We start from the raw sequence: 102,674 nt of genomic DNA, 5'->3' as shown, positions 1-102,674 counted from the left end.
GTCCCGACCCAGTGCCGCCACCGTCCGGGCGAAAACGATGGAGGGCTGCTACGCAGCCGCAGGGCGGCGGACGCCGGGCGTCCCAGCCCAGCGCAGGCGACCGAGCAGCGAGGTCGGCCAAGATGATCAGTCCGGACCGGCGACGGCCCAAGACCGACCAACCCAGACCAGCCACCACCCAAGACCAATCAACAAAGACCAACCACGGCCGGGCCGGCGAACAAGCAGCCGGCCGGACCGGCGGAGTGCCGGGTCAGGCGGACCTGGGTAGCCGAGCCGGGCGGCCCCGCCCGGGCCGAGACCGAGCCGGTGGTGGGGCGCTCAGCAGCGCATGGCAGGGACCGGACCCGCAGGCGGAGCAATCGGTGGGCAGTGAGCGCAGCCGTGGGTCAGCGGGGTGTTTTCCACGCTGTTGCGCGGCGGGCGCGCTCGACCGCGCCCGGCAGGGCTGCTAGCAGCGTGTCCACGTCTTCGACCGTTGAGGTGTGGCCGAGGGTGAAGCGCAGTGATGAGCGGGCGCGGTCGTTGTCTGCGCCCATGGCCAGCAGGACGTGTGACGGTTGGGCCACTCCGGCCGAGCACGCCGAGCCGGTCGAGCAGGCGATGCCCTGGGCGTCCAGGAGGAGCAGCAGGGCGTCTCCCTCGCAACCCGGGAAGGAGAAGTGGGCGTTGCCCGGCAGGCGGTCCGTGGCGTGGCCGTTGAAGACCGCGTCCGGGATCGCCTTGTGGATGCGTTCCACCAGTTCGTCGCGGAGGGCGGCCACCCTCTGGGCGTACTCCTCGCGGGTTTTGACCGCGGCCTCGACCGCCACCGCGAACGCGACCACCCCCGGGGTGTCCAGGGTCCCGGAGCGGACGTCGCGCTCCTGGCCGCCGCCGTGCAGCAGCGGGGTCGCGGCGATGTCGCGGCCCAGCAGCAGCGCGCCGACGCCGATCGGGCCGCCGAGCTTGTGTCCGGTCACCGTGAGCGCCGCCACGCCGCTGGCCGCGAAGTCGACCGGAACCTGGCCCACCGCCTGCACGGCGTCGGTGTGGAAGGGAATGCCGGCCTGCGTCGCCAGCCGGGACAGCTCGTCGATCGGCTGGATCGTGCCGACCTCGTTGTTCGCCCACTGGGTGCTGATCACCGCGATCTCGTCGCCGTGCTCGGCCACCAGAGTGGCCAGCGTTTCCGGGTCGACCCGGCCCGCCGCGTCGACCGGCAGCCAGCTGACCTCGGCGCCCTCGTGGGTGGCCAGCCATTCGACCGCGTCCAGGACCGCGTGGTGCTCGACCGCTGAGGCCACCACCCGGTTGCGGCGGCGGTCGGCGCCCCGGCGGGCCCAGTAGATGCCCTTGGTCGCGAGGTTGTCGCTCTCCGTCCCGCCGCTGGTGAAGATCACCTCGGACGGGCGGGCGCCGAGCACCGCGGCGATGCGCTCGCGGGACTCCTCGACCTGCCGGCGGGCCCAGCGGCCGGCCGCGTGCAGGGACGACGGATTGCCGACCTCGCGGGCGGCCGCGACGTAGGCGTCGAGCGCTTCGGCGAGCATCGGCGTGGTCGCCGCGTGATCCAGGTAGGCCATCAAGTGAAGCTTATGCCTTGAGCCGTCAACCGAAACGATCCGGATGGATGGAGCGGGGAACGGCCCGGCGCACGCGGCGCCGGGCCGTTCCGTCGCGCTGGTTACTTGCGCTTGCGGATCTCGTCGTTGGCCTGGGGTACGACCTTGAACAGGTCGCCCACCACACCGAAATCGGCCAGCTCGAAGATCGGCGCCTCGGCGTCCTTGTTGACCGCGACGATGGTCTTCGAGGTCTGCATGCCCGCCCGGTGCTGGATCGCGCCGGAGATGCCCAGGGCCAGGTACAGCTGCGGGGAGACCGTCTTGCCGGTCTGGCCCACCTGGAACTGGTGCGGGTAGTAGCCGGAGTCGACCGCCGCGCGGGAGGCACCCACGGCGGCGCCGAGCAGGTCGGCGGTCTCCTCGACCAGCTTGAAGTTGTCGGCGTTGCCGACGCCGCGTCCGCCGGACACGACGATCGAGGCCTCGCTGAGCTCGGGACGCGAGCCCTTCTGCTCGGCGACCCGCTCGACGACCTTGGTCAGCTTGTCGGTGTCGGAGGCGACCACGGTGAGCTGCTCGACGGCCGGGGTGGCCGCCTGCGGGGCCGGGGTGACCGAGTTCGGGCGGATGGTGATGATCGGCACGCCCTTGGTGACCCGGGACTTGACGATCGTGGAGCCGGCGAAGACCACCTGGGTCGCGGTGCCGTCCCCGGCCACCTCGACCGCGTCGACCAGCAGGCCGTTCTCCAGCTTGACGGCGAGCCGGCCGGCGATCTCCTTGCCCTCCTGGGTGGAGCCCAGCAGGACCGCGGCGGGCTGGATCCGCTTGACCAGCTCGGCGACGACGGTGGCCTTGGGAGCGACCAGGTAACCGTCGATCTCGTCGCTCTCCGCGGCGTAGATCTTCTCGGCGCCGTACTCGCCGAGCTTGCCGGCGAGCTCGGCCGCGGCGCCGGGGCCGCCGAGCACGACCGCCGAGACCGAACCCAGCGAGCGGGCGATGGTCAGCATCTCGAGCGTGACCTTCTTGACGCCGGAAGCCTGCGAGGCCTCGACGACGACCAGTACTTCAGCCATGGTGGGAGCCCTTCTCAGACGAACTTCTCGGCGGCCAGGTACGCGACGAGCTGCTCGCCGCCCGTACCCTCGTCAGTGATCTTGGTGCCGGCCGACCGCGGCGGCCGCTTCGCGAACTCGACGACCGCGGAGGTCGCGCCCGCGGCGCCGACCTCGTCGGCGGAGACGCCCAGGTCGGCGAGCGACAGGGTCTGCACCGGCTTCTTCTTCGCGGCCATGATGCCCTTGAAGGAGGGGTAGCGCGGCTCGTTGATGGTGTCCCAGACGCTGACCACGGCCGGCGTGGCCGCGGTGACGACCTCGTAGCCCTCGTCGGTCTGCCGCTCGGCGGTCAGCTGGCTGCCGTCGACGGTGAGCTTGCGGGCGCCGGTGAGCGCCGCGACGCCCAGCCGCTCGGCCAGCATGTGCGGCATGACCTGGACCCGGCCGTCGGTCGACTCGGCGCCGCACAGCACCAGGTCGGCGTTGAGGGTGCCCAGGGCGGCGGCCAGGACCTTGGAGGTCGCGACGGCGCAGGAGCCGTGCAGGGCGTCGTCGGTGATGTGGACGGCCTTGTCGGGGCCCATGGACAGCGCCTTGCGGATGGACTCGGTGGCGCGCTCGGGTCCCATCGTCAGCACGGTCACCTCGCCACCGTGCGCCTCCTTGATCTTCAGCGCCTCCTCGATGGCGTACTCGTCCATCTCGTTGATGACGTTGTTCGCCGAGGACCGCTCGACGGTGTTGTCGCCCGGGCTCAGGGTGCGCTCAGCACCGGAGTCGGGTACCTGCTTGACCAGTACGACGATGTTCATCGCGCTTCGACGACCCTCCTGTTTGTGGACGCACGCCTGCAGCCGTGGCCGCTGTCCCCCCGGCCGATGTTACCCGTCGGTAGCATAGGGGTCTCCACCACCGGGAGTGACTCACCTCACCGATGGACCTGATCCATCTTCTCCCACGACGACCAGGCGGGGGCGGGAGGAGCCGGGTGCGAATGTTCACTTCACTGGTCGATAATCCCCAGGTGCTCGACCAGTGGTTCAACCCGCAGAAGACCCCGGTGGTCGGCGAGAAGCCGGACTACCGGTTCTCGCTGGCCAATGAGCGCACCTTCCTGGCCTGGATCAGGACCGCCCTGGCCCTGCTGGCCGGCGGGCTCGCGTGCGCGCAGTTCCTGCCGCCGCTGCCGATCGCCCACCTGCGCGAGGGCATCGCCATCGCGTTGCTGCTGCTGGGCGGGGTGGTCGCGCTGCGGGCGGTGGACCACTGGGCGCGTACGGAACGCGCCATGCGGCTCGGCGCCGACCTGCCGAAGTCCCGGTTCCCGGCGATCCTGGCGCTGGTGGTGGCGTTCGGCGCGCTGCTGCTGGTGGTCGCGGTCGTGATCAAGGCGGCCGGGTGACCGTCGATCCCGGCGCGTCGGCGGAGCGCACCCGGCTGGCCTGGCGGCGTACCGGATTGTCGGCTGCCGCGGTCGCGCTGCTGGCGGTACGCCCGGCGTTCAGTCCCGCGGCGGGGCCCGGCACGTACCTGATGGCGGCGGGCGCCCTGGCCGGCTGGGCTGCGCTGGTGGCTCTCGCGTACCGCCGGGCCCGGGGTCTCGCGCTCGACCCGCCGCGGCCCGGTGAGCGCACTATCACCGCCTATGCGGGGATCACGGTGGCCTTCGCGATCCTCGCAACGGTGCTTGTCACGCTCTGATCGTCGCCGTTACCGGTGCGGCGCGTCATCATTGCCTCATGGTCCGGTTGTTCGTCTTCCTGGCTGCGGTGCAGCTCGTCCTTCTGGTGCTCGCTCTCATCAGCGTGTTGTCGGCCCCCCGGGTCCGCACCATGCCCCGAGTGCTCTGGGTGCTCGTCATCCTGCTGATCCCCCTGCTCGGTCCGTTCGCCTACTTCGTCTCGGGACGCCCCAAGGCGCCACCGCGTGAGCACGGCCCCGTGCTGCGCAAGCCACGTCCGGCCGCGCCGGACGACGACCCCGACTTCCTGCGCTCGGTGGACACCGAGCAATCCAAGCGCGACCGGGAGCTGCTCGCCCAGTGGGAGCGTGATCTGGAGAAGAACGACGAATGAGCCGGGCCCGTCAGGCCAGGTTCGACGACCTCGGGTAGGCGTCGGCCGGGTCGGTCAGCACGTTGACCAGGTACGGCACGCCCGCGTCGAACGCGCGCTCCAGAGCCGGTCCCAGGTCGGACGACTTCTCCACCGTCTCGCCGGCCCCGCCCAGCGCCTGGACCACGCGGTCGTAGTGCAGGCCGGGCTGCAGGTCCGCGGCGACGTCATAGCCGTACATGGCCTGCATGGGGTGCTTCTCCAGGCCCCAGATGCCGTTGTTGCCCACCACGATCACCACGGGCAGCTCCTGCCGGGCCAGCGACTCGGCGTCCATCAGCGAGAAGCCGGCCGCGCCGTCGCCCATGAGCACGCAGATCTGCCGGTCGGGGTAGGTGACCCGGGCCCCCATCGCGTAGCCCAGGCCGGTGCCGAGGCAGCCGTACGGGCCGGGGTCGAGCCAGGTGCCGGGCTGGGCGGGCTCGAGGAAGCGGCCCGCGTACGAGACGAAGTCCCCGCCGTCGCCGATCGTGACCGCGTCCGGGGCCAGGACCTTGCGCAACTCGCCGTAGATGCGGGCGGGCTTGATCGGATCGCTCTCCGCGGCCATCGCCTCGGCGTCCCGGGCCTTGCCGGCGTCCTCGGCGGCGCGCAGGCCCTCGATCCATTCGCTGTGATCCGCCCGCCGGCCGCTGTGCTCAGCCAGCGCGGTGAGGATGAGCCGCAGGTCACCGGCGGGTGAGACCGCCGTCTCCACGTGCCCGGCGCGCTGGGTCGGGGCGTCGACGATGTGCACGACCCGGGCCGCACCGAACTCGCCGAAGCCGAGCCGGAAGTCGAGCGGGGTGCCGATGACGGCCACCACGTCGGCCTCGTTCAGCGCCGGGCGGCGGGCCTTGGCGAAGGCGAGCGGATGACCGGGCGGCAGCGCGCCCCGGCCCATGCCGTTGGTGAAGACCGGGATCTGCAGCGCCTCGGCGGCGGCGCGCAGCTCGGCGATCGCGTCGCCGCCCCACACGTCGGAGCCGGCGATGATCACCGGGCGCTCGGCGGTGGCCAGCAGGGTGGCGGCCTGGGTGACCTGCTCGGGGTCGGGCTGCACGACCGGGATCTCGGGGGCGCCGGGCGCGGCGACGTCCTCGCTGGAGAAGAGCACCTCGAGCGGCAGGTCCAGGAACGCCGGACCGCGGTGGGCGGTCAGCGCGGCGGTCAGCGCCTTCGCCACCTCGCCGGGGATCTCCTCGGTGCCGGTTACGGTCGCGGCGTACTTGGTGACCGGACTGACCAGCGGGACGTGGTCGATCTCCTGCAGGCTGCCCGAGCCCCAGCGGAAGGCGGGCGCCCGGCCGCCGAGCACCAGCACCGGCGAGGCGTTGAAGAACGCGCTGGTCAGGCCGGAGATGCCATTGGTCACCCCGGGACCGGCGGTCAGCACGGCCAGGCCGGGGCGGCGCTGGAGCTTGGCGACGGCCTCGGCGGCGAAGACGGCGGACTGCTCGTGCCGTACGTCGTAGATCGGGAAGCCGGACTTGTGCGCGGCGTCGTACAGCGGGAAGACGTGCCCGCCGGAGAGCGTGAACATCTCCGTCACCCCGTACGCCCGCAGCGCCGCCAGCGCCAGGTCCCCGCCGTGGCCCTCGATCATCTCCGCCATGCCAGCTCCCGCCGCTCGGTCCTCGCCAGCACGCTACCGGGCGACCGGGCAAAGATGAATCAGACTCGCTCCAGCAGCCGTCGCAGGTCGTCCACGATGAACCGGGCCGCCTCCTCCATCGACACGTTCGCGATCACCCCGTACGCCGCCACCATCGCCGCCACCGGCACCGTGACCAGCACCAGCATGCTGAACAGGAGCTGGAGGAAGCGCACGAAGCCGCCCGTGCGCCGGCGCTGCCGGGGCGCGGGCGGCGGCGCGTCCCGCTCGGCCGTGCGGGCGGGCCGCTTACCCGGGCCGCGGTCCGGCGGCGGCACCGGGCGGGAGGACACCGCGCCGGCGGCGGAACGCGCGCCGGGCGGGGACACGGGACGGGCCGCCACGGAGCCGGTCGCGAACCGGGCGCCGGGCTGGGACATCGGCCGGGTCGCGGACGTGGCCCGCCGTGCCGTTTTGTCGGCGGCTCCGGCCGAGGCGGCGGTGTTCGTCGGCGGCGGAGTCCGCGGCAGGGCGTGCACGTCCCAGGAGGGCTCGGACGCGACGGTCTGGTCCGGATCCGGCACCCAGTGCTGCTGGGCGTCGGGCCACGGGTCGACGGCCGGTGGCGGCAGCAGAGAATCCCGCGCTGAGGGCACGGTCTCCGCGTCGTCCATCCGCGACCGCGGCGAAGCGGACGCCGGAGGCCCGGACCGCGGGGCAGACGTTGAAGCGCTCGGGTGCGGCGCGGACGCCGCAGCGGGCGGCATCGCAGCGGCGGCATGCGGGGTCGTGGGCGGCGCGGGCCGGCCCGGGAAAGCGGGCGAGGTCGGGGAATTCGCCGGGATCGCGGAAATCGCCGGGGCCGGGGAAGGAGCCGGCTGCTGCTGCCGGGAGAGCAGCCGCATCTCGGCGGTGGGACCGGGCGCGGCCGGCTCCTCGGCGAGCAGGGCCGCGTCCGCGAGGATGCTGCCCTCGGCCACCACCAGCTCGGGCTGCTCGATCGCCACCGGCGCCTCGCCCAGCGCCCGGTGCAGCAGCGTCGCCACCAGCGGGATCCGGCTCGCCCCGCCGACCAGGAACACCCCGGCCAGGCGCCCCTCGGCCAGGTCGGCCCAGCGCAGCAGGTCCCGGGTCACCTGCACGGTCTGGTCGAGCACCGGCCGGGCCAGCTCCTCCAGCTCCTCGCGGGTGACGTGCAGCTCCAGGTCGAGCAGCGGCACCACCACGTCGGCCGACTGCAGCCGGGACAGGCGTTCCTTGGCGATCCGGACGTCGTCCCAGAGCTGGCGCTGGGCGCGCCGGTCCTCCAGGGTCGCCGGCTCGGTCAGCCGCTGCCAGATCGCCGGGTCGCGCTCGGCGCAGAGCTTGCCGATGTGCTCGACCAGGGCGGCGTCGATGTCCAGCCCGCCGAGGTCGTCCCGGCCGTCCACGGCCAGCACCTCGAAGCCCTCGGCGGTACGGGCGACCACGCTGACGTCGAAGGTGCCCGCGCCGAAGTCGTGCACCACGACCACCGAGCCGATCGGCACCTCGCGGCCCAGCACCTCGGCGAAGTAGGTGGCCGCGGCGACCGGCTCGGCCACCAGCCGGGCCCGGGTCAGCCCGGCCCGGGCGGCGGCCTCGGCGAGCAGGCCCCGGCGGGTGGCGCCCCAGGTGGCCGGGCAGGTGAGGGTGAGCTCGGGGCGGACCGGGCCCACCGCGCGGTGCCACTCGTCGGCCACCCGGACCAGCACCGCGGCGATCATGTCGACGACCTCGAACTCCTGGTCGCCGAGCAGCACGAGCCCGTCGTCGATGCGGCGCTTCGGGTTGGGCTCGAAACGGCCCGGGTCGCGCCGGGCGCTGTGCACCGCGTCGCGGCCCACGACCAGGTGCCCGCCGGCCTCGGCATACACCGCCGAGGGCAGCAGCGGGGAACCGTCGACGAGGATCGGCCGGGCCCGCCCGTCGGGCCAGCGGGCCACCGCGACGGTGTTCGAGGTGCCGAAGTCGACGCCGAGCGAGTGCCGACCCTGGTCGATGGACATGCGCGCCAGTGTAGGCGCAGCCGGGAAGTTGATGATCTCGCTACACGAGCCGCCAGCGCAGGTCGCCGTCGCGGTCCCGCTCGCAGCGCACGGCCTTGCCGTCGGCGGTCCGGCCGGTCGCGCCCCGCTCGTCGCAGGGCTCTTCGGCCACGGGGATCAGCGGGTCGTCCCCCGACACCGGGGACGACGGTGGCAGCAGGGCACGATCCGTCGGTGACGTGGTGGCGGTGGGCGGCGGCACGGGCGGCGGAGGCGTGACCGTCCGGGACGGGCTGACGGACCGGGTGGCGGTGCTGCGCACGGCCGCCGGGGCCGCCGGTGACGTCGGCCGCTCGGTGCGGGTCTGCTTCGTGGTGGCGGATCTCGGCCGCTCGGGCCGCTCGCTGGGCGACGGCGGCGGGCTCGTCCCCGGCACCACGAGCGGGGGCCCGGCGAGCTGCGGTTCCGCGGCCCGCGCACGGGGCGGCGTCTGGTCCTTACCGCCGAAGGTGACAAAACCGATGATCCCGCACAGCAGAGCCTGCCCGGTGACCAGGGCCACGGCGACGCGCACGGTGCGCCGGACCGAGGTCACGCGCACACCGGGCATCGTCACAGAGGGGAACTTTATGGCAACAGATCGATGGATGCGAGCTCTGCCGCAGCGTTTCCCGGTGGAGCCGGCGAGGTCAGCGACCGGTGAACTTCGGCTTGCGCTTCTCCACGAACGCCGCGGTGCCCTCGATCCGGTCGTCGGTGGCGAACAGCCCCGCGAAGAGCTGGCTCTCCCAGGCCAGACCCGAGGCCAGGTCGGTGCTCAGGCCGCCGTCGATCGCCAGCTTGGCGGCCCGCAGGGCCAGGGCCGGACCGTTCAGGTACGGCTTGAGCAGCTCGACCGCGCTCGCGTACACGTCGGCGGCGGGCACCACCCGGTCGGCGAGCCCGATCCGCAGGGCTTCCGCGGCGTCCACCATCCGGCCGGAGAACACCAGGTCCTTGGCCTTCGCCGGGCCGACGAGCCGGGCCAGCCGCTGGGTCCCGCCGGCGCCCGGGATGAGGCCCAGCCTGATCTCCGGCTGACCGAGCTTGGCGTCCTCGGCGACGACCCGCCAGTCGCAGGCCAGCGCCAGCTCACAACCGCCGCCCAGGGCGTAGCCGGTCACCGCGGCGACGACCGGCTTCGGGATCTTCGCCACCGCGTCGAAGGCACCGGACAGGGCGGCCGCCCGGACGGTCATCTCCTGGTACGTCGTCGTGGTGAACTCGGTGATGTCGGCGCCGGCGGCGAACACCTTCTCCCCGCCGTACACGATCACCGCCCGGATCTGCGCGTCCTCGGCCGCCTCCCGGGCCGCGTCCCGCAGCTCCTCCTGGACCTGCGTGTTCAGCGGGTTCATCGGGGGCCGGTCGAGCCGGATCGTGCCGATGCCGTCGCTCGTCTCGAGTCGTACGAACTCACCCACGCGCATGCCTCCCTAGCGATCGTTCAGTCACCGACAGCGTAAGGCCACGCTCGCGCGGGTAAGTAGCATGGAAGCCGAGGAGGGGCGATGATCACCTACTACCGCGATCCGGACGTGCTGGTCACGTCCACCGGGGTCCGCATGAGCGGGCGCGAGTACCGCCTCAGCGACTTCGCCCAGGTCTGGCACCGGCAGGGCCGCCGTTCGTGGAGCGCGGTCGCCGGGCGCGGTGTCCTCGGCATCGCGATGATCGTCCCGCTCGTGATCGGCGCCGTCGGTGTCCTGGTGGCCCTGGTCATCAACGCCTCCACGGCCGCCACCGTGGCGCTGATCGGCGGGGGCATCCTGATCGGCCTGGCCGCCGCGCCGCTGTCCGACATCCTGCTGGAGTTCGTCGACCGCTCGTACGACAAGGGCAGCCGCCGCCGGGAGATCTGGGCCCGGATCCGCGGCTCCGAGGTCCTCCTGCTGGACACCGACAACGCGCAGCGCTTCGGCCAGATCTACCGGGCCCTGCAGCGCGCCCTGGACCACGACGCCCTCGCCCACTGAGGTGCCCCCGATCAGGAGTGCCATGACCGACACCAGTGGCGCACTGCCGCTCGCCGGCCTGCTCGCCACCTCGGGGGTCCTGCACTTCCTCACGCCGAAGCCGTTCGACGCCATCGTGCCGCGCTCGCTGCCGGGCAGCCCGCGCACGTGGACCCTGCTCAGTGGCGCGGCCGAGCTGGCCGTCGCCGCCGCGGTCGCCCATCCCCGCACCCGCCGGCTCGGCGGGCTGGCCGCCGCCGGCCTCTTCGCAGCCGTGTTCCCGGCCAACGTCAAGATGGCCGTGGACTGGCAGGACGCCGCGCCGGTGCGGCGCGCGATCGCGTATGGACGGCTGCCGCTGCAGATTCCGCTGGTGCTCTGGGGACTGCGCGTGGCCCGGCGCTGATTCTCGCAATTCGCCCCGCGAAAGGCCGCCGGGCAGCGACGATACGAGAACCATGAAGGCCACCCAGGTACGACCGACCGGCGTGGAACGCACGCTCGGCGAAGATGAACTGATCGTCACGAAGACCGACCCGCGCGGCGTGCTGACGTACGCCAACGACGTCTTCCTGCGGCTGTCCGCGCTGGTCGAGGACGAGACCATCGGCAAGCCGCACAACATCATCCGGCATCCCGACATGCCGCGGGCGATCTTCAAGCTGCTCTGGGAAGCGCTCGGGCAGCGGCAGGAGGTCTTCGCGTACGTGGTCAACCTGGCCACCGACGGCGCCCACTACTGGGTGCTGGCGCATGTCACGCCGTCCTCGGACGCGCAGGGCCGGCTGGTCGGCTACCACTCCAGCCGGCGGCGCCCCGAGCCCGGCCCGGTCACCGCGATCAGCAAGATCTACGCCGAGCTGCGCGCCGAGGAACGCCGGCACGACAACTCGGCCGCCGGGCTGGACGCGTCGTGGGCCAAGCTCCAGGACATCCTGGGCTCCCGCAACCAGACATATGACGAATTTGTTTGGTCTCTCACGAACGGTGCGTACTAGTGCAGACCGATACGCTCCGCCTCATCACCGATGTCTGCGCCCGTGCCGCCGCCGGCGACTTCGAGGCCCGGCTGCCGTCCATCGGCGAGTCAGCGGAGGAGCAGGCTGCCCGCCACGCGTTCAACAGGCTGCTCGACAAGACCGACTCCTTCGTCCGGGAAGCCGGCGCGGCGCTCGGCGCGGCCGCCGAGGGGCGCTATCACCGGCGTTTCCTGCCGCGCGGCATGCAGGGGGCGTTCCGCGACGCGGCCGCCCGGATCGCCCAGTCCACCGATGAGATGAGCCGGTCCACGTCCCAGCTCGCCGAGGCCGCCCGGTCGCGGTCCGCCCTGGCCGACGAGCTCGAGAACGCCGTCCTCACGGTCTCCGAGCAGGTGGCGACGGCGGCGACCGAGATGGGCGCGTCGGCCAACGGGCTCGCGGACTTCGCGCGCGAGGCGGTCACCGGGGCCGAGCGCGGGGTCGAGACGGTCGGTTCTCTGCGGACGGCGTCCGAGCAGATCCGCAACGCGGTCGATCTGATCAACTCGGTGGCCTCGCAGACCCGCCTGCTGGCCCTCAACGCCACCATCGAGGCGGCCCGGGCCGGCGACGCCGGCCGCGGCTTCGCCGTCGTGGCCGGCGAGGTCAAGAACCTGGCCAACGAGACCAGCGAGTCCAGCTCGGCGATCCTGGGCCAGGTCAACACGGTGCAGCAGGCGGCGGCGGACGCGGTCAGCGTGCTGGAGGTCATCACCGGCAGCATCCGGGAGATGAGCGGCCTGGTGAACGGCATCGCGGCCGCCGTCGACGGCGGTCAGGACTCCGGTACGGCGGGACTGAGCCAGCTGGCCGAGGTGCTGCGCAGCGAGGTGCACCGCTTCGTGACGATGGCCCGCCAGTCCTAATAGTTCAGGGCGTAGAGGGCGTCGATCTCCGCGCGGCCGGGCAGGGCGTTGCTGGCGCCCACCTTGCGCACGCACGCCGCGCCGGCCGCGTTCGCCCAGCGCACCGCCTGCACCAGGTCCCGGCCTTCGCCCCAGGCGACCGCCAGCGCCCCGGTGAAGGCGTCACCGGCCGCGGTGGTGTCCGCCACGTCGACCCGGCAGGCCGGGATGCGCTCGTCGTGGCCGTCGCGGTCGGCGTACCAGGAACCGGCGCCGCCCAGGGTCAGCACGACCCGCGGCACCAGCGCCAGCAGCGCCGGCATGTCCGGCCCAGCCGACCCGGTGATCGCGATCGCCTCGCCCTCGTTGACCACCAGCAGGTCCACCGAGTCCAGCAGCTCCGGCGGCAGCTCGCGTGCCGGGGCCGCGTTCAGGATCACCCGGGTGTCGCCGGCCCGGGCCGCCTGCGCCGCCGCGACCACCGTGTCCAGCGGGATCTCCTGCTGGCACAGCAGCACGTCGCTGTCCGCGATCACCGCGGTCTCGGCGGCACTGAGCCCCGCGAAGGAGCTGTTCGCGCCGGGGCTCACGATGATCGAGTTCTCCCCCGCGTGGTCGACCATGATGACCGCGACGCCGGACACGCCGTAGCTGGTCCGCACGTGCGTGGTGTCCACCCCGGACGCGTTCAGCCGGGCCTTGATGGTCACGCCGAACGCGTCCGAGCCGATCGCCCCGAGCAGCGTGCACGTGCCACCCGCGCGGGCGGCGGCGATGGCCTGATTGGCCCCCTTGCCGCCCGGTGTCATGACGAAGTCGTCGCCGAGCACGGTCTCGCCCGGCGACGGCAGCCGCGGGGCCAGGCCGACGAGGTCCATGTTGGCGCTGCCGGCGACGACGATGCGCGGGGCGGAGTCGGTCATCGTCTGCCTCAGGCCGCCCGGGCCATGTACCGGTCGCCGGAGCGCTGGACCTGCAGCGGCAGGCCGAACGTCTTGGACAGGTTGGCGGCCGTCAGCGTCTCGCCGAGCAGGCCCGCGGCCACGACCGTGCCCTCGCGCAGCAGCATCGCGTGGGTGAAACCGGGCGGGATCTCCTCGACGTGATGGGTGACCAGCACCATCGCCGGGGCGTCCGGGTCCTCGGCCAGCTCGGTCAGCCGGCCGATCAGTTCCTCCCGGCCGCCCAGGTCCAGCCCCGCGGTGGGCTCGTCGAGCAGCATGAGCTCGGGATCGGTCATCAGCGCGCGGGCGATCTGGGTGCGCTTGCGCTCGCCCTCGGACAGGGTGCCGAACTCGCGCTCGATCAGAGCCCCCATGCCCAGCTGCTCCAGCAGCGCCCGGGCCCGCGCCTCGTCCTGCGGGTCGTAGCTCTCCCGCCAGCGGCCGACGACCGACCAGGCCGCGGTGACCACGACGTCGAGCACGCGTTCGGACGGCGGGATCTGGTCGGCGAACTGGCCGGTGGTCAGGCCGATCCGGGTACGCAGCTCGGTGACGTCCGTACGCCCCAGCCGCTCGCCGAGGATCCAGGCGGTGCCCCGGGACGGGTGCAGGCGTCCGGACGCGAGATTGAGCAGTGTCGTCTTCCCGGCGCCGTTGGGGCCCAGCACGACCCATCTCTCGTCCAGCTCGACCTGCCAGGAGAGCCCGCGCAGCAGGTAGCTGCCGCCGCGGATGACGCTCACCCGGTCGAAGGAGATGACGGTGTCTTCGTCAGGTGGGGTGGGGGTCGCAGTCGCTGCCTCGAGCACGCATCCATCCAACCATGCAGGCGCCGGGGCCCCGGACGCCGTGCCCGGTCAACCGGTGGTGGATCCGAAGACCTCGTCGCGGACGGACTCCAGCGCCGTCAGCAGCGCGCCGTTGAGGATCGGCTCGACGGCCACCTCGCTGACCACGACCTTCGGCGCGACCAGGGTGATCGCGGCGACCTCCTTCTCGACCCGCTCGGCCAGCGCCGGGCCGCCGGCCTGGCTGACCTCGCCGGCCAGCACCACGAGCGGCGGGTCCAGCACCACGCAGGTGGCCGCCACGCCGAGGGCCAGCCGGGCGGCCAGCTCGTCGAGCAGGGCCTCGCCTGCGGCGCCGGCCGCGACGGCGGCGCGGACAACGTCGGCGGACTCGTTGCCGCGGAAGCCGTACTTCTTGCCGATCGCCTTGGCTGCGTCGGAGGCGACCAGGGTCTGGAAGGCGCCCTTGGCGCCGCGCTTGGTCACGTCGCGGGGAATCTCGGCGCCGGCCACCGGCAGGTAACCGATCTCGCCGGCGGCACCGGTGCTGCCGTGGTGCAGGCGGCCACCGATCACGGTGGCCAGACCGACGCCCCGGCCGACCCAGATCAGCACGAAGTCGTCGACGCCCCGGGCCGCACCGACGTGCTGCTCGGCGATGGCCACCAGGTTGACGTCGTTGCCGAACACGACCGGGGTGCTCAGATCCTTGCGCAGCTCGGCGAGCAGGCCGCGGTGCCAGCGGGGCAGGTCGAAGGCGAACGAGACCTCGCTGGTCTTCGGGTCGACCAGACCGGGGGTGCCCAGCACCACCCGGCGCACGGACGCCATGTCGGTGCCGCCGCGGCCGGCCGCCTGGACCACAGCGCTGTGCACGGCCCGTACGGGATCGTCGCTGTCCTGGGTCGACTGCTCGCTGCGGCCCACCACCTCGCCGGTGATGTCCGCGCACGCGGCGATGACCCGGTCCGGCAGCACCTCGACGCCGATGACGTGGGCGCTACCGGGTGTGACGGCGTACAGCTGCGCATTGGGGCCGCGGCCGCCGGCCTGCTCACCCACCCGGCGCACCAGGCCCCGCTCCTCGAGCCGCTCGACCAGCTGGGAGGCGGTCACCTTGCTCAACCCGGTCATCTCGCCGAGCTGGGCGCGGGTCAGCGGACCCTTCGCGAGCAGCAACTCGAGCGCGGCACGGTCGTTGAGCGCCCGCAGCAGTCGCGGGGTACCCGGTAGGCGGGTGGCGGCCATAACTCGTCCCTTGGTATTTAGGATTGTTTCCTATTGCGGCGAGAGGAGCAGATCATGTAGCCGCAGCGTAACGGTCAGCGTGCACACTGGTTGCGCCGCGTACCCGATAGACATCTGACGATCATGCAGGCCACCCGGCCGGAAAACCAGAGCCGGGCCGAGGAAGGACACCATGGCGATCGATCCGGGACTCCGCCGCCTGGCCCTGCGTACGTTGCTCGCCGCCTTCCCGGGGACCAAGGCCCCGGAGTGGGCGGCCCGGCTGCTGACCGAGGGCCTGGCCGGGCACACCCTGTTCGGGACCAACGTCGCCGACCCGGCCCAGGTGGGCCTGCTGACGGCGGAGCTGCGCACGGTACGGCGGGACGCCCTGATCGCGATCGACGAGGAGGGCGGTGACGTCACCCGGATGGCGCACCGGACCGGGAGCCCGTACCCGGGCAACGCGGCCCTCGGCACGGTCGACGACCCGGACCTCACCCGCTCGGTCTATGCGGCCATCGGCACCGACCTGGCCGCCGCCGGGATCACCTTCGACCTGGCCCCGACGGTCGACGTCAACACGGCCGACGACAACCCGGTCATCGGCACCCGCTCGTTCGGCGCGGATCCGCTGCTGGTGGTCCGGCACGCGACCGCCGCGATCGAGGGGCTGCAGGCGGCCGGCGTCGCCGCCTGCGCGAAACACTTCCCGGGCCACGGCGCGACCACGGCCGACTCGCACCTGGAACTGCCCACGGTGGACGCCGGGCTGACCCTGCTGCGCCACCGCGACCTGCCCCCGTTCGCGGCGGCGGTGGCGGCGGGCACGCAGGCGATCATGACGGCGCACATCCGGGTGCCCGCGCTGACCGGCACCGGCCCGGCGACCTTCAGCCATGCCACCCTGACCGGCCTGCTCCGCGGCGAGTACGGCTTCCGCGGCGCCGTCGTCACGGACGCGCTGGAGATGAAGGGGGCCGCCCTGGCAGCGGGCGGCACCGGCGAGGCAGCGGTGCTGGCCCTCGCGGCGGGCGCCGACCTGCTCTGTATCGGCGCGCGGGTGAACCTGGAGCTGGTCGACCTGGTAGCGGCGGAGATCGTGGCCGGCGTCGGCGACGGCAGGCTCACCCTGAGCCGGCTGGAAGACGCCGCCGAACGCACAGCGGCGCTGGCCGGATGGACGCAGCGTCCGGCGACACCACCGCGGCACGACGCCGGCCTGGGCTATGCGGCGGCCCGCCGGGCGGTACGGGTCGAAGGCTCCCTCGTGGAGCTCGGCGCACCACTGGTGGTGCAGCTCGAGTCGGGCCACTCGATGGCGGAGGGCCGCGTCCCGTGGGGCCTGAAGCCGCACCTGGACGGCACCGAGCAGGTGTCGGTGGTGGCCGCGGACACGTCGGCGGAGGCGCTGGCCGAGCGGGCGGGCTCCCGGCCGATCGTGGTCGTCGGGCGACACACCCATCGAGCGCAGGCGGCGCGAGCGCTCATCGAGACTCTCGCCGCCCGTCATACTGTGGCGGTGGTGGAGATGGGCTGGCCGGCGAGCTGGCGGCCGATCGGGGCGCGAGCCTTCGTCACCACGTACGGCGCCAGCCACGCCAACGGCCGCGCCGCAGCGGAAGCCCTCGGGCTGACCGCGACGAGCTGAGGCACCCAGGACCGGGGCAGCGGCGGGCCGCCACCCGCCGCTGCCTCTCTTTGTGCCCCACATCTCCTTGAACGCGTTCAACTAAGGCCTTACGCTGATCACGACACCAGTTGAACGCGTTCAAGAAAGGCGGAGGGCCGTGGACCACAAGGTCTGGATGTACCTCGCCTACCTGATCGTCAGCATCGCGCTGACGGTCTGGGTGGCGACCACGCTGTCCCGCAACGGATTGGTCTTCCTGGAGGACGTCTTCGCCGACAGCCGCCTGGCCCGGGCGGTGAACCAGCTCCTGGTGATGGGCTTCTACCTGCTGAATCTCGGCTTCGTGGCGGTGGCGATGCGCTCGGACGCCCGGGTGCCGGACGCAGCCCGGGCACTGGAGACGCTGTCGTACAAGATCGGGTTTGTGCTGCTGGTGCTCGGGGTGCTGCATGTGTGCAACGTGTTCTTCCTCGGGCGGTATCGGCGGGGGCGGTTGCGGCAGCAGCAGGGGATGCCGCCTCTGCCGCCTGCTGGGCGGTTGCCGATGTATCCGCCGCCTGGAGGACCGCAGGGGCCGGGGGCGGGTGGCCACCCCGGCGGGGCGCGTGGGATGGGCGGACCTGGGGGTCCCGCCGGGGCCGGCGGTCCTGGTGCTGCTGGGCCCGGTGCTGCTGGACCCGGTGCTGCTGGGCCCGGTGCTGCCGGTCCCGGCCGGCTGGGATCTGTTGGTGCCGGTTCGGGGGATTGGCCTGGGCAGGGGATGGCGGGGCCTGTTCCGCCGCCCGCGCCGGCATGACGGGGACCACCGATCCGGCCGGTCAGGGGGCCGGCCGGGTCGGGTACTTCACCGTTCTCTACGACGAGGGCTGCCCCATCTGTCGCGCCGCGCACCGGTGGCTGGCGGGGCGGGCTCAGCTCGTACCGTTGCTCTTCGTGCCGGCCGGATCGGCGGAGGCCCGGCAGCGCTTCCCCGGGCTGGACCACGCCGCGACGCTGCGGGATCTGACCGTGATCACCGATGGTGGTCTGGTCTACGTCTCGGACGGGGCCTGGCTGGCCTGCCTGTGGGCGCTGGCGGACTACCGCGGGATGGCCGAGCGGCTGAGCTCGCCGCGGCTGCTGCCGACGGCGCGGCGCTTCATCGCCGCGGCCGCCGCCGTCCGCCAGTCGACGCGAACGGACGACTACGGTGACGTGTGTGACGACCAGTGCCGCTGACTCCGCCGCCGATGAGCCCGGCGCCGGCTCTCCGTCGCTTCCCGACAACTTGTCGCCTGAGCCGGTGACCGCGTCCGGCCCTGCGGCCAACACCGAGTCCTCCTCCGCTTCCAGGGCCAACGCCGAATCCCCGTCCCTCTCCGGGGCCAGCACCGAGTCCCCCTCCGTTTCCGAGGCCAACACCGAGTCCCCGTCCGTTTCCGGGGCCAACGCCGAGCCCCCCTCCGTTTCCGAGGCCAACACCGAGTCCCCGTCCGCCTCCGGGGCCAACGCCGAGCCCCCGTCCGTTTCCGGGGCCGACACCGGGTCCGCGGCCAAGGGGCGGACCGGGGCCGGGACGGCACCCAGTGGAGTCCCGGCCGAGGCGGCCCCCGGCACCGACGCCGACAGTGCCTCCGGTGGGAAGGCCGACGCAGCCGAGGAGAAGCCGCGACGGCCGCGAGGTGAGCAGACCCGGCAGCTGATCCTCGAGACCGCGCTGCGGTTGTTCCGGGAGCGCGGTTACACCGAGACCACCATGCGGGCCGTCGCCAAGGAGGCCGGGGTCGCGGTCGGGAACGCGTACTACTACTTCGACTCCAAGGAACACCTCATCCAGGGGTTCTACGACCGGAACCAGGCCGCGCACCGGGCCGCGGCCGAGGTCGTCCTCGCGAACGAGAAGGACTTCGCCGCCCGGCTACGCGGTGCGCTGCACGCCGGGATCGACGTCAACCAGCCGTACCACTCGTTCGCCGCCACGTTCTTCAAGACCGCCGCCGAGCCGTCGTCGCCGTTGAGCCCGTTCTCCCGGGAGTCCTCGCCCGCCCGGGAGGCCGCCATCGCGATCTTCCGTGATGTGGTCGACGGCTCCTCCGCGAAGCTCGACCCCGAGCTGCGCAAGGAACTGCCGGAGCTGCTGTGGCTCGGCTGGATGGGCGTGGTGCTCTTCTGGGTGTACGACCGCTCCCCCGATCAGCGCCGCACCCGGCGCCTCATCGACGGTGTCGTGCCGCTGGTCGACCGCCTGGTGGGCCTGTCCCGGCTGCGCGTGCTGCGCCCCGCCCTCCGGCAGGTCCTGGCCCTGCTCGACACGATCCGCCGCGACGACTGATCACTGTCCGCACGTTCGCCGTCCTTAACTCTCCGTCACCACCGCGTGAGCGGCGTGCGCTGTCGGGTGGTGGTTTCGGACCGGGCGGGCAGGTATAGCCGGATCTGTCGCCCGGGATCGGCCAACCGAACGGTCATATCGCACACCCAGTGCTTCCCCGGTGCACCGATCGCCACGTAGCGTCACTGCTGCAGGTGGATCTGGGGATGTCGCAGGGCTTCGAACCTCGGGACCGGTTCGAGACCACCCTGCGGCACGGATGGTGGGCCGGGCGCTCCGAGGGTTTCGGGAGCAATCATCGGGCGAGGCGCCCGGCTCACACTGCCGCCGGTCGGCAACGACGCGGGTGCAGGCTTCCGCCACCGGCCGGCAACGGCACAGGTGCGGGTATCTGCCTCCACCGCCGGCCCGGCAACGGCGCAAGTGCGGGCTTCCGCCTCCACCACCGGCCGGCAACGGCGCAGGTGCGGATTTCTGCCTCCACGGACCACGGGCGGGGCCCGCCGGTGGAGCCGGGCGACCAGAGACAGCGCGAGCATCGGATTGAGCAGGCCCGCCGCCGTTGAGCGGCAGGGCCGCCACAGTGCACGCGAAGCGATGACGGCCGCGGTGAAAGTCATGCGACGAGCTTGCCGGAAGTCGCACGTCGGGCGGGGTGCCCTGTGGACAACGTCGGGGCTGTGGATAACTCGCTAGGGGCGCAGGAGCGATTCCGTACCTTTGATGAGCGTCGTGAGGCCGTACTCGAAGACCTCGTCGCCGAGCGGGCTGCCGGATCGCAGGGCTGCGGCCAGGGTCGGCAGCTCGCTCAGATCCGGGCGTTCGGCGCGTTCGGCCAGGGTGGTCGCGACCGCCTGTTCCTGCAGGACGTGGCCGTTGATGTAGTGGCTCAGCGCGGTGATCGTGCGCAGGGCCTGCACCGGAGTGAAGCCGCGCTCGACCATCGCGGCGAGCTCCTGCTCGAAGTGGCGGACGGAGTCACCACCGCGTACGGCCCCGGAAACCACCCGGGCACCGTCGCGGCTGGCCAGGAGGGAGGCACGATACGAACGAGCACGCCGAGCCAGCCACTCCTGCCAGGGCTCGTCCGGGTGGGGCGGTGCCATCCCGGCGCGCAGGATGATCGCGTTCGCCATGCCGTCGAGCAGTTCCTGCTTGGTGCGGATGTGCCAGTACAGCGCCGGCGACTGGACGCCCAGCTCGGCGGCGAGCCGGCGCACGGTCAGGCCGTCCAGGCCGACCTCGTCGAGCAGCTTCAGCCCCGCCTCGATGAGCACCTCACGCGTCAAGCCCTTCACGACGTCACCTTAGCAGTGCTAAGTTTTCCTTAGCGGCGCTAAGGAGGAGTTCATGCGGGCACTGGCTGAGGACGGCACGGAAGCGCAAGCGGTGGACGAGGGCATCGGCACGCCGATCCTGGTGATCCACGGAGGCATGGGGGACCGCACGGTCTGGCAGCCGGTCACCGACCTGCTGCGGGGGCGCTTCCGGACGGTACGGCTGGAGCGCCGCCGCTACCGCATGGACCTGCCGGGGCCGGTGACGATGGCCCAGGAGGTCCAGCACGTCGCGGCGATCGCGGCGCAACTGGACCGCCCGGTGCTGGTCGGCCACTCGTCGGGAGGCGTGGTGGCGCTCGAGGCCCTGGTCGCGCACCCCGGGGCGTACGCGGGCGCGGTGCTCTACGAGCCGCCGGTGGTGACCGGCGCGCCGCTGAGCGACGACAAGCTGGCGGCGGCCCGCGCGGCGATCGCCCGGGACAAGCCGGGAAAGGCGTTGTCGATCTTCCTGCGGGACGTGGTCCGGATGCCGGCCCCGCTGGCCTGGCTGGCGGGCGTCATCGTCGGGCGGCACCCGGAGTACCGGCAGCGGGTGGCGCGGCAGCTGGACGACAACGACGCGATCGATGAGATGGGGGTGCGGCTGGCGGCCTACGCCCAGCTGAAAACGCCGATCCTGCTGCTCGGCGGGGACAAGTCACCGCGACACCTGGCGGAACGGCTGGACGCGCTCGAGCAGACCCTGCCCCATGCCCGTCGCCTCCTGCTGCACGGCCAGGGTCACAACGCCGAACGCCGCGCACCGGAGAGGGTGGCGAAGGCGATCGCCCGATTCATCGGCGAGGACGTCGCCCGCGGCTGACCCCCGCAGGAACCAGCTCCAGGCCGCGCCCCACCCCGGCCGGGTCGGGCGCGGCCACTACGCCTCAGACGGCCGACGAGGTCTTGACCAGGGTGCGGATCTGCCGCAGCAGCACGGACAACGCCGCCAGGTCGGCCGGTGCTTCCTCCACGTTGCCCATCGCGTTTCCGGTGCGGGCCATCGAGGCCGCGTTCACCTGCTCCCATTCCGCCAGACGGTCCTCCGGGGGGGCCGATGCCGGGGTCGACTGCAGGACCTCCGCCGTCAGGCCGGCCAGGGCCGCGTACAGGTCGTAGCGCAGCGCCATGCGGGCCAGGGTCTGCCAGCGGTCGCCACGCGGGAGGCGGGAGATGTGCGACAGCAGGACGTCGATCTGGAAGCGTTCCGAGATCACGAAGTAGACCTTCGCCACCTCGGTCGGGTCGTGGCCGGTCGCCCGGGCGGTTTCCAGGATGTCGAGCATGCCGAAGCCGTAGACCACCCGGGAGACGGCGTCGGCCAGCTGCTCCGGGATGCCGCGTTCCGTCAGGGTGGTCACGTGGCTCTCCAGGGAGCGGCGTTCCACGCCGATGACCACGGTGGGGAGCTGGGACAGCAGTGCCCGGACGCCCGGGCGCAGCCGGTCGATCTCGCCCGCCACGTCGATCGGCGAGCGGCGGTTGCTGACCAGCCAGCGGACCGCGCGGTCCAGCAGCCGCCGGGTCTCCAGGTAGACCAGCGTCTGGGTCGGCGTCGGCACCTCGTTGTCCAGCTGCTCCGCCGCCGCCCACAGGTCGGGCAGGCCGTAGACGTCGCGGACCACGACGTACGCGCGGATCACGTCCGCCGCCGAGGCGCCGCTCTCCTCCATCGCGCGGAAGACGAACGACGTGCCGCCGCGGTTGACCACCTCGTTGACCAGCGCCGTCGAGATGATCTCGCGGCGCAGCCGGTGGCCGGTCATCCGGGCCGCGTAGCGCTCGCGCAGCGGGGTGGGGAAATACCGGGCCAGGACGTCGTTGGTCCAGGCCTCGTCCACCAGGACGTCGGCGAGGACCTGGCGTTCGAGCGAGATCTTCACGTACGCGAGCAGCACCGCGAACTCCGGCGCGGTCAGCCCCTCACCGGCCTCGTAGCGCGCGGCCAGCTCCTTGTCGCTCGGCAGCGCCTCCAGCTCGCGGTTGAGCTGGCCGGACTGTTCGAGCGTGGTGAGCATCCGGCGGTGCACGGGCAGCAGCGAGTGGGCCTGCGACCGGGCACTGCCCAGCGCGGTGGCCTGCTCGTAGTTGTCCCGCAGGACCAGCGCGGCCACCTCGTCGGTCATCGCGGCCAGCAGCTCGTCGCGGTCCGGCAGGCTCAGCTCGCCGTCGGTCACCGCGCCGCCGAGCAGGATCTTGATGTTGACCTCGTGGTCGGAGCAGTCCACGCCGGCCGTGTTGTCGATGAAGTCGGTGAAGATCCGGCCACCGTGGCCGGCGCCGCTCTCGTCCGGCGGCCCGCCGACCCGGGCGTACTCGATCCGGCCGCGCTGGGTCAGGCCCAGGTTGCCGCCCTCGCCGACGACCTTGGCCCGTACCTCGTAGCCGTTGACCCGGATCGGGTCGTTGGCCTTGTCCCCCACCTCGGCGTGGGTCTCCGTGCTCGCCTTCACGTAGGTGCCGATGCCGCCGTTGAAGAGCAGGTCGACCGGCGCGGCCAGGATGGCGCGCATCAGCTCGGTGGGGCTCACGGCCGTCGCGTCGCCCAGCCCCAGCACCGCGCGGACCTGCGGGGTGACCGGGATGGATTTCGCCGTCCGGGGGTAGACCCCGCCGCCCTCGCTGATCAGTGAGGCGTCGTAGTCGGCCCACGACGAACGCGGCAGGTCGAAGAGCCGGCGGCGTTCGGCGTACGAGGTCGCGGCGTCCGGGTCCGGGTCGAGGAAGATGTGCCGGTGGTCGAAGGCGGCCACCAGCCGGATGTGCTCGCTGAGCAGCATCCCGTTACCGAAGACGTCGCCGGACATGTCGCCCACGCCGACCACGGTGAAGTCCTGCGACTGGGTGTCGACGCCCAGGTCGCGGAAGTGTTTCTTGACCGACTCCCACGCGCCGCGGGCGGTGATGCCCATCTTCTTGTGGTCGTAGCCGGCCGAGCCGCCCGAGGCGAACGCGTCACCCAGCCAGAAGTCCTTGCTCACCGAGATCTCGTTGGCGATGTCGGAGAACGTGGCCGTGCCCTTGTCCGCCGCGACCACCAGGTACGGGTCGTCACCGTCGTGGCGCACGACCTCCACCGGCGGCACGATCTTGCCGCTGTGGATGTTGTCCGTGACGTCCAGCAGCGCGCCGATGAACAGGCGGTAGCAGGCGACGGCCTCGTCGCGGTCGCCCGGCTTCTGCTTGAGCACGAAGCCACCCTTGGCGCCGACCGGCACGATCACCGCGTTCTTCACCATCTGCGCCTTGACCAGGCCGAGGACCTCGGTGCGGAAGTCCTCGCGGCGGTCCGACCAGCGCAGGCCGCCGCGCGCGACCGCGCCGAAGCGCAGGTGCACCCCCTCGAAGCGGGGCGAGTACACGAAGATCTCGTACTTCGGCCGGGGCGCCGGCAGGTCCGGGATGGCCTGCGGGTCGAGCTTGAACGCCACGTACGACTTCGGCCGCGAGTCGGCGCCGCGCTGGAAGAAGCTCGTGCGCAGGGTGGCCTGGATGAGCGTCAGGTACGAGCGCAGGATGCGGTCCTGATCCAGGCTGTCGACGCCGTCCAGCAGGGTGGTGATCTGCTCGGCCAGCTCGTCGCCGCGCCGCGCCCGCTCCTCCTCGACCAGCTCCAGCCGCGGTGAGAACCGCGCCTCGAACAGCTGCACCAGCAGGCGGGCGATCTCCGGATAGGCGATGAACGTGGACTCGACGTAGCGCTGGGAGAAGACGTTGCCGGTCTGCCGCTGATATTTCGCGTACGCCCGCAGCACCACCACCTGCCGCCAGGTCAGCCCGGCGCGCAGCACCAGCTCGTTGAAGCCGTCCACCTCGGCCTCGCCCCGCCACGCCGCCGCGAAGGCGTTCTCCACCTGCGGGCGCACCTCGGAGAGCTCCCGGTGCGCGGCCGGCGGCAGCAGACCGAAGTCGTACAGGTAGACGGTGCCGTCGGGGCGGCGCACCTCGTACGGCCGCTCGTCGACGACCTGGGCGCCCAGGGAGTGCAGCACCGGCAGGACGGCGGAGAGCATCATCGGCTCGCCGTACCGGAAGACCTTGAACCGCACGTCGGCGTCGTCGGGCTCGGTGTTGCCGTCGCGGTTGAGGTGGCGTTTGCGGTAGAGGTGCATCTCCAGCTGGCCGGTCTCCTCCAGCAGCTCCAGCTTGGCGATGTCCTGGACTGCCTCGTACGGAGTGTGGCCGTCCTTGTAACTGTCCGGGAACGCGGCCGCGTACCGACCGAAGAGGTCCTTGGCCGGCTCCTCGCCCAGCTTGCGCTCGAGCACCAGGGAGAAGTCGTCGTCCCACATCCGGGTCGCGTCGGCGAGCAGCTCGGCCAGCACGTTCGGGTCGACCGCGCCGGGCGGGTCGGCCGGGTCGGTGCGCACGATGAAGTGCACCCGCGCGAGCATCCGCTCGGTCACCCGGGTCGTGTAGTCGACGCCGATGCCGTTGAGCTCGCGCAGCAGGATCTCCTGCATGGCCTGGCGGTTGCTGGTGGTGAACCGGTCCCGCGGCAGGTAGATCAGGCAGGAGATGAAGCGGCCGTACCCGTCGCGGCGCAGGAACAACCGCAGCTGCCGGCGGCCGGCCATCCGCAGCACTCCGACGACCGCCTCGTACAGATCATCGGTCTTGATCTGGAAGAGCTCGTCCCGCGGATAGGTCTCCAGGATCTGCAGCAGGTCCTTGCCGGAGTGCCCGCGCGGCGAGAGCCCGGAGCGGTCCAGCACCTCCATCACCTTGCGGCGCACCACGGGCAGCTCCCGCACGCTGGTGCGGTAGGCCGAGCTGGAGAACAGGCCCAGGAACCGGCGCTCGCCGACGACCTCGCCGGAGTCGTTGAAGACCTTGACGCCGATGTAGTCCAGGTAGGCCGAGCGGTGCACGGTGGCCCGGGAGTTGGCCTTGGTGATCACCAGCAGGCGCTTCTCCAGGGCGCGGCGGTGCGCCTCCGGGGCCATCGAGGACAGCTTGCGGGGGGTGCTGTTGTCACCGCGCAGGATGCCGAGGCCGGTGCCCGGTACGGCGGTCAGCACGTCGCCCTCGAGCTGGTACTCGCGGTAGCCGAGGAAGGTGAAGTGGTCGTGGGCGAGCCACTTGAGCAGCTCGATGGTGTCGGTGACGTCCTTGTCCGGCACCGGCAGCTTGCGGTCGGAGCCGCGCGCCGCCGCGAGCTCGTCGGCGATGACCACCGAGCGCTGACGCATCCGGGGCCAGTCGTCGACGGCGTCGCGCACGTCGGTCAGCACCCGGCACAGCTCCTGGTGCAGCTGGGCGCGGGCCTCGGCGTTGCGGACCGGGTCGATCTCGACCCGGATCCAGCTCTCCACCAGGTCGCCGTCGATCGCGTCGTCGGGCTCCACGTCGGCCTCGAGCTGGGTCAGCTCGCCGTCGGGACCGCGCCGCACCACGATCAGCGGGTGCACCAGCAGGTGCACGTCGAGCTGGTGGGCGACGAGCAGGGCGGTGACCGAGTCGACCAGGAACGGCATGTCGTCCGTCACGATCGACAACACGGTGTGCGGCTGCCGGTCGGTCGGCGCGCTGATGTCCAGCCGCAGCTCGCCGGGGCGGCGGGTGCGGGCCAGCTCCCGGTGGGCGAGCGCTGCCGCATGCATCTCGGTGGGGGTGTAACCCACCAGCTCCTCGTCGGGAGCGAACCGCCAGAAGCGGCCCACCAGCGACGCCGCGGTGTGATCCTCCCCCGCGAGCTCCACCGCCTGCGCCACCAGGCGCTCGGCGTTGGGCAGCGGCTCGTCGAGCTCATCGTCCGACGTCCCCAGCCGGCCCGTCAGGGCCAGCCCGGGGCCGGGCCCGAAGTCCAGCTCGGGATCGGATTCGATCGCTGCCTCATCGGCGACGGCCATGACCTAGGGCTCCCCTCACCCACGACGTTGTGGGTTCGACGTGTCGGGCATCAGCCTAGAACGTCCCCCTGACAACCCGGGCCACACCCGGGGTGCGCGGAAGAGATCCGACACCCGAATTTGATACATCTCACCCACCACGGGTCAACGTGCCGGCCCGACTCCGGTTACCGTTCCGTAGGTTTCCCGAATCGAGTCGAGGGAAGGGTGGCATCATGCGCGGCACCGGACGTGCTGGTCGGATCGTGGCCGCCATGGCCGGCCTGCTGTTGGTCACTGGCGGCATGGCCGCATGCTCAGGCTCGGACGGCCCCGGTGACACCCTCGGCACGTTCCTCAAGGGCTGGCGTGACGGCGACCTGAGCAAAACCGGTTTCGTCACCGCCGACGGTTCCAAGATCTCGGCGAACGACGTCTTCACCCAGCTGCAGGGGCTCGCCGGTGACCTGAAGAAGTCGTCGCTGCTGCTCTCGGCCGAGGGCGATCCCAAGGAGACCGGCGACATCGCCTCGGCCCCGGTGAAGCTGGACTGGACGCTGCCGGGCGGCGGCTCCTGGTCGTACCAGAGCACGGTGCGGCTCACCAAGCGCAACGCCGACGGCTGGCGGGTGATCTGGGAGCCGGCCATCGTGCACAGCGAGCTGACCGCCGGCGACCAGCTCGAACTGCGCCGCAAGACAGCCGACCGGGCCGACGTGCTCGGCGCCGACGGCAAGCCGATCGTCACCCAGCGGCCGGTCGTCACGGTCGGGGTGACCCCCAACCGGATCACCGACCAGGCAGCGCTCTTCAAGGAGCTCGGCAAGCTCTTCAAGTCGATCAACGTGACCGTCGACTTCAAGCAGCTCGGGGAACGCGTCGAGAACGCCACCGACGACGGCGCTTTCATCGACATCGTCACCCTCCGGCGGCCCGACTACGACAAGATCCGCGATCGGGTACGCGCCCTCGCCGGCACCGTCTTCGAGGAGGGCCAGCGTGAGCTCGCCCCCACCCGGCCGTTCGCCCGCGCCCTGCTCGGCCTGGTCGAGCCCGCGACCCGCGACGACCTGGACGCCAACCCCGAGGCGCTGCGGGAGAACGACCAGGTCGGCCACGGCGGCCTCCAGCAGCGGTACGACGCCCAGCTGCGCGGCACCCCCGGCCAGTCCGTGGTGATCGCCCGCCGGACCCCGGACGACCAGGTCGAGGACTCGCAGCTGTTCAGCATCGAGCCGGTCGCCGGCAAGCCGATCAAGACGACCCTGGACGTAACGACGCAGAACGCGGCCGACGCCGCGGTGGCGAAGGAGAAGCAGCCCAGCGCACTGGTGGCGATCCGGATCAGCGACTCCAGCATCGTCGCGGTCGCCAACGGCCCGGAGGGCGCGGGCGTCAACACCGCGATGACCGGCCAGGTCCCGCCGGGTTCCACCTTCAAGATGGTCTCGACGCTGGGCCTGCTCGACAAGAAGGCGGTCACCCTCGACGGCAAGGTGGACTGCCCGAAGACCAAGGCGGTCAGCGGCCGCTCGTTCAAGAACTCGCACAACATGGTCCTCGGCTCGGTCCCGTTCCGCGTCGACTTCGCGAAGTCGTGCAACACCGCGTTCGTCAACCTGGCCCCGAAGCTGGGCGCCGCCGGCCTGCAGGACGCCGCGACGAAGCTCGGCCTCGGCGTCAAGTGGGACCTCGGCGCGGACGCGTTCAGCGGCAAGATCTCCCCGGCGAACACCCCCACCGAGCTGGCCGCGGCCACCTTCGGCCAAGGCGCGACAGCGGTCAGCCCGCTGGCGATGGCCGGCGCCACCGCGGCGGTCGCCCGCGGACAGTTCGTCCAGCCGAAGCTCGTGACGGAGCCGGCCGCTGCCAGCCCAGCGGCCGACGGCCCGAAACTGGCCGCGTCGTCGATCCAGCCGCTGCACACGATGATGCGCGAGGTCGTCACGGAGGGCACGGCGACGGACCTGACCGACGTGCCGGGCAAGCCGGTGTCGGGCAAGACGGGTACGGCGGAGTTCAAGGACGGCGAGGAGGAAACTCACGCCTGGTTCGTGGGCTGGCAGGGTGACATCGCGTTCGCGGTGATGGTGGAGAAGGGCGGGGCCGGCGCGGAGGCAGCAGTGCCGATCGCGGCCCGTTTCCTGACCGCACTGAACAAGTAACGCGGACGCCCGGCCACGCTCAACGGGTAGCGAACCAGGCTGGGCCGCGCGCTGCCCGGGTAGCGACCGGGATGGGTCGCGTTGGGCAAGGAGCGACCGGTCCGGGCGGGCGCTTCAGGTGGCCGGGTTCAGCCGAGGTCGGCCGGTTGTTCGGGGCCGACCTCGAACGCTGGGCGTTGCACCGGGAGGGTGAAGTCCTCGATCGGGCGTGGGCGCAGCATGCCGGGCATGGTCGCGGGTAGCGGCTTGGAGTCCAGCAGAGGCGCGGAGCCGAGCGGCCGGATCGGCGCGGGCTCGGTGTGCGGCCCTTCGACCTCGTCGGCCTTATCGGTTCCGTCGGTCTCGTCGGTCTTGTCGGTCTCGTCGGCTTTGTCGAAGGCTGGCTTGTCGGCGTGCTCCTCGGACCGGTCAGCGTCTGGCTGGGCGGATTCCTCGCCCCTGGAGTCCGGCTCCGGAGTGGAGTCACGGTCGGACTCAACATCGTGATCGGACGCGGCATCGCGGTCCGACCCGAGATCGCGGTCGGACCCGAGATCCCGGTCCGACCCGAGATCGCGGTCGGCCGCGGAGTCGCCGTCGAGCGTAGATTCGAGCTCCGCAGTCGGCTCGTGATCCGGTTCTTCGAAGGAGTCGACGTCATCGTGGGCGGCGGCCGGATCGAGGGCGGATTCGACCGGGTCCGCCGGCGCTGACGACTCGACGTCCTCGGCCTCCGCGGTCACCGCCGGCTCAGCGTCGCCGGTGACGGCCACGGCCAACTCGGCCGCGGGCACGGCGTCGGCGTCGGCGTCGGCGTCGGCGTCGGCGTCGGCGTCGGCGTCGGCGTTATCAAACGCGCTGGCTTCAGCCTGGCCATCGCCGGGCGCGGCGTTCGCGGCAACCCTCGATTCGTCGGTGCTCGTGTCATCCCGTTCATCCGGCTCCGCGAAGGGCGACGCCAGCTCCGGGCCGTCGACCGGATCCGCGAAGGGCGAGGCCGACTCCGGGCCGTCGACCGGGTCACCGAAAGACGACCCCGGCTCCGAGCCGTCATCCAGGTCAGCGAAAGGCGACGCCAGCTCCGGGCCGTCATCCGGGTCAGCGAAAGGCGAGGCAGCGACCTGGTCATCCCCGTGCCCCGGGTCGGGCACGCCACCATCCTCAGCGCGGGACGAGGCACTGGGCGAGCCCTCGCCAGACCCCGCGTAGGACGCGACATCCCCATCGTCCGGCTCGAGGCCGAGCGCAGAAGAGTCCTCCAGGTCGGGGCGGTAGGCGCCGTCCGGGTCGGCCCGTCGCGACAGAGCCTCGAACTCAGCCCGATCCGAAGCCGCTTCGGCCTCGGCCGCGGTGAAGGCCGGCACCGCACCGGCTTCCTCGACCCCCAGCAGGGTGGTCGCCGGCACCGCGGACTCCTCCGGATCTCCCGACGATCCTCCGCTCGACATCGCCGCTGCCGCCGCCCGGACGTCGTCGCCGGCCGCCGCGGCTCGCCGAGCCTCGACCGGATCCTGCTCCTCCGCGGCCCGGGCCGCCGGAGCACCCCGCTGCCCCGGAGCCAACTGCCCCGGACCCAGCGGACCGGGATCGAGCCGCCCAGGACCGACCGGACCAGGATCAGACCGACCGGGACCGAGTGGACCAGAATCGGACCGTCCAGGACCAACCGGACCAGGACCGGGATCAGACCGTCCAGGACCAAGCGGACCAAGCGGACCAGGACCGGGATCGGCCCGCCCCGACCGGCCCGGGCCCAGACGACCGGGACCGGCCAGATCCCGGCGGGCCGCGACCAGATCCGGACGCGCATCAACCAGCTGCGCCGGCTTCAGCCCCGCCACGATCGCCGAGGTGATCTCCTCCGCGTACTTGCCGTCCGGGTCGTAGTCCGGGTCGAAGACCGTGATCTCCACGCCCAGGCAGTGCGGCGACTCCACCAGCCCGGCCAGCAGGATCTCCAGCTCCGGGAACGCGATCCCACCCGGCTCCGGCGCGTCCACCGCCGGCATCACCGCCGGGTCCAGGACGTCCACGTCGATGTGCACCCAGTAGCCCGCGCAGTCCACCAGCTGGTCGCGGGCCCACTGCGCGCTGCGGGCCGCGCCCTCGACGCGCAGGGTCGGGACCGGGCGGGTCACGATGCCTGCCGCCTGTAGGTCGAGGCGGTACTCGTCCTGGGCGCGGATGCCCATCACCACCACGTCGATGTCGCGGTAGTACGGGCGCCGGCCCTCCATCGCCGCCAGGTCGGTCTGGCCCCGGCCGGTGACCAGGGCCAGGTCCTCGCCCGCCGCCGCGCCCACGTAGGACGCGTTGCCGGGGTGGCGGAAGTCCGAGTGGCCGTCCACGAAGACCAGGCCGATGCGGCCGCCGACCGCTTCGCCGAGGCGGTGCATGGCCAGCGCCGAGCCCAGCACGATCGAGCAGTCGCCGCCCAGCACCACCGGGAACTCGCCCTGGTCGAGGATGGCGCCGATCCGGTCGGCCAGCTTGCGGGAGTACGCCGAGATCTCCGGCGCGTGGCACACCCCGTCGCCGGGCCGCCAGTCGCCCGGGTCGTACCGGGGCGGGGTCAGGCAGCCGGCGTCGCGGGCGTTGAGCCGGCGCAGCAGGCCGTGGTCGCGCAGGGCTCCGGGCGCCTTGGCACAGCCCGGCACCGACGTCGCGGTCGGCGGGCGCAGGCCGAGGTTGGACGGTGCGTCGAGCACGGCGATGCGGCGCATGGAGCCCCCGTACCTTGTCCTAGAAGAGCGCGCGGGCCAGCGCGCGCCGCGCGCTCGCCACAGCCGGGTCGTCGGGTCCGGCCACGTTGAAGAGTGACAGCAGATGCTTGCGTACGCTGTCCCGCTCCTCGCCGCTGGACCGCCGCACCGCCGCGACCAGCCGCTCGTACGCCTCGGGGGCCTGTCCGCTCAGGACCTCGATGTCCGCGGCCAGCTGCTGCGCGGCCACGTCGTCGGGGTCGGCGGCGGCCTTGGCCAGAGCCTTCTCGGCGTCCACGCCGGTGACCCGGCGGTAGAGCTCCACCTGTGCCAGGCCGGACTCCGCCGCGTGGTCCTGCGGCGACTCGGCCAGGATCTTGCGGTACGCCGCCTCGGCCGCGTCCAGGTCACCGGTCATCATGGCGTCGTCGGCCGCGTCGAGCCGCGGGTCCTCCGGGGCGGCGACCTCGACGCCGCCGGCCTTGAGCACCGCGTCGATGTACTGCCGGATCTGCGCCTCGGGCAGCACGCCGGTGAAACCCTCGACGAGCTGGCCGCCGACGACCGCGATCACCATCGGGATGCCCTGCACGCGCAGCGCCTGGGCGAGCCGCGGGTTGGTGTCCACGTCGACCTTGCCGAGCACCCAGCTGCCGCCGCCCTCGGCCGCGAGCTTCTCCAGGATCGGGGAGAGCTGCTTGCACGGCTCGCACCACTCGGCCCAGAAGTCCAGGATCACCGGGGTGGTCATGGACAGTTCGAGGACGGTCGTCTGGAAGTTCGCTTCGGTGACGTCGATGATCGCGGGCGGCGCACCCCCCGGCTGCGGGGCGGCGGCGGGACTGACGGCCGGGCTCGTGGCCGGGCCGGCGGGGCCGGCGGGGCCCGCGGGCGCGGGCTTGCTCGCGGGGCGCAGTGCACCGAGATCGACCGCGCCGCGGGTGAAGATCGACGGAGTGGTCCGTGGGTCGCTCATGGTTACCTAGTCTCGCACGCGCGGCGGACTGTTCGCCGCGCCGCCGGGCTGGCGATATCGGACGTCACAGCAGGTGTGCCCGATCGCCGGTGAGCTGCGTCTCGTCGGGGCGGCGCACCCCGGTCAGCTGCGGCGACGCCGACCGCGGCCGGGCGGTCGCGAACTGCACCCGGATGTCTGCTTTCCGCGACCGGAAGGCGGCGGGCTCTAGAAGCGGGCGGGCTCGCGGTAGCTGCCCCACTCCCCCTTGAGCGCCGCGCAGATCTCGCCCAGGGTGGCCTCCGCGCGGGCCGCGTCGAGCATCGCGGGGATCATGTTCTCCGTCGTCCGCGAGACCGCCACGAGCCGGTCCAGCGCCTGCTGGGTGCGTACCGGATCGCGGCCGGCCTTGCGCGCGGTCAGCGCGCGCTTCTGCTCGATCTCGACCTCGTGCGAGACCCGCATGATCTCCAGGTCCTTGGCCACCGTGCCGGTGTGCACGTTGACACCGACGATCCGCTTCTCGCCCTTCTCCAGGGCCTGCTGGTAGACGAAGGCCGCCTCGGCGATGTTGCCGGTGAACCAGCCGTCCTCGATCCCGCGCAGGATGCCGGCCGTCATGCTGCCGTCGTGGCCCAGCTCCCGGATGCGGGCGAAGATCTCCTCGGCCTCCGCCTCGATACGGTCGGTGAGCGCCTCGAGGTACCAGGAGCCGCCGAGCGGGTCGGCCACGTTGGTCACCCCGGTCTCCTCCATCAGCACCTGCTGGGTCCGCAGGGCGATCTCGGCCGACTCGTCCGTGGGCAGGGCCAGGGTCTCGTCGAGGGCGTTGGTGTGCAGTGAGTTGGTGCCGCCCAGGATCGCGGCGAGCGCCTCCACCGCCGTACGCACGACGTTGTTGACCGGCTGCTGAGCGGTCAGGGAGACCCCGGCCGTCTGGGTGTGGAACTTCAGCCAGAGCGCCTTGGAACTGGTGGCGCCGTAGTCGTCGCGCAGGTGCCGGGCCCAGATCCGGCGGGCGGCGCGGAACTTGGCGATCTCCTCGAAGAAGTCGACGTGCGCGTCGAAGAAGAAGCTCAGGCCGGGGGCGAAGGTGTTGACGTCCAGGCCGCGGGACAGGCCCAGCTCGACGTAGCCGAAACCGTCGGCCAGCGTGTACGCCAGCTCCTGCGCGGCGGTCGAGCCGGCCTCGCGGATGTGGTAGCCGGAGACGCTGAGCGGCTTGTACTTCGGGATCTCGGCCGCGCAGTACTCCATCAGGTCACCGATCAGGCGCAGGTGCGGCTCCGGCGCGAACAGCCACTCCTTCTGCGCGATGTACTCCTTGAAGATGTCGGTCTGCAGGGTGCCGTCGAGCTTGCCGATGTCGGCGCCCTGCCGCTCGGCGGCGACCAGGTACATCACGAAGATCGGCACGGCCGGCCCGGAGATGGTCATGCTGGTGGTCGTCTGCTGCAGGTCGATGCCGTCGAACAGCACCTCCATGTCGGCGGCCGAGTCGATCGCCACCCCGCAGTGGCCCACCTCGCCGAGGGACTCCGGCTCGTCGGAGTCGCGGCCCATCAGCGTCGGCATGTCGAACGCCACGCTCAGCCCGCCGCCACCGGCGGCGAGGATCATCTTGTACCGCTCGTTGGTCTGCTGCGCGTTGCCGAACCCCGCGAACTGGCGGATGGTCCAGGTGCGTCCGCGGTAGCCGGTCGGATACAGACCCCGGGTGTACGGGAACTCGCCCGGCCAGCCGATCCGCTCGAAATCCGCGTAGCTGTCACCGTCGGCCGGCCCGTACACGGGCTCGACGGGCATCCCGGACAACGTGGTGAAGTCTGCGTCCCGCTTACGGGCGGCGTCGTAGCGCTGCTGCCAGCGCTCCCGGCCGGCGGCGATGTCGGCTGCGTCCATGCCGCACATCGTAGGCCCAAAGCTGAACGATCGCTAAGGACTCTGGGTCACAGGTCTCACCGAAGCTATGACGTTTTCAGCATGTTCACAGCATGTGCAGAAATCGATATATCTACAGGTGTGGCTACCGCCACGGTCCCCCACCGTTCAGGAGTCCCCGTGAAACGATCTCTCGCTGCTGTCGGCTCCGCCCTGCTCTTGGGCGGTCTGCTGGCGGGCGTGGGCGCGACGTCGGCTGCCGCCGCGCCCGATCCCCTCTCGCCGTCCGCCCATCGCGCCGCCGTCAAAGCCGGCGCCGGGGACGCTTTCGCGATCAAAGCGACCGCGAAGGACGCCGACGGTACGAGTCACGTGCGCTACACCCGCACGTACGAGGGTCTGCGGGTCCTCGGTGGCGACTTCGTCCTGCACGGCACCAGGGACGGGGCCTTCCGGCAGGCGTCGGTCGGCCTGGCCGCGCCGCTGAGCCTGAGCACCACCCCGAAGCGGGCCGCCTCGACCGCGAGCGCGACCGCCGAGGCCCACTTCACGGGGACGGTCAGCGCGGTCGGCGCGCCCGAGCTGGTCGTCGACGCCACCAGCGGCACGGGCACGCTGGCCTACGAGACGGTCGTCGAGGGCTTCGGCGAGGACGGCCAGACGCCGTCGAAGCTGCACGTCGTCACAGACGCGAACACCGGCGCGGTGCTGAGCTCGTGGGACACCGTGGAGACGGCCACCGGCAACAGCGTCTACTCCGGGGCCGTGTCGATCGCCACGACGCAGGTGTCCACGTCGAGCTTCAGCCTCAAAGACGCGGCGCACGGCAACGGCACCACCTGCGACATGAACAACAGGACCTCGGGCACCTGCACGCTGTTCACCGACGCGGACAACGTCTGGGGCACCGGCGCGACCTCCAACCGGCAGTCGGCCGCGGTGGACGCGCACTACGGCGCGGCCACGACGTACGACTACTACAACACCACGTTCGGCCGGAAGGGCATCTTCAACAACGGCACCGGCGTGCCGTCGCGGGTGCACTACGGCAACGCGTACGTCAACGCGTTCTGGGACGGCAAGCAGATGACCTACGGCGACGGCAGCGGCAACACCCGTCCGCTGGTCTCGCTGGACGTGGCCGGCCACGAGATGTCGCACGGCGTCACCGAGCGCACCGCCGGCCTGGTCTACTCCGGTGAGTCCGGCGGCCTGAACGAGGCCACCAGCGACATCTTCGGCACGATGGTCGAGTTCTACGCGGCCAACAGCGCCGACCTGGGCGACTACCTGGTCGGCGAGAAGATCAACATCGGCGGTGACGGCAAGCCGCTGCGCTATATGTACAACCCGACGCTGGACGGCAAGGGCATCGGCTGCTGGTCGAGCACCACCAAAAATGTCGACGTGCACTACTCCTCCGGCGTCGGCAACCACTTCTTCTTCAACCTGGCCGAGGGCAGCGGCGCCACCGCGTACGGCACCTCGCCGCTGTGTGGCTCGGCCACCGCGGTGACCGGCATCGGCCGCACCAAGGCCGCCGCCATCTGGTACCGGGCGCTGGACATCTACTTCACCTCGAGCACCAACTACAAGGCCGCCCGGGGTTACACCCTGTCCGCGGCCACCGACCTGTACGGCCGGTGCGGCACCGAGTACAAGGCCGTGCAGAAGGCCTGGACCGCGGTCAACGTGACCGGCACCGACGCGGCCTGCTGACGCACCTGAGGGATCGACCACGCTGATGATGCCCGGCGGCGCCAGGAGCGCCGCCGGGCATTACCTTGTGGCCATGAAGATCATGCGGCTGGTGGCGGTCGTCGCGGTGATCGCGGGCGTGGTGCTCACCGCCGCAGGTCCCGCGACCGTGACGGGCCTGCTGCCCTTCTTCACGATCCAGAGCAACGTCGCGTACGGCGTCTTCGCGGCCTGGGCGGCGTTCCGGGGCCGGGACACACCAGCGGCGCTCAAGGGTGCCGTCACGCTCTATGTCGCCATCACCGGCCTGGTCTATCACCTCGTGCTGACCAACCCGGCGAGCGGTTTCGCCGTCGGCCCGGTGGACCGGGACGTGCCGGAGGCGATCGGCAACCAGCTCCTGCACACCGTGGTGCCGCTACTGGCGGTTCTCGACTGGCTGCTGTTCGACGAGCGCGGCCGTTTCCGGTGGCGCCACGCCCTCTACTGGCTGGCGTTCCCGCTCGGCTACCTGGCGTTCGCGCTGATCCGCGGGCTGGTCGTGGACCGGTACCCGTACCCGTTCATCGACGTGGGCGACCTGGGCTACGACGGCGTCTCGATCAGCTCGGCGGGTTTCGCGGCCGCCTTCTGGATCCTCGGCCTGCTCTTCGTGGCGATCGACCACTGGAGCGGGCGGCTGCTGCGCCGGCGCCGGCCGGCGGCGACCACCCGGGAGGCCGAGGGTGGCGAGACCCCGGCCGGCGGGGCGGAAGCCGCTACTTGATGCCGTTCGCCCGGCAGAGCGTGGCAAACCGACCCGAGCAGACGGCTTCCTTCTTGACGAAGCCGTCCTTGATCACCTTGTTCATGTTCTTCTTGTCGATGGCCGTCGGCGGCAGCAGCACCGCATCCACGATCCCGCCCGACTCGGGGTCCTTCATCCGCTGCGGCGCGGAGGGCTTCTCACCCCGGTACAGCTTGATGGCCAGGTCGGCGGCCGCCTGGGCTTCCTTCTTGATCTCCTTGTAGACCGTCATGCACTGGTCACCGGCGAGGATGTTCTGCAGACCCTGGATCGTGGCGTCCTGGCCGGTCACCGGGACCACGCCGTTCCGCTTGTCCTTCTTCAGGATCTCGATGGCCGCGTTGCCCAGGCCGTCGTTGGCCGCCAGCACCCCGTCGATCTGCTTGCCGGTCTGCTTCCACATCTCCGCGAAGACCGTGCCGGCCTCCTTGTTGTTCCAGTCGGTCACCGACTGGTCCGGGCCCTTCAGGAACGAGCCGTCGTCGTACCTCTGCTGCAGGACCGAGTCGTAACCGACCTTGAACAGGGTCGCGTTGTGGTCGCTCGGGGAGCCGTTCAGGTCGGCGATCAGCGGCTTCTCGACGTTCTTGTCGGCCAGGCACTTGACCAGGCCCTCGCCCTGCAGCTTGCCGACCGCGACGTTGTCGAAGCTGACGTAGTAGTTCGCGCCGCCGTTGAGCGTCAGGCGGTCGTAGTCGATGGTCTTGACCCCCGCGGCCTTGGCCTTGTCGATCACGGTCTTGCCGCTGATGGAGTCCAGGTTGGCGGTCATCAGGACCTTCGCCCCGCCGGCGATCATGCTCTCGGCGATCTGCACGAACTTCGCCTTGTCGCCCTGCGCGTTCTGGATGTCCACCGGCACGTCGGCCGCGTCGAAGGCCGCCTTCAGCAGCTTCGGGTCGTCGGTGCCCCACCGCTGGGACGTGGTGGTGTCGGGAAGGATGACGCCGACCTTGCCGGCGCCGCTGCCGCCACGGGTGCTGCCACCGCCGGCGGCGGCGGGGTCACTGTCATCATCGGTGCAGGCGGCGACGCCACCGAGGGTGAGCAGACCCACCGCTACCAGAGCGACCAAATTCGTACGCATCGCGACTTCCTCCCGGGCACAGGGCGGCAAGGTTACCAGGCATTGGCCCTGGTAACCCGATGATCGCGACCGCAACTCAATGGATACGCATCGCTACCGAAGGTCACTGACTGTGAGGTGACGGCGGGCTTCCTTGACGGCATACATGGCCATGTCGGCGGCGTGCAGGAGGCTGTCCGGATCGTGCTCACCCGGGCGGCCGGTGGCCAGCCCGACACTGGCCCGCAGCGGTACGTCGGCCGAGCCGATCCGGACCGTGCCCAGCAGGCTGCCCGTCAGCCCCCGCACGACCTCGGCGCCCCGCGCGGCCGACAAGCCGGGCATCAGGACGGCGAACTCGTCACCGCCCAGCCGCGCCACGGTGTCCCCGGCCCGCACCCCGGCCCGCAGCCGGCGGGCGACCTCGATCAGCAACCGGTCGCCGGTGGCGTGCCCGAACGCGTCGTTGACCGGCTTGAAGTCGTCGAGGTCGATGAGCAGTACGGTCACCGGCCCGGCCGTGAGGCCGTCGCACAGCAGCCGCATGAACAGACCGCGGTTGGCCAGACCGGTGAGCGCGTCGTGGTACGCCAGCTCGGTCAGGCGGGCGGTGAGCTCGTCACGTTCGCGCAGCAGCTCGGTGATGTGCCGCAACGCGCTCAGCTGCCGGCCGATCACCAGCACCGTGGTCACCGACGCGCCGACGCCCACCACCCACGAGCGCGCGTCCAGGCCCCGGGTCGCGAGCACGGTCACGGTCAGGGCCCATACGGCGGCCATCCCCGCGTACGGCAGCACGCTGTAGGGCCGGCGCCGGTTCCGCACGCCGGGTTGCGGCGCGCGGTCGGCACCGCGCTGCTGGAGGCGGGCGACCAGGGCGAGCAGGGTGCTCGCGACCACGTTGCCGGCGAGCAGCCAGGGCGTGTAGCGGGGGTCCAGGTAGACCGAGCCCGGCACCGTCTGCAGCACGGTCTGCAGGACCGCGGCGACGCCCCCGGCGATCCCGCACATCGGGGTGAACGGAGTCCGCCCGCTGAGCACCAGCCGCAGCACTGCGAAGATCGCCACCAGGAAGACCCCGGGCATCACCAGCAGGGCCACCACCAGGCCGATCGCCCAGCCCGCGTCGCGCGGTCCGGCCGGCACCTCGACGAGCCAGAGCCCGAAGGTCGTGGCGGCGGCGAGCACCGTGGCGGTGTCGAGGTGCAGCCGGGCCCGGGCGCTGGTCGTCAGGTCGCCGAGCGGGTAGCGCAGCAGGCCGGTGACCAGCAGCACCATCCCGACCGCCACCGACACGAACTGCAGTTCCGTGCCGACCAGGGACGCCGGGGCCAGGGGCGCGCGGGCCACCGCCACCAGCTGGCCCACGTCGCCGACGAAGAACGCGGTGCCGGCCAGGGAGAACGACGCCCAGAGCCGCCGGGCGACCGCCGGCCCGGCCCGGGCGACCTGCGCCGACAGGACCGCGAAGCAGGCGTGCACCGCGGCCATGAGCAGCCAGAACATCGCCACCTGGGGGCCCGGCCCGATGCGCTGGAGGCCGAAACCGACGGTGGACGTGACGGCGAGCACCAGCAGGACCACGACCATCGGGTCGGCGCGCAGCCACGGGCGTACGTTCCGCCGGTGCATGGTCACCCCGTTCGTCGGTCGTCACCGCCGGACAGCGGGAGAACTGCACCGTCCATTCGGCGGCGCGGGGCCGGGGCTGAGCGGTTCAGCCGATCCGGTGCTCGAGGATCCAGGCCTGGGGGTTGCTCTTGCGATAGAGCAGGCGCATGACCAGCGGCGTCAGCGCGTCCCGTACGGCGGCGCCGACCGGTCCGGCGGTCTTGGTGCTGCCGCTGCGCCGCCCGTACGCGACGACCTTCTCCACCCGGCCCCGGCGCAGGTGCTCGTAGTCCGCCAGCGCCGCCGCGATGTCCGAACGGGCCCGCAGGCAACGGCCCAGGGTGACGGCGTCCTCGATCGCCATCGACGCGCCCTGGCCTGAGGACGGCGAGACGGCGTGCGCGGCGTCGCCGATCAGGATCGTGCGGTCGTCGCGCCAGACCGGTACCCGCGGCAGGTCCCAGGTGTTCCACGGGCCGACGATCTCGTCGGCGGCCCGGATGATCGCCGCTGCCGGCACCGCGTCCGCGGCGAACAGCTCCAGCAGCTCGGCCCGCCAGGCGGCCGGACCGAACTCGAGGGGCCCGGCCGGGCGCCGGCGCGGCGGATTGGCGAACCACCAGACCGAGTCGTCGGGGGCGGTGACCCAGCCGAAGAACGCCCGCCGCCCGAAGGCCATCTGCATCACCCCCGGCTCGGCACGCAGCGCCGGCGGGACCGGCCCGGCCGTGTGGCCGCCCGCGTTGAGCAGGCCCAGATAGTGCGGCGCGGGCGCCGCCGGGTCCAGGGCCGAGCGGGTCCGCGAGTGCAGACCGTCGGCACCGATCAGCAGATCACCACCGGCCGTGGTGCCGTCGGCGAAGTGGGCGGTCACCCCGGCGGGTGAGCAGGTGCGGCCGGTGAGGCGCCGGCCGTACCGGACCGGGATGTCGCGCCGTTCGGCCTCGCCGCGCAGGGCCAGGTAGAGGTCGGCGCGCCGGATCGTGGTGGTGGTCGTGCCGTCCGGGTCCGGCCCGCCGAGCGGCAGCCGGGCGAGCTGCCGGCCGGCGGCGTTGCGCAGCACCATGGCCGGGGTCGCGAAGCCCGCGGCGAAGAGCCGGTCCGGGTCGAGTCCCAGCGTGCGCAGGGCGGCCAGTCCGTTCACGGCGACGGTGAGGAAAGAGCCGCGCTCGTCGGCCCCCCGGTCGTGCGCCTCGTGAATCACCGGAGCGAAGCCGGCGTCGTGCAGGGCGATGGCGGCGACCGTGCCGGCGATGCCGCCACCGGCCACGACAGCGTTCTTAGTCATAGAATGACTATCCATGCCATTACTAAGAGAGACAACCCTGAGAAAGCCCCTAGGCTGAGGTCATGACGTCTGCGGAGCCGCGCCGGTCCACGCTGGCGATGGTGCTGCTGGCCCTGCTGCTCGAAGCGCCCACGCACCCGTACCGGATGCAGCAGATGATCAAGGAACGCGGCCAGGACCAGCTGGTCAACGTGGCCCAACGCAACAGCGTCTACCAGGCGCTGGACCGGCTCGTCCGGGACGGGCTGGCCCGCCCCGGCGGCACCACCCGCGAGGCGGGACGCCCGGAACGCACGGTCTACGAGATCACCGAGGCCGGCGCGGCGACGCTGCGCCGCTGGCTGACCGCCATGCTGCCGGCCCCGGCCCGGGAGTTCCCCGAGTTTCCCGCCGCGCTGGCGTTCCTGCCGATCCTGCCCCCGGGCGAGGTGTGCACCCTGCTGGAGCGCCGGGTGGCCGCGCTGGCCGGGAAGCTGGCGCTGATCGAGCAGCAGGCGCCGCCCGGGCTGCCCCGGTTGTTCCTGATCGAGGACGAATACCGCGCCGCGATGCTGCGCGCCGAGCTGGACTGGCTGCGGGCGCTGATCGACGACCTGCGCACCGGGCGGCTCGACTGGGACGAGGCCCTGATCGCGGAGACGCTCGCCCGCTTCGGCTAGAGATCCTTGATCAGGTCGTCGGCGGCGGCGTACGGGTCCAGCGAGCCCGCGGCGACCCGGGCGGCGAGGTCGCTGAGCGCCGTACCCTCGCGCAGCGAGCCCAGCCGGGCCCGCAGCGTGCCGAGCGCGATCGCCTCGACCTCCGCGGCGGCCCGCGCCTCGCGCCGGGCCTGCAGCCGGCCGGAGGACTCCAGCCAGGCCCGGTGTTTCTCGATCGCCGCGACGACGTCGTCGACACCCTCGCCCTTGACCGCCACCGCCCGCACCACCTGCGGCCGCCAGTCCCCGGCAGCGCGCTCGCCCAGCGAGAGCATGCCCTGGATGTCGCGGTAGGTGGCGTCCGCGCCCGGCCGGTCCGCCTTGTTGACCACGAAGACGTCGGCGATCTCCAGGATGCCGGCCTTGACCGCCTGGATCGCGTCACCCATCCCGGGCGCCAGCAGCACCAGCGTGGTGTCGGCCAGCGAGGCGATCTCCACCTCGGCCTGCCCGACCCCGACGGTCTCCACCAGCACCACGTCGCAGCCCGCGCCCTCCAGCACGCGCACCGCCTGCGGGGTGGCCGCGGCCAGCCCGCCGAGCTGCCCCCGGCTGGACATCGAGCGGATGTAGACGCCGGGGTCGCCGGTGTGGTCCTGCATCCGGATCCGGTCGCCCAGGATGGCGCCGCCGGTGAACGGGCTGGACGGGTCCACGGCGAGCACACCGACCCGGTGCCCGGCGGCCCGCAGCGAGCGGACCAGCTCGTTGGTGGTGGTCGACTTGCCCACCCCGGGCGAGCCGGTCAGACCCACGACCTGGGCCCGGCCCGCGTACGGGGCCAGCGCGGCGGCCACCTCCGCCAGCTTCGGGTCGCCGTTCTCCACGAGGCTGATCAGCCGGGCCACCGAGCGCGGATCACCCTCACGGGCCCGGGCCACGAGCGTCGGCACGTCGCGGCCCGGCCGCGCGGAGATGGTCACCCCGCCATCCTCTCCCACGATCGGGCGTCCCGCGATCAGGCGGCGGGCACCGTGATGAGCAGCGCATCGCCCTGACCGCCGCCACCGCACAGCGCGGCCGCGCCGAACCCGCCGCCGCGCCGCCTGAGCTCCATCGCCAGGGTCAGCACCAGCCGGGCGCCGGACATGCCGATCGGGTGACCCAGGGCGATCGCGCCGCCGTTGACGTTGACGATGTCCTCGTTGACCTTGAGCTCGCGCATGGAGTGCAGCACGACCTGGGCGAACGCCTCGTTCATCTCGATCAGGTCGAGATCGGCGACGGACCGGCCGGCCTTGCCCAGCGCGTGCCGGATGGCGTTGGCCGGCTGGGCCTGCAGCGAGCTGTCCGGCCCGGCCACGTTGCCGTGCGCGCCGATCTCGGCCAGCCAGGTCAGCCCCAGCTCCTCGGCCTTGGCCCGGCTCATCACCACGACCGCCGCGGCGCCGTCGGAGATCGGTGAGGCGCTGCCGGCGGTGATCGTGCCGTCCTTGGCGAAGGCCGGGCGCAGGCCGGCGAGCGACTCGGCGGTCGCGTCCGGGCGGACGCCCTCGTCGGTGTCGATCAACTTGTCGACCCCGCGCAGGCCGGCCTTGACCGGCACGATCTCCTCGGCGAAGCGTCCCTCGCGCTGGGCGGCGGCCGCGCGCTGGTGGCTCAGCGCGGCGAAGGCGTCCTGCTCGGCCCGGCTGATGCCCAGGCCGGCGCCGCTGCGCTCGGTGGACTCACCCATCGAGATGCCGTCCCACGGGTCCATCAGCCCGTCGAAGGCGGTGTGGTCGCGGACCAGGATGTCGCCGTACTTCTTGCCCTGGCGCTGACCCATCAGCAGGTGCGGCGCGTTGGTCATCGACTCCATGCCACCGGCCACCACGATGTCGAACTCGCCGGCCCGGATGAGCTGGTCGGCCAGCGCGATCGCGTCGAGGCCGGAGAGGCAGACCTTGTTGACCGTCACCGCGGGCGTGGTCATCGGGATGCCCGCGGCCACGGCGGCCTGCCGGGCGGTGATCTGCCCGGTGCCGGCCTGCAGCACCTGGCCCATGATCACGTACTGCGCCTGCTCCGGGGCCACGCCCGCGCGTTCGAGGGCGGCGGCGATGGCGTACCCGCCGAGGGCGGTGGCGGGCACGTTCCTGAGGTTGCCGAGGAGGCGGCCCATGGGGGTACGGGCGCCGCTGACGATCACCGAGCTGGTCACGGGAGCTTCGCTTTCTATGGGCCTGAACGATGGTTAAGTACAGCCTAGTACACTCTCCAGCATGGATTCTCTGCCGCCCGTGGGCCTGCTGCGAGTCGATCACGTCGGGATCGCCGTGGCCGACCTGGACGAAGCGATCGCCTTCTACGACCGGGCCTTCGGCCTGCGGTGCGTTCACCAGGAGACGAACGAGGAGCAGGGCGTCCGCGAGGCGATGCTGGCCGCCGGCGACGACGGCACGGGTGCCCGGATCCAGCTGCTCGCCCCGCTGCGCCCCGACTCCGCGATCGCGAAGTTCCTCGATCGCAGCGGCCCCGGCCTGCAGCAGCTCGCCTACACGGTGGCCGACGTCGACGCGGCCGCCGCCGCCCTGCGCGCCCGCGGGCTGCGACTGCTCTATGACGAGCCGCGGCGCGGGACGGCCGGCTCACGGATCAACTTCGTGCACCCCAAGGACGCCGGGGGCGTTCTGGTGGAGTTGGTGGAGCCTGCCTGATTCGTACGCCTTGCGGGTGAAACATCCTGACGGCAGGGCTGCTGACTGGCAGGATCGTGACCATCGCGCAGCGGCGACCGGTGGCCCTGTGGGACGATCTTTCGCTTCGGGACGGCACAGCAGGTAGTGGCGCGGCAACGCTGCGCGGGCAGGCGCCCTTCGATGCCACCCGAACGGCCGACATCCGCCCTCGGCGGGCGGGCAGAAGGTGATCACAGGGCGGAATACCCGGCCCGTACGGTCTTGCGTGGCCCCCTGGGGGGTCTGCCAGTATGTCCCAATGCCCCAGCAGCAGGATGCCAATCTCGCGTTCTTCGAGACCGCAAATTCGCAGCACGACTTCACTGTTGTCCTGCGTGGATACGACCGCGGACAGGTGGACGCCCACCTCGGCAGGCTCATCGCCGCCCTGAACCAGTCCGAGCAGGCCCGCGGCGAGGCCGAACAGCGGATGAACGACGCGCAGCGCCGGCTGCGCCAGGCGGAGCAGCGCCTCAACGCCCTCGAGCAGAAGCTGGCCGACAGCAACAAGCTCCTCGAGGAGAACAACCGGCCGACCCTCTCCGGGCTGGGCACCCGGGTCGAGCAGATCCTGCGGCTGGCCGAGGAACAGGCCAACGACCACCGCAGCGAGGCCAAGCGGGAGTCCGAGGGCATCCTCTCCGCCGCGCGCCTCGAGGCCCGCGAGATCACCGACAAGGCCCGGGCCGAGGCCGCCGCGATGAAGGCGACTGCCGAGCGTGAGGCGGGGCAGGTCCGCACGCAGGCCGAGCGCGAGGCCGCGGAGAACAGGGTGCAGGCCCGGCGCGAGGCCGACACCCTGCGGTCCGACGCCGACCGCGAGACCAAGCAGCTGCGCACGGTCACCGCGCACGAGGTCGCCGAGCTCAAGTCGACCGTCGAGCGCGAGGTCGCCTCGCTGCGGGCCACCGCCGAGCGGGAGATCACCCAGCTGCGCGCGAAGGCGGCCCGCGAGGCCGAGGAGAAGCGCGCCGAAGCCACCAAGATGCTCACCGACGCCCGCGACAAGCGCGACAAGGACCTGCAGGCCCTCGCGCTGGAGACCGCCGAGCGCCGGGAGAAGAGCGAGCGCGAGGAGTCGCAGCGGCACGCCGCCCAGGTCAGCGCCACCCAGAAGATGGTGGCCGAGGCCGAGGAGCGGGCCCGCGCGGCCGAGGACCGGGCCAAGGAGATCGAGCAGCGCGCCGAGAGCCGCCGGGTCGAGTCCGAGCGCACCGCCGTCGAGACCGTCGAGAAGGCCCGCGCCCTCGCGGAGAAGACGGTCACCGAGGCCCGCTCCGAGTCGCAGCGGCTGCTCAGCGAGGCGCGTACCGAGGCCGAGCTCACCACGCAGGCCGCCAAGCGCGAGGTCGAGGACCTGACCCGGCAGAAGGACGCCGTCACCAACCAGCTCGGCCAGATGCTCTCCGGCCTCTCCGGCCTGGTGCCGACAGTCGGTGCGGCGGCCAAGGCGGCCGAGGCCGTCAAGCAGGCCGAGGCCAAGGCGGACGCCCCGGCCCAGCGTCCGGCCGAGGCCGGCGACGCCGGCAAGACCGAGGCGGTTGCCAAGACGAGCTGAGTCGTTCACCACCCGGGTCCCCGGTTGCGCCGCCCCGAGGTGTGCGCCACGGTGGAGACGACCGGGTGGGCTGGGCGAAGCATCAACGGGCCGTACCGGAGTCCTCCGGTACGGCCCGTTTGTTTCCGCCAGTAGCCTGAGTACAGACAAATCGCAACCAGACGCATAGTCCCGCCAGGCCGGTGTGTATCGACACGTCACGGGACGATGCGTATGTGAGGATGGAAAGTATGTCGCACGGCGGGGAAATCTTCGGTCTCGGTGGAGACGCAGCCTCCGAGCCCAGCTTCGAGACCGCCCTGCGGGGTTACGAGAAGAAGCAGGTCGAGCGCTACGTCGCGCGGGCCGAGAACGAGATCGCCGCCCTGGTCAGTGAGCGTGAACAGGCCTATTCGCAGATCCAGGCGATGGCCGGGCAGATCGACCGCCTGCAGCAGGAGGCCGCCCAGTCGCGGCGCCAGCCGGGTCTGGCCGAGGTCTCCTTCCGCCACCTCGGGCCGAAGGTGGAGGAGATCCTCGCCAAGGCCGAGGAGGTCGCCGCCGACATCAAGAGCTCCGCCACCGACGACATCGCCGCCCGGCTCGCCGAGGCCGAGCGGATCCGCGCCGAGGCCGAGGCGCACGCCCACGACGGCATCCGCGACTTCGAGATCACCCTGGCCGCCCGCCGGGCCGAGGAGGAGAAGGTCGACGCCGCCCGCCGCGCCGCCGCCGAGAAGGCCGTCGCGAGCAGCCGCCAGGCCGCCGAGCAGCTGCGCGCCGAGGCCGAGTCCACCCTCGCCCGGGCCCGCGCCGAGGCCCAGCAGCTCACCGAGCGCGCCGCGCACGAGGTGCAGCGCCAGCGGGCCGAGGCCGAGGGCTACGTCAAGTCCACCCGGATGCAGGCCGATCAGGAGATCAAGGCCCTCCGGGACAAGACCCAGCAGGACGTGGCGAAGCAGCGCGCGGAGGCCGACCGCGAGCGCACCGAGCTGAAGGCTGCCGTCGACCGCGAGATCGCCCAGCGCCGCCAGGAGCTCACCCAGGAGCTCACGCAGATGCGCGCCGCGGTCGAGAAGCAGTGCGCCGACCTGCGCAGCGAGGCCGACAAGTACGCCGAGGAGGTCCTGCGCCGCTCGGACGAGCAGGCCACCGCGATCCGCCAGGAGATCGCCGGCCAGCAGAACAAGATCGCCGCGGCCGGCCGGGACCTGGCCACCGCGCAGGCCAAGGTGACCGAGGCCGAGAAGAAGGCAGCCGACGCGGTCGAGCGGTCCCAGCAGGCCGAGCAGGAGACCCAACGCGTCCAGCAGCGCCTGACCGACGTCAAGGCGGAGCTCGAGCGTGAGCTGGTGCACGTCGAGGAGGCCAAGCGGGCCGGCGAGGCCGCCGAGCGTCGCGCCACCGAGGTCCGCCGCCAGGTGCAGCGGGAGGCCAAGCGCGTCGCCGAACTGGCCTCGGCCGCCGTGCTCGCCGCCGCGGCCTCGCCGGACCCCGACGACGACGAGGACGACAGGCCGGAGCAGTCCGCGACCGCCCAGCGCCCGGCCGCCGCTCAGCGCCCGGCCCCCCAGACCCCGGCTCCCCAGGCCCCAGCGGCCCGACCTGCAACCGCCCAGCCCGCAAGCGCCCAGGGGTCGACCGCCCAGCCGGCGAGCGCTCAGAGTCCGACCAGCCAGCCGGCAAACGCTCAGGGTCCGACCGACCAGCGTTCGACCACTCAGCCCCCCACGGCGACGGGACAGGCCTCGGTGACGTCGGCCGGCCAGCACGCCGCCCCGGAGAAGCCCGCGACGGCTGAGAAGACGGCACCGGCCGACAAGGCCGCGCCGGCCGACAAGGCCGCGGCGCCCGGTTCGCCGGCACCGGCCAAGGTGAGCGCCTCGGCCAAGGTCACCACCCGCCCGGCCGGCAGCCGGGTCGGCGTCGACGCCGACTGACCGGCGGGGTCTTTACCCGTACCGATACATTGCGCGCCGGGAAGTCCCGGTCGCCGCACCGGTGGTCCACCGCTGCCCGGGCCTCCCACGTTCCTGTGTGGAGGTCCCGGTGACGGCCGACGAGCCCCGCCCGGTCGAGGACGACGCCGCCCCACCAGCAGCGCCGCCGCCCGCCGCCGAGCCGGAGCCGCCCGCCCAGCCGCCCGCCGCCCAGCGGCCCGCCGCCGAGCCGGACCGTGACGGGCAGTTCGGTGCGCCCGGCCGCCCGCTCAACCGGCGCAACCCGTTCCTGGTGGGGTTGCTCGGCGGGCTGGGCCTGCTGACGGCGTACGGGATCTTCCTCGGCCTGCGCAACGCGGCGTCGATCCTGGTGCTCATCTTCATCGCGCTGTTCCTGGCGATCGGCCTCAACCCGGCCGTCAGCCGGCTCCGCCGCTGGGGGCTCCCGCGTGGCCTGGCCGTGACGGTCATCGCGCTGGCGGTCGTGCTGCTGCTCTGCGGCGGCGTCTTCGCGCTGGTGCCACCGCTGGTCACCCAGACCGGTCAGCTGATCGAGAACGTGCCGGGCTACATCGAGAGCCTCCAGCGCAACGAATCGGTCCGCGACCTGGTCCAGCAGTACGACATCCTGGCCAAGGTGCAGGGCGCCCTGGACGCGGGCACGGTCACCAACGCGCTGGGCGGCGTGGTCGGCGGCGCCCGGCTGCTCTTCGGCACGATCTTCAACGTGCTGACCGTGCTGGTGCTGGTCATCTACTTCCTGGCGGCGTTCGACCGGATCAAGGAAGGCGGGTACGCCCTGGTCCCGCGCTCGCGGCGGCAGCGGGTGCGGCTGCTCACCGACGAGATCCTGGGCAAGGTCGGGGCGTACATGGTCGGCGCGATCGCCATCGCCGTGCTGGCCGGGCTGAGCACCTGGGTGTTCGCCATGATCGTCGGGCTGGCCTACCCGTTCGCGCTGGCGGTGGTGGTGGCCGTCTGTGACCTGATCCCGCAGATCGGCGCCACGCTCGGCGCGGTCATCGTCAGCTTGGTCGGCCTGGCCGCCTCCCTGCCGGCCGGCATCGGGTGCATCGTCTTCTTCCTGATCTACCAGCAGGTGGAGAACTACCTGATCTATCCGAACGTGATGCGCCGTTCGGTGAAGGTCAGCGACGTGGCCGCTGTGACGGCCGCGCTGCTGGGTGTGGGGCTCTTCGGGGTGATCGGCGCGCTGATCGCGATCCCGATGGTCGCGGCGATCCAGTTGACCGTGCGCGAGGTCGTGAAACCCAGCATGGAGAACAAATAGCGCGAACTTCGCCCGGGTTTTCCGCCGCGGGTCGGCCCAGTCAGTCGGCGAGCGGCTTGGGCACGGGCACGTCGGCGAAGGCGGCCACCGTACGGTCGGCGTACGCGTTCGTGTCGCCCGACTCGATCGGCCCGTCCCAGGTCCGCGGCAGCGGCACCGGCACGTCGGGGGCGACCCGCCGCACGATCTCGTCCAGCACCTTCTCCGCGTCGCCGACCCACAGGTGCTTGGCGCCCGGCACCCCGACGACCTCGGCCTGCGGGATCTCCGCGAAGCGCGATTCGGCCTCGGCCGGCCGCAGATAGTCGTCGAACTCGGGCACGAGCGCGGTCAGCGGCTTGCCGCCGGCGGCCCAGGCGGCGAGATGGTCGGGCTGGGAGAAGCGCAGCGGCGGGGACAGCAGGATCGCGCCCGTGACGGCCGGGTCGAGCCCGTGCATCAGCGTCAGGTCGGTGCCGAAGGACCAGCCGATCAGCCAGACGTTCGGCAGGTCGTGGAACTCCGCGTACTCGATCGCGGCGGCGACGTCGAAGCGCTCGTCGACGCCCGAGGAGAACTCGCCCTCGCTGGTGCCGCGCACGCTGGACGTGCCCCGGGTGTTGAACCGCAGCACCGCGACCCCGGCCAGCGCGGGGAGCCGCCAGGCCGCCTTGCGGAAGACATGGCTGTCCATCATCCCGCCGTGGGTCGGCAGCGGGTGCAGGCAGATCAGCGTGGCCACGGGCTCGCCGGACTCCGGCCTGGCCAGCTCGCCGACCAGGGTGAGCCCGTCGGCGGTGTGCAAGGTGATGTCCTCGCGCCGGGCGGGCAGCACGGAGTTGGCACGGATCTGATTGGTCATGGAAAGCCTTCAGTCCTTCTCTGGGCGGCGGGTGGGGCGGTCGGATGGCTATCCTCGCCCATAGCGGGGGGCGTTGCGCGAGCGCTCCACACCCGGGCTGCGCCGGTCCCGGGCGCGCCAGCAGCCGGTGTGCCAGTGCCGCCGGTCGCTCTCGTCCCCGCGCTCGTCGGCCGGCCAGGCCACGATGTGCGCGACGCCCGGGCGGATCTCCTGCATGCAGCCGGGGCAGCGGTACGTCTTGGTGGCCGCGCCGCCGAAGATCGACCGGACCATCCACTCGCCGTCCTGGTACTGCTGGACGCCCTCGATGCCCTTGCGGGTGCGCTCGTCACCCAGCGGCGCGGACGCGGTGTCGCGACGGGGGCGGTTACGGCGAGGACTCACGATAATCAAGCGTACGTGTGAGGTGCGGCACGCTGAATGCGACTTAGACTCACGTTCATGACGGCTACCCGTACTCCCGGCATGCCCGTGGTCGAGGACGGCTTCCTCGTCTCGACCAGCCCTGCGACCGGTGTCGAGGCGGGCCGCGTCCCGATCTCGGACGGCAAGGGGGTCGAGGCCGCCGTGGAGCGTGCCCGCACCGCCGGCGCCTGGTGGGCCGGCCTCAACTTCGACGGCCGCCGGACGCGGCTGCTGCGCTGGCGGGCCCTGCTCGCCGAGCGCATCGAGGAGCTGGCCACGCTGACCCACGCGGAGACCGGCAAGCCGCTGGCCGACGCCATCGTCGAGGCCACCGCGGCCATCGAGCACATCGACTGGGCCGCCCGCAACGCCAAGCGCGTGCTGGGCCCCCGCCGGATGCGGACCCGGCTGCTGGTCGCCGAGCACTCGGGCCACCTGGAGTACCAGCCGTACGGCGTGGTCGGCGTCATCGGCCCGTGGAACTACCCCATCCTCACGCCGCTGGGCCCGATCAGCGGCGCGCTGGCCGCCGGCAACGCGGTCGTGCTCAAGCCCAGCGAGTACACCCCCGCGGTGGGCCAGTGGCTGGCCGACACCTTCGCCGAGATCGTCCCCGAGGAGCCGGTGTTCCAGGTCGTGCACGGCCTCGGGGACGTCGGCGCCGCGCTGTGCCGCTCCGGGGTCGGCAAGGTCTCCTTCACCGGTTCCACCGCCACGGCGAAGAAGGTCATGGCCGCCTGCGCCGAGACGCTCACCCCGGTGGTGCTGGAGGCCGGCGGCAAGGACGCGCTGATCGTGGACGCCGACGCGGACGTGAACGCCGCGGCCGAGGCGGCCGTCTGGGGCTCGATGACCAACGCCGGGCAGACCTGCATCGGCATCGAGCGGGTCTACGCGGTGGCGCCGGTCTACGACGCCTTCGTCGCGGCCGTGGTGGAGAAGGCCGGCAAGCTGCGCCTCGGCGAGGAGATCGGGCCGATCACCATGCCGGGCCAGGTGGACGTCATCCGCCGGCACATCGACGACGCGCTCGCCGACGGCGGCCGGGCCCTGCTCGGTGGGGCCGGCGCGGTGCAGCCGCCCAACGTCGCCCCGACCGTGCTGGTCGACGTGCCGGAGAGCTCCGCCGCGATCCGCGAGGAGACCTTCGGTCCCACGGTCACCATCACCAAGGTGGCCGACGCCGAGGAGGCGATCAGCCGGGCCAACGCACTGCCGTACGGGCTGGGCGGGGCGGTCTTCGGCAAGGCCAACGGGATCCGGATCGCCCGGCGCCTGCACACCGGCATGGTGGCGGTGAACTCGACGCTGAGCTTCGTGGGGATGGCCACGCTGCCGTTCGGCGGGGTCGGCGACTCCGGCTTCGGGCGCATCCACGGCGAGGACGGGCTGCGCGAGTTCGGCCGGGCCAAGTCGATCACCGTACGGCGGGGACCGTCGCTGCTGCCCGCGATGACCTTCGAGCGCACCCCGGCCCAGGTCGGCAGAATCGTCAAGGCCGTCAAGCTCCTGTACGGCCGCCGCCCGTAAAACCTGTTTGCTAGCGTCACCCCGGTGGATCATTCCGCTATCGAGGTCCGCGACCTGTCGGTGAGCTACGGCTCCACGCCCGTGCTGGTGGACGTCCGGCTCACCGTGCCGGTCGGCGCCGGCGTCTGCGTGATCGGCGAGAACGGCATCGGCAAGTCGACGCTGCTGCGCTGCGTGGCGAGCCTGCAGCGCCCCGACGCGGGTGAGATCGAGATCTTCGGCGCCCCGCCCGGGTCCACACCGGAGTTCTGGCGGGCCGTGGTCACCACCGTGGAGCCGCCGACCTGGTATCCGGGCCTGACCGCGCGGGAGCACGCCGAGCTGGTCTGCCGGGCCCACGGCCTGGACCCGGCGGCGGCCGGGATGGACGAGACGCTGGACCGCTTCGGCATCGCCTCGCATGCCGACGCCATCCCGCCCTCGCTGTCGTCGGGGCAGAAACAGCGCCTCACGCTGGCGCTGGCGTTCCTGCGGCCGAGCCGGTTGCTGATCCTGGACGAGCCGGAGCAGCGGCTCGACCCCGAGGGCCGGGCGCTGGTGGCGGGCCTGCTGCACGACTATCTCGCCGACGGCGGCACGGTGCTGATGGCCAGCCACGACGACGCGTTCGCGGCCGCGGCGGGCACCACCACGGTGAGCATGGCGGACCTGCATACCGTCGACGCGCAGTGACCGCCCCGGTCAGCGTCGGGGCCCTGCGCCGCTGGGTGCGCCGCACCCGGTCCGCGCACCGCGAGCGCGGCGAGACCCTGGGCAACTACTACTTCGCCGTGCTGTTCGTGCTCATCGTCGGCGGCATCGTGCACAAGCAGATCGCCGCCGTGGTCTGGCCGGCCGAGCCGAACGCCTCCGAGCTGGCCGGTGACTCCCTGATGCTGGTCATCGCCGGTGGGCTCTACCTGGCCCTGCGCCGGCTCGGTCCGCTCGCGTTGAGTCGCCCGGCCGCATCCTGGCTGCTCACCGCCCCGGTCAGCCGGCGCCGCCTGCTGCTGCCGTCGCTGTGGGTGGCGCTGATCGGCGCCGCCGCGGCGGGAGCCGTGGGCGGCCTGGCCGTGCTCGGTCATGTGGCCGCCCGCCCGGTGCCGGGTGCGGACGCGCTGCTGCCCCTGGTCGGGTTGCTGCTCGGCGGCGTGCTGCTGCTGGTCGCGCTGGCCGCGCAGACCGGCCGCCGGTGGTCGGCCTGGGTGGACCAAGCGGCGTACCTGGTGGTGGCGGCCGGACTCGTCGGGCTGGTCGTCGACTCGGCCGCCGGTGCACCGCGCGCGGGCCCCGGGTGGCCCGCGGCATCGGTCGTCACCGCGCTGGCGGGTGCGCTCACGGTGGTCGTGACCGTGCTCTTCGTGCTGGCGGTACGGCGGCTCGCCGCGACCCCGAACGAGCGGATCCTGGAGGCGTCCAGGACAGCCGGCACGCTCTTCGACTCGGCCTACGGCATGGAACCGTCGTTCGTGACCGAGATGGTGGAACGGCGCTACTGGGCCCACCGCAGGCTCAGGTCACAGCGGCTCTGGCCCCGGCTACCGGTCCTGGTGGCCCAGGACCTGGTGTTGCTGCGCCGCCGCCCGCGACGGGTCCTGTGGGTGGCCGGCGCCAGCACCCTGCCCGCCCTGCTGGCGCACGCTCCCGGCTGGATCCTGGGGCTCGCCGTGCTGGCCGGTGGCCTGATCGCCGGTGGCGTGACGGCCGGGACGATCCGTACGGACGCCGGCAACCCGTTCATGCTGCGCCTGCTCGGTCTCAGCTCGCGCCGGGCGATCGGCCAGCGGCTCTGGGTGCCCGGGGTGCTCTCCGGGCTCTGGTACGCCGCCGCGCTGACTCTGCTCTGGGCGCTCGGCGACCTGCCGGCCGGTCCGTGGTGGGCGCTGGGCCTGGTGCTGGGCCCGGTCGGCGCGGCGGCGACGATGCGCAAGGCCCGGGTGGGTTTCGTCGACAACGGACTGATGCCGCTGGACACCCCGATGGGCTCCGTCTCCACCGGGCCGGTGCTCAACGCCGTCGCCGGGCTCGACGTGCTGCTGCTGGGCCTGCCCATGGTCGTGCAGATCGCCCAGGGCGGCCCGCTGAGCTGGACCGGTGTGCTCGTCCAGGCCGCGGTCGCGGTGATCGGGATGCGGGCCTACCTGAACGCGACGACCGAGACCGACCGGGTGGAGCTGAGCGGCCGCTAGACCCGGCAGCCGTCAGAACAGCGTCAGCTCGTTGCGTTCCATGCCGCGCAGCTTGTCGTAGTCGACCACCACGCAGCGGATCCCGCGGTCGGTGGCCAGCACCCGGGCCTGCGGCTTGATCTCCTGAGCGGCGAAGACGCCCTGCACCGGCGCGAGCAGCGGGTCGCGGTTCATCAGCTCGAGGTAGCGGGTGAGCTGCTCCACGCCGTCGATGTCACCGCGGCGCTTGATCTCCACCGCCACCGCGCCCCCGCCGGCGTCGCGGCAGAGCAGGTCGACCGGGCCGATCGCGGTCATGTACTCGCGGCGGACCAGGGTCCAGCCCTCGCCGAAGGTCGCCGGGTGGGCCGCGAGCAGCTCCTGCAGGTGCGCCTCGACGCCGTCCTTGACCAGGCCGGGGTCGACGCCCAGCTCGTACGAGGTGTCCTGGAAGATCTCCTCGAGGGTGATCCGCAGCTCCTCGCCGGCCTTGTTGACGACCTTCCACACGCCCGGCGCCTCCTGCAGCTTGCAGGGCGGGCTCATCCAGTTCAGCGGCTTGTAGGCACGGTCGTCGGCGTGGATGGACACCGAGCCGTCGGCCTTGACCATCAGGAGCCGGGTCGCCGGCGGCAGGTGGGCGGAGAGTCGGCCGACATAGTCCACGGAGCATTTCGCAATGACCAGGCGCACCCGACGAGGGTAGCCTCCGCACCCGGCCGGGCAAGCGCGGCGGTGCCATGCTGATGGTGTGCTCGAAGCGCTCACCGGTACCGGCCTGGCGGCATCCGCCGGTCTGAATGCCTACATCCCCCTGCTCACCATGGGTCTGCTGGCCCGCTACACCGACGCCATCAACCTGCCCGGCGGCTGGCAGTGGCTCTCCAACGGCTGGGTCATCGGCATCCTCGCGGTGCTGCTGGCGGTCGAGGTGGTCGCCGACAAGATCCCCGTGGTGGACCACGTCAACGACATCGTGCAGACCGTGGTCCGGCCGACCGCGGGCGGGCTGGCCTTCGGGGCCGGGTCGTCGTCCGAGACGGTGACCGTGTCCGATCCGGGCGCCTTCTTCGGTTCCCACCAGTGGGTGCCGGTGGCCGCCGGGGTGGTGATCGCGCTCTGCGTGCACGGCGTGAAGGCCGCCTCCCGCCCGGTGGTGAACGCCACCACCGCCGGCGTCGGCGCACCGGTGGCCAGCACTGCGGAGGACTTCGGCAGCGTCGCGCTGTCCCTGCTGGCGATCCTGTTGCCGGTGCTGGTCCTGCTCGGACTCGTGCTGCTGGTGCTCGGCGGCTGGTGGGTGATCAAGCGGCGCCGGCAGCGGCGGCGGGATCGGCGACCGGTTGAGGGTGTCGGGACCCGCCGTCTGTTTGGTTGACTGCTGCGATGGCCGCGATCGCCGTACCAGCCTTCGCCCTGACCTGGTGGCTCGGTTGCTACCTGGTGGGACGCGATCCCACCCGCGCATTGCTGTGGCGCGCGGCGGGCGCCCTGGTGGCGTACGCCCTCGCGGTCGCCGCCTGGACCGTGCAGCCGGGTTCCGGGGCGGCGCAGGTGCTGCTCTGCGTGCCGGCGCTGTGCTGGGCCGGGGTCGCGGTGGGGCTGCTGCCGCCCGGCGCGCCCGAGCACCGGCAGGTCAACCGGGGCTGGCCGGTCGCCGCGCTGGTGTTCCTGGTCCTCGCGGCGGCGCTGCCGGACGTGGGCAAGCTGGTCGCGCTGGCCCCGCTGGCCGGCGGCCTGGTGCTGCTGCTGCGCTACCGCGAGCGGGTACGCCCGGCCTCCCTGCCGACCGCGCTGACCGCCGCCGCGGTCCTCTACACCCTCGGGCTCATCGTGGTGCTGGGCCCGATCGACCTGGGCCCGCCCACGCTGGTGATCGCCGCGATGGGCCTCGATCTGCTGGTCATGGGTTACCTGGTGGCAGTGGCTGACGCCGTGGAGTCGGGCGAACGCCTGCTGCCGGATCTGCGCCGGTCCCTGCTGGCCGCGGTGCCGGCGGTGCTGCTCTGCGGTGGCCCCGCGGCGCTGACCATGCTCGCCGTGCCCGGCCGGGACACGGTCACCGTGCTGCAGTTCGTGCTGGTGGCGGTGGTGCTGAGCGCGGTCGGCCTGGCCGGGGAGCTGCGGGCGGGGCTGGACCGGCTGGCCTTCCTCACCGACGACCGGCTGCGGCTGACCCGCGACAGCCTGCTGCGGGCGGCCGACGCGCTGCCCCGGCGGCGGGAGCGGCACCAGATGCTCGCGCTGGACGCCGACGAGTTCCGCCGGCTGACCCGCCGCGCGCTGGAGGACTTCGGCGACGTGGGCCGGCTGTTGCGCAATCCGCTGGTCGAACTGCCCTCGGTGGACCGCCGGCTGGCGGCGCGTGGGCCGGGGGCGGCCGATCAGCCGCTGCTGCGGGCGGCGGAGCTGCAGGCGGTGCTCACCGAGCACGTGGCCCGGCTCAAGCCGTCCGGGGTGTTCGGCACCACCGAGGAGTGGCGGTTCTTCAACGCGCTGCACTACTGCAGCGTGCGGGGGCTGCGGCCGTACCAGCGGGGTCCGCAGCCGGAGGGCCTGGACCGCGATGCCCGGCGGGCCGTCGACTGGTTCCGCCGGTACGTGCCCCGGCGCTCGCTGCGCCGGTGGCAGGCCGAGGGCGCGGCCATGGTCGCCGCGCAGCTCTGGCGGGAGCTGGTGAGCACCGATCCGCGCTGGCTGACCGGGGCGGGAGCGGCCCCGCGCCGGCAACCCGTGCGGTGACGCTTCGGCGGCGACACGCGCCACCTCAAGCAGACAAGCACCCCAAACTGGTTAAAATCCCCCATCTTGGAATCCGGGGGGTGCAGTGGGTAGCCACCGCAACGCACTGGTCGCCGTCGTCCGGCAGGAGCTGGCCGAAGCGCGCGGCACCGCCCGGGCCGTGCTGGCCGCCGCCGAGTCGGCCCGCAGCGAGGCCCTGCGCCGCAAACAGCTGATCCGGGATGCGTACTCCACCTGCCTGGCCCAGCTGGCCGAGGCGCGGGAGGCAGCCCGGGAGGACATTTTGCGCCGGACCCGGACCGAGGCCGGCTCGCTCACCCGCAACGTCGAGTCGCTCGCCGCCCTGTACGCCTCCGGCGCGGCCGGTACGGCGTGGCGCTACTGGACTCCCACCGAACCCGACCGGGTCACCCGCCCCGGGCTGCTGCGGATCGGCACCATCGGTTACGACCCCGGCGACGGGGAACGGCGCCTGCCCGCCCTCGTACCGCTGCTCGACCACGCCCACGTCAACCTCGCCGGCGACCGGGAAGCCGCCGACGGGGTCATCTCCGGTCTGCTGCTGCGCGCGCTCGGCACCACCCGGCCCGGCGACGTCCGGCTCACCGTCTACGACCCCGAACAGCTCGGCGGGACGCTGGCCGCGTTCGCCCCGCTGGGCCACGCCGGCCTGCTGTCCTTCATCGGTCCCGGCGGGCTCGGCCCGATGCTCGACGACCTGGTGGAACAGATCTGCCGGGTCAACGAGACGGTCCTGGCCGGCGAGTACGCCTCCCTGGCCGAGCTCATCGCCGCGACGCCCGGCCCGCGCCCGGAGCCCTGGCGGATCATCGTGCTGCTGGCCGACGCCGAGCTCAGCCCCGGCCAGCGGGCCCAGCTGGACCGGGTCGCCCGGACCGGCGTGGCCTGCGGCGTACACCTGGTGGTCCGGGGGCTGGACCTGGCGCCGCATCCCACGGTGGAGCGCATCGAGGTCGAGGGCGAGACCGCCACCTGCGACTCCATCGGCGACCTGACCGTACGGCTCGACACCGCCCCGCCACCGGAGCGGATCGCCGGTTTCTGCCGGGCCACGGCCGAACGGCTGCGCCAGGGTCCGCCGCCCGCCCGCTTCGCCGACCTGGAACCGGAGAAGCTGTGGCTGGAGTCGTCCGCGCACGGGCTCAGCGCACCGATCGGGGACAGCACCGACGGCTCGCTGATCGCGGTCCCGCTGGGTGACGACCCGCCGCACGCGCTGATCGGCGGCCCGTCCGGCTCCGGCAAGACCAACCTGATCTACGCCTGGATCGGCTCCCTGGCCGCCCGGTACGGCCCGGCCGAACTCGCTTTCTACCTGCTGGATTTCAAGGAGGGCGTGTCGTTCGCCCGCTTCGCCCCCGGCCCGCGCGACCCGAGCTGGCTGCCGCAGGTGCGCCTGGCCGGGATCAACGTCAACGGCGACCGCGAATTCGGCCTGGCGTTGCTGCGCCACCTGGGCGAGGAACTGCGCACCCGGGCCCAGGCGGCCAAGCGCCACGAGGCCTCGAAGCTGGCCGAGCTGCGCGCCGAGGACCCGAACGGGCACTGGCCCCGGATCGTCGCCGTCATCGACGAGTTCCAGGTGCTGCTGGCCGGTCGGGACGCCCTCGCCGAGGAGGCCGTCGCGCTGCTCGAGGACCTGGCCCGGCGCGGCCGTTCGCAGGGCATCCACCTCGTGCTGGCCAGCCAGGACGTCTCCGGCATCGAGGCGCTGTGGGGCCGTTCCGGCCTGATCGGACAGTTCACGCTGCGTATCGCGTTGCCCAAGGCCCGGCGGATCCTGGCGGACACCAACCTCGCCGCGGCCGTCATCCCCCGCTTCCACGCGGTCGTCAACGCCGACTCCGGCGCGGCCGGCGCCAACCACATCGTCCGGCTGCCCGACGCCGGCGACCGCCAGAACTGGCGCACCCTGCAACGCAAGCTCTGGCATCGGCGGCCGGACAACTGCGTACCGCCGCGGTTGTTCGACGGCGACGCGGTGCCACGGCTGCCGCAGGCGTACCGGCCCACCGGGCGGGTCGCGCATTCCGGCGACGGCGGGATCGGCTCGTCACCGGGAGCGGTGCTGGGCGAGCGGATCGACGTGGCCGCCCGCCCCGCGCGGCTGCGGCTCGGCCGGATGCCCGGGCGCAACCTGGCGGTGCTCGGCACCCGTACCGATGAGGCCTGCGACGTGCTCGCGGCGGCCGCACTCTCCCTGGCCGCGCAGGGGCCGGCCCGGTTCAGTGTCGTCTGCCTCGAACCCGGCGCGGAACGCTCGGCCGCCCGGCTCGTCGCCGAGCTGCCCCAGGCCGACTGGTACGGCCGCGCCGACCTCGATCAGTTCTTCGACGTCCTGGCGCCGGACGGCATCCCGCACTACGTCCTCGGCTACGCCCTGGACGCCGCCGGAGCGTCCTTCCGCGACCGCTGGCGGGCCCTGCTGACCGACGGGCCGGAGCAGCGCATCCACGTCCTGGGCTGGTGGCGGTCGGTGCCCCGGCTGCGCGACGACCTCGGCGGGCCCGGCGCCCGGCTCGACACGATCGGCGCGTGGGTGGCGCTCGACGTGCAGGGCCCGGAGCTCAGTCCGCTCTCCCCCCAGCCCGGCGGCCCGGTCTGGTACCCGCGTGCCCGCCGGGCGCTGTTCTTCGACCGCTCGGTGCACCGCCATCCGGAAGTGATCATCCCGTACGAGGTGAACAGTGACCACACGTGACCGCGACTACCAGCTGATGATGAGCGCGCTCGCCGATGTCGCCCGGCGGCGGGACGCGGCTCTCGCGGACGCCGAGCAGGCGTACCAGGACAGTGCCGCGCAGGCCGCCGGGGAACTCGCCCGGGCCGAGGGTGACGCGATCTCCGCCGATCGCTGGGCGGGCGCCGCGGCGGCCCAGGTGCTCGATGTGGACCGGGAGGCGGCCCGGCTCTGGGAACAGCTGCGTCGGGCCCCGGGCATGCGGGTACGGGCCCTGGGCGAGCTGCCCGAGCCACTGTCCATCGAGGCGCTGCCGCGGACGGCCCTGGAGAGCGGCCCGGACTCCGGCGCCCCGCTGCCGGCGCCCCGGCAGTCGGCCCGGACGCTGCTCGCCCGGGCGGCTGAACGGATCGACGTGACCGTGCGCCCGCCGTTGCGCCGGTCGCTGCCGCGCTTGGCGTTGCCGCTACTGCCCCTGCTGGGTGCGCTGGTGGCCGGACTCTGCGGGCTGGTCGCGGCCGGCCTGGTGACCTTCGGGAGTACGGGGATCCCGGGCGGTGCCGTGCTGCGCGGGCTGGGCTGGCTGGCGTTCCTGCTCGCGCCGTCCGCGGGCGTACCGGTGGCGGCCGCCCTGGCGCACCGCAAGCTGCGGGCCCGCCTGGACATCGGCGGGATCGGGCTGACGCTGATCGGCGGGATGCTGGCGGCGACCATCCTCTCGGTGACCTTCGCATCCTCGCGCTGAGCACCACCCGTATGGTCTCTGCCTATGGAAGCGACCGCGATCGAGGTCAACGGCCTGCGCAAGCTCTACGGTGGCACCGCCGCCGTGGACGGTCTCGATCTCACGGTCCGCAGCGGCGAGATCTTCGCGCTACTCGGCCCGAACGGCGCGGGCAAGACGACCACGGTCGAGATCCTCGAGGGCTACCGCCGGCGCGACGGCGGGCAGGTGAGCGTGCTCGGTGTCGACCCGGCCGTGGTGCACGGCCGGGGCACCCGGACCGATCCGGCCGTGCGGCGCTGGCGCGAGCGGGTCGGCATCGTGCTGCAGGGCACCGGTGAGTTCGACGAGCTGACCGTGGGCGAGGTCGTCACCCACTTCGCCCGCTTCTACCCCGCTCCCGACGATCCCGCCACGGTGATCGACCGGGTCGGCCTGTCCGCCAAGGCGCGGGCCCGCACCCACACGTTGTCCGGCGGGCAGAAGCGCCGCCTGGACGTGGCGCTGGGCATCATCGGCCGGCCCGAGCTGCTGTTCCTGGACGAGCCCACCACCGGCTTCGACCCGGAGGCCCGGCGCGAGTTCTGGGCGCTGATCCGGGACCTGGCCCGGGGCGGGACCACGATCGTGCTGACCACGCACTACCTGGAGGAGGCCGAGACCCTGGCCGACCGGGTCGGGGTCATCACCGCCGGGCGGCTCATCGCGGTGGACACGCCCCGCGAGCTCGGCAACCGGGCCTCCGCCCTGGCCACCGTCTCCTGGCGTACCCCAGAAGGGGTCTGGGAACGCGCGCAGAGCGCGACGCCGACGGCGCTGGTGGCCGACCTGGCCGCGCGCTTCGGCGGCGAGGTCCCGGGCCTGACCGTGACCCGGCCGACCCTCGAGGACATCTACCTGGACATGATCGGCGCAGCGGCATGAGGCTGGGAATGGGACTGGGGCTCCGGCAGGGGGTCCTGGAGATCCGGCAGTTCCTGCGCAGCCGGGAGCAGGTGATGTTCACGCTGGCCTTCCCGGCCATCCTCATCCTGGTCTTCGGCTCGATCTTCTCCGGTGAGATCGGCAACGGCGTCAAGTTCACCCAGTACTTCGTCACCGGCATGATCGCCACCGGACTGATGACGGCCGGCTTCCAGGCGCTGGCCATCCAGATCCCGCAGGAACGCGACCGTGGTGTGCTCAAGCGGCTGCTCGGCACGCCGATGCCGCGCTGGGTCTACTTCGCCGGCAAGGTGCTGATGGTGGCGTTCATCGCGGTGCTGGAGACCGTCATCCTGCTGACCGTGGCGACGCTGCTGTTCGATCTGGACCTGCCGGACACCGGGGCGAAGTGGCTGACGTTCCTGTGGGTGTCGGCGCTGGGCATCACCGCGTGCACGCTGTGCGGGGTGGCGTTCTCGTCGCTGGCGCGGACCGGTCGCAGCGCGCCCGCCGTGGTCACCCCGGTCGCGCTGATCCTGCAGTTCATCTCCGGGGTGTTCTTCGTCTTCACCAGCCTGCCGGGCTGGATGCAGAACGTCGCGTCGCTCTTCCCGCTGAAGTGGATGTGCCAGGGGCTACGGGCGGTGTTCCTGCCGGAGTCGTTCGGCCCGCGCGAGCCCGGCGGCTCCTACGACCTGCCGATGGTCGCCCTGGTGCTTTCAGTGTGGTGCCTGGTGGCCCTCGTCCTGTGTCTGACCACGTTCCGATGGACCACCAAGCGCGACGGCTAATAGGTGTAGAAACCCTTACCGGTCTTGCGACCGAGATCGCCGGCGGTGACCATGCGCTGCAGCAGCTCCGGCGGGAAGAACTTCTCGTCCGCGGTGTCGTGGTAGATGTTCGACGTCGCGTTCAGCATGACGTCCAGGCCGGTCAGGTCCACGGTGGCCAGCGGGCCCATGGCGTGCCCGAAGCCCAGCTTCATCACCGTGTCCAGGTCGGCGGCCGACACCACGCCGGTCTCGACCAGCTTGATCGCCTCGACCAGCAGCGCGGAGAAGAGCCGGTTGGAGACGAAGCCGGCCACGTCCCGCTTGACCTCGACGCAGGTCTTGCCGACCTCCTCGGCGAAGTTGCGCGCGCTCGCCATCGTCTCGTCCGAGGTCTGGTAGCCACGGACCAGCTCGACCAGCTTCATCATCGGCACCGGCGAGAAGAAGTGGATGCCCACGACCGACTCCGGCCGCGCGGTGACCGCCGCGATCTGGGTGATCGGGATGGCGGAGGTGTTGGTGCCGAGCACCGCGCCGGGCTTGCAGATCTTGTCGAGCGCGCGGAAGACCTCGTGCTTGGCCTCCAGCTTCTCGAAGATGGCCTCGACCACCACGTCCGCGTCGGCCATCGCGTCGAGCTCGGTCGTGGTGGTGATCCGGGCGACCGCCGCCTCGGCGTCCTCCGCCGAGATCTTGCCCTTGCCGGCGAACCGGCCCAGGGACTCCCGGATCGCCGCCACACCCCGGGCCAGCGAGGCCTCGTCCAGGTCCCGCAGGGTGACCTGCCAGCCGGCCTGGGCCGCCACCTGGGCGATGCCCGAACCCATCAGACCGGAGCCGATGACCGCGAGTCGACCCGCCATGTGTGCTCTCCTTCTCCACGTTGAGGTAACGCCGACAGCCTAGCCGCCGTGCTTAACGAACGCTCAGGGCCTCGATCGGGGCAAATCCCGGGAAATACCCCGTCGCCGGTGCCAGACTGTGCCCATGCCACCAAGCGACGGCTGGTACCTCCTCGGGCCGTTCATCGCCGTCGCCCTCGTCGGTTTCCTCGGCGCGATCTTCTGGCGGATGGGACTGCAGTGGACGCAGGCCCGCGAGGACCCGCTCCGCGAGCTGTACGCGGGCCTGGCCATCTTCGGCGAGGCCGAGGACTACGGCCTGCTCTGCCCGGCCGCGGCAACCGACGACCCGGACATCGTCGAGGAGATCCGCACCCTGCTGGCGGCCGCGGGCATCCGCTCGACCTCGGCGGTACGCCCGGACGGCCGGCTGCTGGTGCTCGTCTTCCCGGAAGAAGTGGACGAGGCCCGCCGGCTGGTCGGCGGCTCCCCGGCGCTCTGAGGGACCTGACGACATCCCCACCAGTGACGTCATGGACCGAGCAGACCTGAGAAGCTCACGCTGAGCGGCGTCATCCAGAGCCTGAACAGTCGTGGCGCGCTCTTGAGTCTGGTATGGCAGCAGCGCACGACGCTACCCCGCATCACATCGCTGCACTACCTCTTAGACATGGTTCGGCCTACCGTTCACACAAGGCATCGGCGAGTCAGAAGTCGAACGTCGGCTCGGTGACCACCGCACGCTCGACGTCCACGCCCAGGTTGGCCAGGTCCGACACGAAGTCGGGGTACCCACGGTCGATGTGGTGCACCTCGCCGACCTCGGTGACGCCGTCCGCGCACAGCCCGGCGATGACCAGCCCCGCGCCCGCCCGGATGTCGGTGGCCCGGACCGGCGCGCCGGAGAGCCGCTCGCGGCCGTTCACCACGGCGTGGTGGCCGTCGGTGCGGATGTCGGCGCCCAGCCGGACCATCTCGTTCACGAACATGAAGCGGCCGTCGAAGATGTTCTCGGTGATCAGCGAGGAGCCCGCGCTCACCGCGGCCAGCCCGATCGCCATCGGCAGCAGATCCGTGGCGAAGCCCGGGTACGGCAGCGTGACGATGTCGACGGCCTTCGGGCGGTCGTCCATGCGTACCCGGAACTGGTTGTCGCCCGGCTCGACCACCGCGCCGGCCGAGACCAGTTTGTCCAGGGCGATCGCCAGGTATTCCGGCCGGACGCCGTGCACGGTGACGTCGCCGCGGGTCATCGCCGCGCCGAACGCCCAGGTGCCGCCGACGATCCGGTCGCCGACCGTGGTGTGCCGCACCGGCTTGAGTGCCTCGACGCCCTCGACGGTCAGGGTGGAGGTGCCGGCGCCGTCGATCTGCGCGCCCATCGAGGTCAGCATGTCGCAGATGTCGACGATCTCCGGCTCACGGGCCGCGTTGTCGATCTCCGTGACGCCCTTGGCCAGAACCGCGGCCATCAGCAGGTTCTCGGTCGCGCCGACGCTGGGGAAGTCCAGCCAGATCTTGCCGCCGTGCAGGCCGCCCGGCGCGGAGGCGATGACGAAGCCGTGCTCACCGGAGATCTCGGCCCCCATCCGGGCCAGACCGGCGACGTGCATGTCCAGGCCGCGGGAGCCGATCGCGTCGCCGCCGGGGTGCGCGACCCGCACGTAGCCGCGGCGGGCCAGCAGCGGGCCCAGCACGCAGATGGACGCGCGCAGCCGGCGCACCAGGTCGTAGTCGGTCTCACTGCCCGGCTCGGCGGGCACGTCGATGGTCGCCTCGCCGTCGGCCAGCGACACCTCGCAACCCAGCCGGCGCAGCACCTCGGCCATGATCGCCACGTCGGTGATGCGCGGAACGTTGGCCACCACACTGCGGCCCTCGGCGAGCAGGGCGACCGCCATGAGCTTGAGCGCGGAGTTCTTCGCCCCGCCGACCGTGACGTCGCCGGACAGACGGGCGCCACCCTTGACTCTGATCACATCCACGCGGGCCATCGTATGGGTCGCGCCCACCGGCCTCCGTAGGGTGGGGGGCATGGCCGTGCATCTCACCCGCATTTACACCCGCACCGGCGACGCCGGTTCGACCCGCCTGGGCAACAACGAGGTGGCCGCGAAGACCGATCCCCGGGTCGCGGCGTACGCGGACGCCGACGAGTGCAACGCGGCGATCGGGGTGGCGCTCGCGATGGGCGCGCTGGCCCCGGACGTCAAGAGCGTGCTGACCGCGGTGCAGAACGACCTGTTCGACGTGGGCGCCGATCTTTGCAACCCGCTGAGCGACGACCCGCCGTACCCGCCGCTGCGGATCACCGAGGCGTACGTGACCCGGCTCGAGGGCTGGTGCGACGAATACAACGAGCAGTTGCCGGAGCTCGACTCCTTCGTGCTGCCGGGCGGCACCCCGGGGGCGGCGCTGCTGCACGTGGCCCGCACGGTCGCCCGCCGCGCAGAACGCTCGGCCTGGGCGCTCTACGAGGCCGACCAGGAACGCACGTCACTGCTCCCGGCGAAGTACCTGAACCGCCTCTCGGACCTGCTCTTCATCCTGGGCCGGACGGCCAACCCGGGCGGCGACGTGAAGTGGGTGCCGGGCGGGGTGTCGTAATTCCGGGATGCCATAGCTACGCGTCTCGGCGTGCCCAACCGCATCACCGGAGCAGGCGTCCCCACAGTTTCCGGGCCCGTGCGCTGTTCTTGAAACCCGGAATTCACGGCCACGCGTCTCGGCGTGCCCAACCGCATCACCGGAGCTGACGTCCCCACGGTTTCCGGGCCCGTGCCGGGTTCAGGTGGTGACGCCTGCTGCCGGGCGGGCCGATGGTCGCGATCAGATCAGCACGACGCTTCGCCGGGATGTCCCGGCGTCGTCGTCGCAGGAGACGGCCCGGGCGACCGAGGAGATCTCGCGGCGGGTGCAGGCAATTCGAGGCGGGGCCGACATCCTCGGCCGTCGCCGTCGCCGTCGCCGTCGTGAGTGCGGGCTCCGGACCGGCAGCGCCGGACAGCGTGCCCGGGCGAACGACAGCAGCTTGCAGTTTCGCCCTGTCCGCCGCCGCGGCGCCACGCTGCGCAGACGCCCGCGGGCCGTCCGGGATGGGCGAACCGCCCGGCGGGGATCCCATGGAACCGCCCGGCGGCGGATCCCTCGGCCCGGACCGGCCGCGGCCTCAAACGCTGCGACACTCGAGCCGGTGTTCGCGGTTGGCCAGGCCGAGACGCGTACCGGAAAAAGACCCGGAGTGGTCGGGCCGGAACGCTTACCGGAAGGGACCCGGATTGGTGAGGCCGGGACGCCTACCGAATGGGACCCGGATTGGTCAGGCCGGGGCGCTTATCGGAGGAGGAGCCTGTCAGCGCTCGGCTGGGCGTGGGGTGATTTTCGGGCGAGGGGCCACGGATCCGGGCTGGCCCGGTGGGCCTGCTTCCAGCCAGGACAGGAAGCCGGTCACCGTGGACTCGGCCATCGCGATCTCGAGCTCGTTGCTGCCTGTGGTGCAGAGCAGGATCACCCAGTGGCCCGGCATGGTCAGGCGTTCCGGGCCGGCCGGCAGGCGGCGGCAGCCCACCGAGAGAGTGCGGCGGTTCAGCACCCTCTTCGGGCGGACGCCGAAGCTGAACATGCGGTGGAAGCGCAGCTCGTCTTCGACGAACTGGCCGATCCCCGAGGACCAGCCGCGGCCCGGCACCATCGTGCTGACCCGGACCTGGAGCCGGATGGTGCCGCCGCCGGCCATGAGCAGCCGGCGGCGGACGAAGATCGCGAGGAGGACGACGAGCAGCGCGACGACGCAGATTTCGATGATCTCCAGAACCCGCATCGTCGGCGTCAGTGCGCGTCGGGGGTGGCGGGGGTGGCGCTCTCGGCGAGCACGGTCACGCCGTTCGCGTCGACCGAGAGGAAGCCGCCCGCTACGTCGTAGGTCAGCTGCTCGCCGCCGGCGAGCTTGACCCGCACCTGGGAGGGCTCCTTGAGCAGGCCCAGCAGCGGGGAGTGACCGGGCAGGACGCCGAGCTCGCCCTCGGTGGTGCGGGCGACGACCATCTCGGCGTCGCCGGACCAGACCTTCTCCTCGACGGCGACGACCTGAACGTGCAGCTGGTTGGCCACGCTGTCTCTCCTTACGAGGTTGCCTCGGTTTTCCGCTGCGGGTCGGCTCTGTAAGGCCGGCGGAACCGATTGAGATGAAGTCTAAACGGCTGGGTGACCTGCTGGTGCCGGGGGTGGCGACCGCCACTGCGGACGGGTCGCCGGGCCTGGCGTCAGAGCTTCTGGAGGAAGTCCGGGTGCTCGATCAGGAACGACGAGATCGTGTCGCTCTGCACCGACGCGAAGAACTCCTCGGCGCTGGCGTCGAGGGCCTCGCCCTGATACCTGCCGTTGGTGATGAGGCTCCGGCCGGGCAGCTTCACCAGCGTCATGTCCTCGGCGCGCAGGTTCTTCAGGGCCAGGCCCCAGTCGACGACCGAGTGCCCGTTGCCGTCGAAGATCAGCGTGTCGCCGGCCGCCTTGAGCACCTTGTCGAGCTTGATCGGGTTGGTCACCACGTCCTTGCTCAGCGCCTGGGAAGCCATCGCCTTGATGAACTGCTGCTGGTGGCGCTGGCGGTCGTAGTCGCTGCGCGGGAGGCCGTAGCGCTGCCGGACGTAGTCCAGCGCCTCCCAGCCCTCCAGGTGGTACGTGCCCTTCTTGTACTGCTTCTGCGGGCCGGTGTACGGGTGCTCGCAGTTGCCGCTCGTCGGGCACTCGGCCTTACGCGGCCGGGGCTTGCCGTTCGGCTGCAGGTGCTCCGACTTCACGTTCTGGTCGATCGTCATCGTGACGCCGCCCATGGCGTTCACGATCTTCTGGAAACCGTTGAAGTTGATGATCGCGCCGGCGTCGAACTTCTTGATGCCGGTGAGCTTGCTGACCGTCTTGGCCAGCAGATCGAAGCCCTGAGCCACGTCGTGCTTGCCGCCGCCGATCGAGCTGCCGTACGACATCGCGGCGTTGATCTTCGCCGTGCCGCCGCGGAAATTGGTCTTCTCGAACGGCGGGATCTCGACGCGCAGGTCACGCGGGATCGAGTAGAGGTACGCCTGCTTCAGCCCCTTGGGGACGTGCACGACGATGATCGAGTCGGACAGCGGCGCGGTGGTGTCGTTGCGCGGGTCGATGCCGACCAGCAGGATGTTGAGCGGGCCCTTGATGTCGCTGACCTGCTGCTTGGTGGCGCCGGAGGCGGCGTTGCCGAAGAGGTCCTTGGTCTGCACCGCGTCGGCGTAGCGGGAGACGAGCACCTGACTCGTGACCAGGGCGCCGCCGCTGAGAACCATCAGCACGCAGCCGAAGATCGCGCACAGCCGCGCCCACAGGGGTGCGCGCCAGCCGCTCTTCGGTTTCCCGCTCTTCGCCACTCGATCCCCAACCATGCCGGTCGATACCTGCCGGGATCAGGACCTGATCCCGGGGCCGCGCCACAAGCAGTGCCAAGAGTATCCGAACAACAAAAGTAAACTTCGCGTCCGCGTACCGTCGCACTCGAGGTCAAACGGACAAAACGGGCACTTGGAAACGGATGAGCCGCGCCGGCATGCGCCGGCGCGGCTCGAGATGATCCGTCAGGATCAGCCCTTCATCAGCTCGTGTGCGTTCTTCTCGAGGTCCTCGAGGCCGCCGCACATGAAGAAGGCCTGCTCGGGGTAGTTGTCGTACTCACCCTCGCTGATCTTCTTGAACGCCTCGATGGTCTCCTTGAGCGGGACCGTCGAGCCGGGAACGCCGGTGAACTGCTCGGCGGCGTACGTGTTCTGGGACAGGAAGCGCTCGATGCGGCGAGCCCGCTGCACCGTCACCTTGTCCTCCTCGGAGAGCTCGTCCATACCGAGGATGGCGATGATGTCCTGCAGGTCCTTGTACTTCTGCAGGATCCGCTGCACCTCACGGGCGACCGCGTAGTGCTCGGCCCCGACGAACTCGGGCGCCAGGATCCGCGAGCTGGAGGCCAGCGGGTCCACGGCGGGGTAGATCCCCTTGTCGGAGATCGACCGCTCGAGGTTGGTCGTCGCGTCCAGGTGGGCGAAGGTGGTGGCCGGCGCCGGGTCGGTGTAGTCGTCGGCGGGCACGTAGATCGCCTGCAGCGAGGTGATCGCCTTGCCTCGGACCGACGTGATCCGCTCCTGCAGCTCGCCCATCTCGTCGGCCAGCGTGGGCTGGTAACCCACGGCGGACGGCATACGGCCGAGCAGCGTCGACACCTCGGAACCGGCCTGGGTGAACCGGAAGATGTTGTCGATGAAGAGCAGCACCTCCTGGTTCTGGACGTCCCGGAAGTACTCCGCCATGGTCAGCGCGGTCAGGGCGACCCGCAGGCGGGTGCCCGGCGGCTCGTCCATCTGGCCGAAGACGAGCGCGGTCTTGTCGAGCACGCCGCCCTCTTCCATCTCCAGGATGAGGTCGTTGCCCTCGCGGGTGCGCTCGCCCACGCCGGCGAACACCGACGTACCACCGAAGTTACGGGCAACGCGGATGATCATCTCCTGGATGAGCACCGTCTTGCCCACACCCGCGCCGCCGAACAGGCCGATCTTGCCACCGCGCACGTACGGCGCGAGCAGGTCGAGCACCTTGATGCCGGTCTCCAGCATCTCGGTCTTCGGCTCGAGGTCCGCGAACGCCGGCGGCTTGCGGTGGATGCTCCACCGCTCCTGGATGTCCAGGGTGGCCGGGTCGGCGTTGAGCACCTCGCCGAGGGCGTTGAACACGTGGCCCTTGGTCACGTCACCGACGGGCACCGAGATGCCGGCACCGGTGTCGCGCACTTCGGAGCCACGGACCAGGCCGTCGGTGGGCTGCATCGAGATGGCCCGGATGACGTTGTCGCCCAGGTGCTGCGCCACCTCCAGGGTCAGCGTCTTGGTGCCGTCCGAGAGGGTCACGTCGACGTGCAGGGCGTTGTAGATCTCGGGCATCGCGTCGCGGGGGAACTCGGCGTCGACGACCGGGCCGATGACCCGGACTACGCGACCGACACCGGCCTGCGTCTTGGTGGGCTCAGCTACAGCAGTCATCATCCATCACTTCCCGCCGCGGCCAGCGCGTTGGCGCCGCCGACGATCTCACTGATTTCCTGGGTGATCGCAGCCTGCCGCGCGGAGTTCATCTCGCGCGTGTACCGCTTGAGCAGGTCGTCCGCGTTGTCCGACGCGCTCTTCATCGCCCGGCGCCGGGACGCCGACTCGCTGGCCGCCGAGTCCAGCAACGCCGCGTAGATCCGCGTGTTGAGGTACTTCGGCAGCAGCGCGTTCAGCAGCTCCTCGGCCTCGGGCTCGAACTCGTAGGCCGGACGCAGCCCGGGCTCGCGCTCGCGCTCCTCGACCTGCATCGGCGCCAGGAAGCGCGCCTCCGCCGCCTGGGTCATCAGCGACTTGAACTGTGTGCTGACGATGTGCAGCTCGTCGACGCCCTGGATACCGTCCGGCCCATAGTTGCCGTCCTCGTCGTCCGCACCGGCGATGAACGCCTCGAGCAGCGCGTCGCCGATGGCGCGGGCGTCGGAGAACGAGGGCCGCTCGGAGAAGCCGGTCCAGCTCGTCTCGATCGGCCGGTTCCGGAAGCGGTAGTACCCGACGCCCTTGCGGCCGACGATGTACAGCGCCACTTCCTTGCCGTCCTCCCGCAGACGAGCCAGCAACTGCTCGCACATACGGATCGCGTTGGCGTTGTAGGCGCCGGCCAGGCCGCGGTCGCTGGTGATCAGCAGGACGCCCGCGCGCCGCACCCGCTCGCGCGGTTGCAGCAGCGGGTTGTCCACCGAAGCGTTGGACGCCAGCGCCGTGAGCACCTCGGTGATGGCTTCCGCGTACGGCTTGGAAGCCTGCACCCGCTCCTGTGCCTTGGCGATGCGGCTGGTAGCGACCAGTTCCTGCGCCTTGGCGATCTTCTTCGTGGACTTGACGGTGCGGATGCGCCGCCGAAGTGCCTGAACCTGACCGGCCATGGCTTAGCTCTCGTCCCGGGCGGAACGAGCTCCGGAACGGACCTCGCGGGTCACCGTCTCCCGGCTCTGGCTGTCGTCGGCAAGGGGCTCGGCCTGCGCCTCATTACCGACGTTGCTGCCGGTGTCGCCCTGCTTGAACAGCGTCTTGAACTCGTCGACACCACTCTGCAGCGTCTCGACCTGTTCGTCGGAGAGCTGACCGGTCGACTCGATCGCCGTGAAGGTGTCACTGCGGTTCCGCTTGATCCATTCGAGCAGGTCACGCTCGAACCGCTTCACGTCACCGACCGGGATGTCGTCGAGCTGGCCGGTGGTGCCGGCCCAGATGACGACGACCTGCTCGGCCACCGACAGCGGGGAGTACTGCGGCTGCTTGAGCAGCTCGACCAGGCGGATGCCCTTCTCCAGCTGCGCCCGCGAGGCCTTGTCCAGGTCGGAGGCGAAGGCCGAGAAGGCCTCCAGCTCACGGAACTGGGCAAGGTCGAGGCGGAGCCGGCCGGAGACCCGGCGCATGGCCTTGACCTGCGCGGAGCCACCGACCCGCGACACCGAGGTGCCGACGTTGATGGCCGGGCGCACGCCCGAGGCGAACAGGTCCGACTCGAGGAAGATCTGGCCGTCGGTGATCGAGATGACGTTGGTCGGGATGTAGGCCGAGATGTCGTTGGCCTTGGTCTCGATCAGCGGCAGACCGGTCATGGAGCCGCCACCGAGCTCGTCGGAGAGCTTGGCGCAACGCTCGAGCAGACGGCTGTGCAGATAGAAGACGTCACCCGGGTACGCCTCGCGGCCCGGCGGGCGGCGCAGCAGCAGCGACACGGCGCGGTACGCCTCGGCCTGCTTGGTGAGGTCGTCGAACACGATCAGCACGTGCTTGCCGTTGTACATCCAGTGCTGCCCGATGGACGAGCCGGTGTACGGGGCGATGTACTTGAAGCCGGCCGGGTCGGAGGCCGGGGAGGCGACGATCGTCGTGTACTCCAGCGCGCCCTCGGCCTCGAGCGTGCCCCGGATGCTGGCGATCGTGGTGGCCTTCTGGCCGATGGCGACGTAGATGCAGCGAACCTGCTTCTCGGGGTCGCCGGACTCCCAGTTGGCCCGCTGGTTGATGATCGTGTCGAGCGCGACCGTGGTCTTACCGGTCTTGCGGTCGCCGATGATCAGCTGGCGCTGGCCGCGGCCGATCGGCGTCATGGCGTCGATCGCCTTGATGCCGGTCTGCAGCGGCTGCTTCACCGGCTGACGGGACATGACGTTGGGGGCCTGGAGCTCGAGTTCGCGGAAGCCCTCGTTCTCGATCGGCCCACGGTCGTCGATCGGGTTGCCGAGCGCGTCCACGACGCGGCCCAGGAAGGCGTCGCCGACCGGGACCGAGAGGACGCGACCGGTCCGCTTGACCCGCTGGCCCTCCTCGATGTGGGTGTAGTCACCCAGGACCACGGCGCCGATCTCGCGGACATCGAGGTTCAGGGCGACACCCAGCGTGCCGTCCTCGAATTCGAGCAGTTCGTTCGCCATAGCCGAGGGCAGGCCCTCGACGTGCGCGATTCCGTCGCCCGCATCGGAGACGATGCCGACCTCCTCGCGGGAGACCTCGGGCGAATAGGACGAGACGTAGCGCTCTAGCGCCCCCCGGATCTCGTCCGAGGAGATGGTCAGCTCGGCCATCCTCTGCCTTCTCTAGTCGGCTCGGGGCGTCGCCGCCGCCGAGGAGTGCTCGGGACGTCGCCGCCACCGAGGGGAAGAAACTATTTAGCGAACGCCTGCCGGGCCTCGTTGAGTCGCCGCAGGATCGTGCCGTCGTAGAGGTCGGGGCCGACACGGACGCTGACGCCGCCGATGATGGCAGGATCCACATCGACCTTCAGCGAGACCTGCCGACCGTAGATGTCGGACAACTTGGCGGCGAGCCGCTGCTCCTCGGCGTCGTCGAGCAGCTTGGCGACCGTGACGTAGGCGACCTGATGGTCCCGCTTCGCCGCGGTCAGCTCGACCAGCCGGCTCAGCGAGGCCTCGAAGCTGCGTCCGCCGTAGCCTTCGAGTGCCACCTCGACGAGCCGTCCCGTGCCCGCCCGGACCTTGCCCTTGAGCAGGTCCTGGACCAGCTTAACGCGACGGTCGATCGCTGCGCCGGGATCACTGAGCGTGACGGCCAGCTCCGGATCGCCGGACACGACCTGCCCGAAGCGGAACAGCTCGTCCTCGACCTCGGCGAGCTCGCCCACCTTGTCGACGGACGCCAGGAGCGTGTCGACACCGAGCCGCTCGACCGCGTCGAGCAGTTCGGCGGGCCGCGTGAAGCGGCCGTTCGCCAGGGTCGCCACCGTTTCCACGGCGGCCGGTCCGAGCTTGCCGGCGACCAGCGAGCGGAAGAGCTCCGCCCGGTCGGCGCCGGCCCGCGACGGGTCGGTCAGCGCACGACGCAGCCGCGGCTGGCCGCGCAACAGCCGCGCCACCGACAGGATCTCGTCGGCGGTCGTGACCAGCTGCGCGGCGGTGGCCGTCTGTGTGTCCGCGGTCAACCTCTCCACGGCTGCGGCGTACGACTCCCGGTTGACGGTCGACATCAGCGCCGCCCGGTGCCCGTGCCGGCGCCCAGCTCGGTGATGAAGCGGTCCACCGTGCCCCGGCTGCGCGCCTCGTCGGCGAGGGACTCCCCGACGATCCGGCCGGCCAGATCCACGGCGAGCGTGCCCACCTCGGCGCGCAGCCCACGCACGATGCTCTCGCGCTGGGCGGCGAGCTGGCTGGTGCCGGAGGCGATGATGCGGTCCGACTCCTCCCGGGCCTTGGCGAGGACATCCTGACGGATGTTCTCGGCGTCGGCACGAGCCTCGTCCCGGATGCGCGCGGCCTCCGTGCGGGCCTCCGCCAGCTGCGCGCGGTACTGCTCGAGCAGCTGGTTGGCCTCGGCCTGCGCTGCCTCGGCCCGAGCGATGCCACCCTCGATCGCGTCCACCCGGGCCTGGAACATGTGTTCCATCCGCGGGAACACGAACTTGGCCAGCACGAACAGGACGACGCCGAAGGCGATCAGGCCGACGATGATCTCAGCCAGGGGCGGGAGCAGGAGCTGAGCGCCCCCGCTTCCCTCTTCCGCTGCTGTGTACATGAACACTCCCCTTTGCCGGTGGCCGGCCGTTACGGGCCGGGCACGAAGTCAGCCGTGCGCTCGACGATTAAAGCGCGAAGGCGACGACCAGGCCGAGGAGCGCGAGCGCCTCGATCACGGCGAAGCCCATGAACATGTAGACCCGGGTCAGGCTGGCGCTCTCCGGCTGGCGCGCGGTGGCCTGGATGTAGGCGGCGAAGACGAGGCCTACGCCGATGCCGGGGCCGAGGGCAGCGATGCCGTAGCCGATGACACTGACGTTGCCGGTAACTTCGGCGAGGTAGGACATGGGAGTTCCTCCTGCGTTGAACGCGTGACGATCACGCGCACGTTTAGGTACGAAATATTCATTTGTGCGACCGGGGAGCGACCGAACCGCTGGATCAGTGTGCTTCGGACACCGAACTCTGCAGGTAGGTCGCGGTGAGCAGGGTGAAGACGTAGGCCTGGAGCGCGAGGATGAACAGCTCGAAGAGCGTCATCACGATCGCCATGCCCCAGCTGAGGAACGCGACCGGCTTCAGGGCGACTGTGGCCGACTCGAAGAGCACCACACCGCCGAGCGTGAAGACCAGCAGGATCATGTGACCGGCGAACATGTTGGCGAACAACCGGATCGCCAGAGTGGCGGGTCGCAGGATGATGACCTGGAAGAACTCGATCGGCACCAGGATCGGCTGCACCCAGAGCGGCGCGCCGGACACCCAGATGCTGTTCTTCGCGTACGTCAGCGCGCCCTGCTTACGGACGCCGACCGCGATGTAGAGCACATAGGTGAAGCCCGCCAGGACGATCGGGAAGGCGATGTGCGAGTTCGGCGAGATCTGGGCCAGCGGGATGATGCCCCACAGGTTGTTCATCAGGATGAAGACGAACAGCGTGGCCAGGTACGGCGCGAACCGGACGCCTTCCTTGCCGATGACGTCCCTGGCGATGTTGTCCCGGGCGATGCCGTAGATGGACTCCGCTATCCACTGCACCTTGGTGGGCACGATCTGCGGCTTCCGGTAGGCCACCAGGAAGAAGATGATGAGGATCGCGACGGTCAACCAGGTGAGCAGTGCGATCTTGGTGAAGGCCGGCTCCCAGAAGGTTCCTTCCAGGCCCGGAATGAGGCTGCGATAGTCGAAGCTCTCCGGTCCCGGAGGAAACTCCGATGCCAGCACCATGGGCGACTCAGTCAACACGCATCCTCCGTCGGTCGGGGCCGAATCAGGCACCCAGCCTCTTCACGATCAGATAGACCCCGGCAGTACCGCCGCCGATCAGGCCGACCAGCAGGCCGGCGGGGAAGTCGAGATCGAGCCAACGGTCGACCAGCCAGCCCGCACCGCCCCATACGATCATTCCGCCCAGCAGATAACCGACGGCTGTCCATCCTGCGTCAGCGCCCTCGGGCGGAGCGGGATCTTCAGGTTGCGGGTCACCGGCCATGGCACGGCGAACGATATCAGTCGGCGGCAGGCGGCTAGCGCTCACCCCCTGCACAGCAGCGGTGTGCAGGCGACAGGTGAACGGCGACTGAATGCGGGTCAACCGTACTCCCGCGCGTCCACTGTTGGACACCGTGAACCGCGACTGACGTCAAGAAGAACTCGAACGGGGCGGCAGCTACGCGATGGGGTGGTCCCCCGCCGGCGGGAGATGGTAGGTCACCGTCGGCACCTCGGCCCGCAGCGTCCACCAGATCTGGGCGCCGACCCAGGTGAGAATCGAGACGATCATCGCGACCGCCATGGTGCGCAGTCCGGGCCAGTCGCCGGGTACGGCGAAGAAGACCACGCCCAGCAGGGTGAACTTGAAAACGTAGGTGGTCAGGCCGACCGTCATCACCAGGCTCGGGGCGACAGAATCGGCCCACGCGACAGCCACACTGGAGAACGCGTAACCCACAGCCACCACGCCGACCCCGGCGGCTCCGCCGATCGCTCCGGGTGCGCCGGCGAGGAAGCCGCCGATGGCCGCGGCCAGCAGCAACAGCCCGCCGGAGACTGCCAGCGGCGTCGGCAGGTGGCGCAGCCGGGTGGCCAGCGGGTGGGTGTCGGTCGCCGCGCTCAACTGTGCCTCCTCGTCGGCCGGCGTCGAACGGCGCCGGCATCCGCACCCGGCTGACGAGGCGGGCGACGGCAGGCTCCGAGAATACGCCCGGCTCAGCGCGAACCGGATCCGTGGCCCCGGCCGCGGGGACCGAGACCATGGCCCGACATCATTGCCGCGCCACTGATCACCATGGCGACGAGAAGCAGCAGGAGAATGAACAGATCGGTGAGCACGGGTGCCTCCAGGCCGCGATGCGGAGCCGGCCCGCCGCACAGGCGCTACCGGACGAGCGGCCCGTGGGCTCGCGGTCGACCGTGGGCCACCGCTTCCGACTATCCGCCCGGATGAACGGGCACGCAATCCAATCGGTTGATTCTCAGCAACCGTCCAGCAAAAGTGCCTACGGTGACCCGTGAGGGGAGTACCTCACCAGATCGCTCCGGTCAGTACGGATCCTCAGCAGGATCCTCGGACGATCGCCCGCCGGCCCCGGCCTGTGCGGGTGAGGGAGACCTCAGACGATCCATGCTGTCTGAGGAGATCCCATGCCCTCACCGCTGGCCGCTCCGATCGAGTCGATCGGCTCCGTACAGGTCTGGGCGGTCACCGTCGCCCTGCTTCTCGGCCTCCTGGTGCTCGACTTCGTCATCACGCGGCGCCCCCACGACGTACCGATGCGCGAGGCTGTCGGCTGGACCGTCTTCTATCTCGCCTTGCCGGTCGTCTTCGGCCTGGTTCTCTGGCCGCTGTACGGCAGCGGACCGTCGGTGGAGTTCTTCACCGGCTGGGTGCTGGAGAAATCCCTCTCGGTCGACAACCTCTTCGTCTTCATGCTGCTGCTCACCGCGTTCGCGGTGCCGAAGGAACTGGCTCAGCGGGTTCTGCTCTACGGCATCGTCGGCGCGCTGGTGCTGCGTGCCGTCTTCATCGCGGCCGGCGCGGCGGTCATCAGCGCCGGATCCTGGGCGTTCCTGCTGTTCGGGGCCATCTTGTTGATCACATCGGTCAAGATCCTGCGCCAGGCCGGCAGCAGCCAGGACGAGGAGGTGGAGATCGACAGCATGCGGAGCGTACGCATGATGCGCCGCATGATGCCGGTCACCGATAGCTACCACGGTGCCAAGCTGACGATCCGCGAAGGGGGGCGACGGATCCTCACCCCGATGGCGCTGGTGGTCGTGGCGATCTTCATGACCGATGTCGTCTTCGCGGTCGACTCGGTGCCCGCCGTGTACGGCGTGACCGACGATCCGTACATCGTCTTCGCGACGAACGCGTTCGCTCTGCTCGGTTTGCGGGCGCTGTACTTCGTCCTGGGCAACATGCTGAGCAAGCTGCGCCATCTCAACTACGGGCTCGGCATCATCCTGGCGCTCATCGGCGTGAAACTGGTCCTGCACTGGGCCCATGACGTGTGGAGTGGCGTTCCCGAGGTGCCGACGGTGCTCTCATTGATCGTCACCATCGCCGTCCTCGTCACCGTGACCGTGACCAGCCTGCTCGCCGACCGCAGGGACCAGCCCGCGGCACCGGAGGCCGCTGCCGCCTCCGATCCCGAGTCACCGGCCCGCGACGGGAACCCGCCTTCCACCGGCGCCGGCAAGGACCACAGCGCGGCGCGGATTCCCTGATCCGCATGCTTCGCGGGGTGCAGCCGGTCGCCGGGCACCCGGGAGCTAAGGGTCCTGGTGCTGAGCACCCGGTCGGACGAGGCCACGAAGGCGCGCGGCCGCCCGGGACGGGTCATCCACGTAGAACCGGACGATGCGCACGGTGTGCCGTCCCGCGCGGCCGCAGTCCACCTCGACCGGCTCGGCCAGGGTGAGCGACATGTTGGTGGCCCCGAGCACCGACACGGCCAGCCTGCCGTCACCGACCTCGACACCACGCTCGTGCGAATTGATGCCGGCGGGCGCGAACACCGCCGGGCCGGCGAGCGGAACGGTGATGTCGGTGAAGATCGTCATGCGTAGCCGGACCCGCTCCGCGTCGACCAGATGGGGCCGGGTGTACGCGGAGGCGCCGAGGCCGAGCACCCAGACCACTCCGTAAGCACCGAGGACGAGCAGAACCCAGCGCAGCCAGGTCCACGGCACCAGAAACTCGACGATTGCCAGCTCGAACACCGCGATGCCGACCATGATCCCGAGGACGCCCCGGAGACGGGCCTCATAGGTCAGGACACAGTCGCCCGCGGCCACGTCTCGCCTACGGCGCAGTCCGTTCACCAGCGCAGCCAGGATGCGGAACTCCTGCCGCACCAGGAAGGCGATCGGCGCCGGCAGCACGGCCTCGAGAGCACTGCCGAAGGCATCGGCACGCCCGGCACCGCCCCGGTGCGCTCGGCGGTAGGCCCGGATCAGCAGCAGGGCCTCCCCGACGATCACCGTAGCCAGCAGTCCCTCGATCACCAGCAGCAGGATCGCCGCCTGGTTCAGGGTGAGGACGCCGGTGAGGTAGAGCACCGCCTGAGCGGTCACGGCCACGAACGGGAGCCAGCGGATCCACTGTTTCCTCATACGATCGTATGGTGTAGAACTTCACTGTCCGTGTCAACGTCGTTTCGCTGAGAGGTTCACGCTTCATGCCGAAGAAGGTCGACCACCACGAGCGACGCGTCGTCATCGCCGCGGCCCTCAAGCGGGTGGCCCGGGACCAGGGCTTCGACGAGATCAGCCTCCGCCACGTCGCAGCCGAGGCCGAGGTGTCCCTCGGAACGGTCCAGCACTACTTCCGGACCAGGGACGAGTTGATGGCCTTCGCGCTGACCGAGATCCGGCACAGCACCGCCGCGCGCATATCCGCCGCGGTGGCCGGCCTCGGCGCCACCCCCGACCCGCGCGACCTCCTGGAGGCCACCGTCATGCAGATGCTGGCCCTGGACGAGCCACGTCGCTCGGACGTCCAGGTCGCCCTGGCCCTTCTGTCCCACACCGCGGTGCACCCGGAGGTCGCCGCCACGCTGCACGACGAGACGAGAGCCATGCTGGATTTCGTGGCGGACATGATCCGGACCGCGCAACCGACCGGGCGCGCCGACCCGCGACTGGACCCGGAGCTGACCGCGACCGGGCTGCTGGCGATGGCCGACGGGCTGAACAACTACCTGCTCGTCGGGCACTATGCGCCGGACCGGGCGGTGGCCGCCCTGCGCGCGCACCTGGATCTCATCTTTCCAGGTTGACGTCGGCGAAGGTGCCCGCTCCGCAGCCGCCCGGCGGGTCGAGCCGCAGCGGGCCGGGGACAGCGGACCCTAGCCGATCGCCACCATCGGGGGATACGCCGGGAACCCGCTGATCAGCGCGGACACCTCCTGTCCGGTGTCCCGGAGGACGGCAGCACCCGCCGCCGTGTTCGGGTCCGCGCGGACCGCAGCCGCGATGAGGCCGGCGATCTGGCGCATCTCCCCCTCCCGCATCCCCTGGGTGGTCACGCTGGGCGTGCCGACCCGGATCCCCGACGCCGTCATCGGCTTCTCCGGGTCGTACGGGATCGCGTTCTTGTTCAGTGTGATCCTCGCCCGGTCGCAGCGCGCCTCGGCGTCCCGGCCGCTGACCCCGACGTCGCGCAGGTCGACCAGGGCCAGGTGGGTGTCGGTGCCCCCGGAGACCGGGCGCATCCCCTCGGCGGCGAGCCCGGCGGCCAGCGCCTGACTGTTCTTGACCACCTGGTGCGCGTACGAGTGGAAGCCGGGCAGCGCCGCCTCCCGCAGGGCGACGGCCTTCGCGGCGACGGCGTGCATCAGCGGCCCGCCCTGGGTGAACGGGAAGACGGCCTTGTCGATGCGTGCGGCGAGCTCCTCCCGACAGAGAATCATGCCGCCCCGCGGTCCGCGCAGCACCTTGTGGGTGGTGCAGGTGACGACATCGGCATGCGCTACGGGCGACGGGACGGCCCGGCCGGCGACCAGGCCGATGAAATGGGCGGCGTCGACCATCAGGTACGCCCCGACCTCGTCGGCGATGTCGCGGAAGGCCTTGAAGTCGATCAGCCGCGGATACGCCGTCGCGCCGCAGACGATGAGCTTGGGCCGGTGCGCCTGGGCCAGGTCCCGGACCTCGTCGTAGTCGATCAGCTCGGTGTCGCGGCGCACGGTGTAGCCCACCGGATGGAACCACTTACCGGAGAAGTTGACCCGGCTGCCGTGGGTCAGGTGGCCGCCGTGCGGCAGGCCCATGGCCAGCACGGTGTCGCCCGGCTGGATCAGCGCCGCGTACGCCGCCATGTTCGCCGACGAGCCCGAGTGCGGCTGGACGTTGGCGTGCTCGGCGCCGAACAGCTCCCGGGCCCGGTCGATCGCCAGCTCCTCGGCGCGGTCCACCTCGGCGCAGCCGCCGTAGTAGCGCCGCCCGGGATAGCCCTCGGCGTACTTGTTGGTCAGCGTGGAGCCGAGCGCCGCGAGCACCGCCGGCGAGGTGAAGTTCTCACTCGCGATCAGCTGCAGCCCGCCGCGCTGGCGGGCCAGCTCGCCCAGGATCACCTCGGCGATCTCCGGATCCTCGTGCTCGAGCGCGCTGAAGTCGGGACCCCAGAAAGTCTCCATGACCCGCTCCCTCACCTCGGCGACGCTGCCGAGATCGAGCATATGGCGTATGGGGCCCTTCCTGCGGGCACAGTGGGGGTATGCGCTGCCTCGTCACGGGCGCCACCGGGTACATCGGTGGCCGCCTGACGCCTCGTCTGCTCGATGCCGGCCACTCCGTCGTCTGTCTCTCCCGCAGTGCCGCCCGCCTGCGGGATGTGCCGTGGGCCGGCCGGGCCGAGGTGGTCGAGGGCGATCTGTCCGACCCCACCACGCTGCCGGCCGCGTTCGAGGGCGTCGACGTCGCCTACTTCCTCATGCACTCGCTCGGGCATCCGGACTTCGAGCGCATCGACCGCGAGGCGGCGCACAACTTCGCCACCGCGGCCAAGGCGGCCGGGGTCAGCCGGATCGTCTACCTCGGCGGTCCTGAGCCGCCGCCCGACGAGCACCCGTCGGCCCACCTGCGCTCGCGCGCCGAAGTGGCGAAGATCCTGCTGGACAGCGGGGTCCCGACGGCGGTGCTGCGGGCCCCGGTGATCATCGGCTCGGGCTCGGCGTCGTTCGAGATGCTGCGCTACCTGACCGAGCGGCTGCCCATCATGATCACCCCACGCTGGGTGCGGAACCGGATCCAGCCGATCGCCGTCCGCGACGTGCTGCGGTACCTGATCGGCGTGGCCACGCTGCCGGCTGAGGTGAACCGGGGGTTCGACATCGGCGGGCGCGACGTGCTGACGTACCTGGAGATGATGCGCCGCTACGCCCGGGTCGCGGGGCTGCGCCGGCGGATCATCCTGCCGCTGCGCCCGCTGAGCCCGTGGCTGTCGGCGCACTGGGTCGGCGCGGTCACGCCCGTACCCAACGCGATCGCCCGTCCCCTGGTCGGCAGCCTGATCCACGAGGCCTTCGCCCACGAGCACGACATCGCGGAATACATCCCGGACGAGGAGCCTGCCCGCGGCGGAGAACCGAATGAAGAACCGGCGAGCCTGCTCGGCTTCGACGAAGCCGTCCGGCTGGCCCTCGGCAAGGTCCGCGCCGCGAACGTGGAGACCCGCTGGTCGAACGCGGTCGGCCGGGACGCGGCGGCCGAGCCACTGCCCAGCGATCCCGACTGGTCCGGCGGCAGCATCGACGTCGACGAGCGCACCCGCGAGGTGGCCGCGCCGGCCCCGGCGCTGTGGCGGGTGATCGAGGGCGTCGGCGGTGAGAACGGCTGGTACTCCTTCCCGCTGGCCTGGTCGGTGCGCGGCTGGCTGGACCGGCTCGTCGGCGGCGTCGGTCTGCGCCGCGGCCGGCGCGACCGCAACCACCTGCTGGTCGGCGAGGCGCTGGACTGGTGGCGGGTCGAGGAGATCAAGCCCGGTGAGCTGCTGCGGCTGCGCGCCGAGATGAGGGTGCCGGGCCGGGCCTGGCTGGAGATGTCGGCCGAGCCGGGGCCGGACGGGACGAGCCTCTACCGGCAGCGGGCCATCTTCGTGCCACGCGGGCTGGCCGGGCACGCGTACTGGGCGAGCGTGCTGCCGTTCCACGGGATGATCTTCAGTGGCATGGCCCGCAACATCGCCAGCCAGGCTTCCCGCTGAACGGCGGGCGGGCGGTCACCGGGCGGCGCGGACCAGGCGGTCACGGACGGCCAGCCAGTCCTCGGTGTCCGGCGGCGCCTGGACGATGATCGTGCCGACGCCGGCGTCGTCCAGGCGGTGCAGGGCCGCGTACAGGTCGGCGGCGTACTCCCGCGGGTCCGCGCTGAGCACTTCGGCCGCGTCGTAGTCCCCGGCCGTCTCGTAGCTGAGCACCGCCACGGGGGCGGCCAGGCCGTCGCGGTCCACCGATTTCACGTCGTCGACGAGTAATACGGTGGCCTTGGGCGCGTAGTGCCGGCGGCTCATGCCCGGCGAGGGCCGTGCCGTGCCGTCGCCCACCGCGTCCGGCAGCGCGATCGCACCGGTCACCTCGCGCAGCGGGCGCAGCGCCAGCGCACCCGGGCGCAGCAGCGTGGGGGTGGGCGTGGTCAGGTCGAGCACCGTCGACTCGATGCCCCACGAGGCCGGGCCGCCGTCCAGCACCAGCGGCACCTCCGGCAGGCTGCGCAGCACGTGGCCGGCCGTGGTCGGGGAGATGCCCTCCGAGCGGTTCGCACTCGGTGCCGCCAGCGGCAGGCCCGAGGCTTCCAGCAGCTTGAGGGCCACCTCGTGCGCGGGCACCCGGATCGCGATGGTCAGCGTCGGCGCCCCCAGCTGCGGCAGATGCTTCGCCCGCTCGACGACCAGCGTCAGCGGACCCGGCCAGAACTGCGCGGCCAGCTCGTTCGCGGCTTCGGGCCACTCGTGGGCCAGCGCGCGGGCCGCCGCCACGTTCGCCACGTGCACGATCAGCGGGTTCCAGGACGGGCGGTTCTTCAGGCGGTAGACCTCGGCGACCGCCCGGGCCGAGAAGGCGTGGGCGCCCAGGCCGTACACGGTCTCGGTGGGGAACGCGACCACGGACTCGCGCCGCAGCAGCTCGACCGCCCGGCGCAGGCCGTCGGCGTCCGGTTCGACGATCGTCACGCGGGCCTCGGCGCTCCCGGCAGCAGGGCGTCCACGAGCGTGTACAGCGCTTCGTCGATGGTGTCGGCGATGCGCTGGAAGGTCTGGTCGCCCCGGCCCCACGGGTCGTCGAGGTCGTCGCCGGGCTGCGGCTCCGTCTCGCCGCGCAGCCGAGCGGCCGCCGCCACCACGGCCGCGGCCCGCGCGGCGAACGACTCCGGGTCGGTGCCGGCCGGCGGGAGCGACGTCGGCTCCAGCTCGCGCAGCAGGCGGCTCAGGTGCCCGAGGACGAACGTACGGCCGGCCGCACCGGGCACCAGGGCGTGCACGTAGTCGCTCTGATCGGCGGTCGCGGTCAGGATCAGGTCGGCCTCGTCGAGCTGGGCACTGGTCAGCTTGCGCGCCGCGAAGCCGTCGGTGCTGCCGCCGCGCACCGTGATCTGCCGGGCCGCCGGCGGGTTCATCTCCTCGCCCTCATGCCAGCCGCCGGTGCCCGCGCTGACGCTGCGCAGCAGGTCACCGAGCTCGGCGTCGGGATCGATCTTGCCGAGGCGCTGGGCGGCGGCCAGGACCAGCAGCCGCTCGGCCATCGGCGACCGGCAGATGTTGCCCATGCACACGTGCAGCACTGTGAACGGCATCCTCAGGCCTCCGCGGCCAGGATGTCCGGCACGACGTCGCGCAGCTTCTCGAACGGCACCGCGCCGTTGCGCAGGACCCGCGGCACGTCACCGGTGACATCGACGATCGTGCTGGGAGCCGGGTCGGCGGCGGCACCGGCCTCGAGATAGATGCGGACCGCGTACTCGAGCTGGTCGCGGGCCTCCTCGGCGGTGGCCGGGGCCGGCTGGCCGATCTTGTTAGCCGTGGTGACCGCCATCGGGCCCACCTCGCGCAGCACCTCCAGCGCCACCGGGTGCAACGGCATCCGGACGGCGACCACGCCGCCGGTGTCACCGAGATCCCACTGCAGGCTGGGCGAGTGCTCGACCATGATGGTCAGCGCGCCCGGCCAGAACGCGTCGGCCAGCTCACGGGCCGCCTTGGGCAGCGAGTAGACCAGGCCGTCCAGGGTGTGCCGGGAGCCGACCAGCACCGGCGGGGGCACGCGCCGGTCCGCGCCGCGGGCGTTCTGCAGGGCGTTGACGGCGTGCGCGGTGAACGCGTCCGCGCCGACGCCGTAGACGGTGTCGGTGGGCAGCACGACGAGCTCACCGCTTTTGACCGCCTCGACAGCCGCGGCGATGCCGCGATCGCGCTCGGCCACGGCCCGACAGTCGTAGAGCATCACAAGTTGCAGTGTGCCATGGCGCGCACGAAGTGCCCTACACGCGGCGGGCCGTCGCATATCGTGGGCGACCGGTCAGATCCTGATGCGCGGCGACCGCGGTGAAGCGCCCGTCGGCCCGCAGCAGCCCGGGCACCGCCGCCGCGTGCACGTCGTCGTGCTCGATGCCGACCACGCCGCCGGGCCGCAGCAGCGCCGCCGCCAGGGCGATCACCGGCCGGATCACGACCAGGCCGTCCGCGCCGCCGAAGACGGCCTCCGCCGGGTCGTGGTCCGCGACCTCCGGGGGTACGGCGGTCCCGTCCGGCACGTACGGCGGATTGCACAGCAGCACGTCCACCATGCCCCGGCACTCGGCCAGCAGCTCCGGATCCGTGACGTCGCCCGGCACGACGCGGACCACCGGGAACGCCCCGGCGTTACGGCGCAGGTAGGCGAGCGCCGCCGGGGACCGCTCCACGGCGATGACCCGGCCCGGGGCGGCCTCGTCGGCGACGGAGCAGGCGATGGCGCCCGTACCGCTGCACAGGTCGACCACCGTGGCGCCCGGCGCGGTGTGCTCGATGCCCCAGCCGGCCAGCAGCTCGGTCTCCGGCCTCGGTACGAACACGCCCTCGCCCACCGCCAGCTCCAGATGGCGGAAGGCGGCCGTGCCGAGCAGGTGCTGCAAGGGAATCCGCTGCGCCCGCTGCTCGGCCAGCCCGGCGAACCGGCGCGCCTCGTCCTCGCGCACGGTGTCGATCAGCAGCAACCGGCCGCGCCCCACCCCGAGAACGTGCGCGGCGAGCAGCTCGGCATCGACGCGCGGCGAGGAAACCCCCGCCCCGGCGAGCAGTGCGGTGGCCTTGGCCAGCACCGGCGCCAAGCGCGTCCGTTCCGTTCCCTTCGAGGGGTGTTCGTGCGTCGGCGTCACGGCATAATCATGGAACGTCGTCTCTCGACGGTGACCGGCCGGGTCACTCGGCGATGAACGGCGTCGGCAGGAGGGGCCTGGATGGCTGTGGCGGCACCATGACGTGGCTCGATCAGCTCGGCGATTGTGTCGACGACCTGCGTACGGCCAACAAGCTCCAGCAGGGGGGCCGGTCCGCGGAGGCGTTGACCATCCTCGACAAGGTGCTCGCCCGCACGACCGACCCGATGACCCGGGCGTACGCGCTCGTCCAGCGGTTCGGCGCGCTGATCAACCTGGGCCGGGTCGCCGAGTTCGCCACCGCGATGACGCTGGCCTCGAACGCCGTCCGGGAGACCTCCGACCCGTACCTGCGCGGTCAGATGCACGCCTTCGCGGCTCTGGGCGCCCATCTGCAGAGCGCGCTGGACCGTGGCGTCACCCACCTGGTGCAGGCGTCGCGGGCGCTGGCGGCGGTGCCGGACGGCGACAGCGAGACGGCGTGGGGCTGGCACGACCTCGCCATGGCGTACAGCTATCTGGGGTTTCACGGCCACGCGCTGACCGCGATCGAGCAGGCCCGCCAGGTCGGCGCCGCGGCCGGCATGGCCAGCGAGGTCTTCGCCGCCCCGGGCATCCGGCTGCGCAACGCGGTCTCGCTGGACCACCAGGGCGACACCGACGGCTGCCTGCGGGTGCTGCGCGACATCGACGCCGAGCTGACCCGTTACGTCGCCACCGGCGCCGACGTGCGGCTGCGCCCGAGCAGCCGGCCGGTCTACGGCTACGCGCTGGCCCGCCGGGCGGCCCTGGGCGAGTCCACCGAGACCGACGTGGCCGCCCTGCTGACCGGCGGCGGTGACAGCGTCCGCTCCCGCGACCTGCGGCACCTCGGCACCGTGTGCCTCGACATCGCGGCCGACAAGGCCGGGGAGGCGCTGCGCAAGCTCGACGCCGTGCCGGTCTCCCAGGAGATCCTCGGCCCAGCCGAGCCGGCCCGGCTGCGCAGCATCTGCCACTCCTCGGCCGGTGACCACCAGGCCGCGCACGCCGCCGACCGGCATGCCTTCCGGCTCGCCGCCCAGCGCATCGACCGGCTCCGCGACGGTTACCTGGACGGGGTCGCGGCCCGCCTCGACGCTGAGGAGACCCACCGCGACCTGGGCCGCTACGGCGACGAGACGCTCACCGACCCGCTCACCGGCCTGCCCAACCGCCGCCAGCTCGAACGCTACGTGGCGGCGATGCTGGCCCGCGGCGAGCGCGCGGCGATCGGGGTCTGCGACCTGATCGGCTTCACCGCGGTGAACGCCCGGCACGGCCGGCACTGCGGCGACCTGGTGCTGCAGCGCATCGCCGGCGTGCTCAACCGGGTCATGCGCCGCGGCGACTTCGTGGCCCGCTTCGCCGGCGACGAGTTCGTGGTGGTGCTGCCCGGCGCGGGGCCGACCCAGGCGGCGGAGGTCTCCCGGCGGATCAGCGCGGCCGCCGCGGCGGAGAACTGGCAGGTCCTGGTGCCGGGCACACCGATCGGCCTGGCCGCGGGCTGGTCCGAGGTCGGCACCAACGGCCGGACGCTGAGCGCCGCCCTGGCCGCCGCGGCTTCGCACCGGACCCCCGCGTAGGGCTTCCGGGTCCTAGGCTCGGACGATGGCCGTCATCGAGCTCGGGCTCGTCAATGCGGACGGCGACGAGCCAAGCTTCGAGCCGGCCCGCCGCCCGCTCGGACGGCGTGACCTGCGGTGGTTGCTGGCGGCGATCGTGACGGCGGCTTCCCTGCTCACGGTCACCGGATCGGCGCGGCCCGATCCGCAAGGACTCGCGCAACTCTGGAGCATCCCGTACGAGCTGGGCAACGGCGCCTACGTGCTCACCGCAGACAGCGTCTATGTGCTGACCCAGCCGGGGCAGGACCGGCTCAGCGCGTACGACCTGCGGACCGGTGAGCTGCGCTGGTCGCATCCCGGCCCGGACGACAGCAGCCGGCTGAGCGGCATCAGGGCGGGCGCGCTGCTGCTGCCGGCCGGGCGGACGACAGTCATGTACGAGGACCCGAACGGCTCCACGGTCTCCCGCGAGTTCCACCGCGACACCGCGGCCGTCGACACAGCCACCGGCCGCCAGCTGTGGCGGCAGCCCGGCGAGCTGATCCACGCCGTCGGCGACCGGGCCCTGCTCACCCAGTGGAACAAGGCGGGCGACAAGGTCACGACCTTCCGGACCGTACGGCTGCGCGACGGCCGCACGATCTGGTCGCGCCCGGCCGGCGACATCGAGACCTGGACCACCGAGACCGGGCCCGGTACGACAGCCGAGCGCCTGGTCACCGTCACCACGAAGGGCCGGGCCGAGGTGCTGGACCTGGCGGACGGCTCGGTCGTGGCCACCGCGACGTTCCCGTGGCGACGCCCGTCCGCGCCGGACGGCGACTTCTTGATGGTGACTCTGGACGGCCGACAGCTCTACTTGGAACGCAACGAGGGCGGGCAGTCGACCGTCACCGCGTACGACACGGAGACGCTGCGAGAGCAGTGGCGCACCGAGCAGGCGGCACCCGGCGGCGTCTACGGCTGCGGCCCGGTGGTCTGCATCAACGGATCGGACGCCACCACCGGACACGACCCCGCGACCGGCGAGGTGCGCTGGCAGATCACCGGCTCGGCCATCGGCTTCCCGCTGCAGGACGGCCTGATGCTCGTCGGCGACGACGAGACCGGCGCGCGGCACCGCCTGATCGACACCCGCACCGGCCGGCAGCTCGCCGACCTGGGCACGGCGACACCGGTGTGGGACCACCAGCTCGCCGGCACCCAGTACGTGGTGGCCGGCGCTCAGGGCTCGAACGACGTGACGCTGATCAGCCGGGTGGACCGCCGGACCGGGGAGGTGCTGTTGCGTGGCACCGTCTCGGCCGTGCTCGACTTCGGCTGTCAGAGCAGCGGCGACGTGATCGTCTGCGAGAGCATGGACAACCGGCTGATCGTCACGGACGTCGGCTGATCTCCGTCCCACCGGCCAGCCGGGCGGCCCGGTCGGCCTCCGCCAGCGCGTCGAGCACCGGATCCAGCTCGCCGCCGAGGACCAGATCGAGGTTGTACGCGGTGTAGCCGATCCGGTGGTCGCTGATCCGGTTCTGCGGGAAGTTGTACGTGCGGATCCGCTCGGAGCGGTCCACCGTACGCACCTGCAGCTTGCGGGCGTCGGAGGCGGCCGCGTCGGCCTGCTCCTGGGCCATCGCCAGCAGCCGCGACCGCAGGATGCGCATCGCCGATTCCCGGTTCTGCAGCTGGCTCTTCTCGTTCTGGCAGCTCACCACGGTGCCGGTGGGCAGGTGCGTGATGCGGACGGCGGAGTCGGTGGTGTTGACCGACTGGCCCCCGGGACCGGACGAGCGGAACACGTCGACCCGGATGTCGCCCGGCTCGATGTGCACGTCGACGTCCTCGGCCTCGGGGAGCACCAGCACCCCGGCGGCGCTGGTGTGGATGCGGCCCTGCGACTCGGTGACCGGGACCCGCTGCACGCGGTGCACGCCGCCCTCCCACTTGAGCCGCGACCAGACGCCGTGCCCGCCGTCGGGCACACCCTTGGTCTTGACCGCGACCGAGACGTCCTTGACCCCGCCCAGGTCCGAGTCCTGTGCGTCGATGACCTCGACGACCCAGCCGTGCTTCTCCGCGTACCGGGTGTACATCCGCAGCAGGTCGCCGGCGAACAGCGCCGACTCCTGACCGCCCTCGCCGGCCTTGATCTCGACGATCACGTCCTTGGCGTCGTGCGGGTCACGCGGGATGAGCATCTCGCCGAGCTTCTCCTCCAGCGGCGCCAGCACCGCGGCGACCGCCTCGACCTCGGAGGCGAACGAGGGATCCTCGGCGGCGAGCTCCCGGGCGGCTGCCAGGTCGGCGCGGGCCGCCTCCAGCTCGGCGTTGGCGGCATAGAGCGGCGCGAGCTCGGCGAAGCGCCGCCCGACCCGCCGCACCAGGGCCTGGTCGGAGTGGATGGAGGGGTCCTCCATCTGCTTCTCGAGCTGCGCGTACTCCTCGAGCAGGGTCGACAACCGGTCTGTGCTCACGCCGCGCCTCCTTCACTGGGGATCGAACACACGAACGGCGCCCGACCCCGGGATCCGGGGTGGGCGCCGTCGAGGTAGCTACTTCTTCTTGGTCGCGTTGACCTTCGCGTACTTGGCCTGGAACTTGGCGACCCGGCCCGCGGTGTCCAGCACGCGCTGCTTGCCCGTGTAGAACGGGTGGCAGGCGCTGCAGGTCTCGACGCGGATCTCGCCGCCCTTGGCGGTGCTGCGGGTCGTGAACGTGCTGCCGCAGGAGCAGATGACCTCGGTCGAGGTGTACTCCGGGTGGATACCGCTCTTCATGGTGTCTCGGTCCCTCTCGATGATGGGGTCGCCGGGTCGCCGTCAGCACCGAACCGCCCCGCTAGGGCGGACGACTCGAGCGTGAACCGGAACCTTTACTGGCCGATGGACCAGTCTGCCATGTCACGTGCCCTGATCCGAAATCAGGAGGCGTTCCTGCGTCCGTGATCGATAACGTGAGCCGCCCTCACCGCATTCCCGCGGCGGGCGTACCACGGGAGGAATGGTCATGACGCTGCTCGCGGACGTCCTGGACCCGGCCGAACTGGCCACGGCGGTCGACAACGGGTACGTGCGGGTCCAGCGTCACCCGTCGCGGCCGTACGAGATCTACAACTACACCGAGGCCTGCCAGTACGCCGGAGCCTGGACCCCGGTCACGCTCGCCTGCCGGGGTCTGATCGTGGCGGGCGACACAGTGTTGGCCCGGCCCCTGGCCAAGTTCTTCAACCACTCCGAGGGCCACGCGCCCCGGCTGCGGCCGGACGCGCCCGTCTCGGTGACCGACAAGGCCGACGGCAGCCTGGGCATCCTCTTCCCCGACGAGGACGGGTGGGCGGTCGCGACCCGGGGCTCGTTCACCTCGGACCAGGCGCGGCACGCGACCGCGGTGCTGCGTACCCGTTACCCGGACTTCACGCCGCCCGCGGGCCTCACCGTGCTGGTGGAGATCGTGTACCCGGCCAACCGGATCGTGCTCGACTACGGCGGGCTGGACGACCTGATCCTGCTCGGCGCGGTCGACATCGCGACCGGCCGCACCTTCGGGCCGGCCGCGGTGCCGCTGTGGCCGGGCCCGGTCGTGGAGTCGTTCGCGTACGCGACGCTGGCCGAGGCGCTCGCCGCGCCGCCGCGGGACGGCCGGGAGGGGCTGGTCGTGCACCTCACCGACTCGGACGAGCGGGTGAAGATCAAGTACGCGGAGTACGTGCGGCTGCACCGGCTCGTGACCGGGCTCTCCGCCCGTACCGTATGGGAAGTGCTGGTCTCCGGCGGTGACCTGGACGCGCTGACCGAACCGCTGCCCGACGAGTTCCACGCGTGGGTCAGCGCGGTGGCCGCCGAGCTGACCGGCGCCGTGGCGGCGCTGGCGCAGACCGTCGAGGCGGAGTTCGCGGCGATCGTCGCCGAGCTGCCGGCGGGCTGGGGCCGGCGCGAGTTCGCGGCGCGGGCCGTGCGCAGCGAGCATCGTGGGGCACTTTTCCTGCGGCTCGACGACAAGGACTACCGTCCCGGCCTGTGGCAGCTCGTCCGGCCGGCCGGCGACGTCACCCCCGGCGGCAACCAGGTGAGTGAGGAATGACCAGACTGCTGATCACCCGAGGGCTGCCCGCCTCGGGTAAGACCACCTTCGCGCGCAAGCTGCAGCCGCAGGTCGTCCGGGTCAACCGCGACGACCTGCGGCGGATGCTGCACGGACAGCGGCTCTTCACGCAGTGGGCCGAGGGCCAGGTGACGCACGCCCAGCGGGCCACCGTGGAGGCCCTGCTGCGCGCTCACGCCGACGTGATCGTCGATGACACCAACCTGCGGGCCAAGACGGTACGGGAGTGGGCCGAGCTCGCCGCGCGTTTCCACGCGAGCTTCGAGGTGCACGACTTCACCGATGTGCCGCTCGAGGAGTGCCTGCGCCGCGACGCCGGGCGCCCCGAGGACGAGCGGGTCGGGGAGGCCGGGATCCGCCGGATGCACCAGCGGTATCTGGCCGGTAAGAACCTGCCGTTGCCGGTCCCGTACGTCGATCCGGGCGGGCCGGGTGTGGTCTACGACCCGGATCCGGAGTTGCCGCCGGTGGTGCTGGTGGACATCGACGGCACGGTGGCGCTGATGAACGGTCGCAGCCCGTACGACTGGGGCCGGGTCGGTGAGGACGCGCCCAACCCGGCGGTCATCGCCGCCGTGCGGGCCATGCACGCGGCCGGGCACGCCATCGTGTTCTGCTCGGGGCGGGACGAGGTGTGCCGCGCCGAGACGGAGGCCTGGCTGGACCTCTACGTCGATGTGCCGTACGAAGGACTCTTCATGCGGCCCGAGGGGGATTCCCGCAAGGACGCCGTCGTCAAGCGGGAGATCTTCGACGAGGAGATCCGTGACCGCTGGCGGGTCATCGGGGTTTTCGACGACCGTCAGCAGGTGGTACGTATGTGGCGCGCCCTGGGACTGACGGTGTTCCAGGTGGCGGAGGGGGACTTCTGATGGACGGGCGGGACGGGAAGTATCCGCGGACTTTCCACCTGCCCGACTCCCCCGGCGCCACCGCCGACGACAAGATCCAGCACGATCTGTCCTGGTTGGACGGCGAGCTCGTGGTGACGGAGAAGCTCGACGGCGGCAACCTCACCTTCACCCGGGACGCGATGTACGCCCGGTCCGTGGACTCCGGCACCAACGCGTGGGACCGGCCCGCCAAGGCACTGTGGGCGATGACGGCGTACCGGATCCCGGACGACTGGCGGGTCTGCGGCGAGTCCATGTGGGCCCGCCGCAGCATCGCCTACACGGACCTGCCGGGGGTCTTCATCGTCTTCGGCATCTGGGACGAGACCGACACGCTGCTCGGCTGGGACGACACGGTGGACTGGGCGCAACGCCTGGAGCTCCCGGTCGTCCCGGTCCTGTACCGCGGCGGCAGCCTGACCGAGGCCCGCGCGGCCTGGGGCAAGGTCCGTGATCCGGAGACCTCCGAGGGTTTCGTGGTCCGCAGTGCGGGCCGCATCCCGGCGGCGGAGTTCTCGCACCGGCTCCTGAAATGGGTCCGCGAGGACCACGTCCGCACGGATGCCGCGTGGCGCCACCGCGACGACTTCCCCCTCAACGAGTTCGCCTGAGCCGCTCACCCGGTGAAGGGGCAGCGGGTGCCGTCCTTGGCGAGCGCCTGCGCCTCGGCGTCCAGATAGAAGTTCGGGCGCAGGTCCAGTTCCTCGTAGTAGCGGTGGAAGACCGGTGTGATGCCGCCGGACATCGGCGGCACGATCCAGGTCCAGTCCGCCGGCACCCGGCGCCCGGCCTTCTCCTCGTTGCGCAGGTGGGTCAGGAACCGCGCCGATTCGGTGTGGTGGTCGCTGATCTTCATCCCGGCTTTCTCGTACGAGTGCAGCACGGCCCGGTTCAGCTCCACGAGGGCCCGGTCCCGCCACAGTGTCGACTCCCGGCTGGTGTCCAGCCCCATCCGGGCGGCGACGATGGGCAGCATGTTGTAGCGGTCCGTGTCCGCGAGGTTGCGCGCGCCGATCTCCGTGCCCATGTACCAGCCGTTGAACGGCGCCAGCGGGTACTGCACCCCGCCGATGGTGAGCCGCATGTTGGCGATCGCCGGGACGGCGTGCCAGCGCAGGCCGAGCTCGGCGAACCAGGCGAACTCGGGATGGGTCAGCGGCACCTCGAGGATGGCGCGTTCGGGCAGCTCGTAGAGGCGTACGCCCTCGGCCGGGGTCTCGATGGCCAGCGGCAGCACGTCGAAGGCCTCGCCCTTGCCCTGCCAGCCGAAGCCCTGCATGGCCGCGGTGAACTGCTCGTTGCGCGGGTCCCCCACCGAGCTGCCGTCCTCGGTGCGGTAGCCGGCGTAGCGGATCAGCTGCTCGTTCCAGACCCGCGCGTACGGCTGGCCGGGCAGCGCCGGCGCGAAGATGCTGATCACCGGCCGGATCGCGCCCGGCCGCCCGGTGCCGCCGCCGGCGGTCTGCAGGTGGTGCACCAGCAGCGAGAAGATGTCGTCCGCGGTGCGGGCGCGGCGCCGGTCCAGCACCACCAGGCTGCGCCAGTAGAGCCGGCCGATGCAGCGGCTCGCGTTGCGCCAGGCCATCTTGGCGCCGTACGCCAGCTCCTCGGTGGTGTGCACGTAGCCGCCGGTCGCCGCGATCTGGGCCCGCACGATGGCCAGCCGCGGCTCGACCGGGCCGAGCCGGGGGTTCTCGAGGTAGCACTGCCGCAGGAAGTCCTCGGCCTCGCCCGGATCGACCGGTGCGACCGGGTCCCATCTCTCCGTCGGTTGGTCCCGGTAGCCAGGGATCATCGGCCCGTCCTCCCCACGTTGAGCTGAGGTGTGCAGGGAGGTTCGCATGATGCCGTACCGGTCCAAACGCACCCGTTGTGCGACAAAGGGGCAGCCACCTCGCGGTGACTGCCCCTTTATGCCGGTTTCGGGCGTTTACTCGCCAGGCGTGGACTTGGCGATCTGCATCAGGAACTCGATGTTCGTCCGGGACTGCTTGAGCCGGTCGAGCAGAAGATCCAGGGCCGCCGAGGACTCCAGCGAGCTCAGCACCTTGCGCAGCTTGTGGACGATCGCCAGCTCTTCCTTGCCGAGCAGGATCTCCTCCTTACGCGTGCCGGACGGGTGGATGTCGATGGCCGGGAACGTACGCCGGTCAGCGATCTTCCGGTCGAGCTTGAGCTCGGCGTTACCCGTGCCCTTGAACTCCTCGAAGATGACGGTGTCCATCATCGAGCCGGTCTCCACCAGTGCCGTCGCGAGAATGGTGAGCGAGCCACCGTTCTCGATGTTGCGCGCCGCGCCGAGGAACCGCTTCGGCGGGTACAGCGCGGTCGAGTCGATACCACCGGACATGATGCGGCCGGAAGCCGGCGCCGCCAGGTTGTACGACCGGCCGAGCCGGGTCACCGAGTCGAGCAGCACGACGACGTCGTGACCCAGCTCGACCAGGCGCTTGGCCCGCTCGATGGCCAGCTCGGCGACCGTGGTGTGGTCCTGCGGCGGCCGGTCGAACGTGGCCGCGATGACCTCGCCCTTGACCGAGCGCTGCATGTCGGTGACCTCTTCGGGCCGCTCGTCGACCAGCACGACCATCAGGTGGCACTCGGGGTTGTTGTGGGTGATCGCGTTGGCGATCGCCTGCAGCACCATCGTCTTACCGGCCTTGGGCGGCGAGACGATCAGGGCCCGCTGGCCCTTGCCGAGCGGCATGACCAGGTCGATGACCCGGGTGGTGAGGATGTGCGCCTCGGTCTCGAGACGCAGCCTCTCCTGCGGGTACAGCGGGGTCAGCTTGTAGAACTCGGGACGCCGCCGGGCCTCCTCGGGCTCCATCCCGTTGATGGTGTCCAGCCGGACCAGCGGGTTGTACTTGTCCCGGCGCTGGTCTCCGCTGCCGCTGTCGCGAGCCGCGGCCCGCACGGCACCGGTGACGGCGTCCCCGCGACGCAGCCCGTGCTTCTTGACCTGCGACATGGAGACGTAGACGTCGTTGGGGCCGGACAGGTAACCCGTGGTGCGGACGAACGCGTAGTTGTCCAGCACGTCCAGGATGCCGGCCACCGGCACGAGAACGTCGTCCTCGTTGACGTGCGGCTCACGGCCGCTGTCCCGCCCGCTGTCCCGGCCACCCTCGCGGCCACCGTCACGACCGCCGTCCCGGCCACCGTCACGACCGCCGGTGCCGCCGCCCTCACCATCGCGGTCACGGCCGCGGCGGCGGTCACGGAACCGGCTGCGCCGGCTGCGCCGACCGCCCTCGCCGTTGTCGCCGTCCTCGTCGTCCGGGCCGTCGTTGCGCGGGCCACGGTCGGTGCGGTCGGTGCGGTCGTTGCTGCCGCGGTCGGGGCGGTCGTTGCGGTCGCCGCCCTCGGTCCGCTGCGGGTTGCGCTGGCGGTCGCGGTTGCGGGCCTCGCCACGCTCCGGCCGGTCCCCCCGGTCGGTGCGCTCGGCGTCACCCTGGCCGTCGGCCGGGGCGGTGTCACGCCGGCTCTCGCCCTGGTCGCGGCCGGTCTGGTCGCGGCCACCTTGCTCACGGCCACCCTGGTCGCGGCCACCCTGGTCGCGGGTGCCCTGGTCGCGGTCGCGGCTGCCCTGGTCGCGGCGGCTGCGGCGGGCCGGCTCGGCCTCGGTCGCGGGCTGCTGCTCGGTGGCCGGAGCCGCGGACTGCGCGGCGGCGGGCTGAGCGGTCGGGGCCTGCGTCTCGGGAGCCTGCGCCTGAGCCGCCGGAGCCTCGCTCACCGGAGCCTGAGCCACGGGGGCCTGAGCCGCCGGGGCCTCGGCCGCGCGGGCCTTGGCCGTGGGAGCCTCGTTCGCCGTGGCAGCGGGCTCGGTCGCCGTGGCGGTCGCCGTGGCAGCGGAGCCGTTCGTGGTGCGCGGGCGCGGGGTGCTGGTGGCCTTGGCCGACGCGGCCGGCGCCCCGCCGTTCTGGCGCTCCGAGATGGCCGTGATGAGCTCGCCCTTGCGCATCCGCGCGGTGCCGGAGATGCCGAGGGAGGCGGCGAGACTCTGCAGCTCGGGCAGCAGCATCGCCGACAGCCCGGTGCCGCCGCGGCGACGCTTGGTGACAGCAGCGGTGGTGGCGCCGTCGTCAGCGACGTCAGAAACACCCGACGTCACGTCGGTGGTGTCGCTCAATGGATTCCTTCCGTCGAAAAAGCCAAGTCCACCCGGGTCTGCAGCCTGGTGGCCGGGTGCCCTCGGAACCCGCTTCGCAACTGCGGCGCGGGAGTTTGCAGCACGGCAGCTCGACGGTTTCCCGACCCGTCGGACAGTGACGGATAGGTCTCGGCGAGTGCAGCGATCTGAGGATCCGCTGCTCGGCGACGTGCCTTGATGAGAATTGAGACCGGCAGAGTGCCATGAGTCTCGGGTGCGCGCCGAACCGCAGAGATCGCTTGCTTCGCGGCTGTGCTAGGTCTTGAGCGTAGTCAACTCTGACGACCTGCGGCAACAGGGCCCCGCTCGGCGTGTTCCACCATACTCCCTTTGACAAGGGCGCCGCCGCTATCCACGCCCAACGACTCGGCGCGCCATTCGGTTCCGGGGTGGAAATCGGCTGGTACGGGGCTCAGGGCCAGCACCGTCGGCCCGGCGCCGCTGACAACTGCCGCAACCCCGACAGAACGCAGCGAGGCCACCAGGGAGGCCGTGCCCGGCATCGCCACCGCCCGATAGCCCTGGTGCAACCGGTCCTCGGTGGCCGCGAAGAGCAGCTCGGGCTCCCGGGTGAGGGCGTGCACCAGCAGCGCGGCCCGGCCGGTGTTGAACGCGGCGTCCGCGTGCGGCACGGTGCTGGGCAGCGCGGCCCGCGCCGTCGCGGTCAGGCCCCGTTCCTGCGGAACGAAGAGCGTCGGTTGTACGCCGGCAGCGACGTCCAGGCGTACGGCCCGGGAACCGCCCGCCTCGGTCCAGGCGATGGTGAAGCCACCGAGCAGACAGGGCGCGACGTTGTCGGGGTGCCCCTCCAGCCGCGCGGCGATCCGCAGCGCGGCCTCGTCGTCCAGCGGCTCCCGGACCAGCGCACGGGCCAGTTGCACCCCACCGACGATGGCCGCCGAGGACGATCCGAGTCCCCGCGCCTGCGGGATGCGGTTGACACACTCCACGGCGACCCCGGCAGGACGGGCGCCGAGCTCATCGAAGGTGGCGAGCATGGCCCGCACGACCAGGTGACTCTCATCGGTGGGCAGCTCGCCGGCGCCCTCACCGGTCACGGAGACGGTCCACGAATCGCCGGTGACCCGGGCGCTCAGATCGTCGTAGAGCGTGAGCGCCAGGCCGAGCGCGTCGAAGCCCGGACCGAGATTGGCGCTGGTGGCGGGGGTACGCACCCGTACCGGCTCGGTAACGAAGGTCAGGCCCATCGCCTCATGCTAGGCGTTGATCATCATCCGCACGTCACCGCGGCGACGAGGAGATGTCGCACCCGGACGTTAGGGTCGCGGACATGAGCGTGGGATACCTGTTCACGGGCATGCTGGGCCACCTCCCCCTGCTCGCGGTGCTGATCGCGGGCTTCGTCCTGGTCGCCACCCGGCGCGAGCGGCTCGGCCCCCGCGGCACCCTGCTGGCCCGGCTGGGCCTGGCGGCGCTGCTGCTCGCCAGTCTGCTCCAGTTCGCCTGGCAGATGGTGATCCCGGTGCTGTACGAATCACTGGACTACTCCGCGACCCAGTACGGCATCGTGTTCGGCCTCATCGGCCTGATCACCTCGGTGATCTCGGCGGCCGGGGTGGGGCTGCTCATCGCGGCTGCGGTCAGCCGGAATCCCGGGCCGGGTTTCGCGGGGGCACCACTCGACGGCAGCCAGCCGTTCGCCGGACCGCCGCCGCCCGGCGGGCAGTCCTATGGCAACGCTCCTCCCGGCGCACAGTCCTATGGCGCTGGTGACCGGCCTGCTGGTTCACCGTTTGCCGGGTAACCCTCTCGGCCGAGCCGCGTCGCTGGGTAAGTCTTCGGGTCGCCGGGCCTTCGGGGATGGGATTCAAGGCAATCTTCGTCCGACGCTGCGGCGGGTCAGTGCTTGGGGGCAGGGGCCGGGCCGCCGGGGCGGTCTTCCGCGGCTGAACCCTCAGCGGCCGCGCCGCAGCGGCCTTCCGTGACCGGAGTCTCATAGGTCGCGCCGGACCGGACCTCCGCGACCGGTCCCTCATGAGCCGGTCGCGCGCCGCCGGTGGGCGGGCCGTCAACTCCGGCCGGGCCGTCCGATGGGTGGGCCGACGCGGCGGGCTCCTGCCCCTCACCGTCAGCGGCGGCGTCAGTGGGGATCGGCTCGGCCAGGGACAGATGACGGGTCGCGAAACGCCAGCCGATCGCGTACAGGAGGGTGATCAGACCGCAGGCGATCAAGATCACGCGTTCGTCGACGCGGTCCACGAAGGCTGCCGCGCCCAGCTGGCTCACCGAGATGGCCAGGGTCGCCAGCATCATGTCGGTGGCGAAGACGCGGCCGCGCAGCCTGTCCGGTACCTCTCCCTGCAGGGCGTAGTTGGACAGCACCCAGTTGGTACCGCCCGCGAAATGGGCCACGAAGACCAGCGCCAGCACCAGGGGGAACCACGGTGCGAAGGCCACGCCGATGTAGCCGAGGCCGTACAGGCCCATGGACAGGGCCAGGCCGGGCAGGAGCCAGGTGCGGTGGTTCAGGACCGGCCGCATGACCAGCGGTCCGACCAGGGCGCCGGCGCCGCGTACCGCGAAGAGCAGTCCCGCCCCCAGGGCGCCGACGCCGTAGAGGCCGGCCAGCAGGGGGAAGACGGTCAGCACGCCGTTGCCGAGGCCGACCGCCGACTTCACCGTGACCAGAGCGCGCAGCCGGGGCCGGGCGCCGATGTAGCGCAGCGCCTCGATCAGGGCGTGCCAGGCCCGGGGCGGCACGTAGTCCGGGTCCCGCGGCGCCTGCAACGGGCGGCGGATCAGAGCCGTCAGTACGGCCGCCACGAACAGGCTGACCGAGGCGACGGCGAAGCTGACGTACGGGCCGAAGGCGCTGCTGACGATGCCGCCCAGCGAGGCGCCGACGATGGTCATGGTGCCCCAGGCCGAGCCGGCGACCGAGTTGGCCGCGGCGAGGTCGGCCGGGTCGACCACGTTCGGCAGGGCCGCGGACGCCGCCGGGGAGTAGAACGCCTTGGCGATCGCCACGGCGCCGATCGCCACCAGCGCCAGCGGCGCCGTGGCCGCCGACCGCACGAAGAACAACAGCAGAATGGCCAGGAGCGCGGCCACGTTGGCCGCGATGAGGATGGTGCGGCGGTCCATCCGGTCGGCGATGGTTCCCGTGTACGGCAGCAGCAGCGCGTTGATCCCGGTATCGGCGGCCAGCACCAGCGCGCCCCACACCCCGCTGCCGGTCAGCTCGGGCAGCAGGACGAGCAGCGGCACCATGACGAACCAGTCGGAGCCGAACACGACCATCTCGGCCCCGAACAGCCGCCGGAAGTCACGGTTACGGGTAAGGACCGAGAAGGGAGTCGCCACGTACCGGAATCTACCGGTCGGGTGGTGACGCGGCGCGGCGGCCGACCTCGCAGGGCCGGCCGCCGCGTCCGGTCAGGCCGGGGGCGGAGTCGCCGGGCGGCGGGGCATCTTCAGGACCTCGAACTGGTCCGTGTAGCCCCGCAGTGCCCCGCTCTGCGGCTCGGCCGTGGAACGCGCCGGATGTCCGGCCGGTGAGCCCTCGGGCGCCTCGTGCGCGCCGCCGCTCGAGTCCGGAGTCGGGTCGTCGGCCGGGACCGCGCCGTCCGGCTCGTCCGCCGCGTGCTTCGGCGTGTCCAGCGCCGCGGTCGCGCCGCTGCGCTTCATCGCCTTGCGGGCCCGGCGCCGTTCGCGCCGGGTGCGGCCCTTGAGCTTGGTGTTCTCCACCATGGTGTAGAGCGCCGGCACCAGGACCAGGGTCAGCAGTGTCGAGCTGACCAGGCCGCCGATGACCACGACGGCCAGCGGCTGCGAGATGAAACCGCCCTCACCGGTGAGGCCCAGGGCCATCGGCAGCAACGCGAAGATCGTCGCGATGGCCGTCATCAGGATCGGGCGCAGCCGGTGCCGGCCGCCCTCGACGACGGCTTCCTGCACCCCCAGACCCGCCTGGCGGTAGTGGTTGATCAGGTCGAGCAGCACGATCGCGTTGGTGACCACGATGCCGACCAGCATCAGCACACCGATCAGGGCCGGTACGCCGAGCGGGGTGCCGGTCGCCAGCAGCAGCGCGATCGCGCCGGTCGCCGCGAACGGGATGGAGATGAGCAGGATCAGCGGCTGCAGCAGGCTGCGGAACGTGGCCACCATGATCACGAAGACGATCGCGATCGCGGCGAGCACCGCCAGGCCGAGGTCGGCGAACGCGTCCGCCTGGTCCTGGCTGACCCCGCCGATCTCGTAGCTGGCGCCGGCCGGCAGCTGCAGCGCGTCGAGCCGCTTGGTCAGCTCCGTCGTGGTCTTGCCGACGTTGGAGCCGGTCGCCGTGCCCTCGACCGTGACACTGCGGTTCCCGTCGATCCGGGTGACCTCCTCCGGGCCGCCGACCTCGGCGACGTCGGCCACCGAGTCGAGGGTCACGAGCTGGCCGCCGGGCGTGCTCAGCGGCAGCTTGCGCAGCGCGTCGGCGTTGGCCGGCGGCGCGCCCAGCGCGACGACGACGTCCTGGCCGACACCGTTGACGGTGATCTGCCCGGCCGGCGCCGAGCGGAACGCCCCGGCCACCGACTGGCCGATCGCGGCCTCGGTGAGCCCGCGGGCCGCGGCGGCGGCCCGGTCGACCTTGACGTCGAGGCGCGGAACGCTCGCCGCGAGCGTGCTGCTGACGTCGGTGACCCCCGGCGTGCCGGCCATCGCGTCCTGGACCTGCTTGGTGGCGGCCGCCAGCGCCTGCTGGTCGCTCGCCTGCACCACGACGGCCAGGGCACTGCCGTCGAAGCCGGTGCCGCTGTCGCTGCCGACGGAGACCTCGCCGACGTCCTGCATCCCCTTGAACTGCTCGCGCAGCTCGTCGGAGACCTTGGCCGCGTCGACGTCCTCTTTGAGCGCCACGTTGAAGCTGGCCCCGCTGGCCCCGCCGGATCCGGCGAACGGGTTGAACTCACCGTTGCCGACGGTCACCTGGTAGTTCTTGACGTCGTTGCGGGCGGCCAGCACGGCCTCGACCTTCTTGGCCGCCGCGTCGGTGGTGGCCAGGTCGGTGCCCACCGGCAGGTCCTGGGTGAGCGCGACGGTGTCCTGGCCGGACTCGTCGAGGAAGTTCGTCTCCAGCCGGCTGGCCAGGCCGAGCGTGCCGATGAGGATCACCACGCCGATCGCCACCGTGCTCCACCGGGTGATCCGGCTGCGGGTGACCCAGCGGATGATCGGCAGGTAGGCGCGCTGCAGCGGGCTGCGGAGCTCCTTCTCCTCGGCGGCCCGGCGGACCTCTTCGGACTCGGAGCCACCGGCGGCCGGCCGCAGGAACCAGTACGCCAGCACCGGCACCACCGTCAGCGACACGAAGAGCGAGGCGATCAGCGCGACCGTGACCGTGATGGCGAACGGCGCGAAGAGCTGACCGACGAAGCCGCCCACGAGTGCGATCGGGGCGAACACGGCGACCGTGGTGAGTGTGGAGGCGGTGACCGCGCCGGCCACCTCCTTGACGCCGGACGTGATCGCGTGGATCTTCGTCTCGCCGTACCCCAGATGCCGTTTGATGTTCTCCAGCACGACGATCGAGTCGTCGACCACCCGGCCGACCGCGATGGTCAGCGCTCCCAGGGTGAGCAGGTTGAGCGAGTAGTCGCCGAGCTTGAGGGCGATCAGCGCGATCACCACGGACAGCGGGATGGACACCGCGGTGACCAGCGTCGAGCGCACCGACAGCAGGAACACCAGGATGACGATCACGGCCATGATCAGGCCGAGCAGGCCCTCGGTGGTCAGGCTCTCGATCGACTTCTCCACGAACGGCGCCTGGTCGGTGATGACCGTGAGCTTGGCGTTCGAGGACTTCTCCAGCTCGGCGATCTTGTCGCGCACCTCGTGCGAGATGTTGACCGGGTTCCCCTCGGGCGACGCGGTGACCGCGATGCCGAGGCTCTCGACCCCATCCGTACGCGTGAACGACGTGGCCGTGGCCAGCTGCTGATTGACCGACGCGACGGACCCCAGCGTGACCGGGCCCCGGCTGCCGCTGAGGTAGAGGCCCTTGAGCTGGTCGAGGGTCTGGATCGGCTGACCGACCTGCACGCTCAGCGAGCGGCTGCCGTCGGTGACCGCACCGGCCGGGATCGAGACGCCGTTGCTCTGCAGCAAGGTGCCGATCGCGCGCGGATCGACGCCCGCGGCGCCGAGCTTGGCCCGGTCGGGTGTGATCACGATCTGCTGGGCGCGGGCGCCGGTGACGGCCACCTCGCGGACGCCCTCGATGGCGTTGAGCTCGGGAACCACGGTCTGCTGGAGCCGGTTGGCCAGCGCGGCCTGGTCCTCGCCGCCGTCGGAGGCGGCCAGGATGATCGCCGGGATGTCGTCGGTGCTGCCGGCGAAGATGGTCGGCTCGACGTCGTCGGGCAGCGTCGGCTGGATCCGGTTGACCGAGGTGGTCAGCTGGTTGACCGCGTTGTCGAGGTCGGTGCCGAATTCGAACAGGACCTGGATGGTGGCCGAACCCTCACGGGTGGTGGACGTGATGGTGTCCAGGCCGTCGGCGCCCTTGACGGCGTCCTCGATCGGCTTGGTCACCTGGGCTTCCATGATCTCCGGGCTGGCGCCCGGCAGGACCACTCCGATGAACGCGCCCGGGAACTCGAGCGACGGCAGCAGCTGCTGCTTGAGCGACGGCACCGTGTAGATGCCGAAACCGGTGATCACCACCGCGATGAGGGCGACGAGCCCCCGGTTGGCGAGACTGAGCCTGGTCAGAAACGACATATGCTCCCCCGTGAAAGTTCGGCCAAGGCATATAGTTTGCCCGACGCGAACAAATGGTTTTCGCCGGGGTCCGCTGATAGCGTCCCGTCACAGCAAGGACGCGCTCCGGCCACCGGCGCGCAACACAGCGTGCAACACGGGAGGTGCGGTGGCCGAGAAAGAACGACTCATCGCCGACATTATGGGCGCGCAGCAGCGGCTCCAGCACCTGTTCGCCTATGACCGCTCGGACCCGCTCTTCGCGTCCCAGCTCACCATGCCGCAGCTCAAGATCCTGCTGCTGCTGCACCGGCTGGGCGACACGTCGGGCCGGGAGCTGGCCGGGCTGCTGGGAGTGAGCCTGGCCACGATGAGCGGGATGGTCGACCGGCTGGTGGCCCACGACCTGGTGACCCGGGCGGAGGACCCGCACGACCGCCGGGTCCGCCGGATCACCCTGAGCAGCACCGGCGCGGGGATGATCGCCGACATCATCACGGCCGGGACGGAGAAGCAGACGCGGGTGCTCAAACGCCTCACGGACGCCGAGCTGCGCACGGTCGCGGAGGCGATGACGGCGATGGTCCGCGCGGCCTCCGAGGAGGCCGAATCGGCTGCGTGTGGCACTCCGGCGGATCAGGCGGCCGACACGCCGCCGTCGGTCGACGCGACCCGGTCCTGACCCGGCCGCCGCCGGGTCAGGTCAGACCGAAAGCAGGCGGCAGCTCGCGTCAGGCCAGG

General features: G+C 71.7%; 90 protein-coding genes and 2 pseudogenes. 41 read left to right on the top strand and 51 right to left on the bottom strand.

Annotation, left to right across the window (positions count from 1 at the left end):
• Positions 1-389: 389 nt before the first annotated feature.
• The 3 genes from Aau02nite_RS41120 to Aau02nite_RS41110 form a co-directional block, all read right to left on the bottom strand.
• Positions 390-1,565 carry a cysteine desulfurase family protein gene (locus Aau02nite_RS41120; protein ID WP_212994081.1) on the bottom strand — a complete coding sequence of 392 codons (1,176 nt, stop codon included), beginning with the start codon at positions 1,563-1,565 and terminating at the stop codon, positions 390-392.
• A gap of 101 nt (positions 1,566-1,666) precedes the next feature.
• A complete protein-coding gene (locus Aau02nite_RS41115) occupies positions 1,667-2,626 on the bottom strand; it encodes an electron transfer flavoprotein subunit alpha/FixB family protein (protein ID WP_212994080.1) in 960 nt (319 codons plus the stop codon).
• A gap of 14 nt (positions 2,627-2,640) precedes the next feature.
• A complete protein-coding gene (locus Aau02nite_RS41110) occupies positions 2,641-3,420 on the bottom strand; it encodes an electron transfer flavoprotein subunit beta/FixA family protein (protein WP_212994079.1) in 780 nt (259 codons plus the stop codon).
• 182 nt (positions 3,421-3,602) lie between these two features.
• Here Aau02nite_RS41110 and Aau02nite_RS41105 point away from each other — a divergent pair, with 182 nt between their 5' ends.
• The 3 genes from Aau02nite_RS41105 to Aau02nite_RS41095 are packed head-to-tail and all read left to right on the top strand — an operon-like array spanning position 3,603 to position 4,683.
• Positions 3,603-4,010 carry a YidH family protein gene (locus Aau02nite_RS41105; RefSeq protein WP_212994078.1) on the top strand — a complete coding sequence of 136 codons (408 nt, stop codon included), beginning with the start codon at positions 3,603-3,605 and terminating at the stop codon, positions 4,008-4,010.
• Positions 4,007-4,309 carry a DUF202 domain-containing protein gene (locus tag Aau02nite_RS41100; RefSeq protein WP_212994077.1) on the top strand — a complete coding sequence of 101 codons (303 nt, stop codon included), beginning with the start codon at positions 4,007-4,009 and terminating at the stop codon, positions 4,307-4,309. Before Aau02nite_RS41105 ends, Aau02nite_RS41100 begins: the two co-directional genes overlap by 4 nt.
• A gap of 38 nt (positions 4,310-4,347) precedes the next feature.
• Positions 4,348-4,683, top strand: coding sequence for a PLDc N-terminal domain-containing protein (locus tag Aau02nite_RS41095; protein ID WP_212994076.1), 336 nt, complete (start codon positions 4,348-4,350; stop codon positions 4,681-4,683).
• 10 nt (positions 4,684-4,693) lie between these two features.
• Here the strand turns inward: Aau02nite_RS41095 and Aau02nite_RS41090 are convergent, their stop codons facing one another.
• The 4 genes from Aau02nite_RS41090 to Aau02nite_RS41075 form a co-directional block, all read right to left on the bottom strand.
• Positions 4,694-6,316, bottom strand: coding sequence for an acetolactate synthase (locus Aau02nite_RS41090; protein ID WP_212994075.1), 1,623 nt, complete (start codon positions 6,314-6,316; stop codon positions 4,694-4,696).
• 59 nt (positions 6,317-6,375) lie between these two features.
• A complete protein-coding gene (locus Aau02nite_RS41085; RefSeq protein ID WP_212994074.1) occupies positions 6,376-8,322 on the bottom strand; it encodes an Hsp70 family protein in 1,947 nt (648 codons plus the stop codon).
• A gap of 40 nt (positions 8,323-8,362) precedes the next feature.
• On the bottom strand, positions 8,363-8,917 hold the full coding sequence (locus Aau02nite_RS41080; RefSeq protein WP_212994073.1) for a hypothetical protein: 555 nt from the start codon (positions 8,915-8,917) through the stop codon (positions 8,363-8,365).
• Between the two features lie 73 nt (positions 8,918-8,990).
• Positions 8,991-9,764 carry an enoyl-CoA hydratase/isomerase family protein gene (locus Aau02nite_RS41075; protein WP_212994072.1) on the bottom strand — a complete coding sequence of 258 codons (774 nt, stop codon included), beginning with the start codon at positions 9,762-9,764 and terminating at the stop codon, positions 8,991-8,993.
• Between the two features lie 87 nt (positions 9,765-9,851).
• Between Aau02nite_RS41075 and Aau02nite_RS41070 the strand changes: the two genes are divergently transcribed.
• The 4 genes from Aau02nite_RS41070 to Aau02nite_RS41055 are packed head-to-tail and all read left to right on the top strand — an operon-like array spanning position 9,852 to position 12,180.
• A complete protein-coding gene (locus Aau02nite_RS41070; protein ID WP_212994071.1) occupies positions 9,852-10,316 on the top strand; it encodes a DUF6232 family protein in 465 nt (154 codons plus the stop codon).
• 22 nt (positions 10,317-10,338) lie between these two features.
• Positions 10,339-10,701, top strand: a complete 363-nt coding sequence (locus Aau02nite_RS41065; protein WP_212994070.1) for a DoxX family protein — start codon at positions 10,339-10,341, stop codon at positions 10,699-10,701.
• Positions 10,702-10,753: 52 nt separating this feature from the next.
• Positions 10,754-11,293: a PAS domain-containing protein gene (locus Aau02nite_RS41060; protein WP_212994069.1), complete on the top strand. Its 540-nt coding sequence runs from the start codon at positions 10,754-10,756 to the stop codon at positions 11,291-11,293.
• The gene (locus Aau02nite_RS41055) at positions 11,293-12,180 is read left to right on the top strand and encodes a methyl-accepting chemotaxis protein (RefSeq protein ID WP_246595829.1); all 888 of its coding nucleotides are present in this window, start codon (positions 11,293-11,295) and stop codon (positions 12,178-12,180) included. The genes Aau02nite_RS41060 and Aau02nite_RS41055 overlap by 1 nt, the downstream gene beginning before the upstream one ends.
• On the opposite strand, the gene Aau02nite_RS41050 is transcribed toward Aau02nite_RS41055, so the two are convergent.
• Genes Aau02nite_RS41050 through Aau02nite_RS41040 form a run of 3 tightly spaced genes read right to left on the bottom strand, consistent with a single transcriptional unit; the run spans position 12,177 to position 15,139 of the window.
• Positions 12,177-13,082 (bottom strand): ribokinase, encoded by a 906-nt coding sequence (locus Aau02nite_RS41050; protein ID WP_212994067.1) that lies wholly within the window; start codon positions 13,080-13,082, stop codon positions 12,177-12,179. The genes Aau02nite_RS41055 and Aau02nite_RS41050 overlap by 4 nt on opposite strands.
• An 8-nt stretch (positions 13,083-13,090) precedes the next feature.
• Entirely contained in the window at positions 13,091-13,912 is an 822-nt protein-coding gene (locus Aau02nite_RS41045) for an ABC transporter ATP-binding protein (RefSeq protein WP_246595828.1), read from the bottom strand.
• A 48-nt stretch (positions 13,913-13,960) separates the two neighbouring features.
• Entirely contained in the window at positions 13,961-15,139 is a 1,179-nt protein-coding gene (locus tag Aau02nite_RS41040) for an ROK family transcriptional regulator (RefSeq protein WP_212994065.1), read from the bottom strand.
• 172 nt (positions 15,140-15,311) lie between these two features.
• Here Aau02nite_RS41040 and Aau02nite_RS41035 point away from each other — a divergent pair, with 172 nt between their 5' ends.
• The 4 genes from Aau02nite_RS41035 (at position 15,312) to Aau02nite_RS47025 (ending at position 19,062) form a co-directional block, all read left to right on the top strand.
• Complete coding sequence (locus Aau02nite_RS41035; protein WP_212994064.1) at positions 15,312-16,769, top strand: glycoside hydrolase family 3 protein; 1,458 nt, start codon at positions 15,312-15,314, stop codon at positions 16,767-16,769.
• A 139-nt stretch (positions 16,770-16,908) separates the two neighbouring features.
• Positions 16,909-17,547 (top strand): hypothetical protein, encoded by a 639-nt coding sequence (locus tag Aau02nite_RS47030; protein ID WP_246595827.1) that lies wholly within the window; start codon positions 16,909-16,911, stop codon positions 17,545-17,547.
• Positions 17,544-17,969, top strand: coding sequence for a thiol-disulfide oxidoreductase DCC family protein (locus tag Aau02nite_RS41025; protein WP_212994063.1), 426 nt, complete (start codon positions 17,544-17,546; stop codon positions 17,967-17,969). The genes Aau02nite_RS47030 and Aau02nite_RS41025 overlap by 4 nt, the downstream gene beginning before the upstream one ends.
• Positions 17,970-18,033: 64 nt before the next feature.
• Positions 18,034-19,062 (top strand): TetR family transcriptional regulator, encoded by a 1,029-nt coding sequence (locus Aau02nite_RS47025; protein ID WP_246595826.1) that lies wholly within the window; start codon positions 18,034-18,036, stop codon positions 19,060-19,062.
• 692 nt (positions 19,063-19,754) lie between these two features.
• Here the strand turns inward: Aau02nite_RS47025 and Aau02nite_RS41015 are convergent.
• On the bottom strand, positions 19,755-20,360 hold the full coding sequence (locus Aau02nite_RS41015; protein WP_212994062.1) for a TetR/AcrR family transcriptional regulator C-terminal domain-containing protein: 606 nt from the start codon (positions 20,358-20,360) through the stop codon (positions 19,755-19,757).
• Positions 20,361-20,412: 52 nt separating this feature from the next.
• Here Aau02nite_RS41015 and Aau02nite_RS41010 point away from each other — a divergent pair, with 52 nt between their 5' ends.
• Positions 20,413-21,204, top strand: a complete 792-nt coding sequence (locus tag Aau02nite_RS41010) for an alpha/beta fold hydrolase (RefSeq protein WP_212994061.1) — start codon at positions 20,413-20,415, stop codon at positions 21,202-21,204.
• Between the two features lie 64 nt (positions 21,205-21,268).
• Here Aau02nite_RS41010 and Aau02nite_RS41005 read toward each other — a convergent pair whose 3' ends face one another.
• Positions 21,269-26,233 (bottom strand): NAD-glutamate dehydrogenase, encoded by a 4,965-nt coding sequence (locus Aau02nite_RS41005; protein WP_212994060.1) that lies wholly within the window; start codon positions 26,231-26,233, stop codon positions 21,269-21,271.
• Positions 26,234-26,448: 215 nt separating this feature from the next.
• Here Aau02nite_RS41005 and Aau02nite_RS41000 point away from each other — a divergent pair, with 215 nt between their 5' ends.
• Positions 26,449-28,377 carry a penicillin-binding transpeptidase domain-containing protein gene (locus Aau02nite_RS41000; protein WP_212994059.1) on the top strand — a complete coding sequence of 643 codons (1,929 nt, stop codon included), beginning with the start codon at positions 26,449-26,451 and terminating at the stop codon, positions 28,375-28,377.
• Positions 28,378-30,178: 1,801 nt separating this feature from the next.
• Here Aau02nite_RS41000 and Aau02nite_RS40995 read toward each other — a convergent pair.
• From Aau02nite_RS40995 to icmA, 3 genes and pseudogenes are all read right to left on the bottom strand, one after another.
• Positions 30,179-31,079 (bottom strand): annotated as a pseudogene (locus tag Aau02nite_RS40995) (arginase family protein); the annotation flags it as partial.
• A gap of 19 nt (positions 31,080-31,098) precedes the next feature.
• Positions 31,099-32,034 (bottom strand): tetratricopeptide repeat protein, encoded by a 936-nt coding sequence (locus Aau02nite_RS40990; protein ID WP_212994058.1) that lies wholly within the window; start codon positions 32,032-32,034, stop codon positions 31,099-31,101.
• Positions 32,035-32,241: 207 nt separating this feature from the next.
• Positions 32,242-33,915: a coenzyme B12-dependent isobutyryl-CoA mutase large subunit gene (icmA, locus tag Aau02nite_RS40985; RefSeq protein ID WP_212994057.1), complete on the bottom strand. Its 1,674-nt coding sequence runs from the start codon at positions 33,913-33,915 to the stop codon at positions 32,242-32,244.
• A gap of 159 nt (positions 33,916-34,074) precedes the next feature.
• Between icmA and Aau02nite_RS40980 the strand changes: the two genes are divergently transcribed.
• Together Aau02nite_RS40980 and Aau02nite_RS40975 are read left to right on the top strand one after the other, a co-directional pair.
• Positions 34,075-35,613, top strand: a complete 1,539-nt coding sequence (locus Aau02nite_RS40980; protein ID WP_212994056.1) for a M4 family metallopeptidase — start codon at positions 34,075-34,077, stop codon at positions 35,611-35,613.
• Between the two features lie 73 nt (positions 35,614-35,686).
• Positions 35,687-36,358, top strand: a complete 672-nt coding sequence (locus Aau02nite_RS40975) for a Pr6Pr family membrane protein (protein ID WP_246595825.1) — start codon at positions 35,687-35,689, stop codon at positions 36,356-36,358.
• Here Aau02nite_RS40975 and Aau02nite_RS40970 read toward each other — a convergent pair.
• The 3 genes from Aau02nite_RS40970 to Aau02nite_RS40960 form a co-directional block, all read right to left on the bottom strand.
• A complete protein-coding gene (locus Aau02nite_RS40970) occupies positions 36,351-37,466 on the bottom strand; it encodes a sugar ABC transporter substrate-binding protein (RefSeq protein ID WP_212994055.1) in 1,116 nt (371 codons plus the stop codon). The genes Aau02nite_RS40975 and Aau02nite_RS40970 overlap by 8 nt on opposite strands.
• 93 nt (positions 37,467-37,559) lie before the next feature.
• Positions 37,560-39,077 (bottom strand): diguanylate cyclase domain-containing protein, encoded by a 1,518-nt coding sequence (locus Aau02nite_RS40965; protein ID WP_212994054.1) that lies wholly within the window; start codon positions 39,075-39,077, stop codon positions 37,560-37,562.
• Between the two features lie 85 nt (positions 39,078-39,162).
• Complete coding sequence (locus tag Aau02nite_RS40960) at positions 39,163-40,344, bottom strand: FAD-dependent oxidoreductase (RefSeq protein WP_212994053.1); 1,182 nt, start codon at positions 40,342-40,344, stop codon at positions 39,163-39,165.
• Positions 40,345-40,406: 62 nt separating this feature from the next.
• Between Aau02nite_RS40960 and Aau02nite_RS40955 the strand changes: the two genes are divergently transcribed.
• The gene (locus Aau02nite_RS40955; protein WP_212994052.1) at positions 40,407-41,003 is read left to right on the top strand and encodes a PadR family transcriptional regulator; all 597 of its coding nucleotides are present in this window, start codon (positions 40,407-40,409) and stop codon (positions 41,001-41,003) included.
• Here the strand turns inward: Aau02nite_RS40955 and meaB are convergent.
• Both meaB and Aau02nite_RS40945 read right to left on the bottom strand, forming a co-directional pair.
• A complete protein-coding gene (gene meaB, locus Aau02nite_RS40950) occupies positions 41,000-41,965 on the bottom strand; it encodes a methylmalonyl Co-A mutase-associated GTPase MeaB (RefSeq protein WP_438841225.1) in 966 nt (321 codons plus the stop codon). The genes Aau02nite_RS40955 and meaB overlap by 4 nt on opposite strands.
• A gap of 35 nt (positions 41,966-42,000) precedes the next feature.
• Positions 42,001-43,185: an acetyl-CoA C-acetyltransferase gene (locus tag Aau02nite_RS40945; RefSeq protein ID WP_212994051.1), complete on the bottom strand. Its 1,185-nt coding sequence runs from the start codon at positions 43,183-43,185 to the stop codon at positions 42,001-42,003.
• Between the two features lie 61 nt (positions 43,186-43,246).
• Here Aau02nite_RS40945 and mce point away from each other — a divergent pair, with 61 nt between their 5' ends.
• From mce to Aau02nite_RS40925, 4 genes are all read left to right on the top strand, one after another.
• Entirely contained in the window at positions 43,247-43,681 is a 435-nt protein-coding gene (gene mce, locus Aau02nite_RS40940; protein ID WP_212994050.1) for a methylmalonyl-CoA epimerase, read from the top strand.
• A gap of 280 nt (positions 43,682-43,961) precedes the next feature.
• Positions 43,962-45,260: a DivIVA domain-containing protein gene (locus Aau02nite_RS40935; RefSeq protein ID WP_212994049.1), complete on the top strand. Its 1,299-nt coding sequence runs from the start codon at positions 43,962-43,964 to the stop codon at positions 45,258-45,260.
• A gap of 221 nt (positions 45,261-45,481) precedes the next feature.
• On the top strand, positions 45,482-47,179 hold the full coding sequence (locus Aau02nite_RS40930) for a coiled-coil domain-containing protein (protein WP_246595830.1): 1,698 nt from the start codon (positions 45,482-45,484) through the stop codon (positions 47,177-47,179).
• A 61-nt stretch (positions 47,180-47,240) separates the two neighbouring features.
• A complete protein-coding gene (locus Aau02nite_RS40925) occupies positions 47,241-48,470 on the top strand; it encodes an AI-2E family transporter (RefSeq protein ID WP_212994048.1) in 1,230 nt (409 codons plus the stop codon).
• A gap of 40 nt (positions 48,471-48,510) precedes the next feature.
• Here the strand turns inward: Aau02nite_RS40925 and Aau02nite_RS40920 are convergent, their stop codons facing one another.
• Together Aau02nite_RS40920 and Aau02nite_RS40915 are read right to left on the bottom strand one after the other, a co-directional pair.
• Entirely contained in the window at positions 48,511-49,311 is an 801-nt protein-coding gene (locus Aau02nite_RS40920) for an alpha/beta hydrolase (protein ID WP_212994047.1), read from the bottom strand.
• A gap of 48 nt (positions 49,312-49,359) precedes the next feature.
• Positions 49,360-49,695 (bottom strand): Rv1322 family protein, encoded by a 336-nt coding sequence (locus Aau02nite_RS40915; RefSeq protein WP_212994046.1) that lies wholly within the window; start codon positions 49,693-49,695, stop codon positions 49,360-49,362.
• Between the two features lie 57 nt (positions 49,696-49,752).
• Between Aau02nite_RS40915 and Aau02nite_RS40910 the strand changes: the two genes are divergently transcribed.
• The 3 genes from Aau02nite_RS40910 to Aau02nite_RS40900 are packed head-to-tail and all read left to right on the top strand — an operon-like array spanning position 49,753 to position 53,414.
• Positions 49,753-51,246, top strand: a complete 1,494-nt coding sequence (locus Aau02nite_RS40910) for an aldehyde dehydrogenase family protein (protein ID WP_212994045.1) — start codon at positions 49,753-49,755, stop codon at positions 51,244-51,246.
• A gap of 24 nt (positions 51,247-51,270) precedes the next feature.
• Complete coding sequence (locus tag Aau02nite_RS40905) at positions 51,271-51,918, top strand: ABC transporter ATP-binding protein (protein ID WP_212994044.1); 648 nt, start codon at positions 51,271-51,273, stop codon at positions 51,916-51,918.
• The gene (locus tag Aau02nite_RS40900; RefSeq protein ID WP_212994043.1) at positions 51,915-53,414 is read left to right on the top strand and encodes a DUF6297 family protein; all 1,500 of its coding nucleotides are present in this window, start codon (positions 51,915-51,917) and stop codon (positions 53,412-53,414) included. Before Aau02nite_RS40905 ends, Aau02nite_RS40900 begins: the two co-directional genes overlap by 4 nt.
• A 12-nt stretch (positions 53,415-53,426) precedes the next feature.
• On the opposite strand, the gene nucS is transcribed toward Aau02nite_RS40900, so the two are convergent.
• Positions 53,427-54,086, bottom strand: coding sequence for an endonuclease NucS (gene nucS / locus Aau02nite_RS40895; RefSeq protein WP_212994042.1), 660 nt, complete (start codon positions 54,084-54,086; stop codon positions 53,427-53,429).
• Positions 54,087-54,144: 58 nt separating this feature from the next.
• Here nucS and Aau02nite_RS40890 point away from each other — a divergent pair, with 58 nt between their 5' ends.
• The 6 genes from Aau02nite_RS40890 (at position 54,145) to Aau02nite_RS40865 (ending at position 61,275) form a co-directional block, all read left to right on the top strand.
• Positions 54,145-54,771, top strand: a complete 627-nt coding sequence (locus tag Aau02nite_RS40890) for a DUF4126 domain-containing protein (protein ID WP_212994041.1) — start codon at positions 54,145-54,147, stop codon at positions 54,769-54,771.
• A gap of 8 nt (positions 54,772-54,779) precedes the next feature.
• Entirely contained in the window at positions 54,780-56,135 is a 1,356-nt protein-coding gene (locus Aau02nite_RS40885) for a hypothetical protein (RefSeq protein WP_212994040.1), read from the top strand.
• A gap of 85 nt (positions 56,136-56,220) precedes the next feature.
• On the top strand, positions 56,221-58,857 hold the full coding sequence (locus Aau02nite_RS40880) for an FtsK/SpoIIIE domain-containing protein (RefSeq protein ID WP_212994039.1): 2,637 nt from the start codon (positions 56,221-56,223) through the stop codon (positions 58,855-58,857).
• On the top strand, positions 58,844-59,581 hold the full coding sequence (locus Aau02nite_RS40875; RefSeq protein ID WP_212994038.1) for a hypothetical protein: 738 nt from the start codon (positions 58,844-58,846) through the stop codon (positions 59,579-59,581). The genes Aau02nite_RS40880 and Aau02nite_RS40875 overlap by 14 nt, the downstream gene beginning before the upstream one ends.
• 24 nt (positions 59,582-59,605) lie before the next feature.
• On the top strand, positions 59,606-60,484 hold the full coding sequence (locus tag Aau02nite_RS40870; RefSeq protein ID WP_212994037.1) for an ABC transporter ATP-binding protein: 879 nt from the start codon (positions 59,606-59,608) through the stop codon (positions 60,482-60,484).
• Positions 60,485-60,492: 8 nt separating this feature from the next.
• Positions 60,493-61,275: an ABC transporter permease gene (locus Aau02nite_RS40865; protein ID WP_246595823.1), complete on the top strand. Its 783-nt coding sequence runs from the start codon at positions 60,493-60,495 to the stop codon at positions 61,273-61,275.
• Here Aau02nite_RS40865 and Aau02nite_RS40860 read toward each other — a convergent pair.
• The gene (locus Aau02nite_RS40860) at positions 61,272-62,120 is read right to left on the bottom strand and encodes a 3-hydroxyacyl-CoA dehydrogenase family protein (RefSeq protein WP_212994035.1); all 849 of its coding nucleotides are present in this window, start codon (positions 62,118-62,120) and stop codon (positions 61,272-61,274) included. The genes Aau02nite_RS40865 and Aau02nite_RS40860 overlap by 4 nt on opposite strands.
• 124 nt (positions 62,121-62,244) lie before the next feature.
• Here Aau02nite_RS40860 and Aau02nite_RS40855 point away from each other — a divergent pair, with 124 nt between their 5' ends.
• The gene (locus Aau02nite_RS40855; RefSeq protein ID WP_212994034.1) at positions 62,245-62,601 is read left to right on the top strand and encodes a hypothetical protein; all 357 of its coding nucleotides are present in this window, start codon (positions 62,245-62,247) and stop codon (positions 62,599-62,601) included.
• A gap of 205 nt (positions 62,602-62,806) precedes the next feature.
• On the opposite strand, the gene murA is transcribed toward Aau02nite_RS40855, so the two are convergent.
• Positions 62,807-64,093, bottom strand: coding sequence for a UDP-N-acetylglucosamine 1-carboxyvinyltransferase (murA, locus tag Aau02nite_RS40850; RefSeq protein WP_212994086.1), 1,287 nt, complete (start codon positions 64,091-64,093; stop codon positions 62,807-62,809).
• 40 nt (positions 64,094-64,133) lie between these two features.
• On the opposite strand from murA, the gene Aau02nite_RS40845 reads away from it, so the two are divergent.
• Positions 64,134-64,706, top strand: coding sequence for a cob(I)yrinic acid a,c-diamide adenosyltransferase (locus tag Aau02nite_RS40845; RefSeq protein WP_212994033.1), 573 nt, complete (start codon positions 64,134-64,136; stop codon positions 64,704-64,706).
• Between the two features lie 745 nt (positions 64,707-65,451).
• Here the strand turns inward: Aau02nite_RS40845 and Aau02nite_RS40840 are convergent.
• The 13 genes from Aau02nite_RS40840 to Aau02nite_RS47595 form a co-directional block, all read right to left on the bottom strand.
• Positions 65,452-65,919 carry a DUF2550 domain-containing protein gene (locus tag Aau02nite_RS40840; RefSeq protein ID WP_212994032.1) on the bottom strand — a complete coding sequence of 156 codons (468 nt, stop codon included), beginning with the start codon at positions 65,917-65,919 and terminating at the stop codon, positions 65,452-65,454.
• 8 nt (positions 65,920-65,927) lie between these two features.
• Positions 65,928-66,209 (bottom strand): F0F1 ATP synthase subunit epsilon, encoded by a 282-nt coding sequence (locus Aau02nite_RS40835; protein WP_212994031.1) that lies wholly within the window; start codon positions 66,207-66,209, stop codon positions 65,928-65,930.
• 152 nt (positions 66,210-66,361) lie between these two features.
• A complete protein-coding gene (locus Aau02nite_RS40830) occupies positions 66,362-67,513 on the bottom strand; it encodes an LCP family protein (RefSeq protein WP_212994030.1) in 1,152 nt (383 codons plus the stop codon).
• Between the two features lie 195 nt (positions 67,514-67,708).
• On the bottom strand, positions 67,709-69,151 hold the full coding sequence (gene atpD / locus Aau02nite_RS40825; protein WP_438841224.1) for a F0F1 ATP synthase subunit beta: 1,443 nt from the start codon (positions 69,149-69,151) through the stop codon (positions 67,709-67,711).
• Positions 69,151-70,080: a F0F1 ATP synthase subunit gamma gene (locus Aau02nite_RS40820; RefSeq protein WP_212994028.1), complete on the bottom strand. Its 930-nt coding sequence runs from the start codon at positions 70,078-70,080 to the stop codon at positions 69,151-69,153. Before Aau02nite_RS40820 ends, atpD begins: the two co-directional genes overlap by 1 nt.
• Positions 70,081-70,083: 3 nt before the next feature.
• Positions 70,084-71,748: a F0F1 ATP synthase subunit alpha gene (atpA, locus tag Aau02nite_RS40815; protein ID WP_212994027.1), complete on the bottom strand. Its 1,665-nt coding sequence runs from the start codon at positions 71,746-71,748 to the stop codon at positions 70,084-70,086.
• 80 nt (positions 71,749-71,828) lie between these two features.
• Positions 71,829-72,650, bottom strand: coding sequence for a F0F1 ATP synthase subunit delta (locus tag Aau02nite_RS40810; RefSeq protein ID WP_212994085.1), 822 nt, complete (start codon positions 72,648-72,650; stop codon positions 71,829-71,831).
• The gene (locus Aau02nite_RS40805) at positions 72,647-73,192 is read right to left on the bottom strand and encodes a F0F1 ATP synthase subunit B (protein ID WP_212994026.1); all 546 of its coding nucleotides are present in this window, start codon (positions 73,190-73,192) and stop codon (positions 72,647-72,649) included. Before Aau02nite_RS40805 ends, Aau02nite_RS40810 begins: the two co-directional genes overlap by 4 nt.
• A gap of 67 nt (positions 73,193-73,259) precedes the next feature.
• Positions 73,260-73,481 (bottom strand): ATP synthase F0 subunit C, encoded by a 222-nt coding sequence (gene atpE / locus Aau02nite_RS40800; protein ID WP_212994025.1) that lies wholly within the window; start codon positions 73,479-73,481, stop codon positions 73,260-73,262.
• A 94-nt stretch (positions 73,482-73,575) separates the two neighbouring features.
• Positions 73,576-74,361 (bottom strand): F0F1 ATP synthase subunit A, encoded by a 786-nt coding sequence (gene atpB, locus Aau02nite_RS40795; protein WP_212994084.1) that lies wholly within the window; start codon positions 74,359-74,361, stop codon positions 73,576-73,578.
• Positions 74,362-74,404: 43 nt separating this feature from the next.
• Positions 74,405-74,728 carry a hypothetical protein gene (locus Aau02nite_RS40790; protein ID WP_246595821.1) on the bottom strand — a complete coding sequence of 108 codons (324 nt, stop codon included), beginning with the start codon at positions 74,726-74,728 and terminating at the stop codon, positions 74,405-74,407.
• Positions 74,729-74,803: 75 nt separating this feature from the next.
• Positions 74,804-75,250: a hypothetical protein gene (locus Aau02nite_RS40785; RefSeq protein ID WP_212994024.1), complete on the bottom strand. Its 447-nt coding sequence runs from the start codon at positions 75,248-75,250 to the stop codon at positions 74,804-74,806.
• A gap of 92 nt (positions 75,251-75,342) precedes the next feature.
• The gene (locus tag Aau02nite_RS47595) at positions 75,343-75,465 is read right to left on the bottom strand and encodes a hypothetical protein (RefSeq protein WP_281421161.1); all 123 of its coding nucleotides are present in this window, start codon (positions 75,463-75,465) and stop codon (positions 75,343-75,345) included.
• A 312-nt stretch (positions 75,466-75,777) separates the two neighbouring features.
• On the opposite strand from Aau02nite_RS47595, the gene Aau02nite_RS40780 reads away from it, so the two are divergent.
• Positions 75,778-76,863, top strand: a complete 1,086-nt coding sequence (locus tag Aau02nite_RS40780; RefSeq protein ID WP_212994023.1) for a TerC/Alx family metal homeostasis membrane protein — start codon at positions 75,778-75,780, stop codon at positions 76,861-76,863.
• A gap of 45 nt (positions 76,864-76,908) precedes the next feature.
• On the opposite strand, the gene Aau02nite_RS40775 is transcribed toward Aau02nite_RS40780, so the two are convergent.
• Positions 76,909-77,751 carry a hypothetical protein gene (locus tag Aau02nite_RS40775; RefSeq protein WP_212994022.1) on the bottom strand — a complete coding sequence of 281 codons (843 nt, stop codon included), beginning with the start codon at positions 77,749-77,751 and terminating at the stop codon, positions 76,909-76,911.
• A 65-nt stretch (positions 77,752-77,816) separates the two neighbouring features.
• On the opposite strand from Aau02nite_RS40775, the gene Aau02nite_RS40770 reads away from it, so the two are divergent.
• The gene (locus Aau02nite_RS40770; RefSeq protein ID WP_246595820.1) at positions 77,817-78,416 is read left to right on the top strand and encodes a TetR/AcrR family transcriptional regulator; all 600 of its coding nucleotides are present in this window, start codon (positions 77,817-77,819) and stop codon (positions 78,414-78,416) included.
• Between the two features lie 69 nt (positions 78,417-78,485).
• Here the strand turns inward: Aau02nite_RS40770 and glyA are convergent, their stop codons facing one another.
• Positions 78,486-79,775, bottom strand: a complete 1,290-nt coding sequence (glyA, locus tag Aau02nite_RS40765) for a serine hydroxymethyltransferase (RefSeq protein ID WP_212994021.1) — start codon at positions 79,773-79,775, stop codon at positions 78,486-78,488.
• An 80-nt stretch (positions 79,776-79,855) separates the two neighbouring features.
• Here glyA and Aau02nite_RS40760 point away from each other — a divergent pair, with 80 nt between their 5' ends.
• The gene (locus tag Aau02nite_RS40760) at positions 79,856-81,343 is read left to right on the top strand and encodes an SDR family oxidoreductase (protein WP_212994020.1); all 1,488 of its coding nucleotides are present in this window, start codon (positions 79,856-79,858) and stop codon (positions 81,341-81,343) included.
• Positions 81,344-81,358: 15 nt separating this feature from the next.
• On the opposite strand, the gene Aau02nite_RS40755 is transcribed toward Aau02nite_RS40760, so the two are convergent.
• The 4 genes from Aau02nite_RS40755 to prmC are packed head-to-tail and all read right to left on the bottom strand — an operon-like array spanning position 81,359 to position 84,489.
• Positions 81,359-82,309 (bottom strand): L-threonylcarbamoyladenylate synthase, encoded by a 951-nt coding sequence (locus tag Aau02nite_RS40755; RefSeq protein ID WP_212994019.1) that lies wholly within the window; start codon positions 82,307-82,309, stop codon positions 81,359-81,361.
• Positions 82,306-82,929 carry an arsenate reductase/protein-tyrosine-phosphatase family protein gene (locus Aau02nite_RS40750; protein WP_212994018.1) on the bottom strand — a complete coding sequence of 208 codons (624 nt, stop codon included), beginning with the start codon at positions 82,927-82,929 and terminating at the stop codon, positions 82,306-82,308. The genes Aau02nite_RS40755 and Aau02nite_RS40750 overlap by 4 nt, the downstream gene beginning before the upstream one ends.
• Before the next feature lie 2 nt (positions 82,930-82,931).
• On the bottom strand, positions 82,932-83,576 hold the full coding sequence (locus Aau02nite_RS40745; RefSeq protein ID WP_212994017.1) for an L-threonylcarbamoyladenylate synthase: 645 nt from the start codon (positions 83,574-83,576) through the stop codon (positions 82,932-82,934).
• A gap of 37 nt (positions 83,577-83,613) precedes the next feature.
• Complete coding sequence (gene prmC / locus Aau02nite_RS40740) at positions 83,614-84,489, bottom strand: peptide chain release factor N(5)-glutamine methyltransferase (protein WP_212994016.1); 876 nt, start codon at positions 84,487-84,489, stop codon at positions 83,614-83,616.
• 98 nt (positions 84,490-84,587) lie between these two features.
• Between prmC and Aau02nite_RS40735 the strand changes: the two genes are divergently transcribed.
• Together Aau02nite_RS40735 and Aau02nite_RS40730 are read left to right on the top strand one after the other, a co-directional pair.
• Positions 84,588-86,093 (top strand): GGDEF domain-containing protein, encoded by a 1,506-nt coding sequence (locus tag Aau02nite_RS40735; RefSeq protein WP_212994015.1) that lies wholly within the window; start codon positions 84,588-84,590, stop codon positions 86,091-86,093.
• A gap of 25 nt (positions 86,094-86,118) precedes the next feature.
• Positions 86,119-87,468, top strand: coding sequence for an outer membrane protein assembly factor BamB family protein (locus Aau02nite_RS40730; protein WP_212994014.1), 1,350 nt, complete (start codon positions 86,119-86,121; stop codon positions 87,466-87,468).
• Here the strand turns inward: Aau02nite_RS40730 and prfA are convergent.
• Positions 87,452-88,543, bottom strand: a complete 1,092-nt coding sequence (gene prfA / locus Aau02nite_RS40725) for a peptide chain release factor 1 (RefSeq protein ID WP_212994013.1) — start codon at positions 88,541-88,543, stop codon at positions 87,452-87,454. The genes Aau02nite_RS40730 and prfA overlap by 17 nt on opposite strands.
• A 78-nt stretch (positions 88,544-88,621) precedes the next feature.
• Complete coding sequence (gene rpmE / locus Aau02nite_RS40720) at positions 88,622-88,846, bottom strand: 50S ribosomal protein L31 (RefSeq protein ID WP_212994012.1); 225 nt, start codon at positions 88,844-88,846, stop codon at positions 88,622-88,624.
• Positions 88,847-89,075: 229 nt separating this feature from the next.
• On the opposite strand from rpmE, the gene Aau02nite_RS40715 reads away from it, so the two are divergent.
• Genes Aau02nite_RS40715 through Aau02nite_RS40705 form a run of 3 tightly spaced genes read left to right on the top strand, consistent with a single transcriptional unit; the run spans position 89,076 to position 91,674 of the window.
• On the top strand, positions 89,076-90,149 hold the full coding sequence (locus Aau02nite_RS40715; protein WP_212994011.1) for an RNA ligase: 1,074 nt from the start codon (positions 89,076-89,078) through the stop codon (positions 90,147-90,149).
• Positions 90,146-91,042 (top strand): phosphatase domain-containing protein, encoded by an 897-nt coding sequence (locus Aau02nite_RS40710; RefSeq protein ID WP_212994010.1) that lies wholly within the window; start codon positions 90,146-90,148, stop codon positions 91,040-91,042. The genes Aau02nite_RS40715 and Aau02nite_RS40710 overlap by 4 nt, the downstream gene beginning before the upstream one ends.
• Positions 91,042-91,674: an RNA ligase family protein gene (locus Aau02nite_RS40705; protein WP_212994009.1), complete on the top strand. Its 633-nt coding sequence runs from the start codon at positions 91,042-91,044 to the stop codon at positions 91,672-91,674. The genes Aau02nite_RS40710 and Aau02nite_RS40705 overlap by 1 nt, the downstream gene beginning before the upstream one ends.
• A 5-nt stretch (positions 91,675-91,679) precedes the next feature.
• Here the strand turns inward: Aau02nite_RS40705 and Aau02nite_RS40700 are convergent, their stop codons facing one another.
• From Aau02nite_RS40700 to thrB, 3 genes are all read right to left on the bottom strand, one after another.
• Positions 91,680-92,858: a nitric oxide synthase oxygenase gene (locus Aau02nite_RS40700; RefSeq protein ID WP_212994008.1), complete on the bottom strand. Its 1,179-nt coding sequence runs from the start codon at positions 92,856-92,858 to the stop codon at positions 91,680-91,682.
• A gap of 135 nt (positions 92,859-92,993) precedes the next feature.
• Positions 92,994-95,195, bottom strand: a complete 2,202-nt coding sequence (gene rho / locus Aau02nite_RS40695; protein ID WP_212994007.1) for a transcription termination factor Rho — start codon at positions 95,193-95,195, stop codon at positions 92,994-92,996.
• A gap of 293 nt (positions 95,196-95,488) precedes the next feature.
• The gene (gene thrB, locus Aau02nite_RS40690) at positions 95,489-96,424 is read right to left on the bottom strand and encodes a homoserine kinase (RefSeq protein WP_212994006.1); all 936 of its coding nucleotides are present in this window, start codon (positions 96,422-96,424) and stop codon (positions 95,489-95,491) included.
• Positions 96,425-96,507: 83 nt separating this feature from the next.
• Here thrB and Aau02nite_RS40685 point away from each other — a divergent pair, with 83 nt between their 5' ends.
• Positions 96,508-96,981, top strand: coding sequence for a hypothetical protein (locus tag Aau02nite_RS40685; protein ID WP_212994005.1), 474 nt, complete (start codon positions 96,508-96,510; stop codon positions 96,979-96,981).
• Between the two features lie 326 nt (positions 96,982-97,307).
• Here Aau02nite_RS40685 and Aau02nite_RS40680 read toward each other — a convergent pair.
• A pseudogene (locus Aau02nite_RS40680) lies at positions 97,308-98,540 on the bottom strand (MFS transporter); the annotation flags it as partial.
• Positions 98,541-98,612: 72 nt separating this feature from the next.
• Entirely contained in the window at positions 98,613-101,954 is a 3,342-nt protein-coding gene (locus Aau02nite_RS40675; protein ID WP_212994004.1) for an efflux RND transporter permease subunit, read from the bottom strand.
• A 148-nt stretch (positions 101,955-102,102) separates the two neighbouring features.
• Between Aau02nite_RS40675 and Aau02nite_RS40670 the strand changes: the two genes are divergently transcribed.
• Positions 102,103-102,615, top strand: a complete 513-nt coding sequence (locus tag Aau02nite_RS40670) for a MarR family winged helix-turn-helix transcriptional regulator (protein WP_246595819.1) — start codon at positions 102,103-102,105, stop codon at positions 102,613-102,615.
• The last annotated feature ends 59 nt before the right edge of the window (positions 102,616-102,674 follow it).

The organism is Actinoplanes auranticolor (assembly GCF_018332655.1).
Lineage (GTDB): Bacteria > Actinomycetota > Actinomycetes > Mycobacteriales > Micromonosporaceae > Actinoplanes > Actinoplanes auranticolor.
Note: the sequence above shows the minus strand (reverse complement) of the source record. Positions and strands in the feature narration are given on the sequence as shown.

What these genes read in the sequence shown, in the direction of transcription:
- Aau02nite_RS41120 (WP_212994081.1), bottom strand. Translation starts at nt 1,565, where the DNA reads ATGGCCTACCTGGATCACGCGGCGACCACGCCGATGCTCGCCGAAGCG.
- Aau02nite_RS41115 (WP_212994080.1), bottom strand. Translation starts at nt 2,626, where the DNA reads ATGGCTGAAGTACTGGTCGTCGTCGAGGCCTCGCAGGCTTCCGGCGTC.
- Aau02nite_RS41110 (WP_212994079.1), bottom strand. Translation starts at nt 3,420, where the DNA reads ATGAACATCGTCGTACTGGTCAAGCAGGTACCCGACTCCGGTGCTGAG.
- Aau02nite_RS41105 (WP_212994078.1), top strand. Translation starts at nt 3,603, where the DNA reads ATGTTCACTTCACTGGTCGATAATCCCCAGGTGCTCGACCAGTGGTTC.
- Aau02nite_RS41095 (WP_212994076.1), top strand. Translation starts at nt 4,348, where the DNA reads ATGGTCCGGTTGTTCGTCTTCCTGGCTGCGGTGCAGCTCGTCCTTCTG.
- Aau02nite_RS41090 (WP_212994075.1), bottom strand. Translation starts at nt 6,316, where the DNA reads ATGGCGGAGATGATCGAGGGCCACGGCGGGGACCTGGCGCTGGCGGCG.
- Aau02nite_RS41085 (WP_212994074.1), bottom strand. Translation starts at nt 8,322, where the DNA reads ATGTCCATCGACCAGGGTCGGCACTCGCTCGGCGTCGACTTCGGCACC.
- Aau02nite_RS41070 (WP_212994071.1), top strand. Translation starts at nt 9,852, where the DNA reads ATGATCACCTACTACCGCGATCCGGACGTGCTGGTCACGTCCACCGGG.
- Aau02nite_RS41065 (WP_212994070.1), top strand. Translation starts at nt 10,339, where the DNA reads ATGACCGACACCAGTGGCGCACTGCCGCTCGCCGGCCTGCTCGCCACC.
- Aau02nite_RS41060 (WP_212994069.1), top strand. Translation starts at nt 10,754, where the DNA reads ATGAAGGCCACCCAGGTACGACCGACCGGCGTGGAACGCACGCTCGGC.
- Aau02nite_RS41050 (WP_212994067.1), bottom strand. Translation starts at nt 13,082, where the DNA reads ATGACCGACTCCGCCCCGCGCATCGTCGTCGCCGGCAGCGCCAACATG.
- Aau02nite_RS41040 (WP_212994065.1), bottom strand. Translation starts at nt 15,139, where the DNA reads ATGGCCGCCACCCGCCTACCGGGTACCCCGCGACTGCTGCGGGCGCTC.
- Aau02nite_RS41035 (WP_212994064.1), top strand. Translation starts at nt 15,312, where the DNA reads ATGGCGATCGATCCGGGACTCCGCCGCCTGGCCCTGCGTACGTTGCTC.
- Aau02nite_RS41025 (WP_212994063.1), top strand. Translation starts at nt 17,544, where the DNA reads ATGACGGGGACCACCGATCCGGCCGGTCAGGGGGCCGGCCGGGTCGGG.
- Aau02nite_RS41010 (WP_212994061.1), top strand. Translation starts at nt 20,413, where the DNA reads ATGCGGGCACTGGCTGAGGACGGCACGGAAGCGCAAGCGGTGGACGAG.
- Aau02nite_RS41005 (WP_212994060.1), bottom strand. Translation starts at nt 26,233, where the DNA reads ATGGCCGTCGCCGATGAGGCAGCGATCGAATCCGATCCCGAGCTGGAC.
- Aau02nite_RS41000 (WP_212994059.1), top strand. Translation starts at nt 26,449, where the DNA reads ATGCGCGGCACCGGACGTGCTGGTCGGATCGTGGCCGCCATGGCCGGC.
- Aau02nite_RS40990 (WP_212994058.1), bottom strand. Translation starts at nt 32,034, where the DNA reads ATGAGCGACCCACGGACCACTCCGTCGATCTTCACCCGCGGCGCGGTC.
- icmA (WP_212994057.1), bottom strand. Translation starts at nt 33,915, where the DNA reads ATGGACGCAGCCGACATCGCCGCCGGCCGGGAGCGCTGGCAGCAGCGC.
- Aau02nite_RS40975 (WP_246595825.1), top strand. Translation starts at nt 35,687, where the DNA reads ATGAAGATCATGCGGCTGGTGGCGGTCGTCGCGGTGATCGCGGGCGTG.
- Aau02nite_RS40970 (WP_212994055.1), bottom strand. Translation starts at nt 37,466, where the DNA reads ATGCGTACGAATTTGGTCGCTCTGGTAGCGGTGGGTCTGCTCACCCTC.
- Aau02nite_RS40965 (WP_212994054.1), bottom strand. Translation starts at nt 39,077, where the DNA reads ATGCACCGGCGGAACGTACGCCCGTGGCTGCGCGCCGACCCGATGGTC.
- Aau02nite_RS40960 (WP_212994053.1), bottom strand. Translation starts at nt 40,344, where the DNA reads ATGACTAAGAACGCTGTCGTGGCCGGTGGCGGCATCGCCGGCACGGTC.
- Aau02nite_RS40955 (WP_212994052.1), top strand. Translation starts at nt 40,407, where the DNA reads ATGACGTCTGCGGAGCCGCGCCGGTCCACGCTGGCGATGGTGCTGCTG.
- mce (WP_212994050.1), top strand. Translation starts at nt 43,247, where the DNA reads ATGGATTCTCTGCCGCCCGTGGGCCTGCTGCGAGTCGATCACGTCGGG.
- Aau02nite_RS40935 (WP_212994049.1), top strand. Translation starts at nt 43,962, where the DNA reads ATGCCCCAGCAGCAGGATGCCAATCTCGCGTTCTTCGAGACCGCAAAT.
- Aau02nite_RS40930 (WP_246595830.1), top strand. Translation starts at nt 45,482, where the DNA reads ATGGAAAGTATGTCGCACGGCGGGGAAATCTTCGGTCTCGGTGGAGAC.
- Aau02nite_RS40920 (WP_212994047.1), bottom strand. Translation starts at nt 49,311, where the DNA reads ATGACCAATCAGATCCGTGCCAACTCCGTGCTGCCCGCCCGGCGCGAG.
- Aau02nite_RS40910 (WP_212994045.1), top strand. Translation starts at nt 49,753, where the DNA reads ATGACGGCTACCCGTACTCCCGGCATGCCCGTGGTCGAGGACGGCTTC.
- Aau02nite_RS40885 (WP_212994040.1), top strand. Translation starts at nt 54,780, where the DNA reads ATGGCCGCGATCGCCGTACCAGCCTTCGCCCTGACCTGGTGGCTCGGT.
- Aau02nite_RS40870 (WP_212994037.1), top strand. Translation starts at nt 59,606, where the DNA reads ATGGAAGCGACCGCGATCGAGGTCAACGGCCTGCGCAAGCTCTACGGT.
- Aau02nite_RS40865 (WP_246595823.1), top strand. Translation starts at nt 60,493, where the DNA reads ATGGGACTGGGGCTCCGGCAGGGGGTCCTGGAGATCCGGCAGTTCCTG.
- Aau02nite_RS40860 (WP_212994035.1), bottom strand. Translation starts at nt 62,120, where the DNA reads ATGGCGGGTCGACTCGCGGTCATCGGCTCCGGTCTGATGGGTTCGGGC.
- Aau02nite_RS40855 (WP_212994034.1), top strand. Translation starts at nt 62,245, where the DNA reads ATGCCACCAAGCGACGGCTGGTACCTCCTCGGGCCGTTCATCGCCGTC.
- murA (WP_212994086.1), bottom strand. Translation starts at nt 64,093, where the DNA reads ATGGCCCGCGTGGATGTGATCAGAGTCAAGGGTGGCGCCCGTCTGTCC.
- Aau02nite_RS40845 (WP_212994033.1), top strand. Translation starts at nt 64,134, where the DNA reads ATGGCCGTGCATCTCACCCGCATTTACACCCGCACCGGCGACGCCGGT.
- Aau02nite_RS40840 (WP_212994032.1), bottom strand. Translation starts at nt 65,919, where the DNA reads ATGCGGGTTCTGGAGATCATCGAAATCTGCGTCGTCGCGCTGCTCGTC.
- Aau02nite_RS40830 (WP_212994030.1), bottom strand. Translation starts at nt 67,513, where the DNA reads ATGGTTGGGGATCGAGTGGCGAAGAGCGGGAAACCGAAGAGCGGCTGG.
- atpD (WP_438841224.1), bottom strand. Translation starts at nt 69,151, where the DNA reads ATGACTGCTGTAGCTGAGCCCACCAAGACGCAGGCCGGTGTCGGTCGC.
- Aau02nite_RS40820 (WP_212994028.1), bottom strand. Translation starts at nt 70,080, where the DNA reads ATGGCCGGTCAGGTTCAGGCACTTCGGCGGCGCATCCGCACCGTCAAG.
- atpA (WP_212994027.1), bottom strand. Translation starts at nt 71,748, where the DNA reads ATGGCCGAGCTGACCATCTCCTCGGACGAGATCCGGGGGGCGCTAGAG.
- Aau02nite_RS40805 (WP_212994026.1), bottom strand. Translation starts at nt 73,192, where the DNA reads ATGTACACAGCAGCGGAAGAGGGAAGCGGGGGCGCTCAGCTCCTGCTC.
- atpE (WP_212994025.1), bottom strand. Translation starts at nt 73,481, where the DNA reads ATGTCCTACCTCGCCGAAGTTACCGGCAACGTCAGTGTCATCGGCTAC.
- atpB (WP_212994084.1), bottom strand. Translation starts at nt 74,361, where the DNA reads ATGGTGCTGGCATCGGAGTTTCCTCCGGGACCGGAGAGCTTCGACTAT.
- Aau02nite_RS40780 (WP_212994023.1), top strand. Translation starts at nt 75,778, where the DNA reads ATGCCCTCACCGCTGGCCGCTCCGATCGAGTCGATCGGCTCCGTACAG.
- Aau02nite_RS40775 (WP_212994022.1), bottom strand. Translation starts at nt 77,751, where the DNA reads ATGAGGAAACAGTGGATCCGCTGGCTCCCGTTCGTGGCCGTGACCGCT.
- Aau02nite_RS40770 (WP_246595820.1), top strand. Translation starts at nt 77,817, where the DNA reads ATGCCGAAGAAGGTCGACCACCACGAGCGACGCGTCGTCATCGCCGCG.
- glyA (WP_212994021.1), bottom strand. Translation starts at nt 79,775, where the DNA reads ATGGAGACTTTCTGGGGTCCCGACTTCAGCGCGCTCGAGCACGAGGAT.
- Aau02nite_RS40760 (WP_212994020.1), top strand. Translation starts at nt 79,856, where the DNA reads ATGCGCTGCCTCGTCACGGGCGCCACCGGGTACATCGGTGGCCGCCTG.
- Aau02nite_RS40750 (WP_212994018.1), bottom strand. Translation starts at nt 82,929, where the DNA reads ATGCCGTTCACAGTGCTGCACGTGTGCATGGGCAACATCTGCCGGTCG.
- Aau02nite_RS40745 (WP_212994017.1), bottom strand. Translation starts at nt 83,576, where the DNA reads ATGCTCTACGACTGTCGGGCCGTGGCCGAGCGCGATCGCGGCATCGCC.
- Aau02nite_RS40735 (WP_212994015.1), top strand. Translation starts at nt 84,588, where the DNA reads ATGACGTGGCTCGATCAGCTCGGCGATTGTGTCGACGACCTGCGTACG.
- Aau02nite_RS40730 (WP_212994014.1), top strand. Translation starts at nt 86,119, where the DNA reads ATGGCCGTCATCGAGCTCGGGCTCGTCAATGCGGACGGCGACGAGCCA.
- rpmE (WP_212994012.1), bottom strand. Translation starts at nt 88,846, where the DNA reads ATGAAGAGCGGTATCCACCCGGAGTACACCTCGACCGAGGTCATCTGC.
- Aau02nite_RS40715 (WP_212994011.1), top strand. Translation starts at nt 89,076, where the DNA reads ATGACGCTGCTCGCGGACGTCCTGGACCCGGCCGAACTGGCCACGGCG.
- Aau02nite_RS40710 (WP_212994010.1), top strand. Translation starts at nt 90,146, where the DNA reads ATGACCAGACTGCTGATCACCCGAGGGCTGCCCGCCTCGGGTAAGACC.
- Aau02nite_RS40705 (WP_212994009.1), top strand. Translation starts at nt 91,042, where the DNA reads ATGGACGGGCGGGACGGGAAGTATCCGCGGACTTTCCACCTGCCCGAC.
- Aau02nite_RS40700 (WP_212994008.1), bottom strand. Translation starts at nt 92,858, where the DNA reads ATGATCCCTGGCTACCGGGACCAACCGACGGAGAGATGGGACCCGGTC.
- thrB (WP_212994006.1), bottom strand. Translation starts at nt 96,424, where the DNA reads ATGGGCCTGACCTTCGTTACCGAGCCGGTACGGGTGCGTACCCCCGCC.
- Aau02nite_RS40685 (WP_212994005.1), top strand. Translation starts at nt 96,508, where the DNA reads ATGAGCGTGGGATACCTGTTCACGGGCATGCTGGGCCACCTCCCCCTG.
- Aau02nite_RS40675 (WP_212994004.1), bottom strand. Translation starts at nt 101,954, where the DNA reads ATGTCGTTTCTGACCAGGCTCAGTCTCGCCAACCGGGGGCTCGTCGCC.